The sequence below is a fragment of the Pseudomonas ekonensis genome, assembly GCF_019145435.1.
Classification (GTDB): Bacteria; Pseudomonadota; Gammaproteobacteria; order Pseudomonadales; family Pseudomonadaceae; genus Aquipseudomonas; species Aquipseudomonas ekonensis.
On sequence record NZ_JAHSTS010000001.1, the window covers coordinates 2,101,318 to 2,215,513 of the forward strand.

Annotated in this window: 92 protein-coding genes and 1 pseudogene; 30 read left to right on the forward strand and 63 right to left on the reverse strand. The window is 65.2% G+C overall.

Going from position 1 to position 114,196, the window contains the following annotated elements; translation table 11 throughout:
• Positions 1-57 precede the first annotated feature (57 nt).
• Positions 58-2,589, forward strand: a complete 2,532-nt coding sequence (locus KVG96_RS09375) for a P-loop NTPase fold protein (RefSeq protein ID WP_217891765.1) — start codon at positions 58-60, stop codon at positions 2,587-2,589.
• Between the two features lie 49 nt (positions 2,590-2,638).
• On the opposite strand, the gene KVG96_RS09380 is transcribed toward KVG96_RS09375, so the two are convergent.
• The gene (locus KVG96_RS09380; RefSeq protein WP_217891766.1) at positions 2,639-3,862 is read right to left on the reverse strand and encodes an NADH:flavin oxidoreductase/NADH oxidase family protein; all 1,224 of its coding nucleotides are present in this window, start codon (positions 3,860-3,862) and stop codon (positions 2,639-2,641) included.
• A 77-nt stretch (positions 3,863-3,939) separates the two neighbouring features.
• On the opposite strand from KVG96_RS09380, the gene KVG96_RS09385 reads away from it, so the two are divergent.
• Positions 3,940-4,344 (forward strand): MerR family transcriptional regulator, encoded by a 405-nt coding sequence (locus KVG96_RS09385; RefSeq protein WP_217891767.1) that lies wholly within the window; start codon positions 3,940-3,942, stop codon positions 4,342-4,344.
• 402 nt (positions 4,345-4,746) lie between these two features.
• Positions 4,747-6,306 carry a TerC family protein gene (locus KVG96_RS09390; RefSeq protein ID WP_217891768.1) on the forward strand — a complete coding sequence of 520 codons (1,560 nt, stop codon included), beginning with the start codon at positions 4,747-4,749 and terminating at the stop codon, positions 6,304-6,306.
• 82 nt (positions 6,307-6,388) lie between these two features.
• On the opposite strand, the gene mapR is transcribed toward KVG96_RS09390, so the two are convergent.
• The 3 genes from mapR to KVG96_RS09405 all read right to left on the reverse strand — a co-directional run bounded on the left by mapR (position 6,389) and on the right by KVG96_RS09405 (position 9,770).
• The gene (gene mapR, locus KVG96_RS09395) at positions 6,389-7,798 is read right to left on the reverse strand and encodes a GntR family transcriptional regulator MpaR (protein WP_217891769.1); all 1,410 of its coding nucleotides are present in this window, start codon (positions 7,796-7,798) and stop codon (positions 6,389-6,391) included.
• A gap of 106 nt (positions 7,799-7,904) precedes the next feature.
• Entirely contained in the window at positions 7,905-9,341 is a 1,437-nt protein-coding gene (gene ccoG, locus KVG96_RS09400; RefSeq protein ID WP_217891770.1) for a cytochrome c oxidase accessory protein CcoG, read from the reverse strand.
• Positions 9,342-9,536: 195 nt separating this feature from the next.
• Complete coding sequence (locus KVG96_RS09405) at positions 9,537-9,770, reverse strand: DUF3203 family protein (protein WP_217891771.1); 234 nt, start codon at positions 9,768-9,770, stop codon at positions 9,537-9,539.
• Between the two features lie 120 nt (positions 9,771-9,890).
• Here KVG96_RS09405 and KVG96_RS09410 point away from each other — a divergent pair, with 120 nt between their 5' ends.
• The gene (locus KVG96_RS09410; RefSeq protein ID WP_217891772.1) at positions 9,891-10,391 is read left to right on the forward strand and encodes an MgtC/SapB family protein; all 501 of its coding nucleotides are present in this window, start codon (positions 9,891-9,893) and stop codon (positions 10,389-10,391) included.
• Here the strand turns inward: KVG96_RS09410 and KVG96_RS09415 are convergent.
• Positions 10,379-10,555: a hypothetical protein gene (locus KVG96_RS09415; protein WP_217891773.1), complete on the reverse strand. Its 177-nt coding sequence runs from the start codon at positions 10,553-10,555 to the stop codon at positions 10,379-10,381. The two genes, KVG96_RS09410 and KVG96_RS09415, sit on opposite strands and share 13 nt — an antisense overlap.
• Before the next feature lie 212 nt (positions 10,556-10,767).
• On the opposite strand from KVG96_RS09415, the gene KVG96_RS09420 reads away from it, so the two are divergent.
• The 3 genes from KVG96_RS09420 to glgB all read left to right on the forward strand — a co-directional run bounded on the left by KVG96_RS09420 (position 10,768) and on the right by glgB (position 18,502).
• Positions 10,768-12,762, forward strand: coding sequence for an alpha-1,4-glucan--maltose-1-phosphate maltosyltransferase (locus KVG96_RS09420; RefSeq protein WP_217891774.1), 1,995 nt, complete (start codon positions 10,768-10,770; stop codon positions 12,760-12,762).
• A gap of 164 nt (positions 12,763-12,926) precedes the next feature.
• Positions 12,927-16,274: a maltose alpha-D-glucosyltransferase gene (treS, locus tag KVG96_RS09425; protein ID WP_217891775.1), complete on the forward strand. Its 3,348-nt coding sequence runs from the start codon at positions 12,927-12,929 to the stop codon at positions 16,272-16,274.
• On the forward strand, positions 16,271-18,502 hold the full coding sequence (gene glgB, locus KVG96_RS09430; RefSeq protein WP_217891776.1) for a 1,4-alpha-glucan branching protein GlgB: 2,232 nt from the start codon (positions 16,271-16,273) through the stop codon (positions 18,500-18,502). Before treS ends, glgB begins: the two co-directional genes overlap by 4 nt.
• 287 nt (positions 18,503-18,789) lie before the next feature.
• Here glgB and KVG96_RS09435 read toward each other — a convergent pair whose 3' ends face one another.
• The 15 genes from KVG96_RS09435 to KVG96_RS09505 all read right to left on the reverse strand — a co-directional run bounded on the left by KVG96_RS09435 (position 18,790) and on the right by KVG96_RS09505 (position 41,472).
• Positions 18,790-19,860: an autotransporter domain-containing protein gene (locus KVG96_RS09435; RefSeq protein ID WP_217891777.1), complete on the reverse strand. Its 1,071-nt coding sequence runs from the start codon at positions 19,858-19,860 to the stop codon at positions 18,790-18,792.
• 322 nt (positions 19,861-20,182) lie between these two features.
• Complete coding sequence (locus KVG96_RS09440; RefSeq protein ID WP_217891778.1) at positions 20,183-22,777, reverse strand: autotransporter family protein; 2,595 nt, start codon at positions 22,775-22,777, stop codon at positions 20,183-20,185.
• A 103-nt stretch (positions 22,778-22,880) separates the two neighbouring features.
• On the reverse strand, positions 22,881-23,678 hold the full coding sequence (locus tag KVG96_RS09445) for an endonuclease/exonuclease/phosphatase family protein (protein WP_217891779.1): 798 nt from the start codon (positions 23,676-23,678) through the stop codon (positions 22,881-22,883).
• 94 nt (positions 23,679-23,772) lie between these two features.
• On the reverse strand, positions 23,773-24,531 hold the full coding sequence (locus tag KVG96_RS09450; RefSeq protein ID WP_217891780.1) for a PIG-L deacetylase family protein: 759 nt from the start codon (positions 24,529-24,531) through the stop codon (positions 23,773-23,775).
• A gap of 236 nt (positions 24,532-24,767) precedes the next feature.
• On the reverse strand, positions 24,768-26,927 hold the full coding sequence (gene glgX / locus KVG96_RS09455; RefSeq protein ID WP_217891781.1) for a glycogen debranching protein GlgX: 2,160 nt from the start codon (positions 26,925-26,927) through the stop codon (positions 24,768-24,770).
• A 175-nt stretch (positions 26,928-27,102) separates the two neighbouring features.
• Positions 27,103-27,387, reverse strand: coding sequence for a DUF2934 domain-containing protein (locus KVG96_RS09460; protein WP_217891782.1), 285 nt, complete (start codon positions 27,385-27,387; stop codon positions 27,103-27,105).
• A gap of 29 nt (positions 27,388-27,416) precedes the next feature.
• Positions 27,417-30,206 (reverse strand): malto-oligosyltrehalose synthase, encoded by a 2,790-nt coding sequence (locus KVG96_RS09465; RefSeq protein ID WP_217891783.1) that lies wholly within the window; start codon positions 30,204-30,206, stop codon positions 27,417-27,419.
• Entirely contained in the window at positions 30,203-32,281 is a 2,079-nt protein-coding gene (gene malQ, locus KVG96_RS09470) for a 4-alpha-glucanotransferase (protein ID WP_217891784.1), read from the reverse strand. The genes KVG96_RS09465 and malQ overlap by 4 nt, the downstream gene beginning before the upstream one ends.
• A complete protein-coding gene (treZ, locus tag KVG96_RS09475; RefSeq protein ID WP_217891785.1) occupies positions 32,274-34,076 on the reverse strand; it encodes a malto-oligosyltrehalose trehalohydrolase in 1,803 nt (600 codons plus the stop codon). Before treZ ends, malQ begins: the two co-directional genes overlap by 8 nt.
• A gap of 18 nt (positions 34,077-34,094) precedes the next feature.
• On the reverse strand, positions 34,095-35,681 hold the full coding sequence (gene glgA, locus KVG96_RS09480; RefSeq protein ID WP_217891786.1) for a glycogen synthase GlgA: 1,587 nt from the start codon (positions 35,679-35,681) through the stop codon (positions 34,095-34,097).
• 553 nt (positions 35,682-36,234) lie between these two features.
• Positions 36,235-37,188, reverse strand: coding sequence for a D-2-hydroxyacid dehydrogenase family protein (locus KVG96_RS09485; RefSeq protein WP_217891787.1), 954 nt, complete (start codon positions 37,186-37,188; stop codon positions 36,235-36,237).
• Positions 37,189-37,201: 13 nt separating this feature from the next.
• Entirely contained in the window at positions 37,202-38,242 is a 1,041-nt protein-coding gene (locus KVG96_RS09490) for an alpha/beta fold hydrolase (protein WP_217891788.1), read from the reverse strand.
• 86 nt (positions 38,243-38,328) lie between these two features.
• Positions 38,329-38,763, reverse strand: a complete 435-nt coding sequence (locus tag KVG96_RS09495; RefSeq protein WP_217891789.1) for a YqaA family protein — start codon at positions 38,761-38,763, stop codon at positions 38,329-38,331.
• Positions 38,763-39,209 carry a DUF411 domain-containing protein gene (locus KVG96_RS09500; protein WP_217891790.1) on the reverse strand — a complete coding sequence of 149 codons (447 nt, stop codon included), beginning with the start codon at positions 39,207-39,209 and terminating at the stop codon, positions 38,763-38,765. Before KVG96_RS09500 ends, KVG96_RS09495 begins: the two co-directional genes overlap by 1 nt.
• A 277-nt stretch (positions 39,210-39,486) precedes the next feature.
• Positions 39,487-41,472 (reverse strand): methyl-accepting chemotaxis protein, encoded by a 1,986-nt coding sequence (locus tag KVG96_RS09505; protein ID WP_217891791.1) that lies wholly within the window; start codon positions 41,470-41,472, stop codon positions 39,487-39,489.
• 377 nt (positions 41,473-41,849) lie between these two features.
• Here KVG96_RS09505 and KVG96_RS09510 point away from each other — a divergent pair, with 377 nt between their 5' ends.
• A complete protein-coding gene (locus KVG96_RS09510; RefSeq protein WP_217891792.1) occupies positions 41,850-42,383 on the forward strand; it encodes a hypothetical protein in 534 nt (177 codons plus the stop codon).
• 42 nt (positions 42,384-42,425) lie between these two features.
• On the opposite strand, the gene KVG96_RS09515 is transcribed toward KVG96_RS09510, so the two are convergent.
• The 6 genes from KVG96_RS09515 to KVG96_RS09540 form a co-directional block, all read right to left on the reverse strand.
• Positions 42,426-43,337, reverse strand: a complete 912-nt coding sequence (locus tag KVG96_RS09515; protein ID WP_217891793.1) for a GNAT family N-acetyltransferase — start codon at positions 43,335-43,337, stop codon at positions 42,426-42,428.
• A complete protein-coding gene (locus tag KVG96_RS09520) occupies positions 43,337-44,629 on the reverse strand; it encodes a phenylacetate--CoA ligase family protein (RefSeq protein WP_217891794.1) in 1,293 nt (430 codons plus the stop codon). The genes KVG96_RS09515 and KVG96_RS09520 overlap by 1 nt, the downstream gene beginning before the upstream one ends.
• A gap of 47 nt (positions 44,630-44,676) precedes the next feature.
• Positions 44,677-47,079, reverse strand: coding sequence for an aldehyde dehydrogenase family protein (locus tag KVG96_RS09525; RefSeq protein ID WP_217891795.1), 2,403 nt, complete (start codon positions 47,077-47,079; stop codon positions 44,677-44,679).
• A 1-nt stretch (position 47,080) separates the two neighbouring features.
• A complete protein-coding gene (locus tag KVG96_RS09530; protein ID WP_217891796.1) occupies positions 47,081-48,211 on the reverse strand; it encodes a LuxE/PaaK family acyltransferase in 1,131 nt (376 codons plus the stop codon).
• Positions 48,212-48,220: 9 nt separating this feature from the next.
• On the reverse strand, positions 48,221-49,474 hold the full coding sequence (locus KVG96_RS09535) for an MFS transporter (protein ID WP_217891797.1): 1,254 nt from the start codon (positions 49,472-49,474) through the stop codon (positions 48,221-48,223).
• Between the two features lie 265 nt (positions 49,475-49,739).
• Positions 49,740-49,940 carry a hypothetical protein gene (locus KVG96_RS09540; RefSeq protein WP_217892481.1) on the reverse strand — a complete coding sequence of 67 codons (201 nt, stop codon included), beginning with the start codon at positions 49,938-49,940 and terminating at the stop codon, positions 49,740-49,742.
• A gap of 97 nt (positions 49,941-50,037) precedes the next feature.
• On the opposite strand from KVG96_RS09540, the gene KVG96_RS09545 reads away from it, so the two are divergent.
• Entirely contained in the window at positions 50,038-50,226 is a 189-nt protein-coding gene (locus tag KVG96_RS09545; RefSeq protein WP_217891798.1) for a hypothetical protein, read from the forward strand.
• Between the two features lie 18 nt (positions 50,227-50,244).
• Here KVG96_RS09545 and KVG96_RS09550 read toward each other — a convergent pair whose 3' ends face one another.
• A complete protein-coding gene (locus tag KVG96_RS09550) occupies positions 50,245-50,622 on the reverse strand; it encodes a fe2+ zn2+ uptake regulation protein (protein ID WP_217891799.1) in 378 nt (125 codons plus the stop codon).
• A 299-nt stretch (positions 50,623-50,921) separates the two neighbouring features.
• Here KVG96_RS09550 and pvdQ point away from each other — a divergent pair, with 299 nt between their 5' ends.
• Entirely contained in the window at positions 50,922-53,261 is a 2,340-nt protein-coding gene (pvdQ, locus tag KVG96_RS09555) for a bifunctional acylase PvdQ (RefSeq protein ID WP_217891800.1), read from the forward strand.
• Positions 53,262-53,314: 53 nt separating this feature from the next.
• Here pvdQ and KVG96_RS09560 read toward each other — a convergent pair whose 3' ends face one another.
• Complete coding sequence (locus KVG96_RS09560) at positions 53,315-54,316, reverse strand: FecR family protein (protein WP_217891801.1); 1,002 nt, start codon at positions 54,314-54,316, stop codon at positions 53,315-53,317.
• Positions 54,317-54,554: 238 nt separating this feature from the next.
• Positions 54,555-59,327, reverse strand: a complete 4,773-nt coding sequence (locus KVG96_RS09565; protein WP_217891802.1) for a dermonecrotic toxin domain-containing protein — start codon at positions 59,325-59,327, stop codon at positions 54,555-54,557.
• 198 nt (positions 59,328-59,525) lie between these two features.
• Here KVG96_RS09565 and KVG96_RS09570 point away from each other — a divergent pair, with 198 nt between their 5' ends.
• On the forward strand, positions 59,526-60,557 hold the full coding sequence (locus KVG96_RS09570; RefSeq protein ID WP_217891803.1) for an Ldh family oxidoreductase: 1,032 nt from the start codon (positions 59,526-59,528) through the stop codon (positions 60,555-60,557).
• A 39-nt stretch (positions 60,558-60,596) separates the two neighbouring features.
• On the opposite strand, the gene KVG96_RS09575 is transcribed toward KVG96_RS09570, so the two are convergent.
• Complete coding sequence (locus KVG96_RS09575; protein ID WP_217891804.1) at positions 60,597-60,914, reverse strand: ElaB/YgaM/YqjD family protein; 318 nt, start codon at positions 60,912-60,914, stop codon at positions 60,597-60,599.
• Positions 60,915-61,067: 153 nt separating this feature from the next.
• Between KVG96_RS09575 and KVG96_RS09580 the strand changes: the two genes are divergently transcribed.
• On the forward strand, positions 61,068-61,322 hold the full coding sequence (locus KVG96_RS09580) for a hypothetical protein (protein ID WP_217891805.1): 255 nt from the start codon (positions 61,068-61,070) through the stop codon (positions 61,320-61,322).
• A 7-nt stretch (positions 61,323-61,329) separates the two neighbouring features.
• On the opposite strand, the gene KVG96_RS09585 is transcribed toward KVG96_RS09580, so the two are convergent.
• Positions 61,330-62,244, reverse strand: coding sequence for a LysR family transcriptional regulator (locus tag KVG96_RS09585; RefSeq protein ID WP_217891806.1), 915 nt, complete (start codon positions 62,242-62,244; stop codon positions 61,330-61,332).
• A gap of 84 nt (positions 62,245-62,328) precedes the next feature.
• On the opposite strand from KVG96_RS09585, the gene KVG96_RS09590 reads away from it, so the two are divergent.
• Positions 62,329-63,252, forward strand: coding sequence for a carbon-nitrogen hydrolase family protein (locus KVG96_RS09590; RefSeq protein WP_217891807.1), 924 nt, complete (start codon positions 62,329-62,331; stop codon positions 63,250-63,252).
• Between the two features lie 150 nt (positions 63,253-63,402).
• Here the strand turns inward: KVG96_RS09590 and KVG96_RS09595 are convergent, their stop codons facing one another.
• From KVG96_RS09595 to KVG96_RS09605, 3 genes are all read right to left on the reverse strand, one after another.
• Complete coding sequence (locus KVG96_RS09595; protein ID WP_217891808.1) at positions 63,403-63,876, reverse strand: LEA/WHy family protein; 474 nt, start codon at positions 63,874-63,876, stop codon at positions 63,403-63,405.
• A gap of 74 nt (positions 63,877-63,950) precedes the next feature.
• The gene (locus KVG96_RS09600) at positions 63,951-65,417 is read right to left on the reverse strand and encodes a nucleobase:cation symporter-2 family protein (protein WP_217891809.1); all 1,467 of its coding nucleotides are present in this window, start codon (positions 65,415-65,417) and stop codon (positions 63,951-63,953) included.
• Positions 65,418-65,534: 117 nt separating this feature from the next.
• Positions 65,535-66,428, reverse strand: coding sequence for a LysR family transcriptional regulator (locus KVG96_RS09605; RefSeq protein ID WP_217891810.1), 894 nt, complete (start codon positions 66,426-66,428; stop codon positions 65,535-65,537).
• A gap of 99 nt (positions 66,429-66,527) precedes the next feature.
• Here KVG96_RS09605 and KVG96_RS09610 point away from each other — a divergent pair, with 99 nt between their 5' ends.
• The 7 genes from KVG96_RS09610 (at position 66,528) to KVG96_RS09640 (ending at position 72,592) form a co-directional block, all read left to right on the forward strand.
• Positions 66,528-67,619: an extracellular solute-binding protein gene (locus KVG96_RS09610; RefSeq protein ID WP_217891811.1), complete on the forward strand. Its 1,092-nt coding sequence runs from the start codon at positions 66,528-66,530 to the stop codon at positions 67,617-67,619.
• A 14-nt stretch (positions 67,620-67,633) separates the two neighbouring features.
• Complete coding sequence (gene speB / locus KVG96_RS09615; RefSeq protein WP_217891812.1) at positions 67,634-68,593, forward strand: agmatinase; 960 nt, start codon at positions 67,634-67,636, stop codon at positions 68,591-68,593.
• Between the two features lie 269 nt (positions 68,594-68,862).
• The gene (locus KVG96_RS09620; protein ID WP_217891813.1) at positions 68,863-69,579 is read left to right on the forward strand and encodes a helix-turn-helix transcriptional regulator; all 717 of its coding nucleotides are present in this window, start codon (positions 68,863-68,865) and stop codon (positions 69,577-69,579) included.
• Positions 69,580-69,631: 52 nt separating this feature from the next.
• Complete coding sequence (locus KVG96_RS09625; protein WP_217891814.1) at positions 69,632-69,967, forward strand: nuclear transport factor 2 family protein; 336 nt, start codon at positions 69,632-69,634, stop codon at positions 69,965-69,967.
• A 22-nt stretch (positions 69,968-69,989) separates the two neighbouring features.
• Complete coding sequence (gene zapE, locus KVG96_RS09630) at positions 69,990-71,108, forward strand: cell division protein ZapE (protein WP_217891815.1); 1,119 nt, start codon at positions 69,990-69,992, stop codon at positions 71,106-71,108.
• 17 nt (positions 71,109-71,125) lie between these two features.
• Positions 71,126-71,707, forward strand: a complete 582-nt coding sequence (locus KVG96_RS09635) for a DinB family protein (RefSeq protein WP_217891816.1) — start codon at positions 71,126-71,128, stop codon at positions 71,705-71,707.
• Between the two features lie 387 nt (positions 71,708-72,094).
• On the forward strand, positions 72,095-72,592 hold the full coding sequence (locus KVG96_RS09640) for a GNAT family N-acetyltransferase (RefSeq protein ID WP_217891817.1): 498 nt from the start codon (positions 72,095-72,097) through the stop codon (positions 72,590-72,592).
• 31 nt (positions 72,593-72,623) lie between these two features.
• Here KVG96_RS09640 and KVG96_RS09645 read toward each other — a convergent pair whose 3' ends face one another.
• The 5 genes from KVG96_RS09645 to KVG96_RS09665 all read right to left on the reverse strand — a co-directional run bounded on the left by KVG96_RS09645 (position 72,624) and on the right by KVG96_RS09665 (position 78,326).
• Positions 72,624-72,833 carry a hypothetical protein gene (locus tag KVG96_RS09645; protein WP_217891818.1) on the reverse strand — a complete coding sequence of 70 codons (210 nt, stop codon included), beginning with the start codon at positions 72,831-72,833 and terminating at the stop codon, positions 72,624-72,626.
• 141 nt (positions 72,834-72,974) lie between these two features.
• Positions 72,975-75,218 (reverse strand): TonB-dependent siderophore receptor, encoded by a 2,244-nt coding sequence (locus KVG96_RS09650; protein ID WP_217891819.1) that lies wholly within the window; start codon positions 75,216-75,218, stop codon positions 72,975-72,977.
• 241 nt (positions 75,219-75,459) lie between these two features.
• Positions 75,460-75,831 (reverse strand): DUF6124 family protein, encoded by a 372-nt coding sequence (locus KVG96_RS09655; RefSeq protein ID WP_217891820.1) that lies wholly within the window; start codon positions 75,829-75,831, stop codon positions 75,460-75,462.
• A 375-nt stretch (positions 75,832-76,206) separates the two neighbouring features.
• Positions 76,207-77,952: a phosphoethanolamine transferase CptA gene (locus tag KVG96_RS09660; RefSeq protein WP_217891821.1), complete on the reverse strand. Its 1,746-nt coding sequence runs from the start codon at positions 77,950-77,952 to the stop codon at positions 76,207-76,209.
• 191 nt (positions 77,953-78,143) lie between these two features.
• On the reverse strand, positions 78,144-78,326 hold the full coding sequence (locus KVG96_RS09665; protein WP_217891822.1) for a DUF6026 family protein: 183 nt from the start codon (positions 78,324-78,326) through the stop codon (positions 78,144-78,146).
• A gap of 274 nt (positions 78,327-78,600) precedes the next feature.
• Here KVG96_RS09665 and gnd point away from each other — a divergent pair, with 274 nt between their 5' ends.
• Genes gnd through KVG96_RS09680 form a run of 3 tightly spaced genes read left to right on the forward strand, consistent with a single transcriptional unit; the run spans position 78,601 to position 81,919 of the window.
• A complete protein-coding gene (gene gnd / locus KVG96_RS09670) occupies positions 78,601-79,581 on the forward strand; it encodes a phosphogluconate dehydrogenase (NAD(+)-dependent, decarboxylating) (protein ID WP_085641191.1) in 981 nt (326 codons plus the stop codon).
• Positions 79,578-81,101 carry a glucose-6-phosphate dehydrogenase gene (zwf, locus tag KVG96_RS09675; protein ID WP_217891823.1) on the forward strand — a complete coding sequence of 508 codons (1,524 nt, stop codon included), beginning with the start codon at positions 79,578-79,580 and terminating at the stop codon, positions 81,099-81,101. Before gnd ends, zwf begins: the two co-directional genes overlap by 4 nt.
• Entirely contained in the window at positions 81,098-81,919 is an 822-nt protein-coding gene (locus KVG96_RS09680; RefSeq protein ID WP_217891824.1) for an HAD family hydrolase, read from the forward strand. Before zwf ends, KVG96_RS09680 begins: the two co-directional genes overlap by 4 nt.
• A gap of 225 nt (positions 81,920-82,144) precedes the next feature.
• Here KVG96_RS09680 and nhaB read toward each other — a convergent pair whose 3' ends face one another.
• The 3 genes from nhaB to KVG96_RS09695 all read right to left on the reverse strand — a co-directional run bounded on the left by nhaB (position 82,145) and on the right by KVG96_RS09695 (position 85,563).
• A complete protein-coding gene (gene nhaB / locus KVG96_RS09685) occupies positions 82,145-83,647 on the reverse strand; it encodes a sodium/proton antiporter NhaB (protein ID WP_217891825.1) in 1,503 nt (500 codons plus the stop codon).
• A gap of 74 nt (positions 83,648-83,721) precedes the next feature.
• Positions 83,722-85,011: an NHL repeat-containing protein gene (locus KVG96_RS09690; RefSeq protein ID WP_217891826.1), complete on the reverse strand. Its 1,290-nt coding sequence runs from the start codon at positions 85,009-85,011 to the stop codon at positions 83,722-83,724.
• Between the two features lie 285 nt (positions 85,012-85,296).
• Positions 85,297-85,563: a hypothetical protein gene (locus KVG96_RS09695; protein ID WP_217891827.1), complete on the reverse strand. Its 267-nt coding sequence runs from the start codon at positions 85,561-85,563 to the stop codon at positions 85,297-85,299.
• Between the two features lie 344 nt (positions 85,564-85,907).
• On the opposite strand from KVG96_RS09695, the gene KVG96_RS09700 reads away from it, so the two are divergent.
• On the forward strand, positions 85,908-87,233 hold the full coding sequence (locus KVG96_RS09700) for a sigma-54 dependent transcriptional regulator (protein ID WP_217891828.1): 1,326 nt from the start codon (positions 85,908-85,910) through the stop codon (positions 87,231-87,233).
• Positions 87,234-87,315: 82 nt separating this feature from the next.
• Here KVG96_RS09700 and fapF read toward each other — a convergent pair whose 3' ends face one another.
• From fapF to KVG96_RS09745, 9 genes are all read right to left on the reverse strand, one after another.
• A complete protein-coding gene (fapF, locus tag KVG96_RS09705) occupies positions 87,316-88,620 on the reverse strand; it encodes a fibril amyloid transporter FapF (RefSeq protein WP_217891829.1) in 1,305 nt (434 codons plus the stop codon).
• Between the two features lie 45 nt (positions 88,621-88,665).
• A complete protein-coding gene (fapE, locus tag KVG96_RS09710; protein WP_217892459.1) occupies positions 88,666-89,412 on the reverse strand; it encodes a fibril amyloid subunit FapE in 747 nt (248 codons plus the stop codon).
• A gap of 43 nt (positions 89,413-89,455) precedes the next feature.
• Positions 89,456-90,136 carry a fibril amyloid maturation endopeptidase FapD gene (gene fapD / locus KVG96_RS09715; protein ID WP_085586915.1) on the reverse strand — a complete coding sequence of 227 codons (681 nt, stop codon included), beginning with the start codon at positions 90,134-90,136 and terminating at the stop codon, positions 89,456-89,458.
• 64 nt (positions 90,137-90,200) lie between these two features.
• Positions 90,201-91,208: an amyloid-like fimbrin subunit FapC gene (gene fapC / locus KVG96_RS09720; protein WP_217891830.1), complete on the reverse strand. Its 1,008-nt coding sequence runs from the start codon at positions 91,206-91,208 to the stop codon at positions 90,201-90,203.
• Between the two features lie 68 nt (positions 91,209-91,276).
• Positions 91,277-91,849: a fibril amyloid subunit FapB gene (fapB, locus tag KVG96_RS09725; RefSeq protein WP_217891831.1), complete on the reverse strand. Its 573-nt coding sequence runs from the start codon at positions 91,847-91,849 to the stop codon at positions 91,277-91,279.
• Position 91,850: 1 nt separating this feature from the next.
• Positions 91,851-92,300, reverse strand: a complete 450-nt coding sequence (fapA, locus tag KVG96_RS09730; protein WP_217891832.1) for a functional amyloid chaperone FapA — start codon at positions 92,298-92,300, stop codon at positions 91,851-91,853.
• Between the two features lie 358 nt (positions 92,301-92,658).
• Positions 92,659-93,183 (reverse strand): AAA family ATPase, encoded by a 525-nt coding sequence (locus KVG96_RS09735; protein ID WP_217891833.1) that lies wholly within the window; start codon positions 93,181-93,183, stop codon positions 92,659-92,661.
• Positions 93,180-93,746, reverse strand: coding sequence for a nicotinamide riboside transporter PnuC (gene pnuC, locus KVG96_RS09740; protein ID WP_217891834.1), 567 nt, complete (start codon positions 93,744-93,746; stop codon positions 93,180-93,182). The genes KVG96_RS09735 and pnuC overlap by 4 nt, the downstream gene beginning before the upstream one ends.
• A gap of 116 nt (positions 93,747-93,862) precedes the next feature.
• Complete coding sequence (locus tag KVG96_RS09745) at positions 93,863-95,497, reverse strand: methyl-accepting chemotaxis protein (RefSeq protein ID WP_217891835.1); 1,635 nt, start codon at positions 95,495-95,497, stop codon at positions 93,863-93,865.
• 301 nt (positions 95,498-95,798) lie between these two features.
• On the opposite strand from KVG96_RS09745, the gene KVG96_RS09750 reads away from it, so the two are divergent.
• Together KVG96_RS09750 and KVG96_RS09755 are read left to right on the forward strand one after the other, a co-directional pair.
• Positions 95,799-96,629, forward strand: coding sequence for an undecaprenyl-diphosphate phosphatase (locus KVG96_RS09750; RefSeq protein WP_217891836.1), 831 nt, complete (start codon positions 95,799-95,801; stop codon positions 96,627-96,629).
• The gene (locus KVG96_RS09755) at positions 96,626-97,036 is read left to right on the forward strand and encodes a DUF1294 domain-containing protein (RefSeq protein ID WP_217891837.1); all 411 of its coding nucleotides are present in this window, start codon (positions 96,626-96,628) and stop codon (positions 97,034-97,036) included. Before KVG96_RS09750 ends, KVG96_RS09755 begins: the two co-directional genes overlap by 4 nt.
• A gap of 33 nt (positions 97,037-97,069) precedes the next feature.
• Here KVG96_RS09755 and KVG96_RS09760 read toward each other — a convergent pair whose 3' ends face one another.
• Together KVG96_RS09760 and KVG96_RS09765 are read right to left on the reverse strand one after the other, a co-directional pair.
• Positions 97,070-97,429 (reverse strand): MmcQ/YjbR family DNA-binding protein, encoded by a 360-nt coding sequence (locus KVG96_RS09760; RefSeq protein WP_217891838.1) that lies wholly within the window; start codon positions 97,427-97,429, stop codon positions 97,070-97,072.
• Positions 97,426-98,334 carry a LysR substrate-binding domain-containing protein gene (locus KVG96_RS09765; RefSeq protein ID WP_217891839.1) on the reverse strand — a complete coding sequence of 303 codons (909 nt, stop codon included), beginning with the start codon at positions 98,332-98,334 and terminating at the stop codon, positions 97,426-97,428. The genes KVG96_RS09760 and KVG96_RS09765 overlap by 4 nt, the downstream gene beginning before the upstream one ends.
• Before the next feature lie 127 nt (positions 98,335-98,461).
• On the opposite strand from KVG96_RS09765, the gene KVG96_RS09770 reads away from it, so the two are divergent.
• Both KVG96_RS09770 and KVG96_RS09775 read left to right on the forward strand, forming a co-directional pair.
• Positions 98,462-99,073 (forward strand): FMN-dependent NADH-azoreductase, encoded by a 612-nt coding sequence (locus KVG96_RS09770; protein WP_085633810.1) that lies wholly within the window; start codon positions 98,462-98,464, stop codon positions 99,071-99,073.
• A 247-nt stretch (positions 99,074-99,320) separates the two neighbouring features.
• Complete coding sequence (locus KVG96_RS09775; protein WP_217891840.1) at positions 99,321-100,358, forward strand: alpha/beta hydrolase family protein; 1,038 nt, start codon at positions 99,321-99,323, stop codon at positions 100,356-100,358.
• 110 nt (positions 100,359-100,468) lie between these two features.
• On the opposite strand, the gene KVG96_RS09780 is transcribed toward KVG96_RS09775, so the two are convergent.
• From KVG96_RS09780 to KVG96_RS09820, 10 genes and pseudogenes are all read right to left on the reverse strand, one after another.
• Positions 100,469-101,653, reverse strand: coding sequence for an MFS transporter (locus KVG96_RS09780; protein ID WP_217891841.1), 1,185 nt, complete (start codon positions 101,651-101,653; stop codon positions 100,469-100,471).
• Positions 101,654-101,977: 324 nt separating this feature from the next.
• Positions 101,978-103,564, reverse strand: a complete 1,587-nt coding sequence (locus KVG96_RS09785; RefSeq protein WP_085586929.1) for an ABC-F family ATPase — start codon at positions 103,562-103,564, stop codon at positions 101,978-101,980.
• A 30-nt stretch (positions 103,565-103,594) separates the two neighbouring features.
• Positions 103,595-103,795, reverse strand: a pseudogene (locus tag KVG96_RS27495) (site-specific integrase); the annotation flags it as partial.
• 223 nt (positions 103,796-104,018) lie between these two features.
• The gene (gene dmpG, locus KVG96_RS09790) at positions 104,019-105,038 is read right to left on the reverse strand and encodes a 4-hydroxy-2-oxovalerate aldolase (protein ID WP_217891842.1); all 1,020 of its coding nucleotides are present in this window, start codon (positions 105,036-105,038) and stop codon (positions 104,019-104,021) included.
• A 10-nt stretch (positions 105,039-105,048) separates the two neighbouring features.
• The gene (locus tag KVG96_RS09795) at positions 105,049-105,990 is read right to left on the reverse strand and encodes an acetaldehyde dehydrogenase (acetylating) (RefSeq protein WP_217891843.1); all 942 of its coding nucleotides are present in this window, start codon (positions 105,988-105,990) and stop codon (positions 105,049-105,051) included.
• Positions 105,991-106,048: 58 nt separating this feature from the next.
• Positions 106,049-106,840: a 2-keto-4-pentenoate hydratase gene (locus tag KVG96_RS09800; protein ID WP_217891844.1), complete on the reverse strand. Its 792-nt coding sequence runs from the start codon at positions 106,838-106,840 to the stop codon at positions 106,049-106,051.
• Complete coding sequence (gene mhpA, locus KVG96_RS09805) at positions 106,837-108,588, reverse strand: bifunctional 3-(3-hydroxy-phenyl)propionate/3-hydroxycinnamic acid hydroxylase MhpA (RefSeq protein WP_217891845.1); 1,752 nt, start codon at positions 108,586-108,588, stop codon at positions 106,837-106,839. Before mhpA ends, KVG96_RS09800 begins: the two co-directional genes overlap by 4 nt.
• 13 nt (positions 108,589-108,601) lie before the next feature.
• A complete protein-coding gene (locus KVG96_RS09810; protein WP_217891846.1) occupies positions 108,602-109,612 on the reverse strand; it encodes a VOC family protein in 1,011 nt (336 codons plus the stop codon).
• A 9-nt stretch (positions 109,613-109,621) separates the two neighbouring features.
• The gene (locus KVG96_RS09815) at positions 109,622-110,491 is read right to left on the reverse strand and encodes an alpha/beta fold hydrolase (protein ID WP_217891847.1); all 870 of its coding nucleotides are present in this window, start codon (positions 110,489-110,491) and stop codon (positions 109,622-109,624) included.
• A gap of 170 nt (positions 110,492-110,661) precedes the next feature.
• Entirely contained in the window at positions 110,662-111,267 is a 606-nt protein-coding gene (locus tag KVG96_RS09820) for a TetR/AcrR family transcriptional regulator (RefSeq protein WP_217892460.1), read from the reverse strand.
• A 172-nt stretch (positions 111,268-111,439) separates the two neighbouring features.
• Here KVG96_RS09820 and KVG96_RS09825 point away from each other — a divergent pair, with 172 nt between their 5' ends.
• Both KVG96_RS09825 and KVG96_RS09830 read left to right on the forward strand, forming a co-directional pair.
• Positions 111,440-112,513, forward strand: coding sequence for an amidohydrolase family protein (locus KVG96_RS09825; protein WP_217891848.1), 1,074 nt, complete (start codon positions 111,440-111,442; stop codon positions 112,511-112,513).
• Between the two features lie 113 nt (positions 112,514-112,626).
• Positions 112,627-113,922, forward strand: coding sequence for an OmpP1/FadL family transporter (locus KVG96_RS09830; RefSeq protein WP_217891849.1), 1,296 nt, complete (start codon positions 112,627-112,629; stop codon positions 113,920-113,922).
• Positions 113,923-114,196: the final 274 nt, after the last annotated feature.

Sequence of the window (114,196 nt, forward strand, 5' to 3'; positions counted from 1 at the left end):
TTAGGCCTTTACATCTGAATGCCTTCTTATTGTTGTTGATGCGAAGTGGAGTGTTTCGTGGACAGAGAAAGTGATGAACCCGTAAACCGTGACGATGAGTCCAGGTCATCGGAATCTTCAAGGAATCGAAAAGCAAAGTTCTACACGACTCCGCTATCGACTTCCGATCTGAGAAATGATCAGCAGCGATTGCAGGATCCAGACCAGGAGGCTTCTGCGCCACCGGAAAACTATCCGAACGGGGCGCCACCGTCAGACTTCAAAGAAACGCCGGGCGATACGGGGAACACCCTGACTCGGAAGGGGAAACCACGGGTTATCCGGCCGGGCACCACCTCTATCGCCATCACCCAAAACGACGACCCATGGGCGTCTGACCTGGATGACCGTCTGGGTGCCAACGATGAGGCGAAAGCGTTTGCGCGCCTGGCCGTAGCGAAAGATGTCATGCCGCCTCTTGCCATTGGGCTGTTCGGCAACTGGGGCAGCGGCAAGTCCTTTTTCATGCGCCTGATCCATCAGCATATCGAACGCCTCAGCCAGGGAAAGGCCAGTGCCCAGGCCCCGGAAGCAGGCTCGAAGGAATTCCATACGGATGTCGTGCAGATTCGGTTCAATGCCTGGCATTACGCGGAGACGAACCTGTGGGCCAGTCTGGTCAGCCATATATTCGTCGAACTGGATCGTTGGTACACGAAGCACAATCCCGAGGTTCGCGACCCGTTGCTCGAACACCTGTCCACTTCGCGAATGCTGACGCTGGATGCCGCCAAGGAGTTGGTTCGTCGCCGTCGAGACCAGCGTGCGGCCGCAGAGCAGCTGCTCAAGGCCCGCCAGGCGCTCGAAGAGGTTCAAGCCAAGACCGCGACTTCGCCGTCTGTCTATCTTGCGGCGTTGAGTGAGGTGTTCAATGGCGAGAATGCCGGCCAAGAGATCAAAAACGCAAAAGACGAGTTCGCGAAGGCTGCCAAGGTCCTTGGAATCGATGCCCTGACCGAGCGTGCCGAGGCATTTCAGAGCGTATCCACTGCCCTGCATGAAGAAGCGGGAAAGGCTAAGTTGCTTGCCAGAGGCTACAAGTCCCAACTGCTGAGCTGGTGGAACGTCGGCGCCTTTGTCGTGTTGGTCTTGGCGATGCCTTGGATGGCGACAGAGGGTGTGGCAATCCTCAAGGCACGACTCCCTTTCCTGCAAGATCTGCAGGAAGGCTTGGTGTTGGCGAGTGTAGCGGTGGCTGCGGTGACTGCCCGCCTGCGCTGGGTGTGGGGCAAGGCCCGCGGGGCATTGAAGCAATTGGAGGCGGGCAAGAGGGCGCTGGACAAAGCCATCGATAGCCGACTGGCCGAGCAGAAGAAAGCGTTAGAGCAAGCCGTTCAGAGGCAGGCCAAGGCGAATGCCGGCGTCGACGAGGCAAAGGCCTTGGTGCAAGTCACCAGCGAACAATTGGCGCTTGCCACTCACGATTTCTCTCAAGGCACCGGTGCCGGGCGCCTGAAGAAGTTCGTTCGGGCCCGCGCGACGGACGGCGACTATGCGCAACATCTTGGATTGATCGCCACGGTACGCAAGGACTTCGAAGAGTTGGCGTTCAACGTGACGGAAGCGGGCAGCCTCCGGGATTCGGTCGAGGCCGAGCGCGCTGCATTTCTGGTGAAAATGGACGCATTCCTGGAGGCCAACAAAACCTTCCTGGACGACGGAGACATCCAGAAGCTGCGGGCGGCGGCCACGCATTCCCCTGATGAAGTGCGATCCTTCAAACGGATCGCGCTGTACATCGACGACCTGGATCGCTGCCCGCCGGACAAAGTCGTCGAGGTGCTGCAAGCGGTGCATCTGCTGCTGACCTTTCCCTTGTTCGTGGTGATGGTCGCGGTGGATGTGCGTTGGGTGCGTCAGGCCTTGCTCGATCACTACCCCAACTTGATGGCTCTGAACGGCCAGCAGCAACAGACGGCCTCCGTGTCTGACTACCTGGAAAAGATCTTTCAGATCCCTTACTGGATGCGCCCGATGGACAGCGTAGCCAGTGAGCAGTTTCTGCAAGCACAGTTGAAGAGGGTAAGGGGCGCTGATCAGACTGACGGCGACAAATTGCCAACGGGTCAAAACGACACGGACGAAGCCGTCGGCATTCAAGCTGTCCAGGCCGAAATGTTGAAGATCTCCTCCGGTGAGACTGAAGCGCTGCAACTGCTGGCAAGGTACATGGGATCCTCCCCTCGACGCGCGTTGCGGTTTCTCAATGTCTATCGCCTTATCAAGGTCAGCCTCAAGCCCGATGACCTCTGGGCACTCGAGGGGGGTGAATACAAAGCGCTGCTGACCTTGTTGGCGATAGCGCTGGGCACCCCGTTGTGTTTTTCGAGTTTGCTTCAGTCTCTCAGATCGAAGAGTGACACCTTTGAAATGAGCGAGCTGAAAGGACTGGTCAGCCTCGACCCATCCGCTGAGAATCTCGCCGAATTTGAGCGGTTCAGGGAAATAATGGCGATATACGCGGACTTGATCGCCAAGCAGAAGAAACCGCCTCGCCATCGAGTGAAGAAGTACACCGCCATCATCCAGCGCTACTCGTTTGACGGCTGACGCACCGTCGGAGCGGTCTGGCGACGGCGAGCGTCGCAAATCACGGACATCAGTCAGACATCGCCTGCCGGTACTGCCGCGTACGCCGCCCCAGGTACAACCGATCGAGGATCAGCGCCCACAGCGCCGACACCTCGGGCCTGGGCTTGCGGCCGCGGCTCAGGCGCGCCATCTGGAAGCGCACCACGGCCATGTTGGCCAGCGACGCCAGCGGTTTGCGCTTCCAGCGGATCGGCGGCAGCTGCGGTTCGCTTTGGCGGCCGGCGCGCCAGTGGTTGACCAGGTCCGGCTCGATGGCCAGCGCCGTGGCGATGCCCGCCATGTCGATGCCGCTTTCGAGCACCTGTTCGACGATCGGCAGACGGCGGATGCCGCCGGTGACCATCACCGGCATCCGCGCCACGCTGGCCAGTTCGCTGGCCATTTCCAGGAAAAACGCCTCACGGGCCAGGGTGCGGCCGTCCCGCGCCTCGCCCTGCATGGCCGGGGCTTCGTAGCTGCCGCCGGACAGCTCCAGCAGATCGACGGGCAGCTCGTTGAGCCACTCGATCACCTGGCGCGCATCGTGGGTGTCGAAGCCGCCGCGCTGGAAGTCCGCCGAATTGAGCTTCACCGCCACGCAGAACTGCGGCGACACCGCCTGACGCACCGCCTCGATCACTGACAGCAACAGGCGCGCGCGGTTTTCCAGCGAGCCGCCCCAGCGGTCGGTGCGGCGGTTGGCCAGCGGCGACAGGAACTGGCTGAGCAGGTAGCCGTGGGCCGCGTGGATCTCGACCCCGGTGAAACCGGCCTTTTCCGCCAGGGCGGCACTGGTGGCGAAGCGCTGGATGACCTCTTCGATGTCGCTTTCGCTCATCGGCCGGGGTTCGGCGAACAGCTTGGAGAACGCGCCCATCTCCAGCGCCACCGCCGACGGCGCCAGGGCCGGCTGGCCCATGTTGGCGAAGGTCTGGCGGCCGGGGTGGTTGAGTTGCATCCACAGCTGCGCGCCGCCGGAGCGGCCGATTTCGGCCCAGCGGCGGAACTGCGCCAAATGACGCTCATCTTCCAGCACCACGCCGCCGGGGCCGGTCATGGCGCGGCGGTCGATCATGACGTTGCCGGTCAGCAGCAGGCCGGCGCCGCCGTCGGCCCAGGCCTGGTACAGGCGGTACAGGGCGGCGGAAGGGGCCTGATCGGCATCGGCGAGGTTTTCTTCCATGGACGCCTTGGCGACACGGTTGCCGATGGTCTGGCCGTTGGGCAGATTCAGGGTTTTGAAGGGCGACATGCTTGACTCCTCGTCAGTGATGAAGCGAGGCTAAGCTTAAAGTCAAGTTTAAGGTCAAGCATGAATTCGAGGTGCCCATGAAAATCGGTGAACTGGCGCAACAGAGCGGGCTGAGCGCCTCGCGGATCCGCTTCTACGAAGCCCAGGGCCTGATCCCCAAGGTCGAACGGCTGGGCAACGGCTACCGGCGCTACTCACCGCAGGTGCTGCAGACCCTGCACATCATCCAGAGCGCCCAGCGCGCGGGGTTTTCCCTGGATGAACTCAAACTGCTGCTGCCGGACGCGGACACCGGCGAGTACGACCAGGACGAACTGGTGACCGGCCTGCGGGGCAAGGTCCAGGAGATCGAAGCCATGCAGCGGCACCTGGCGGAAAGCCGGGCGCGCTTGCTGGAGGTGATCGACGGCATCCTGTCGCGGCCCGAAGGCATGAGCTGCAAGGCGAATGCCGAGCGGTTGCTGTCGTCGGTCAAGCCTTAGCCTCGGGGGGCTGTGCCGACCCTGCTCCCACAGTGTTTTGCGGCGAACGCGAGTTCTGAGTACAACCGAGATCCTTGTGGGAGCGGGCTTGCCCGCGATGAGGCCATCCCGGCCACCGCTCCGGCGAGGTGTTTTACAGATTTTGAAATGATTTGCCGCTGTGGCGATCACCGTCTCAGCCTGTACTCTCCAAGTCCTTTTTCCCATTCAGGACTTGCATGAACACCCTCACGGAGCCTCCCAGTCGCCCCTTCCCCTCGCGCCCAGGCGCGGTCTTGACGCACTCGCAGCATCCGGTCTTCCGACTCCCGACTATCGTTGATGGCGCAGCCTTCGGGCCTTCGCGTCGCACTTTGCCGTGCCCGGCAGCCCGAAAACACTGAAGAGAGACCGAGACAGAATATGGAATGGTTAGCGGATCCCACGGCCTGGCTGGGCCTTTTGACATTGATCGTGCTGGAGCTGGTGCTCGGCATCGACAACCTGGTGTTCATCGCGATCCTGGCGGACAAGCTGCCGCCGCATCAGCGTGACCGCGCACGGATCATCGGCCTGTCCCTGGCCTTGATCATGCGCCTGGGCCTGCTGGCGAGCATCTCCTGGCTGGTCACCCTGACGCAGCCGCTGTTCGAGGTGTTCGGCAAGAGCTTCTCCGGCCGTGACCTGATCATGCTGTTCGGCGGTGTGTTCCTGCTGTTCAAGGCCACCATGGAGCTGCACGAGCGGCTGGAGGGCCACGTCGGCCAGCGCTCGGCCAACACCGCTTACGCGCTGTTCTGGCCGATCGTGGCGCAGATCGTGGTGCTCGACGCGGTGTTCTCGCTGGATGCGGTGATCACGGCCGTGGGCATGGTCGATGAGCTGGCGGTGATGATGATCGCGGTGATCGTTTCCATCGGCCTGATGATCGTGGCCAGCAAGCCGCTGACCCGGTTCGTCAACGCGCACCCGACGGTGATCATGCTGTGCCTGGGCTTTTTGATGATGATCGGTTTTGCCCTGACCGCCGAAGGCCTGGGCTTCCACATCCCTAAAGGCTACCTGTACGCCGCCATCGGTTTCTCGATCCTGATCGAGGTGTTCAACCAGATCGCCCGGGCCCGGCGCAAGCGTTCGATGCAGGGCCTGCGGCCGATGCGCGAGCGCACGGCCCATGCGGTGATGCGCCTGCTGGGCGGGCGCAAACTGGCGGTGGAGGAGGTGGGCGAGGAAATCTCCGACCTGCTGGATGACGGCGACGCGCCGAGCGCCGAGCTGTTCGACCGCCGCGAGCGGGTGATGATCAGCGGCGTGCTGCAACTGGCCGAGCGCCCGATCCGCGCCTTGATGACCGTGCGTGCCGATGTCGACCACATTGACCTGGCCGACGACGCCGAGACGATCCGCACGCGGTTGATGCATTCGTCCTACTCGCGTTTGCCGCTGGTCCGCAACGGCGCGGTGGACGAGCCGCTGGGCTTCGTGCACAAGAAGGAGCTGCTCAAGGAGTACCTGGCCGGTCACGAACCGAACCTCGAACACCTGGCGCGCCAGACGATCAACTTGCTCGACAGCTACTCGATCCTCAACGCGCTGGAGCAGATGCGCGCCGCCTCGACCCACATCGCGTTCGTGGTCAACGAGTTCGGTGATTTCGTCGGCGTGCTGACCATGACCGACATCCTCGAATCGATCGCCGGCGAGTTGCCGGACGCCAGCGAAATCGAGGGTCCCGACGTGGTCGAGGAGCAGGGCGGTTTCCTGGTCAGCGGCGCGCTGAACCTGGCGCGGATCCGTGAGCGCACCGGTTTCGGCGCGCCAGCCACCGAGGACTACCAGACCCTGGCCGGCCTGGTGATGAGCCTGCTGGACCGGTTGCCGATGATCGGCGACCGGCTGGAGCACGAGGGCTGGCGGATGACCGTGATGGCGGTCGAGGAGCGGCGGGTGACGCGGGTGTTGCTGGTGCGCGAGGCCGCGTAGATCGAGGGGCCGGTGCCGTCGTCTTTGCAGAGGATTCTGCGAAGGCGGCGGCACCGGCCCTTTTGGGGCTCAGAACTTTTGCTCAGAACGACCGCACGATCCGTCCCAGCGTCTCCATGGCCTTTTCCGATGCCTCGGTCCACGGGCTGCCGTAGTTCAGCCGGATGCAGTTGCGAAAGCGCTGGGCCGGCGAAAAGATCGGCCCGGGGGCGATGCTGATGCCTTGGGCCAGGGCCATCTGGAACAGCTTCAGCGAGTCCATCTGCGGCGGCAGTTCCAGCCACAGGAAGTAGCCGCCGGCGGGCTGGCTGACTCGCGTCTGCGCCGGGAAGTACCGGGCGATGGCGGCCAGCATCGCGCTTTGCTGTTCCTCCAGGGCATAGCGCAACTTGCGCAGGTGACGGTCGTAGCCGCCGTGCTGCAGGTAGTCGGCGATGGCCGCCTGGGCCGGCATCGAGGCGCACAGCGAGGTCATCAGTTTCAGCCGTTCGATCTTCTGCGCGTAGCGCCCGGCGGCGACCCAGCCGATGCGGTAGCCGGGGGCCAGGCTCTTGGCGAACGAGCCGCAGTGCATCACCAGGCCTTCGGTGTCGAACGCCTTGGCCGGTTTCGGCGCCTGCTGGCCGTAGTAGAGCTCGGCGTAGACGTCGTCCTCGATCAGCGGCACCTGATGCCGGCGCAGCAGCTCCACCAGTTCCTGTTTCTTGGCCTCGGGCATGGTCGCGCCCATGGGGTTCTGGAAGCTGGTCATGCACCAGCAGGCCTTGATCGGGTGGCGCTCCAGGGTCTGGGCGAGCACGCCCAGGTCGATGCCGTCGCGCGGGTGCACGGGGATCTCCACGGCCTTGAGCTTCAGGCGCTCCAGCACTTGCAGGCTGGCGTAGAACGCCGGAGCTTCGATGGCCACCAGGTCGCCGGGCTCGGTCACCGCTTGCAGGCACAGGTTCAGGGCTTCGAGGGCGCCGTTGGTGATCAGCAGTTCTTCCATCGGCAACATCAGCCCGCCGACCATGTAGCGCAGGGCGATCTGCCGGCGCAGCTGCGGGTTGCCCGGCGACATGTCGGTGACCACCATGCGCGGATCCATCTCCCGCGCCGCGTGGGCCAGCGAACGCGACAGGCGTTGCAGGGGAAACAGGGTCGGGCTGGGGAAGGCCGAGCCGAACGGCACGGTGCCCGGATCCTTGATCGATTCCAGCACCGAGAACACCAGTTCGCTGACGTCGACCTCGGTGGACTCGTTGACCTGGCTGCTGATCACCGGCTCCGAGAACGGGCTCGGGGCATGGGTGTTGACGAAGTAGCCCGAGCGCGGCCGGGCGCGGATCAGCCCGCGGCGCTCCAGCAGGTAATAGGCCTGGAACACCGTGGACGGGCTGACGCCGTAGGTCTGGCTGGCATAGCGCACCGACGGCACCCGCTGGCCGGGGCCGAGGACGCCGGAGCGGATCAGTTCAGCGATGTCGTCGGCGAATTTTTCGTAGCGTTTCATCGGTATCCCGCGATGGACTGATTTCGAAGGGCGTTGCTTGCGCACGGATCAGAAGGGGGGGGCGAGGGAGCAAGCGCCCTCGCCACAGGGCAGCCATCTTACTGGCTCAGCGGTTCATTGGCGCGACAAACCGGCTCTTGGCCACGCTGTAGACCTGCGGGTCGTCGCTGTCGGCGATCCTGAAGCTCAAGGTCTGCGAACTGCTGGCGGCGCGTTCGGTGGTCATGGCCACCGACACCGGCACATCGACGATCTCGCCCGCGGCCAGGCTCAGCTCGGTGCGGCCCTGCAACTGGAAGCCGTCGCCGTCCACCAGGCTCAATGTGTAGTCCTGGCGCTGCTGGGTCTTGTTGATGACCTTGAGGGTGTAGATGTTCTCGATCTGGCCCTGGCCGTTCTCGCGGAACAGGCCGCGGTCCTTGGTCACGTCCAGCGACACCATCGGCCGCTCGGCCAGCGCCAGGGCGAGGGCGCCGATCATCACCACCAGCACGGCGGTGTAGCCGATCAGGCGCGGGCGCAGCAGGTGGGTCTTGCCGCCTTGCAGTTCGCGCTCGGAGGTGTAGCGGATCAGGCCGCGGGGGTAGCTCATCTTGTCCATGATCGAGTCGCAGGCGTCGATGCACGCCGCGCAGCCGATGCATTCCATTTGCAGGCCGTCGCGGATGTCGATGCCGGTCGGGCACACCTGCACGCACATCTGGCAGTCGATGCAGTCGCCCAGGCCAGCCTCGGCGGGCTTGATGTCGCGCTTGCGCGGGCCACGGTTTTCACCACGGGCCACGTCGTAGGAAATGGCCAGGGTGTCCTTGTCGAACATCACGCTCTGGAACCGAGCGTACGGGCACATGTGCATGCACACCGCTTCACGCAGCCAACCGGCGTTGATGTAGGTGGCGGCGGTGAAGAACAGCACCCAGAACAGGCTGACCCCGCCGATCTGCAAGGTGAACAGCTCTTGGGCCAGCGGCCGGATCGGGGTGAAGTAGCCGACGAAGGTCAGGCCGGTCAGCAGGCTGATGCCCAGCCACAGCGTGTGCTTGGCCGCACGCCGCGCCAGTTTGTTCACGCCCCAGGGCGCCGCCTGCAGCTTGATCCGCTGGTTGCGCTCGCCTTCGGTGACCTTTTCGCACCACATGAAGATCCACGTCCACGAGCTCTGCGGGCAGGTGTAGCCGCACCAGACCCGGCCGGCGAACACGGTGATGGCGAACAGGCCGAAGGCGGCGATGATCAGCAGCGCCGACAGCAGGATGAAGTCCTGCGGCCAGAAGGTGGCGCCGAAGATGTGGAACTTGCTTTCCGACAAGTCCCACAGCACGGCCTGGCGGCCGCCCCAATTCAGCCACACGGTGCCGAAGAACAGCAGGAACAGGAAACCGGCGCCGCTCATGCGCAAGGTGCGGAACAGGCCGGTGAAGCTGCGGGTGAAGATTTGGTTGTCGCTGGACTTGGCCGTCGCCTTCATTGGGCGTGCGGGCACACTTTTTATGTTCGGTGTCGCGGCTGGATCAAGGGTTCGGACGGGAATGTGTTCGCTCATGGTCGTTCGCTCATCAGCCTCCATCAGGCCTGAGCACTATGAGCGCCGATCTGTTTGCATAACAGACTCAGGTATTTCAATAAAAAGCGTATCAGATGCGCTTTCGGACAGGCCCTGCGACAACTTGAAGCAGCCCGCCGGCCAAGGCGCAAACGCCTATCCCAGGCGTCTGCGCCGGGTCTTGACCGAGGTCAGTCAAATCACCGAATCACTGTCGCTGGCTTTCAGGTGTTTGCGTCCGTCCGTGGCGCCGGCAACGGTCAAGGCGTCGGCTTCCGCTTCGGTGACGTAGATGCGCCGGCCCTCGATCTCGACGGCGGACATCGCCTTTTCACTGTCGGTGATGACGGTGAGGTCGCCGCACAGACGGATCTGCTCACCGTTTTCGGTGGAGAAAAAACAGGTCTGGTTTTCGATGCGAACGGGCATGGGACGGTCCTTTTGCGAAGGCTGTTGAAAGGTTAGGGCGCCGTGCCGGTGCGGGGTTCTGCGCAACCGATCAGCGGTCGGCGCTGTCCACCCCTTAAAGGCCCTGGCGAGGACGGTGCGATGAACGCATGGTGGCATGAAGTGTGGCAAACCCTGCAGGCGGAGTTCGCCGATGTCGGCGACGCCGCGCAAGTGACGCGCATCATCGTGCGCCTGCTGATGGCGGCGCTGCTGGGCGGAGTGCTCGGGTTCGAGCGCGAGCACAAAGGCAAGGCCGCCGGGGTGCGCACCCATATGTTGGTGGCGTTGGGCGCGGCGCTGTTCGTGCTGGTGCCGCAGGTGTCCGGGGCCCAGGCCGACGCCATGAGCCGGGTGGTGCAAGGGGTGATCGCCGGGATCGGCTTCCTCGGCGCCGGCACGATCCTGAAGAACCACGAAGGCGACGAAGGCCACGTCAAGGGCCTGACCACCGCCGCCGGCCTGTGGATGACCGCCGCCATCGGCGTTGCGGCCGGGTTGGGCCGCGAGGCGACGGCGGTGCTCAGCACGCTGCTGGCGCTGGGGGTGTTCAGCGTGATGCCGAAGATCGTCAACCTGTTCGAAAAGGATCACAAACCTTGATCAGGCTGGACGATCACCGGCGGCAGGGTCGTCGGCGGTTCCTCCTTGGCCGGCGGGGTGGTGCCGGGCGGATCCTGCTCGGGGACCGGAGACGGTTCGGTCTCGGGCAGCACGGGCTTGTCGATGTTCGGATCGGGTGTTTCGGCCGGGATCGGGATACTCATCGTGAACCTCCATATGGCACATGGCGCAAGAAGTGCTTAAGTGGATTGACCGCTGCAGGCCGGATTCGATCCGGTCTCGGCGTGCGGCAAATCCCGGTGAACTTTTCCCGAGGGCGTTCGCTCGGAACCTAAGTGAGTGCGTGGCGGGCGGATCCGCCATGGCTTTGCGACAGGCACACGAGCGTCCTTGGGGCGTTAAGGAGAGATGCTCAATGACCGCTGAAAACCCTTCCGCTCCGGGCTGCAACCCGCACATGCCGTTGTCGCAGGCGTTGCTGCTGCCGCGGATCGTCATCGAGAGCACACGCCCGGTCATCGACGGCGGCCAGTTCGCCGCCAAGGCCATCGTCGGTCGCGAGGTCGTCGTCAGCGCCAAGGTGTTCGCCGACGGCCACGACAAGTTGGCGGTGCGCATCCGCTGGCGCGAGGACGGCGAAGAATCGTGGCACAGTCAGGTCATGGCCGACCAAGGCAACAACGGCTGGGAAGGGCAGTTCCGGCCCGGACGCCAGGGGCGCCATTGGTTCCTGATCGAAGCGTGGATCGACACGTTCGCCAGTTTTCAGTACGAACTGGAGAAAAAGCACGTGGCGGCCGTACCGGTCAGCCTTGAGCTGCAAGAGGGCCGCGCCCTGGTGCACCAGGCCGCCGAGCGCAGCGAAGGGCCGCTGAGCGAACGGCTGGCGGCGCTGCACCACGAGCTGTCCGGCCTGCCCGAAGCCGAGCAGGTGGCGCTGTTCCTGCACCCGCGCAGTGCGCAGCCGATGGCCGAGGCCGACCACCGCGCCTTCTTGAGCATCAGCAATCCTTACCCGCTGGACGTCGAGCGCGAGCAGGCGGAGTTCGCCAGTTGGTACGAGCTGTTTCCCCGCTCGGTCACCGACGATCCCGCCCGCCACGGCACCTTCAACGACGTGCACGGGCGTTTGCCGATGATCCGCGACATGGGCTTCGACGTGCTGTACTTCACGCCGATCCACCCGATCGGCCGCAGCCACCGCAAGGGCCGCAACAATGCCCTGACCGCCGGCCCCGAAGACCCCGGCAGCCCCTACGCCATCGGCAGCGAGGAGGGCGGGCACGAGGCGATCCATGCGCAGCTCGGCACCCGCGAAGACTTCCGGCGGCTGGTGGCCGCCGCCGCGGAGCACGGCCTGGAGATCGCCCTGGATTTCGCCATCCAATGCTCCCAGGACCACCCGTGGCTCAAGCAGCATCCGGGCTGGTTCAACTGGCGGCCCGACGGCACGATCAAGTACGCGGAGAACCCGCCCAAGAAGTACCAGGACATCGTCAACGTCGACTTCTATGCGCCGGAGGCGATTCCGGGCCTGTGGCTTGAGCTGCGCGACATCGTCGTCGGCTGGGTGAAGGAAGGCGTGAAGATGTTCCGCGTGGACAACCCGCACACCAAGCCGCTGCCGTTCTGGCAGTGGCTGATCGCCGATGTGCGCGCGCTGCACCCGCAGGTGATCTTCCTCGCCGAAGCCTTCACCACGCCGGCGATGATGGCGCGGCTGGGCAAGGTCGGCTACAGCCAGAGCTACACCTATTTCACCTGGCGCAACACCAAGGCCGAGCTGGCCGCCTATTTCACCGAACTCAACGAATCGCCGTGGCGCGAATGCTACCGGCCGAACTTCTTCGTCAATACGCCGGACATCAACCCGGCGTTCCTCCACGAATCGGGCCGCGCGGGTTTTCTCATCCGTGCGGCGCTGGCGACGATGGGCTCGGGCCTGTGGGGCATGTATTCGGGGTTCGAGCTGTGCGAGTCGGCGCCGGTGCCCGGCAAGGAGGAATACCTGGATTCGGAGAAGTACGAGATCCGCGTCCGGGACTTCAACGCGCCGGGCAACATCATCGCCGAGATCGCCCAGCTCAACCGCATCCGCCGGCAGAACCCGGCGCTGCATTCGCACTTGGGGCTCAAGGTGTACAACGCCTGGAACGACCGGATCCTGTACTTCGGCAAGCGCAGCCCGGACGGCGGCAACTTCATCCTGGTGGCGGTCAGCCTCGATCCGCACAACGTCCAGGAAGCGAATTTCGAACTGCCGCTGTGGGAAATGGGCCTGCCGGACGACGCCACCACCCACGGCGAAGACCTGATGAACGGCCACCGCTGGGACTGGCACGGCAAGCACCAGTTCATGCGCATCGATCCTTCGCACCAGCCGTTCGGCATCTGGCGGATCAGCGCTTAGACACATTCCCTGTGGGCGCGCGCCTGCTCGCGATGACGAGGCATCAGGTCATGACCGGGTGACCGACACACCTCCATCGCGAGCAGGCTCGCTCCCACAGGGCACCGGCTGTTCTCGGGGCGGGCGGTCTGCCCGGCAATCCTCAGCACTGACAGGAGTTTCACATGGCGAAGAAAACCAGGTCAGCCACCTTCATCAAGGATCCGCTCTGGTACAAGGACGCGGTGATCTATCAGGTTCATGTCAAATCCTACTTCGACTCCAACAACGACGGGATCGGCGATTTTCCCGGCCTGATCGCCAAGCTCGACTACATCGCCGAACTGGGCGTCAACACCATCTGGCTGTTGCCGTTCTACCCCTCACCGCGGCGCGACGACGGCTACGACATCGCCGAGTACCGAGGCGTGCACAGCGACTACGGCACCATGGCCGACGCCCGGCGCTTCATCGCCGAGGCGCACAAGCGTGGCTTGCGGGTGATCTCGGAACTGGTCATCAACCACACCTCGGACCAGCACCCCTGGTTTCAGCGTGCGCGCCGGGCCAAGCGCGGGTCGGCGGCCCGGGACTTCTATGTGTGGTCGGATGACGACCAGAAGTACGACGGCACGCGGATCATTTTCCTCGACACCGAAAAGTCCAACTGGACCTGGGATCCGGTGGCCGGCCAATACTTCTGGCACCGCTTCTATTCCCACCAGCCGGATCTGAACTTCGACAACCCGCAAGTGATGAAAGCCGTGCTGGCGGTGATGCGCCACTGGCTGGACATGGGCATCGACGGCCTGCGCCTGGACGCCATCCCGTACCTGATCGAGCGCGACGGCACCAACAACGAAAACCTGCCCGAGACCCATGACGTGCTCAAAGCGATCCGGGCGGAGATCGACGCCAATTACCCCGACCGCATGCTCCTGGCCGAGGCCAACCAGTGGCCGGAAGACACCCAGCTGTACTTCGGCGACACCGACGCCCAAGGCCTCAACGGCGACGAATGCCACATGGCGTTCCACTTCCCGCTGATGCCGCGCATGTACATGGCCCTGGCCCAGGAAGACCGGTTCCCGATCACCGACATCCTGCGCCAGACCCCGGAGATCCCGGCCAACTGCCAATGGGCGATTTTCCTGCGCAATCACGATGAGCTGACCCTGGAAATGGTCACCGACAAGGAGCGCGATTACCTGTGGAACCACTACGCCGCCGACCGCCGGGCGCGGATCAACCTCGGCATCCGCCGCCGGCTGGCGCCGCTGATGGAGCGCGACCGCCGGCGCATCGAGCTGCTCAACAGCCTGCTGCTGTCGATGCCCGGCACGCCGACCCTTTACTACGGCGATGAGATCGGCATGGGCGACAACATCTACCTGGGCGACCGCGACGGCGTGCGCACGCCGATGCAGTGGTCGATCGACCGCAACGGCGGGTTCTCCCGCGCCGACCCGGCCAGCCTGGTGCTGCCGCCGATCATGGATCCGCTGTACGGCTACCAGTCGGTCAACGTCGAGACCCAGGCCGGCGACCCGCACTCGTTGCTCAACTGGACGCGGCGGCTGCTGGCGGTGCGCAAGCAGTCCAAGGCGTTCGGCCGCGGCAGCCTGAAAATGCTCTCGCCGGCCAACCGCCGCGTGCTGGCCTACACCCGCGAATACACCGGCGCCGATGGCCGGCACGAAATCATCCTGTGCGTGGCCAACGTTTCGCGCAGCGCCCAGGCGGTGGAACTGGACCTGTCCGCCTACGTCGGCATGGTGCCGGTGGAGATGCTCGGCGGTAACGCGTTTCCGCCCATCGGCCAGTTGAGCTTCTTGCTGACCCTGGCGCCGTACGGCTTCTACTGGTTCGGCCTGGCGGCGGAGAACCAGATGCCGAGCTGGCACGTGGAACCGGCCCAGAGCCTGCCGGACTTCACCACGCTGGTGCTGAAAAAGCGCATGGAAGAACTGCTCGAAGCGCCGGTCCGCGCCACGCTGGAGCAGGGCATCCTGCCGGACTGGCTGCAGAACCGCCGCTGGTTCGCCGGCAAGGACGCCGCCATCGAGCGGGTCGAACTGGCGTACGGGGTGCGTTTCGGCGATGCCCGGCATCCGGTGCTGCTCAGCGAAGTCGAAGTGAGCGCCGCAGGCCAGGTCAGCCGCTATCAGTTGCCCTTCGGCTTCATTTCGGAGGATCAGGTCGGCCCGGCGCTGCCGCAGCAACTGGCGCTGGCCCGCGTGCGCCGGGGGCGGCAGGTCGGTTTGATCACCGACGCCTTCAGCCTGGAAGCGTTCATCCGTGCGGTGCTGCAAGGCCTGCAGGCCGGCACGGCGCTGGCGTGCGAGGGCGGCGAGATCCGTTTCGAGGCCACGCCGCACCTGGCGGCCCTGGGCCTGGGGGACGAACCCGAGGTGCGCTACTTGTCCGCCGAGCAGTCCAACAGCTCGGTGGTGATCGGCAACGGCCTGGTGCTCAAGCTGATCCGCAAGGTCGCCCCGGGCGTGCACCCGGAACTGGAGATGAGCGCTTACCTGACGGCGGCGGGGTTCGCCAACATTTCACCGCTGATGGGCTCCGTGGTCCGCCGCGACGCCCAGGGCGAAGACAACTTGCTGATGATCGCCCAGGGCTACTTGAGCAATCAGGGCGATGCCTGGGAATGGACGCAGAACAACCTGGAACGGGCGCTGCGCGATGAGCTGGCCGCCGCCCGTTCCGAACAGGAGCAGCACTACAACGCGCTGGGCGAGTTGAAGGACTTTGCCGGGATGCTCGGCCAACGCCTGGGCGAGATGCACCGGGTGCTGGCCGCCCCGAGCGACAACCCGGATTTCGCGCCGCAGGTGTTGACCGCCAGGGAGGCCAAGACCTGCGGCAAGGACGTGGCGGCCCAGGTCGAGCATGCGCTCGCGCTGCTCAAGGCGCACCAGGGCGAACTCGGCGAGGCGGACCGTGCGCTCGTCACGCGCCTGCTGGACAACCGCAAAGCCATTCTCGGCCACGTCCAGGCGCTGGCGGAGCAGTCCGTCGGCGGCCTGCGCATCCGCGTCCACGGCGACCTGCATCTGGGCCAGGTGCTGGTGATCAAGGGTGATGCCTACCTGATCGACTTCGAGGGCGAACCGGCGCGGCCGCTGGCGGAGCGGCGGGGCAAGCACAGCCCGTACAAGGATGTCAGCGGTGTGCTGCGTTCCTTCGGTTACGCCGCCGCGATGGCGCTCAACGTGCAAGCCGTCGACAGCAGCCCCGAGGCCGAGGCGGCGCGCCGGCGGGTGGCCGGGCGCTACCTGGACGAATCCTGTCAGGCATTTGTCCAGGCGTATCGCCGGGCGGCAGCTAGTCTTGATCATGCCTGGCAAGATCCTGAAGGTGCCGACGCCGCACTGGCGTTGTTCGGTCTGGAGAAAGCGGCCTACGAAGTGGCCTATGAAGCCGAAAACCGCCCCGCCTGGCTGGCCGTGCCCTTGCGCGGCCTGCACGGGCTGCTGAGGGGGCTCAAACCCTTTTCCGGTCTTGATGGAGAGCAGTCATGAGTGTCTCGAACAGGGAACAGGGTCACGTCAAACACACCGCGTTGCCGCGCACCAAGGACATCGAAGCCCTGGTGCGCGCCGAGCACCGCGATCCTTTCGCCGTGCTCGGCCCCCACGGCGACGCCGCCGGGGGGCAGTTCATCCGGGCGTACCTGCCGGGCGCGTTGAGCGTCTCGGTGCTGGACCGGGACAGCGGCGATGAACTCGGCCCGCTGGAGGCCACGGCGACGCCGGGGCTGTTCGTCGGCCATTTCGGCCAGGTCCGGCCCTATCTGTTGCGCACCCGGTGGGCCGGTGGCGAACAGGTGGCGGAAGACCCCTACAGCTTCGGCCAGTTGCTCGGCGAGATGGACCTGTACCTGTTCGCCGAAGGCAATCACCGCGACCTGAGCGCCTGTCTCGGTGCGCAACTGAAGACGGTCGACGGCGTCGACGGGGTGCGTTTCGCGGTGTGGGCGCCGAATGCCCGGCGGGTGTCGGTGGTCGGCGACTTCAACGTCTGGGACGGGCGCCGCCACCCGATGCGCCTGCGCCATCCGTCAGGGGTCTGGGAGCTGTTCGTCCCGCGCCTGGGGGCCGGTGAGCTGTACAAATACGAAATCCTCGGGCCCCACGGCATCCTGCCGCTCAAGGCCGACCCGATGGCGCTGGCCACCAGCCTGCCGCCGGACACCGCGTCGAAAGTCGCCACGCCGCTGCGCATCGACTGGCAGGACGAGGACTGGATGAGCGGCCGCGTCGAGCGCCAGCGGCCTGCGGCGCCGTTGGCGATCTACGAGCTGCACGCCGGTTCCTGGCAGTGCGAGCTGGATGACCTGGGCGAAGTCGCCCGCCAGTACACCTGGCCGGAACTGGCCGAGCGGCTGATCCCCTACGTCAAGGACCTGGGCTTCACCCATATCGAACTGATGCCGATCATGGAGCACCCGTTCGGCGGCTCCTGGGGCTATCAGCTGCTGTCGCAGTTCGCGCCGAGCGCACGCTACGGCACGCCGGACGAGTTCGCCGCGTTCGTCAACGCCTGCCACCTGGCCGGGCTGGGGGTGATCCTCGACTGGGTGCCGGCGCATTTCCCCACCGACACCCATGGCCTGGCCCAGTTCGACGGCACGGCCCTGTACGAGTACGGCAACCCGCTGGAAGGGTTCCACCAGGACTGGGACACGCTGATCTACAACCTCGGCCGCACCGAAGTGCACGGCTACATGCTGGCGTCGGCGCTGCACTGGCTCAAGCATTTCCACGTGGACGGGCTGCGGGTCGATGCGGTGGCGTCGATGCTCTACCGCGACTACTCGCGCAAGGCCGGCGAGTGGGTGCCCAACCGCCACGGCGGGCGGGAAAACCTGGAAGCCATCGACTTCCTGCGCCACCTCAACGATGTGGTGGCGCTGGAGGCGCCGGGCGCGCTGGTGATCGCCGAGGAGTCCACGGCCTGGCCCGGCGTCAGCCAGGACACCCAGCAGGGCGGCCTCGGGTTTGCCTACAAGTGGAACATGGGCTGGATGCACGATTCGCTGCACTACATCCAGCAGGATCCGGTGTATCGCGCCCATCACCACAACGAATTGAGCTTCGGCCTGGTGTACGCCTGGTCCGAGCGTTTCATCCTACCGATCTCCCACGACGAGGTGGTGCACGGCAAGCACTCGCTGATCGACAAGATGCCCGGCGACCGCTGGCAGAAGTTCGCCAATCTGCGGGCGTACCTGAGCTTCATGTGGGCCCATCCGGGCAAAAAGCTGTTGTTCATGGGCTGCGAGTTCGGCCAGTGGCGCGAGTGGAACCACGATCAGCAGTTGGACTGGTATCTGCTGCAGTATTCCGAGCACCAGGGCGTGCAGAAGCTGGTCGCCGACCTCAACCGGCTGTACCGCGAAGAGCCGGCGCTGCACGAACAGGACGACGTGCCGCAGGGGTTCCAGTGGCTGATCGGCGACGACGCGATCAACAGCGTCTACGCCTGGCTGCGCTGGAGCCGGGAGGGCACGCCGTTGCTGGTGGTGGCCAACTTCACCCCGGTGCCGCGCCAGTCCTACCGGGTCGGAGTGCCGTTCGCCGGGCGCTGGAACGAATTGCTCAACAGCGATTCCGACACCTATGCCGGCTCCAACTACGGCAACGGCGGCGGGGCGTATGCCGAAGAGGTGCCGAGCCATGGGCAGGCCCTGTCGCTGGAACTGAACCTGCCGCCGCTGGCGGTGCTGATCCTCAAGCCGGAAGGTTGAACCGCCATCGCCAGGAGGGCGGGCTCCCGCAGGTTTTGTGGTATGCCTGGATTTGGCGGGCACCTGAGATACCTGTGGGAGCTGCGGTGCGACGACTCGACTTGCCAGCGATTGCGGTATGTCAGGCAACAGAGATGTCGGCTGAACTGGCCTCATCGCTGGCAAGCCAGCTCCCACAGGTTTTGCGCTGATCCTGCGAATGTCCACGACCCTTGTGGGAGCTGCGGTGCGACGACTCGACTTGCCAGCGATGGCAGCCTGTCAGCCACCGCAGATGCCGGTGGTGTTCACCAGCGCATCCGCACACCCAGGCTGCCGATCAGTCCGTTCAGGTCGTTGTCGTCCACGTCGCTGCTGTAGTCGGCGCTGACGTACAGGCTGACCGTCGGCGTCACGCGGGCCACCAGGCCCAGGCCCAGTTCCACCGTCGATGACTTGCGGCTGCTGCTGATCTTGTCCACCTGATCCAGCGTCACGGTGTTGCCGGTGTACACCGTGTGCCACAGGTTGGTGCGCACGTAGGGTTCCACCGGCAGGCCGTTGAGGTCGTAGCTGCCTTTCAAGCGGGCGCCGACCCGGCCGCTCCACGCCGAAATGTCGCTGGAGGACGCATTGCCCGACCCCGCGTACGGCGTGTCGAGGGTGATGCGCTGGTTGATCAATTGCGCCTGCGGTTCGACCACCCAGTTGTCGCTCAGACCGATGGGGAACCCGCCCTCGACCGAGAACGTCAGCGCGCTGCCTTCGGTGGCCAGGCGCGCACCTTGCTCGTTGCGGCTGAAGCCGCTGACCCGGCCGCCGCTGGCCGACAGGTCGACGTGCCAGCCCTGGGCCCCGGTCAGGCTGTAGTAGGCGCCCAGGCTTTGGCCTTGCAGGTTGAGGGTGTCGCTGGTCGGATCGGCGAGGGCGCGGGTGGTGATCAGGCCGCCGCTGTTGCCCTGGATCTGGTTGACGCCGCTGATCAGGCCGACCCGCTGGATGCCGCCGTTGTCGCTTTTCACCGTCAGCATTGCCGGGCCCTTGAAGTCGCCGCTGCCGGGCATCGCAAAGCCCGGGGTGAGGACGTCCATCTGCGCCTGGCGCGAGCTGGCGCCGTACAGTCGGTCCCAGGCGCCGGGGGCGAGGTCTTCGGTGATCAAGTGTTCGCCCTGGCGGTCGGGGCGTGGGCTCAGGCGTTGCGCCTCTGGGGTGACGACGGTCGCGGGCAAGGTCATGACCGGTACATCCTGGCGATACCACGGCGTGGTCTCGTCCTCCGCAGGGCCGGCCTGCGCCTCCATGGACGAGCACAGCAGGATAGAGCTTGAAACGGTGCAGAAGGTGATTTTGATCTCATGTGGGGTGAGTGAGGTTTTCATGGAGGTCAACCTTGCTATCGCATGCGGTGTCTCGCCTTGGCGTCTCTCCTACCCCGAATGAGGGGCGACCGAATGGAGCGGGGCGAACCGTGGCCGCCCGTTTTCGCGAGTGTCCGAAGGCCCGCCCCGGGTAGTGATTCCGGGGGTAGTAAGGTAGAGATAAGAAGACCTGCGCCAGTGCGTCAAGAAATTGGACGATGAGCGGTAGCCGCAAAACGGGCGCCGCAAGCGACTGTTTAATGGGATTTATATAAGTTCTTGTTTGTGCGGCGGATCGCTCCGTGAGCACCCGGGTAGAGGCGTCCGGACAGCCGACAACCGGTCACCATTCGATGCGCAAGCCGAGGTCGGCGCTTGTTTCCCGGCTGGCATTGCTGTCAATACTGCGGCTGTAGTCGGTGCTGGCGTAAACGGCCACCGACGGCGCCAGCGACACCGTCACCCCCAGGCCCAACTGCGCGGTGGATGCCGCCTGGCGGGTGTCGATGCGGTCGGCATCGTCGAAGGTCACGCTGTCGGTGCCGGCGAACGTGCGCCACAGGTTGACGCGCAGATAGGGCAGCACCGGGCGTCCCCAGACATTGCCGGCGCCCCTGAGCCGCACGCCGAGGCGTCCGGTCCATGAATCGTCCGGATGAAACGAAACCCGTGCGACACCGTCGTCCTGGCTGTCGAGGGCGATGTTCTGGTGGATCAGCTGCACCTGCGGCTCGACAGCCCAGTCATCGCCCAGCGCCATCGGATAGCCCGACTCCACCGAGAGGGTCAGGGCATGGCCGCGGTTGTCCAGTTTCAGGCCCCGGTCGGAGCGGCTGTCGCCCGAGAAGCGGGTGCCCATGGCCACGGTGTCCACGTACCAGCCGTGCGGGTCGAGCAGCGTCCAGTAGAGGCCGCCGCTGTCGCCCTCGAGCCGGATTCTCCCTGCCTGTTTGCCGGGTATGCCTTGGTTGAACCCATCGACATCGCCCCGCAAGCGGCTGTGGCCGATGAAGAACCCGATGCGGTGGGTCCGGCCCTCGGCAGAGACCAGGTCGACCAGGTCCTGGCCGGCCTGGAACCCGGTGAGCGAGCCGTCCAGGCGCGGCGCGACGGTGCCGGCCCAGGTGCGGTCGATCTGGTTGCCGTAGGCCCTGGCCCGTCCGGCGCCGAGCGTGGCGGGGTGACCGCTGAGGCGTTGATCGCCCTGGCGCTCGTGGTAGGTGCCCAGTGCGTTGAGGGTCAGGAGCGCGGCGGCCGGGGGCAGCACCGACCAGGTCGGCACCTCCGGGCGATAGAGCGGAATCGGCGCGGCGCCGGGAACGGCGACCGGCAAGGGCGCAGGCGTGGACACGGCGGGGGCGCCAGGGGCGGCGGCTGGCGCAGTGACCGGTGCCGCGACCGGGACAGGCACCACGGGCACCGACAACGGCGGTAGCGCCGGATCCGGGTTGGGTACGCTGACGACCTGGGGCGCGACCACGGCCGAGCGCAGATACCAGTTGTTTTCCGTTCCGGCGGTGACCCCGCCCTTGAACAGGAAGTAGTCGTAGGCACCGGCGGACACCGGGCCGCGCAGGGAAAACGCGGCGTTGTCGCTGGTGGCGGTGCCCAGGGCCTGCACCAGTTCGATGCCGTTCGCCCGGGTCAGCGCGCCGGCGCCGGCGACATTGGTCACGGAGATGACCGTCGTGCCGCTCAGGCTGCCGTTGTTCACCACCAGCCGGTCGCTGGGCGAACCGTCCCCGGCGACCAGGGTTTGCAGCCGCAGTTGTCCGCCCTGGCCGATGTAGTTGCCCTGGATCGTCAGGGTGTCGTCGGTGCGGGTGTTGTCGCGGGTCAGGTCGAGGGCGCCGGCGTTGTTGACGGTCACGGCGCGCCCCGCGACAGCGGGCGCCACTTCGCCCTGGGTGGCGCTCAGCACGCTGGTTGCATCGATGTTCAGTTGGCCGCCGCCGCTTTGCGGGTCGCCCAGCACCAGGCGGCCGGACGCCAGATCCACCTGCGAGGCGTTGCTGAGGTTGACCGTTTCCCAATTGACGGCGCGCGAGGCCAGGGCGGTCCGGCTGTTGTCGTAGGTCAGCGTGTCGTTGCCGGGGCCGCCGTCGAGCCGGGGCGTCAGGGCCAGAATACTGTCGTCGAGGTTGCGCAATGTCGCGCTGTCGTCGTTGTCGCCCATCAGGATGGCGGAACGGAGGATGCCGCCGTTTTCCCACAGCAAACGGTCGTTGCCGAAGCTGGTGCGGACTTCACCGGCGATTTCGCCGCCGCTGACGGTCACGCTGTCGTTGCCGCCGCTGACGCTGAGGTTGCCGCCGATGCGGCCGCCGGACACGATGATCGTGTCTTTGCCGAAGCCGGTCACCAGATTGCCCAGGATCTGGCCGCCGGAGAGGTCGAAGACATTGTCGTCCAGCTTCATGTCGACCCGGCCGATGGTGCCGCCGCTCATGCGGGCGAAGTCGCCGTCCTCGAACGCCCCGGTGATCGTGCCGCCGGTCATGGTGAACCGGTCGAAGCCGTCGCCCTGGGCCAGTGCGGCGAGGGTGCCGCCGTTCATGATGAAGGTGTCCACGCCGCTGTGCTGGTGCACCTCGCCGGTGATCCGCCCGCCGTCGATCTGCAGCACGTTGGCGCCGTCGCCCATGTCGAGGTTGCCCTGAATCGTCCCGGACTGCATGAGCACCCGGTCGGCGCCCGGGCCGAAGGTGACGTTGCCGGGCACGCTGCCGTTGCCCCCGGCGGGAAATGTCAGGCTGTTGTTGCCGGACAGGTCGGTGAGCGGGCCGCTGCCGGGGCTGTCGCAGACATAGCTATCGTTTCCCGGTGTCGGGCTGAAGGCGCAGGCGGCGAGGGCGCCCTGCGGGAGGAGTGCGGCCAGCCCGATCGAAAGGGCCAGCCGAGCGATGGCGTGCGGTGCAGGAAAGCCGGGCGATTTCATGCCGTATCCCCGTCCATTGGCGCCGGCGGACAGCGCAATGCCTGCACCCTAACAAGGCTTTCCCGAGGTGCCTACTGTCAGGTCTGACAGGTGCGACGGGGTATCAGATGCGCACTTCCACCGCCAACGGCAGGTGATCCGACAGGTGCGTCCACGGCTTGTTGCCGAGAATCTGCGGGTCATGGCTGCTGGCGTTGCGCAGGTAGACGCGGTCCAGGCGCAACAGCGGGAAACGGGCGGGGTAGGTCTTGGCCGGGCGGCCATGGTGGCGTTCGAAGGCTTCGTGCAGGTAGTCGCGCCGGCCGAGGGCGGCGTTGCCTTGCAACTGCCAGTCGTTGAAGTCGCCGGCGATGATCACCGGCGCGTCGTCGGGCAGGGACTCGAGCAATTGGCAGAGCAACTGCAGTTGCAGTTGGCGATGGCTTTCCAGCAGGCTCAGGTGCACGCAGATGGCGTGCACCGCCGGGTGCCCCGGCACGTCCAGCACGCAGTGCAGCAGGCCGCGCCGTTCGGGGCCGGTGATCGAGACGTCGAGGTTGCGGTATTCGCGGATCGGGTACTTGGAGAGCAACGCGTTGCCGTGGTGGCCGTCAGGGTAGACCGCATTGCGCCCGTAGGCGAAGTCGCTCCACATGCTGTCGGCCAGGAACTCGTACTGCGAGGTCGGCGGCCATTCGTTGTAGCGGCTGGAATGGCGCTCATGCTCGCCGACCACCTCTTGCAGGAACACCAGGTCGGCCGACGTGCTGCGCACCGCCTCGCGCAGTTCCGGCAGGATGAAGCGCCGGTTCAGCGCGGTGAACCCCTTGTGCGTATTGACCGTCAGCACCCGCAGCCGGTGGATGGCGGGCGGGTCGGCGGGCTGGACATTGCGGCGGTGACGCTCGGGATCGCTGGACACGTTCGCTCCTCTGAATCATGGCTGCCTGTGCATGCGACTGACCGCACGCCTGGCAGTTCATTTTGCCTGTGCACGCCTTCGCGCCGGAGGCGGCTCAGACAAAGACGATTTCGTAGGGCAGGCGCATGCGTTCCAGGATCACCTTGGGCAGCAGCGGCTCCAGGCCGACCGCCGGCTCGCCGTTGAGCTGGCTGGCGTAGGCGTGGGTGGCGTGGCTCTTGCGCGCCACGGTCCAGGTGTCGAGCCGCAGCTTGCGCGCCCGCTCCCAGGGGATCAGCCCATGGTCGCGCTCCGGCCAGTGCCAGGCCCAGACCGGCACGTCATGGAACGTGGCGCCGGCCCTGTGGGCGGCCTTGGCGCTGGCGCGGCCCACCGCCTCATGGTCGGGGTTGCCGTCCTCGCACCAGGTGCTGAACACCACGTCGCCGGGGCGCAGGTAGCGGGTGATGAAGTCGGTCAGCTGGGGCTCGTGCTCGATCAGGGCATTGTCGGCGAAACCGCCGCGCACCCATTTGAGGCTGTGCATCGGCAGGCCGAGGCGGCGCAGGGCTTCGACGCTTTCCTGCGGGCGGAACACGCTCAGGCGTTTCTCCGACCACTGGCGCGAACCGGGATGGCTGGCGCTGCCGTCGGTGATAGAGAGCAGTTGCAGGGGATGGCCGAGGCCGCTCAGCAGTTGCAGCAGGCCGCCGCAGGTCACCACTTCGTCGCCCGGATGCGGGGCGATCACCACTGCGCGGGCGCCGGCGGGCACCAGGCTTTGGGTGTTGATGACGGGGATGTGGTCGAGTTGCGGCGCGCTGTTCCAGATCTGCGCCGGCAGTCTCTGTTCATTCAGGGATAACGGTTTCATGGGTGCTACGTCCTTGTTGTGCGTTGCCCGCAGCCGAATGCGGCGCTTGAAATCCGGGTGCCGTCCGGTCCGTTGAGGCAGTGGGTTGCCGTGCGACGCTCCGAGCCCTGGATTGCCGCGATGCAGAGTATTGCTCAAGAAGCGCGGTTCGTCGCGCTGCAGATCAATCTGATCCGCTTTTTTTTGTCTTGCCTGTGTCGCACGTCGCAGTTGCCCCCGTGAATCCGGGCCCTCGCTTATTCATCTTCCTCATGCTGCAGCTCGAACAGCAGCAGTGAGCGGCCGGTGACCGAGTAGCGATGGCCGAACGCAAACCGTTCCTGGCCGCGCACCTGCGGCTGGTGAGTGTCGACCAGGCAGATCCAGAAACTGCCTTCAGGCACGTCCGGCAACGTGAATTCGACGATGTCGTGGTGGGCATTGACCACCAGCAGCAACGTCGCATCGCCCCCCTTGCGGCGGATGCCGGTTTCCTGGGCGCGGCCGTCGAGCAGCATGCCCAGGCAGCGGTTGTGCGGGTCGTGCCAGTGCTCGGTGGTCATCTCGCTGGCGTCGGGGGCCAGCCAGGTCACGTCCTTGACCCCGATGTCCTCGTTGTAGTTGCCCACCAGGAACCGTCCCCGGCGCAGGATCGGGTAGGTCAGGCGCAGTTTGATCAGGCGCTTGACGAACTTGAGCAGGGCCTTGCCGTCCTCGCTCAGGTCCCAGTTGACCCAGCCGATCTCGCTGTCCTGGCAGTAGGCGTTGTTGTTGCCGTCCTGGGTGCGGGCGAACTCGTCGCCGGCCACCAGCATCGGCGTGCCCTGGGCCAGCAGCAGGGTGGCGAAGAAGTTGCGCATCTGGCGGTGGCGCAGGGCGTTGATCTCGGGGTCGTCGGTGGGGCCTTCGACGCCGTGGTTCCAGGACAGGTTGTGGTTGCTGCCGTCCTGGTTGTTCTCGTCGTTGGCCTCGTTGTGCTTGTCGTTGTAGGAGACCAGGTCGTTGAGGGTGAAACCGTCATGGGCGGTGACGAAGTTCACCGACGCATAGGGCCTGCGCCCGCGCTGGTTGAACATTTCGCCGGAGGCGGTCATGCGGTTGGCGAAGTCGGCGAGCTGGCCTTCGTCGCCTTTCCAGAACGCGCGCACGGTGTCGCGGAACCGGTCGTTCCACTCGACCCAGCCCGGCGGGAAGTTGCCGACCTGGTAACCGCCGGGGCCGCAGTCCCAGGGTTCGGCGATCAGTTTCACTTCGCTGAGCAGCGGATCCTGGCGGCAGGCCACGAGGAAGCTGTGGCGTTCGTCGAAGCCGTCGTGATAGCGGCCAAGGATGGTCGCCAGGTCGAAGCGGAAACCGTCCACGTGCATCTCGCCGGCCCAGTAGCGCAGCGAGTCGGTGACCATCTGCAGCACGCACGGGTGGCTCAGGTCCAGGGTGTTGCCGGTGCCGGAATCGTTGATGTAGAAGCGCTTGTCGTCGGGCATCAGCCGGTAGTACGAGGCGTTGTCGATGCCGCGCATCGACAGGGTCGGGCCCTGTTCGTTGCCTTCGGCGGTGTGGTTGTAGACCACGTCCAGGATCACCTCCAGCCGGGCCTCGTGCAGGTGCGCGACCATCTCCTTGAACTCGGCGATCTTGCCGCTGGCCAGGTAGCGCGGGTCCGGGGCGAAGAAGGCCAGGCTGTTGTAGCCCCAGTAGTTGGTCATGCCCTTGTGCAGCAGGTGCTGGTCGTTGACGAAGGCATGGATCGGCAGCAGTTCCACCGACGACACGCCGAGCTTGCGGATGTGGTCGAGCACGTCATCGACCATCAGCCCGGCGAAGGTGCCCCGCACGTTTTCCGGCACCGACGGGTGGCGCATGCTGAAGCCGCGCACGTGGGTCTCGTAGATGATCGTCTTGTCCCACGGCACGTTGACGCGCTGATCGTGGCCCCAGGTGTGCGCCGGGTCGATGACCTTGCACTTGGGGACGAAGGGCGCGCTGTCGCGTTCGTCGAAGCTGAGGTCGGCGTCCGGATGGCCGATGGTGTAGCCGAACAGCGCCTCGGACCATTTCAGCTGGCCGATCAGCTGTTTGGCATAGGGATCGATCAGCAGTTTGTTGGGGTTGAAGCGGTGGCCGTTGGCCGGGTCGTACGGGCCGTGGACGCGGTAGCCGTAGATCAGCCCCGGATGGGCGTCGGGCAGGTAGCCGTGGAAAATCTCGTCGGTGTATTCCGGCAGTTCGATGCGTTCGAGCTCGACTTCGCCGGCGTCGTCGAACAGGCACAGTTCGACCTTGGTGGCATGGGCGGAAAACAGGGCGAAGTTGACGCCCAGGCCGTCCCAGGTCGCGCCGAGCGGGAAGGGCCGGCCTTCGCGGATGCGGGTGGGTTCGGTGTGCGCTGCGGGCTCGGTCTGCTTGGGACGGGTCATGCCAATGCTCCTGCAAAACGGGAAAGTGCGGTTCGGTCACCGTCTTCCCTGTGGGAGCGAGCCTGCTCGCGAGGGTGTCGCGTCAGGCGACATCGGCGTTGGATGGCCGCCCGCAATCGCGGGCAGGCCCGCTCCCACAGTGATCGGGGCGGTGATCGGGGTCGTGATCGGAACGTCAGGCCACCGGCGGCTTGCGTGGGGCCCTGGGCTTTTTCTCGGTGGCCTTTTCGCCCGGCGGAAGGACTTTGGCGGCGCCGGCCGGTTTGGCCTTGGCCGGGGCCTTGGGTTTGGTCGCGGCGGTTTTGGCGGCGGCCTTCGGCGGTTTCTTCGGCGCCAGCGCCTCGGCTTCCGCCAATTTGCACGCCATCTCCCAGTGGCGCGCTTGCTGGCCTTCAGGTTTGCCTTCGGACTCCCAGATCTGATAGGCGAATTCGCGGATGCGTTTGTCGTCGTTACTCATCGCAATGCTCCTGAACTGAACTCATGCTTCTAGACGTGTTGGATGAACAGATTGACCGGGATCTCCCCCAGCGCGGCGCTGACGTCCAGCTCCCTGTTTTTTGTGACTGCCGCGCTTGTGAAAAGTCCCTTCAGGCTTGTCTCCCCGGGGGCGAACGGCAGCATCACCCGGGTGTCGCCCCAACGCTGCGCGTCCACCTGGGGCACGGCACCGTTTTCCAGCAGGGCGGCGCAGCGGACCGGCACCACGATGATGGCCCGCTGTCCCTCATGCTCGCGGGCGAACGCGAGCACGTTGTGCGCCTGGCTGCCCAGCACTTCAAGGGCCTGGTAGGCACCCCGGCGAAACAGCTCGGTGTGTTCGGCGCGCCGTTGCAGCGCCTGGCCGATCAGCGCCTGCTTGAGGCGCCCGTCGCGCCAGTGCGTGAGCAACTGCGCAACCGGGGCGTCGCCCTGCAACGCTTGCTCCCGCGCCCCGTAGTCCACCGGCCGGCGGTTGTCCGGATCCACCAGGCTGAAGTCCCAGAACTCGTTGCCCTGATACAGGTCCGGCACCCCCGGCACCGTCATGCGCAGCAAGGTTTGCGCCAGCCCGTTCAGGGCGCCGGCGGCGGCGATGCCATTGACCGATTTGGCCAGCGCGGTCCGCAGCAGTTCGCCCTCCGGGGCCAGCAGCAGCTGTTCGGCGAAGGTGCGCGCGGCGTGTTCGTAGGGTTCGTTCGGCGCACTCCAGCTGCTTTGCAGCTTGGCTTCGCGCAGGGCCTTGCGTTGCCACTGGACGATGCGCCCGGCGTACTCGGCCATGGCCGCGTGATCGTCGAGGTCCAGTTGCAGCGGCCAACTGCCGACCAGCGCCTGGTAAAGGATCAGTTCGTCGCCGGACGACGGCACCCGGTCATCGCTGCGCAGCGGTCGGGCCAGGGCGCGCCACAGCTCGACCTGCTCGGCGTACCACGGGCCGCGTTCGCTGATCGCCGCCAGGCGCGCGCGGGTGTCCTCGCCACGTTTGTGGTCGTGGGTGGCGGTGGTCAGCAGGTTGTCGGGAAAGCTTGCCAGACGCTGTCGGTTCGCCTCGTGGAAATCGCTGACCGGGGCGCTGAAGCGTTCGGTGTCATAGCCCACGTCATTGCGCGACAGCAGTACCGCCGAGCGGTACAGCGCGGTGTCCTCCACGGCTTTGGCGGCGGCGGGGGAGGTCAGTTGCTGAAAGCGCACGCAGGCATGGCGCAGGAGCTTGCGCGAGCGGCCCCGGGGCCTGTTTCGCCAAGGGTCGCCGCCGAGCCAGCGGGCCAGGCACTCGAGCACCGGCCAATCGCTTTCGCCCAGGCTTTGGCGCGCGCCTTCCAGGGCGTGCCCGAAGAACACCTCGTCGCGGGCCGAACGCCCCAGCGGGCCGATGTAGGTGCGGTACACCGGGAAGTGCACGATCAGGGCCTGCAACGCCCGGCGGATCGAGCCCAGGGTGAGGTCGCGGGTCATCAGGTCGTCCCGCGCCACTTGCAGCAGGGCCTGGGCGACGCTTTCGCAGTCGCTGGCCAGCGAGCCGTTGAGGATCTGCTGGCGCGCCAGTTGCGCCTCTTCGGCGAACGCGGCGGGCCGTTCCGTGCGCCGCTGCCACAGCTCGCCGAGCACGTGCTCGCCGGCCGGGTCATGCTGCAGCAGCGACAGCTGGTTCATGAACTCGTAGCCGGTGGTGCCGTCCACCGCCCAGTCGGCGGGCAGCGTTTCGCCGGGGCCGAGGATCTTCTCGACATAGATCGGCAAGCGGCGCCCCGGCGTCAGCCGGTCCAGCCTCCTGCGCAGCTTGCGGCAGTAGCTGCGCGGGTCGGCCAGGCCGTCGATGTGATCGATACGCAAGCCGTCGACCAGGCCTTCGGTGATCAGGCGGAAGACCGTGCCGTGGGTGGCCTCGAACACCGCCGGCCGCTCGACCCGCAGGCCGCCCAGCTCGTTGACGTCGAAGAAGCGCCGCCAGTTGATGTCGTCTGCGGCGGTGCGCCAACTGGCCAGTCGGTAGCTCTGGCGCTCCAGCAGGCGGTGCAGGCGGGCGAAGCCCTCTTCGGTCTTCGAGTCGTACAGCGCCAGGTTGCGTTCGATGGCCGCCAGGATCTGACCGTCGCCCGCCAGTTCCAACAGTTCTTGCTTGAGCGGGATCGACAGGGCGCGGGCGTCGCTCTGGTAGCGGAGCGCCTCGAAGCGGTCGGCCAGCGTCTTGAGCCGAGACCGGCGCTCCTCGTCCAGCGATTCGTCGGGCTTGAGCAGTTCGCCGTAATCGCTGGGGCAGACCGGGAAGCGGTGCTCGTAGTGTTCGACGTGGAAGGCCCCGGCGCCGGCATCGAACACCAGCGGCAGGGTGGCGTCCTGCAACGCGACGCCGTAGTCGCTGCCCAGGAAGGGCAGCAGCAACTGGCCTTCCATCATCGGGTCGGGGGAGTGCCACTGGATGTCGAAGAACTCGCCGTAGGGGCTCAGGCGTCCCCATTCCAGCAGGTCGAGCCACCAGGGGTTGTCGCCGCCGCCCACGGCCATGTGGTTGGAGACCACGTCCAGGATCAGGCCCATGCCGTGCTCGCGCAGGGCAGCCACCAACTGGCGCAACGCCGCTTCGCCGCCAAGCTGCGGGTTGACCCGGGTCGGGTCGACCACGTCGTAGCCGTGCAGGGAACCGGCCCGGGCGGCGAGCAGCGGCGAGGCGTACACATGGCTGATGCCCAGCCGGGCAAAGTACGGCACCCGCGGGATCGCCTGCGCGAGGGTGAAGCCCTTGTGGAACTGCAGGCGTACCGTGGCGCGCAGCGGCCGGGCCGGCGGCGCGCTCATCGGTCACGCTCGGCGGCCTGGAGGCGGGCGCAGGCGAGCAGTTCCAGGCGCCGTGCGGCGTCGGCGCCGTCGAGCAACGCCTCGCTGAGGCCCGGCAAGCGCCTCGACCAGTTGGGGTGGGTGTCGATGGTGCCGGGCAGGTTGGCTTGCTCGTCCAGGCCCAACGCATCTTCCAGCGGCAGCAGCACCAGCGGCGCGCGAGTGTGGCCGAGGAAACGCACGCTGGCGTCCACCACCTGATCGGCTTCGTGGGATTCTTCGCGAAAGTTCTGCGGATCCTGGCTCAGGGCGCCGCGCAGGCCTTCGCGCTCCCGTTCGCGGTAGCGGCGCCAGTCGATTTCGCCGTTGGCGTCGATCAGCCCCAGGCGGGCGTTCCAGTCGATGTCGCGGCCGTGCCACCAGCCGTTGAGCGTCGGCAGGTCGTGGGTGCTGGTGGTGGCCAGCGCATTGTCGGGCCAGTCGAGGATCGGCTTGAATCGGGTGTTGTCCTGTTCGAACAGCAGCACGCGCATGCCGAGCATGCCCCGGGCGCTGAGCTTTTCCCGCAGCCCGTCGGGCACGGTGCCCAGGTCCTCGCCCAGGACGATGGCCTGATGGCGGTGGGACTCGAGGGTGAGCAGGCGCAGCAGGTCGTCCACCGGGTAGTACAGGTAGGCGCCGTCCGCCGGAGCCGAGCCGTTGGGGATCACCCACAGGCGTTGCAGGCCCATGACATGGTCGATGCGCAGGCCGCCGGCGTGGGCGAAGTTGGCGCGCAGCATGTCGATGAAGGCGCGGAAGCCGTTGCGCACCAAGCCTTCGGGGGAGAACGCGGAGATCCCCCAGCCCTGGCCGCTGCGGTTGAGGATGTCCGGCGGCGCGCCGACCGTCAGGGAGGCGAGCAATTCGTCTTGAAAGCTCCAGGCCTGGCTGCCCGCGCCGTCGGCGCCCACCGCCAGGTCGGCGATCAGGCCGATGCCCATGCCGGCGCTGCGGGCGGCGGTTTGCGCGCGCTCGAGGCCGCGGTGGATCAGCCACTGGCAAAAGGCGAAATAGCCGATGCGGTCGGCATGCGCCTCGGCGAACGCGTGCAGCGCCGCGCCTTGCGGGTCATGCCACTGGGGTGGCCATTGACGCCAGTCGAGGTTTTCGCCGCTGGCGGCGCGCATGGCCTGGATCGCCTCGAACCGGCAGTGGTTCTCCAGCGCCTCGCCGCCGGCGTGGCGGAAACTGGCGAAGTCCGGATGCAGCGGGTGCTGGCCGGCGGTGAAGCCGTCGTACAGGGCCTGGAGCAGCGTTTGCTTGGCCTCGGCGGCGGCCGGCCAGTCGATCAGCGTCAGGTCTTCCAGGTGCTTGAAGCGTTCGGTCAGGCCGCTGCTGTCGATCGCATCGCGCAGGGCCCGCTCGCCCAGGATCATCCCCGGGGCGGCGTACAGGGCATTGAGGAACAGGCGGCTGGAAGGCGAGTAAGGGCTGTAGCGCCCGGTGTCGGCGCTGAACATCGCATGCAGCGGGCTGATCGCCAGGGCATCGGCGCCGCGTTCGCCGGCCACCCGGGCCAGCTCCTCCAGGGCCTGGGTGTCGCCGAAGCCGCCGTCGCCGGGCCGGCGCAGGCCGTACAGCTGCACGCTCAAGCCCCAGGCACGGGGAACCGCCTGGTCCACCGCGTCGGCGACGGTGTAGCAGCGCGGCGGCGCCACGGCCAGGGTGAAGCGCTGGCCGGCGATGTGCACGTGCTGGTAGCCCGCCGGCACCAGGCCCGGCAGCCGCGCCTGGTCGTCGAGCCTCAGGGACAGGCGTGCGCCGTCTTCAAGGTGGATTTCGCAAGGGGTGTCGGCCTCGAAGTAGCGGGCCAGGTCCAGCGGCGTATCGACATCGACGGTCAACAAGGGCGGCAGGCGGCGTTCCTGCTGGCGTCGCTGCAGCTCCAGCAGGCTGGCGTCGATCTCCTGGGCGGTGCCGGCCGGATGGCCGAGTTCGGTGAGCACCGCGCGCAACACCGCCGGGGCGACCTTCTGCGGGCGGCCGTTGGCGTCGATCCAGTCCACGGCGAGGCCTGCCCGGCTGGCGAGGATTTCCAGTTGCGCATCACTCATGCACGCTCTCCGTCAAAGGGGGCAAAGGGGTGGCGGCCGTGAGGCTGACCAGCGCGCAGTGCGCAGGCAGCAGGCCCGGTTCAGGCCACTCGTCGGCGGATGCCGGGAACAGCCGCCGGGCGTCAGGGCGTGGAGGGTTGACCTGCGGCGAGTCGCCCAGGTTCAGGTCGATTCGCAGTTCGCTGCCGTCGCCCAGCCGCCAGCGCGCGCTGACGGCGCCATGGCCGAGCACCTGGGCGCCCAGGGCCTGGGTGCCGGGCAGGTGCGGGATGATGTGCCGGTGACGCAGCTGCAGCAGTTGGCGGTACAGCGCCAGGGTGGCGAGTTGCTGCGGCGTGGCGGTGCCTGCCGGCCGTGGCTGCGAGGCGTGGAAGGTGCGCTCGGCGTTGGGATCGGGGATCCGCTCCCGTGCGTGCGGATCGGCGAACGCGCTGAAGGCCGCGAACTCGTTGCGCCGGCCGTCGCGCACAAGCTTCGCCAGTTCGCCGTGATGGCTGGTGAAGAACAGGAACGGCTGTTCGGCGGCGTACTCGTCGCCCATGAACGTCAAGGGAATCATCGGCGACAGCAACAGTAGCACCGTGGCGGCCCGCAGGGCCTGCGGGGGCGCCAGCCGGTGCAGGCGTTCGCCGAGGGCGCGGTTGCCGATCTGGTCGTGGTTCTGCAGGAACAGCACGAAGGCGGTCGATGGCAGGTGTTCGCTGGGCTCGCCCCGCGGCGTGCCGTGGCGGGTGATGTCGCCCTGGAACACGAAGCCCTGGCTCAGGCACCGGGCCAGCTGTTCGGTCGGGCGGTCGGCGAAGTCGGCGTAGTAGGCGTCGGTCTCGCCGGTCAGGAGCACGTGAAGGGCGTTGTGGCCGTCGTCGTTCCACTGGGCGTCGTAGGCCTCTTCGAGCAGGCCGGCCTGATTGTGTTCGTTCTCCAGGGTCAGCCAGACGTGGCGGGCCGGATCCACCTGCCGGCGCACGCGTCGGGCCAGTTCCTGGAGGAAATCCGGATCCTCGATGGCGTGCACCGCGTCCAGGCGCAGCCCGTCGAAGCGGTACTCGAGCAGCCACATCAGCGCGTTTTCGATGAAGAAGTCCCGCACTTCGCGGCGGCGGAAGTCGATGGCCGCGCCCCAGGGCGTGTGCTTGTCCTCACGGAAAAAGCTTTTGGCGTAGCGGTGCAGGTAATTGCCGTCGGGGCCGAAATGGTTGTAGACCACGTCGAGAATCACCGCCAGGCCATGGCCGTGGGCGCTGTCGATCAGGTGCTTGAGCTGTTCCGGCGTGCCGTAGGACGCCTGCGGCGCATAGGGCAGGACGCCGTCGTAGCCCCAGTTGCGTTCACCGGGGAACTGCGCGACCGGCATCAGTTCGATGGCGGTGAAGCCCAGCCCCGCGAGGCGTTGCAGGTGCTGCTCGACCTCGGCGAAACCGCCCAGGGCGCCGACGTGCAGTTCGTGGATCACCGCCTCGTTCCAGGGCCGGCCGTGCCAGGTGGTGTGCCGCCAGGCATAGGCGTGGGGGTCGACCACCACGCTGGGCCGCTCAATGCCGCCGTCTTGCGCCCTGGAGGCCGGATCCGGCACCTCCAGTTCGCCGTCGATGCTGAAGCGGTAGCGGCTGCCGGCCGGACACGGGGTCTTGATCACGAACCAGCCGTCGGCCTGGGGCAGCATCGGCAGCGAGCGGCCGCCGTCCAGTTCGACGCTGACGTAGAACGCATCCGGCGCCCACAGGGCGAACTGCGTGTGCCCGGTCTCCAGCAGGGTTGCGCCGTGGGGCCAGGTTTCAAGGGACCGTGACGGCATCGCTGACAACCTCCCTGGTTACTTGTGGCTCGCTTTGCCCAGCGCCTTGGCCACCAATTGCTCATAGAGTTCGGCGTAGGGCTCGACGGCCTTGCACCAGTTGAACGGTGCGGCCATCGCCCGGCAGCGCATGGCGTTGAGCAGGCCGGGGTAGGCGAACACCTTGAAGGCGCGGCTCAACGCTTCGCGGTAACTGTCGGCCGTGGATTCGTTGAACAGGAACCCGGTGACGCCGTTCTCGATGGTGTCGGCCAGGCCGCCGGTGTTGCGTGCCACCGGCAGCGAACCGAAGCGCTGGGCGTACATCTGGCTCAATCCGCAGGGCTCGTAGCGCGAGGGCATCAGCAGGAAATCGCTGCCGGCGAACATCCGCCGGGCGTCGGTCTCGTTGAAACCGATGCGCACGCCGATCCGCCCCGGAAAGCGCAGGGCCAGTTCGCGCATGGCCTGTTCCTCTTCCGGCTCGCCGCGGCCGATGATCGCGATCTGGCCGCCGTTGCGCACGATGTACTCCGACACCGCCTCGGTCAGGTCCAGGCCTTTTTGGTAGACCAGCCGCGAGACCACGGCGAACAGCGGGCCGTCGCAGTCGTCCAGGCCGAACAGTTCGCGCACGTGGTCGGCGTTGGTCGCCTTGCCGTCCCAGTCGCCGATGGCGAAGGGCGCGAACAGGTGCGGGTCGGTCGCCGCGTCCCAGCTCTCGTCGATGCCGTTGGGGATGCCGCTGAGCAGGCCTTGCTGGGTCTTGGCGGCAAGAAAGCCGTCCAGGCCGCAGCCGAAGTCCGGCGTGGTGATTTCCTGCGCGTAGGTGGCGCTGACCGTGGTGATGTGGCTCGAATAGGCCATGCCGGCCTTGAGGAACGACATCTTGCCGTAGAACTCCATGCCTTCCTGTTGCAGGGCATGGGCGGGGATGCCCAGTTCCGGGCAGGAGCCCAGGCTGGTCACGCCCTGGTAGGCCAGGTTGTGGATGGTGAACAGGGTCGGGGTGCGCTGCCCGCGCCAGTGCATGTAGGCGGGGGCCAGGCCGGCGGGCCAGTCATGGGCGTGCACCAGGTCCGGGCACCAGTGGATCTGCGCGAGATTGGCGGCGATGTCGGCGGCGGCCAGCCCCAGGCGGGCGAAGCGGATGTGGTTGTCCGGCCAGTCGCGGCCGTTGTTGGCGCCGTAGGGCGAGCCCTCGCGGGCATAGAGTTCGGGGCAGATCAGCACATAGATGACCAGGCCGTCGGGCATGTCCATGCGCCCGATCCTGCACGGCGGCAACGCCGCGTGGCCGCCCAGTTCGCCGACGACGTGGATCGGGTTTTCGCTGTTCATCACTTGCGGGTAGCCGGGGATCAGCACGCGGACATCGTGCAGGTGCGCCATGGCCCGGGGCAGGGCGGCCGAGACGTCGCCCAGGCCGCCGGTCTTGACCAGGTCGGCGATCTCCGAGGTGACGAACAGCACTTTCTTGCGGTTGGGGTTCTGACCGGTCGCCGGCGTCAGCGGGCGGGCCGCCGGGGCGTTGATCGACCGGCTGCCGGGGACGGTCATGGCGTTCGCGTCGCCGAGGGACGAATGGGCACGCTCTCCCTGAATATCCAATGCCGCTCTGATCATTTGAATCTCCCGTGTCTTTGAACTGGTTCTTGTCTTGAACAAGCGATGTCCATGGCCGGATCCTGTGGCCGGGCGCAAACGCGCCACGCATCGGAGAGCACACGCTACCCAACACGCGCAAGCAGAATGGGTGAAGAGGCCATTGCAAGAGTCGAACCAGCCGCCTTGGCCCTGTCTTTCTGATGACCCGCCGCGGTCAGCAAAAGTTTCTATTGTTTTTCCACTTTGTGACCGGCCGGTCTTGTACCGCGAAAATCAGTCTAGGCCAGATCCTAGAGCGGGCCATGACAAACGCATGAATTGTTTGACAATCCGTTTCCGGGCCTTGGAAACCGTGGGTTGCGGGGCCGGGCGCACCGACGAAGTGCAGGTTTTGCGGTGGGCGTGGCCCCATGTTGGTGACCGATCAGTCACGATTCCGGGCGCGGGGAAGGGGCAGGTGCACTGTTGCGGTGCGGACAGTACTGTTGGCGGGGAGACAGTCAGGCATCACCGCGGGCAGGTTCGTGGCCACAGCATTCGTCTGTAGAAGCGAACCTGCCCGCGAGGGGCGTCAGTTGAGCAAACGCAGCGGTTCACCGGCCGCCCAGGCCTGAATGCCTTCGATCATCTGCGAAAAGAACAGGCTGTAGTTCTGCCGGCTGACATAACCGACATGAGGCGTGGCCAGCACGTTGTTCAGCGTGCGGAACGGATGCAGCGACGGCAGCGGCTCCTGGTCGTACACGTCCAGCGCGGCCCCGGCGATCTGCCGCTTCTGCAAGGCCTTGATCAGCGCCGCTTCGTCGACGATCGGGCCCCGCGCGGTGTTGACCAGCAGCGCCGTCGGCTTCATCCAGCCCAACGCCTGGGCATCCACCAGGCCACGGCTGCGCTCGCCGAGCACCAGATGCACCGACAGCACATCGGCCTGCTCGAACAGTGCCTGCTTGCCGACAAGGGTGACGCCGGCCTGCGCCGCGCGCTCGGCCGTAAGGTTCTCGCTCCAGGCGATCACGCGCATGCCGAACACCTGACCGAACTGCGCCACCCGCTGACCGATGGCGCCCAGCCCCAGGATGCCCAGGGTCTTGCCGTGCAGGTCGCCGCCCAGACCCTGCTGCCACTGGCCGGCGCGCAGGGCGTTGGCTTCGTTGACCAGGTTGCGGGTGGCGGCCATGACCAGCGCCCAGGTCAGTTCCGGCGCGGCGTGCCTGTAGCTGTCGGTGCCGCAGACCTTGATCCCCAGCCGGGCGGCGGCGGGCATGTCCAGCGCGGCGTTGCGCATGCCGCCGGTGACCAGCAGCTTGAGGTTCGGCAGACGCCCGAGCAGGTCTTCGTCGAAGCGGGTGCGTTCGCGCATCACGCAGATCACGTCGAAGCGGGCCAGGCGTGCGGCCAGGGTGGCGTTGTCCGCCGGGTAGTCGTGGAGGAACGTCACCTCGCCCAGAGGGTCCAGCACCGACCAGTCGACCACGTCGCGGGCCACGTCCTGCCAGTCATCGAGCACTGCAATCTGTACCGCCATCAGCCTTACCTCTTCAACGAACGGGAGGGGTGTTGTCCAGCCAGCCCAGCAGCGCCTTGTGGAACTGCGCGGGCTCTTCCATCTGTGGCGCGTGGCCGAGGCCCGGGAACTCCACCAGCGTGGACTGTGGGATCAGCCGGGCGACCTGTTTGCCGAGCTCGTCGTAACGGCCGATCCTGGCCTTCACCGGCGGCGGGGCGATGTCCTTGCCGATGGCGGTGGTGTCCGAGGTGCCGATCAGCAGCAGGGTCGGCATCTTCAGGTCCTTGAACTCGTAGTAGACGGGCTGGGTGAAGATCATGTCGTAGATCAGCGCCGAGTTCCAGGCGACCTGGGTCTTGCCCGGGCCGTTGCTCAAGCCCGCGAGCATGTCCACCCAGCGGTCGAACTCGGGCTTCCAGCGGCCGCCGTAATAGGTGCTGCGTTCGTAGTCGCGGATGCCTTGGGCGGTGACCTTCAGTTCGCGCTGATACCACAGGTCCACGGTGCGGTAGGGGACGCCCAGGGCTTTCCAGTCTTCCAGGCCAATGGGGTTGACCAGCGCCAGCCGCTCAACCTGGTCGGGATACAGCAGGGCGTAACGGGTGGCGAGCATGCCGCCGGTGGAATGACCGAGCAGCGTGGCTTTCTGCACGCCCAGCGCCTTGAGCAATTGCTGGGTGTTGGCCGCCAGTTGCTGGAACGTGTACTGGTAATGCGCGGGTTTGCTGGAGGTGCAGAAGCCGATCTGGTCCGGTGCGATCACCCGGTAGCCGGCGTCGCTCAGGGCCTTGATCGAGCTGTCCCAGGTGGCGCCGCAAAAGTTCTTGCCGTGCATCAGCACCACGGTGCGCCCGTTGGCCTTGCCGTGGGCGGCGACATCCATGTAGCCCATCTGCAGGGATTGGCCCTGGGACTCGAAGGCGAAGTGCTTGAGCGCGTAGGGGTATTCGAAACCTTGCAGTTCGGGGCCGTACTGCGGGGCTTCGGCGAGTGCGGTCAATGGCAGGGCAGTCAACGGCAGGGCGGTGCCCAGGAACAGGCCGGGCAACCAGCGGCGGAGCGGGACGGGCATGGGGCGGACTCCGGTGGAAATCGGCCGATGCTGGAACGGCCGGATTAGGGCGACGTTAAACAGAGGCAATGCCCGCACGGAAACGTTCAACCGGTCCAGCCCAGGGTCAGCAGGGCCAGCACTGCGTAGCGGGCGCCCTTGGCGAACGTGACGATGAGCAGGAAACGGGCGAGCGGTTCGCGCATGGCGCCGGCCACCAGCGTCAGCGGATCGCCGATCACCGGCAGCCAGCTGAACAGCAGCGACCAGCGACCGAAGCGCCGGTAGTGGGTGCGTGCGCGATCCATGTGCCGTGGGCTGACCGGAAACCAGCGCCGGTCCTGAAACCGCTCGAGCCCCCGCCCCAGCCACCAGTTCACCAGCGAGCCGAGGACGTTGCCTGCCGTCGCCACCGCCAGCAGGCCCCAGAGCCAGTAGCGGTCGCTGGCCAGCAGGCCCACCAGCGCCGCTTCCGATTGCAGGGGCAGCAGGGTCGCCGCCCCGAACGCAGCCAGGAACAGCCCGACGTACACCGTGGCCATCAGTGTGCCGGGTAGTCCGCCACCACCACGTCAGTGCCGTCCCTTTTCAGGCCGATGACCTGATAGGCGTCGCTCATGCCGTCCATCTCCATGCCCGGCGAGCCCATCGGCATGCCGGGCGCGGCCACGCCGAGCAGGTCGTCGCGCTGGCTCAGGGCCCGCACCTGTTCGGCGGGCACGTGGCCTTCGACGAACTTGCCGTTGAGGATCGCCGTGTGGCAGGACGCCAGGCGCGGCGGCACGCCGTGCTGTTGCTTGAAGGCGCTCATGTCGGACTCGACATGGTCCTCGACCTTGAAGCCGTTGGCCTCCAGGTGGCTGACCCATTTCTTGCAGCAGCCGCAGTTGGCGTCGCGGTGGACTTCGATGGGGATGAGGTCGGCGGCCTGGGCCAGGGAAGAGAAGAGCAGGACGCCCAGGGCGGTCAGACGCAGGTGGTTTCGCATGGCAGATTCTCGACTCGGGTGACGGCCAGAAAAGGAACGCATTCTGACCGGTTTTTCCTGCTCGGCATCAACGGAGTGTTACTAAAAGCTTCAAGCTGCAAGCTTTAAGCCCCAAGCTGATGGCTTGCAGCTTGCAGCTTGCAGCTTGCAGCTTGCGGCTTGCGGCTTGCGGCTTGCAGCTTGCAGCTTGCGGCTTGCGGCTTGCAGCTTGCAGCTTGCAGCTTGCAGCTTGCAGCTTGCGGCTTGCGGCTTGCGGCTTGCAGCTTGCAGCTTGCAGTCACCTCACCTTGAACCGCCCCATGATCGCGCTCACCCGGCCGTTCGCCTCCGCCAGTTGGCGGGTGTTGAGTTCGCTGGCCTGGCCGCTCTGCACCAGTTCATCGACCATCTGCCGGATCTGCACCATGCTGCGGTTGATCTCTTCGGTCACGGCGCTTTGCTGCTCGGCGGCGGTGGCGATCTGGGCGCTCAGGCTGTTGATGTGGCCGACGGAGCCGGCCATCTCGTCCAGCCCTGCGTTGACCCGGGCGGTGGCGTCGGCGGCCGATTGGCAACTGGCCTGGGTGTTTTCCATGGCGCTGACTGATGAGCTCACGCCCTGGGTCAGACGGGACAGCATTTCGTTGATTTCCGAGGTGCTGGCCTGGGTGCGGGCGGCGAGGGCGCGGACCTCATCGGCCACCACGGCAAAGCCGCGGCCTTGCTCGCCGGCGCGGGCCGCTTCGATGGCGGCGTTGAGGGCCAGCAGGTTGGTTTGGCCGGCGATGGCGCCGATCACCCCGAGGATTTCGGTGATGCGCTGGGCGTCCTGTTGCATGCTTTCGACCTTGTGGGTGGCGCTGGCCACTTCGTCGATCAGGGCCACCACGCTGCCGGAGGCCTCGCCGACGACGACCCGCGAGCGGTCGGCGTTTTCGTTGGCGCGGCGGGTGAACGCGGCGGTCTCGGCGGCGTTCTGCGCGACGCTTTCGGCGGTCGAGCTCATTTCATTGATGGCCGTGACGGTCTGGTCGGTTTCCGAGGCGTGGCGCAAAAGGATCTGGCTGGTGTGCGCCGAGGTGCGTTGCAGGTTGTCCAGGCTCGAGGCCATGGCGCCGGTGGCCTGGGTCACTTCGCCGATCATGTTCTGCAGATAGGCGATGAACGCATTGACCGAGTGGCCGATGGCCCCCAGTTCGTCTTCGGCGCGGATGGTGATGCGCCGGGTCAGGTCGGCGTCGCCGCTGGACAGGGAATCGATGTTGGCCTTGAGGGCCTTCATGCGCTGGATCAGTTGGCGGATGGCGTAGACCTGCCACAGCACCAGCAGGATCACCAACGGAATCTGCAAAAGGCTCAGGGTGCCGAGCACGTCGTCGCGCTGGGCGGTGATGGTGCGGGTCGGCAGGGCGGTGGCCAGGAACCACGGGGTGCCTTCGATCGGGCGCATGAAGAAGGTGCTGGCTTCGCCGTTGTCGTCGAACTCGCTGCGTTGGGTCCGGTCGCGCTGCTGCAGGCCGGCCTTGACCTGGCTGGCGAAAGGCGAATTCAGCTCGCTGATGTTCTTGAGCACGATCGGCCCGTTGATGCGCGAGCTGTTGCTGATGATCTTGCCGTCGGCCTCGACGATCAGCATTTGCGCGTTGAGGTCTTTTTCCTTGCGCGCCACCAGGTCGTTGAAGAAGCCCAGCGTCACGTCGATGGTCGACACGCCCCAGGCTGCGCCGTTCTTCTGGATGGCCATGGCGCAGTTGGTGCGTGGCTCGGCGCTGGCGTCGTCCTTGTAGGCGGCGGCCCAGGCGCACTGGCCGCGCGGGGTCTGCATGCCGCCCTTGTACCAGCTCTGGTCGTAGTAGTTGGGGGCCGCATCGCTGTTCCAGAAGGTGTTCACCGCCAGTTTGCCCGAGGCGTCGCGGTGCCAGAACGTGCTGAATTTGTTGCGCCCGGCCTCGCGCTGGCCCGGCAGCGGCCAGATGCCGCCGCCGAACACCTTGAGTTCGCCGTACTGATCCACCAGGCCCGGCAGCACCGCGTCGATGGCCGCGCTGTCGAGCAGGGGGACGGTCTGGGTGATGCTGCGTTGCTGGGCCTGGACCTTGTTCAGTTCGCCCTGGATCTGTTCGGCGACTTCGGCGATCCGGTTGAGCGCCACTTGCTCTTCGGTCTGGCGCAGCTTGGGCGCGACCAACTGACTGATGCCGACCACGGTCAACACAGAGAGCAGGAGGATGAACAGAACCAGAAACAAGGTGTAGCGAGCCTGAATGGTGCGGAATGCGGGCATGAAGACCAGTCCTTGAGCGGCGATTCTTATTGTGGGCAGCGAAAAAAACACGCAGGTGTCCTTAGCTATCGTCGGCGTTTCGCGAAGCTTTAGGTACTTTCGTGCCAGAACGGCAGGCGGCGACAAACGGACGTATCCGGACTGTTACAGAGAAACTAACCGGACCGTACGTTAGAGCAAAAAAACTACTTTGGCCGCTCCCTTATGCCGCTCTAGGCCAATGGATTCGGGCTGTCCGCCATTTGTGTCGAAAATGTACAAGAATTGTAAAAAAGGACAGAAAACGGTTGGTGCTATCACTTTGCCGACCGATACTCGCGGCCAGTTCAAGTCGTTCACCAAGGACTTTCCATGTTCATCCCGCAAGGAGCCCAATCATGACCGTCGGCTATACCGGCGCCTGGCAAAGCAAGGCAGGCCTGTTGGTCAGAGACACCCGTTCATCGAGCAAGCCCGTCTCCCAAAGCGTCAAGGTCAAGCAGATGCTCGCCCTCGTGGGCAACGACCCCACGGCGCTCAACACGGCTGAGATGGACAGGCAGCGCCTGCACAAGAACATCAAGGGATTCGATCCGGAAAACGTTTCGCCCAAGCAGTTGGGCACCCTGAGCACGTTTCTGCGCAGCCGTGGGCTGATCTCCGACATCACCGCGATGACCTTGCTCAACGCCGGCGACAAGTTCGACCGCTTCGGCGTCCAGAAGGACCCGGATGCCAAGTTCAACGCCCTGGAGTATTTCGCCACCCAGCTGGACACCATCCAGAACAACAACCTCAAGGGCAACAAGTACGCCAACGGGTTGATTCCGGAATACAAGAAAGCCATTTACGTGCTGCAGAACCTGAAGACTTACGGACAGGGCGGCGAACGCGCCCTTCCGACCGACAAGGGCGTCAACGCCAAGGCGTGACGAACGACAAAGGCCCGCCCCCTCAAGGCGGGCCTTTTAGCGTCAAGGCCGGGCGACCCGCTGCAGGTCGTCCTGCAAACCCTGCATGTAAGGGCAGTGCAACGTCAGCGCGCGCTGCCGCATGCCCCGGTGGAACAGCGCCATCCAGCCGTCGCTCCCTTCATCCGGCGTCACGCCGCAAAACACGAACCCGGCCTGCGACAGGGTCTGCAGATCCGTGGCGAAGTCTTGCCCCAGCCTGAGCCTGAGGGAAATCCGCCAGCGTTCCGGCAGGCTGATCAACTGCCGGGCCAACTCCGCGTCGAGCGCCTCAAACACCCCATCGTAGCGGTCGCCGTGCAATCGCAGGCGCGCCGCAGGCCCGACCCAGGGCTGCGCTCGGTGATCCGTGCCGAAGACATCGCACAGGTGCTGCATGAAGCGCCGAGAACTGTGTGGCCAGCGCTGCGCGGGCAGAGGCCGCCGATGGCCGGAGAGGGGCCGGTAGCCGATGACGACGGATTCCGGTTCGGGATCGCCGACCGGCGAGGGCGCGTAGTCCGCAAACAGCGCGGTGCCGTGAAAACCGAGCGTTTCGGCCATGCGCTGGGTGTAGGGATGCCGGGTCACTTGCTTGATCGTCACGCCCCGGTAACCCATGGCCTCGGCGCGGGTCAACAGTTCCCGGCCCAGCCGTGTCGCGATGCTTCGGCCGCGGGCATCGGGGTGCACCACGCTCAGCGCCAGTTCGGCGGTGCGCCCGCCCTCGGCGCGGATCAGCGCCGCATGCCCCACCACCCGGTCAGCGCTCACCGCCAGCAGGGAATGCCAGCGGCCATCCGTTTGGTTCTGGGTGATCATGCGGGGCAGGTACACCTGGGGTTGAACGTAATGGTGTGCGTAGACCTCGCGGAACAACCGCGTGACGGCGGCCGCATCGTCGCTGCGGTAGCGCCGCAGAATGACCGGCTCCATCACGGCTGCTCCTGGCGCTGACTTTCGTAGGGACGCAGATCCACCACCCGCCGCTGTTTGCCCGAGCGCGGATGGCGCAGCAACTGTTCCACGGTGCAGCGGCAGATGCGCAGTTCCAGCAAACCGTCGGCGGTCAGCCGTTCGATCTGCGGGTTCTGTTCGGTCAGCGCATCGCGCAGCGAATCCCCGGCTGCAATCCCGGTGTCAGGGCCTGAGGCGCCCGGCACCCAGTTCAGGCTGACGACGTCCCGGCCCTCGCATTGCTCGATGAGCAACTGCCAATCGTCGCTCGCGGTGATGCGCCGCACGCACTCGCCGATGGCATGCGGCTCCAGGCTCAGGATGCCGACCCTTACCCGCTGGCTGTCGCTGCTGCGGCCCGTCAGCGCAAACTTGCGCTGCGGCGTTCCGGGCGGTTCCCGCCAACAGGCGAGGTCGCCGACCGGATAGCGGATCAACGGCATCAAGCGGCGGGTGAGGTTGGTGATCACCAGCCGGCCGGTGCGGTCGCAGGCTTCGATGGGCTCGCCCGACTCCTCGTCGAGGATCTCCAGCAGGCTGTGGCCGTCCGGCGTGCGGTGTTCGTCCATCGCGCAATCGGGATGGCGGGTGCCGATGAGTCCGGCATCGACGCTGGCATAACCGATGGACGCCACCTGAGCCTTGGGGAATGCCCGTTCGAGCAATCGCCGCTGACCGGCGAACACGCTTTCGCCGCCGTAGAGCACGGCGGTGACGCCCTCCAGCGCCCGGTTCCGGCCGGCGAGCCAGGCGGCGAACGTCAGCAACTGCGCGGGCACACCGGCCAATACGTTGATCCGGTGGCGGACGATGGCCTCGGCCAAGGGGGCCGGATCCACGCTACCGGTGAAGGGATACTCGGTGACGGCTGTCCCGACGTGCGCAAGGGCGTCGTGGACGAAAACAAAACTGGCGTACAGGTCGCCTGCGAAAAACAGGTTGGCCACCCGGTCGCCGGGGGCCAGTTGCAGGGCCAGGCTGCGGCCGAAGTCGCGGGTCAGCGTCAGCCATTCGTCACGGCTGAACACCGACAGCTTGCCGTCGCCGGTGGTGCCGCCGGTCTTGAACACCAGGGCGCTGTCCGCCTCGCCCGTCAGCACCGGCCAACGGTCAAGGCGTTGGGCGTCTTTCCAGTACTCGCCGGGATCGACGACCGGCAGTTGGGCAAGTGAGTCGATGTCCCGTGGCGCGTCTGCATGAAGCCGTCGGTAGAAGCGCGAATGCCGACGGGCGAAGGTCACCAGCCCGTTCAACGTTGAAGTGTTCTGCATGATGTTCTCGACAGTGAAATCAGGGTGAATAAGCGCCGCGCCGTCCATCAGCGCCGCGAATCGATCAGCAACGGCGTCTTGCCGCTGTGCCGGTTGCGGGTGAAGCGCTCGGCAGGGAACGTTTCGATCTCCAGCGTCAGCAGTCCGGTGTTGATCAAGGTTGCCAGCGTCGGGTAGCCCAGCAGTCGTTGGCGGGCATCCCCGACCGGCCGTTCGCTGCGAATCCGCAGGCGTTCGAGGCCGTCGGGGGCATGGTCGAGCAGCACCTGAAACGGCGTTTGCAGGTGCTGCGCAAGCTCGGTGAGGGAGAGGAAATCGGTGCCGATGCGGATGAGCTTGCCGTGGCGATCCAGCAGTTCGAACCGCGGCGAAGCCAGGCCGCAGGCGCAGCGGCCCGGCAGCCAGCGGCCGCTGTCGCCGATGTCATAGCGCTGCACGTCCTGGCCTTCGCGTGCGATCGAGGTGAAGAGCAGGCGTCCGGGCTCCTGACCGTCCACCGGGCGGTCGGCATCGAACGTGACGATCTCCAACCGTTGGGTCTCGCTCATCAGATGAAAGGTGCCATCGGCCGTGGCGCGGCAGGCGTGCCCCAAGGGACCTGCGTCGACGCTGCCGTAGATGGCCGAGCGGATCAGCAAGACGCCGCAGCCCTGCATCAATGCACGGCTTTGTTCGCTCAGGTGCTCGCCGCCGGTGAACACCTTTTCCAGGCCGCCGTAGGCCCGCAGGCGTTCCTGTCCGTCGAGGAACAGGCGGTGCAGGGTGCTGGGCATGCCGACCAGCACCGTCACCCGCAGGCGAATGATCAAGTCCACGATTTCGCGGTAATCGTCATCGGCCGGGGCGCCCATGGGCAGGTGGGTGGCGTCGAGCAGTTCCAGGGCCTTGGCGAAACTGAAGAAGCCGCCGTACAGCCCGCCGCTGAAGAACAGGTTCATCACCCTGTCCCGGGCCGGTTCCAGGCCTGCCGCAAACAAACCATCGGCGGTGGCGCGCATGTGGCGGCGGAAATCGCGGTGGCTGAAGCCGGCGAGCGCCGGGGCGCCGCTGCTGCCGCCGGAGCGGAAGTACAGCTGCGCCGCCGGGTTGACCGGCCGCTGGACGAAGGCGTCCTTGGACAGGATCGGCCGGTCGCCGGGCGGCGGTGCGGCAGGCACCTCATCCAGCGTGGTGCGGCTGCCCGACAGGGTCGCAGGCAGGCCGACCGACACCCTCCGGCTCAGGCGCTGCAAGGCGTAGACGCCATCGTGGGGTTCGCCGGGGTAGCCGTCATGGATGGACTGGATCGGCGCAAGACGGGTGACGCCAGCAGTGAGCAGCCGGCGCGACAGGTCGGCCACGTCCTGTTCGGTGCACAGCAGCGCGCAGCTTTGCAGCCTGTTGCGCCACGGCAGCAGGGTTTCCGTCAACTGCGCACGGGGCACCGGACAGAGGTGCAGGGTGCGGAACAGCGGAGACGGTGTCAGCGCCTGCTCGTGGGTCCAGATCACCCGCCAGTGCCGGCCGTCCCAGACGTGGCCGGTCTCTGCGGCGAAGTGCCGGCCCAGCCGGGCCATCGCCGTCCGGGTGGTGATCTCCGACGCTTCTTCAAGGGTCGGCTCCAGAGGCGGCCAGTGGTGCGCGCGCCGTTCGAACGCCTGGGCCAGCTCGGCGCCGATCCGCTGCAGCACCGCTGGCTCGTCGCTGTCCACCAGCAGCCATTGCGGGCTGGAGCAGGCCTGCTGGTCGAGGCGGCAGACTTCGTCGGCCACCGCCTCCAGTGTCGCCGGCGAGGCGCTGTCCGGGGTCAGGTAGGCAAAGCTGATGCGGTGGCCCCAGTCGATCCAGCGGCAGCCGGGCGGCAACTGTCGGCTGATCGCCTGCAACGCCGTTTCGCCGCCCCAGGCCGAGACGCCGTCGGCCCATTGGCACAGCTCGCGGGTCTGTGCGGTGGTGGCCGGCAGCACTGCCACATGGCCGGCGAGCAGGCCGTCGGGGACGCACTGCACCAGCGCGTGCAGCAGTTGCGCAGTCAGTCCTGTGTCGCTGGCGCTGGGGCGCAACCAGTTGACGTTGCCGGCCAGCAAGCTTTCGACCACGGCGCAGAACGCCAGCAGCGGCGCATTGCCCGGGGTGATGTGAACCACCAGGCCCAGCGGGCTCCAGCCTTCAAAGCGCGAGTTTCGGTAGTCGGTGCGGCGCAAGGAGGCCGCTTGTTCGCCGAGCTCGCGTTCGAATTTCTCGAGCAGCGCTGACGGCTGGCAGAAGTCGATCAGCGCCTGGCGTTGCCCGGCTTCCAGGATCGGCAGGGCAGAGGTGTCCCGCAGACGTTCGGCAAGGGCTGCGGCCGCAGCGATGACGGTCGCTGAGCGCACTGCGGTTGCCAGGCGTTGCGGCAGTTCGGCGCGCAAGTGTTCCAATGCGGCGCTGAGGGTGCAGTCATCGCGCAGGTGTCCGTTGATCAGGTACATGTCAGTGGGTCTCCAACAGTTCGGCGGCGGCGATGGCGCAACTCCTGCCGGCGCTGGTGCCGGCGCGGCCGTGCAGTTCGAACCAGTCGCCGGTCAGGCCGCAGCCGCAGTCGGCGCCGGGGTGCAGGGTGGCGAGGTCGCTCATGACCACGGCATGGGCCGGGCTCGAGGTGATGTAGGGTGAAACGAAGCCCAGCAGGCCCGGACGGCCGTAGGGCTGGGCACGCAAATCCGCCGGATCGCGCACGAACGCCTTGGCGTACACCGGCACGTGGAAGCGGTGCCGGGCGCATTCGATGTAGGGCACCGCGTGTTCGACCGCGCCGTAGCCGTCGCGGCAGCGGGCAAGCGTGATGCCCAACTGTTGATGAATGCGTTGATAGAACTGCTGTTTGGGGATCTCTTCGCTGGTGCGGGCCTTCCAGCCGCCGCCGAAGAACGCCAGCGAGTCCGGCGCCAGTCGCAGGTCAGGCAGGCCCTGGGCGCTCATGTGTTGCAGCGCCTGCCAGAGAAACGCGGGAAAGCCGAGGATCCGTACCGGCAGGCCTTCCTCGGCGAACGACTGCAGCGCCTGGACGACGCCGAACAGGTCGAAGCGGTGACCGTCGGCGGTCGGGCGCAAGGCGTAGGTCACCCGGCGGGCCGGGGCGAACCGGCACAGGAACTGATCGGTGTAGGAGGTGCCCAGGCTGATGCGGCCCTGGGGCTCGTAGCTCAGCAGCAGGTAATTGCAGGGCGCGTGCGGCGTGTCCCAGCCGTAGTGGCTGAAGATCCGGCCGACCATGAATTGCGCGGCCTCCAGGCTGCGCCGGTCATAGCGCATGCGGCTTTTCTGGCCGCTGGTGCCGGATGAGGTGAGTTCCAGGGCGTCTTCGCCGGTCGGGCTGAGCAGCATCCGGCGCTTGAAGAAGTTGGCGAACACCGGCGGCAGCCGCGACCAGTCATCGAGGCTGTCCAGGTCCGCGACCGTCAGGCCGTTGGCCTGGAGCCAGGCCTCATAGCCGGGCGTGTGCCGGGCATGGAACCGGCTCACTTCGGCCATGGCCCGGTCGAACAGGCCCGGCGGTACGGATTGCGGGCAATAGGGTTGCGTCAACGCGCAGAGCGCATCGCTGTGTGGGAAACGGAACATGGATTGTCCTTATTGTTGTGTCACAGAGGTTCTGCCGTTTGGCATTGCGTGCAGGAAACGGTGGAGCAGGGGCAGGCTGAGCAGGCCGCCCAGCGCGGCCCAGAGGGCGAAGGCGGCCAGCCGGGTGCCGCCGCCGGCGGCGACGATGAGGGCGCCGCCGGCCCCCATGACGCCGATGGAAAGCATGCCCGCGGCGGCGGACACCAGGCCTTTGCTGTCATCGCTGGCGAACAGCGCCAGGCGATACAGGGCGGCGTTGCTCATGCCCACGCCGAGGGCGTAGACCGAAAGCCCGCCGATCAGCCAGGCGACCGAGGGCGAGGTCGCGGCCGTGCCGGCCAGGATCAGCAGCCCGAGGCAGAAAGGCCAGAGCGAAAGGCGGATCACGGCGGGCAGTTCGCGGCTCGCCAGCAAGCGGTCGAGGATCAGGTTGCCGGCGATGACTGCGCAAAACACCGGAATCTGCCACAGCGCGTACGCTCGGGTAGACAGGCCTGAGACTTCGATCAGCAGCAGGGGCGCCAGCCCGATCCAGGCCATCAGCGGCAAGCTCATCAGGCCCAAGGCGAGGCAAGCTCCAACGAACCTGCGGTTGCGCAGCAGCGTCAGGTAGCGGCGGCAGATCCGGCGCCAGCCAAGCGGGGACGGAGCCTGTCGCGTGCGGCCGTGCCGCAGATGGGCGACGGTTTCCGGCATGCACAGGTAAAGCCCGATCCACGCAACGGCGCCGGCGATGCCCAGGCCCAGAAACAGGTCGCGCCAACCGATCCATTCCAGCAAAAGACTGCCGAGCAACGGCCCCAACAGGGGAGACAGCAAGGCGACGTTGCCCAGCAGCGCCATGAGGCGCACGGCGTCGGCCTCGCGGAACGCTTCCTGCAATGCGGGGTAGCTGACGGCCACGACAAAACCCAGCCCGATGCCTTGCACAAAGCGCAAGGCATTGAAGGCTTCAATGCTGTGGGTGGCCCCTGCCGCCGCGCAGGCCGCAGTGAACAGCGCGCAGCCGGCCAACAGGGCGGGGCGCCGGCCGAAACGGTCCGACAGGGGGCCGATCAGCCATTGCAGGCAGGCGCCGCCGATCAGGTAGAGATGAAAGGCATACGGGACATGGCGCGTATCGGCTTGCAGCTCGCGGGTGACGGCCGACATCGCGGGCATGACCATGTCGCTGGCCAGGTAGGTCAGGCATTCGAACAGGGTGATGGCCAGGCAAAAGCCGAACACCTGGGCGGGCTTCAGGGGGATGAGGGTTCTTTGCATGCGCGTCCTTGGCATTAATCGATGAGGAGCGCAAAGAGTAGGGGGCGGGGGCGGGAGGCTGCCACGCCGCAGGTGTGACTCGATGTCTGGCCGATTTACACCGTATTGCTAGAAGATCATTTCCAACATTGCCTGGTTAAGTTTTCGATGCGATTCAGGTGTGTGTCGCCCATGAAAAATGCCCACATCCTCGTGGGCATTCCTTCAGGGGTTCATCAATTGGTTACAGTTGGATGGAGCGCGACAGGCTCATGAGCGGCAGGGCTCACCGATGGTAGTAATAGCCGGGTCCTTGCGGAGCGTAGTAGCGGTGACCGCCATGCCAGCCGTCGTGGGGGAAGATGATGCAGCCGCTGAGGGTCAGCAGTGCAAGAACCGGAATCAGCCAGGTGATTCGACGCAGCATTTCAAAAATCCTCATGGTTAACGCCGCCTGCGAGCCAAAACTCGTCATCGGCTGTAACATGAGACCCCGCCCGCTGCTGCGCATCCCCGCAATACGGTAAGCGCATGGCATGCAAGCCGATACAAACCGGATACATTCCAAGATTCAGGAACCCGCAATGACCCAGTCGCAACGCTTGAAATATTCGATTCTGATCGCCCTGGCCGTTCTGGCGATCATGCTCGGCCTGTCCTGGCTGCAGAACGCCGGCGTGATCGGCGAGAAGACGTTCCAGTACATCGCCATCGGTGTGGCGGTGGTCGTGGTGGTGATCAATGGCGTGATGCGCCGCAAGGTCAAGCCCTGACGGCGATCGCAGGTGGCCTCAGTCGGCGTTGAGCACGGCGCAGGCCTGAGGATGCAGGCTGTAGCTCTTGTCGGCGTTGTAGATGACCACGCCTTCGGTGCACAGGCGTTTGAGCACTTCGCGCACGCTGAGGAAGGACAAGGGAATGTCCAGGTCCAGCAACTGGCTGTGCACGCCGCGCACGCCCAGGCGGCGGTCGTTCTCGGCGGCGACCAGCAGGGCGTCGATGACTTTCAGGCGAATCAGGCTGGTGCGCAGGCCGAAGCTCTTGAGCAGCAGGCGGATGCGTTCGTTGCCGTGACGTTCGGCGCGTTGGCCGAAATTGCTCGCGAGGGGGCCCATCGAAGCGCCTTGCGACGCTTGGCTACCGTCCGTTGGTAGTGGTGGGTTGTACATGGGATTACTCCTTTCTCAGAGCCTGATCAGGAAAATGTGGCTGCTCTCTCTGTAACAAGACGAATCAGCACGCCAAATCATGAAGATCAAAATGTAGAAAATTTGTCGCCGATTCGTTGTTTCTCCGTGATCGCGGGGCGCAACGGGCGTCGGGCGGATTAAATTTTTTTTACCGGGCTCGTTCTCTGATCAGGCTCATTGCGCGTGGACGCGTGGGTGTTTCCGGAGCGGATCCGGTCTGCCCCGGTGCCGGGGCATGACGGCCGGATCCGCTCTTCGGCATTTGATCAGGAGCGAGCGTGATTATTTCCAGGCAGTTATCCGGACTGGCCCTTGCCGGTCTGTTTCTCGGGCTGAGTCTGTCCGCCCATGCGTTGAGCCCCTCGGCCCAGACCGGCGCCGACATCCGCCGCACCGGTTTCGGTGTGCCGCACATCAGCGCGCAGAACGAGCGCGGCCTGGGCTTCGGCATCGGTTATGCCTACGCGCAAGACAACCTGTGCCTGCTGGCCAACGAGATCGTCACCGTCAACGGTGAGCGTTCGCGTTATTTCGGGCCGCAGCAGCTGACGGTCGAGGAGCGGGAGAACCGCGTCAGCGACCTGTTCTTCACCTGGCTCAATACCCCGCAGGCCGTGCAGGCGTTCTGGCAGGCGCAGCCGGCCGAAGTGCGCGACCTGATGCAAGGGTATGCCGCCGGCTACAACCAATATCTGGCCGAACGCCGCCCGCAGGGGTTGCCGCAGCAATGCCAGGGCGATTGGGTGCGTGACATTTCGGCCCAGGACCTGGTGAAGCTGACGCGCCGTCTGCTGGTCGAGGGCGGGGTCGGGCAGTTCGCCGAGGCCCTGGCCGGCGCCACGCCGCCTCAGGCCAGCGCGCGGATCGCCGACGATGCGCGGGCCTACCGAGTGGCTGACCTGCACATGCAACGCTTCGCGCTGGACCGCGGCAGCAACGCGGTGGCGGTGGGCAGCGAGCGCTCGTTCAACGGTCGCGGCATGCTGCTGGCCAACCCGCATTTCCCGTGGGTCGGCGGCATGCGCTTCTATCAGATGCACCTGACCATTCCCGGCAAGCTGGATGTGATGGGCGCGGCCCTGCCGGGCCTGCCGGTGATCAACATCGGCTTCAACCGGCACCTGGCCTGGACCCACACCGTCGATGCGTCCAAGCACTTCACCCTGTACCGTCTGCAGCTCGATCCGAAGGACCCGACCCGCTACCTGCTCGACGGCCAATCGGTGCCGATGAGCAAGCAGACCCTGACCGTGCAGGTCAAACAGGCCGACGGGCAAGTCGTGCCGGTGACGCGTGACGTCTACAGCTCGCAGTTCGGGCCGGTGGTGCAGTGGCCGGGCAAGCTCGACTGGGACAACCAGTACGCCTACAGCCTGCGCGACGCCAACCTGGGCAACGACCGGGTGCTGACCCAGTGGTACGCGATGAACCGCGCCGCGGACCTGAAAACCTTCCAGGACTCGGTGCACAAGATCCAGGGCATCCCGTGGGTCAACACCCTGGCGGCGGATGACAAGGGCCAGACCCTCTACATGAACCTGTCGGTGGTGCCCAACGTCAGTGCCGACAAACTGGCCCGATGCAGCGATCCGCGCGCGGGCCAGCAAATGATCGTGCTCGACGGCTCGCGCCGCGAGTGCGCCTGGGACATCGACCCCAAGGCGGCGCAGCAGGGCATCTACGCCTCCGGCCAATTGCCGCAGCTGCTGCGCAAGGACTTCGTCCAGCATTCCAACGATTCGGCCTGGCTGGCCAACCCGGCCCAGCCGCTGACCGGGTTTTCGCCGCTGATCAGCCAGGAAGGCCAGCCGTTGGGCCTGCGTTCGCGCTTCGCGCTGGATCGCCTGGCCTCGCTGGGCAAGCAGGGCACGCTGTCGGTGCAGGACCTGCAAGCCATGGTGATGGACGACCAGGTGTACCTGGCGACCCAGCTCATGCCGGATCTGTTGAAGTTCTGCGATGCGAGCGCCGACGGGCAAGCGCTGAAGGCGGTGTGCGCCGACCTCAAGGCCTGGGACGGACGGGCCGACCTGGATGCCGGCTTGGGGCTGGTGCATTTCCAGAACATCATGCAGGCCTTGCAGGAGGCGCCGGACACCTGGCGTGTCGCGTTCGACCCCCGGCAGCCGCAGACGACCCCGCGCGGACTGGCGGTCGAGCGGCCGGCCGTGGCCAAGGCCGTGGGTGAAGCGATGCAGGCATCCGCGGAATCGGTCGCCAAGATGGGCCTGCCGGCGCAAGCCCGTTGGGGCGACGTGCAAGTGGCCACCAGCGGCGCGCACCACACGCCGATCCATGGCGGGCCGGGCACGCTGGGCATCTACAACGCAATCCAGAGTGTGCCGCGCGAGGACGGCCGGCTGGAGGTGGTGAGCGGCACCAGTTACTTGCAGGTCGTCACGTTCGACGACAACGGGCCTCATGCCCAAGGGCTGCTGGCGTTCTCGCTGTCGAGCGATCCGCAGTCGCAGCATTCGAAGGATCAGACCGAAGCGTTCTCGAAAAAGCAGTGGAGCGTGCTGCCGTTCACCGAACAGCAGATCAAGGCCGATCCGCAGTACCGGTCGCAGACGGTGCGGGACACCGCAGACAAGGCCGGGAAGGTGGCGGCGCAGTAAGCACCGCTAAACGGAGGCAGCATGAAGGCCGTACCCTTTGCGGGGTACGGCCTTCAGCTTTTTGGCGGTTGCTGCGGCATCGAGTTGATGACCGGGTTGCCGTCCTTGTTGCGGGTCAGGTAGACCGGCAGCGCCTTGGGCAGCGACGTCACCAGGCTGTCGAGCTCTTTGACGTTGTAGATCCCGCCGACCCGGATCGTGCCGGTGGCGTTGTCGGCGAGCATCAGCGGCTTGGCCAGGTAACGGTTGATCTGCGGCAGGGCTTCGGTCAGCGACAGGTTGTCCAGCACCAGCTTGCCGCTGCGCCAGGCCAGCGAACTGTCGTTGGCGTAGGTCTGGCTGATCTGCGGCATGAAGTCGCCGTGGCGGTAGCGGGCCTGCATCGACGGCCCCAGGCGCAGACCGTCGCCCGGCAGTTGCGTGTTGCTGGTGACCAGCACCGAGCCTTCGATCAGGTTCACCTTCACCTGATCCTCATACATCCAGACGTTGAAGCGGGTGCCGGTGACGCGGATCCGCCCTTCGCCGGCACGGACGGTGAACGGGTGGTTCGGGTCATGGCTGACCTCGAAGAAGGCCTCACCCTTTTTCAGGGTGACATGGCGCCCGTCCTTGTAGTTGGCGTAGGTCAGTTCGCTGTTCAGGTTCAGCTCGACCCGGCTGCCGTCGCTCAAGGTGACCTGGCGGACATTGCCGGAGGCCTCGAAATGCTGGTAGCTGTTGGGCAGCCAGCCCATGTTCCAGCCGGCCCAGGCCGCCAGCGGCACGGCCAGCGCGCTGACGCAGGCGGCGGTGGCGTACTGGCGCCAGGTCCTGGCGGGTTTGCCGAGGGGCACGACCACGGAGGGCTCCGGGCGCGGCAAGTGCTCGGCGACGTCCCAGATCTCCAGCATGGCCTCGTACTCGAACGCGTGCAGCGGGTCGGCATCGCGCCACTGCTCGAAGGCGCGCCGCTCATCGGCCGTGCAGTCGACCGCGTGCAGTCGCATGCACCAATGCGCGGCGGCATCGGTGATCGCGTCGTATTCGGCTTCCGAAAGGGTGTTCTGGGTCATCGAGTCGTCCTGATTTGCTGCATTCTAACCTCGACGGGAAGGGGACGAGAACAGCCGTCATGGCTAATTCCCATCAATGGGGCTCGTTTTTCCCGTACGACACCCTGAAAACAGGATGTATTGAGAACAGTATTCATATGCGGCGTGAAAAAATGATCAAAAGGACGGACAACGTCGTTCAGGCGTTTCCGACGGCCGTCGGCGGGCCCCGACACTGCGCAGTGTCGGGGCCTGGTGTTCAAGCCCGATCGGCCGCCGACGGGGGCTCAGGATCCAGCTGACGCCCCATTTCGCAGATCAGGAACGCGATCGAGTCGGCGTTGCGCAGGATCGTGTCGATACGCGGGTGAGGGTTGTCCGGATCGAGGAACGCGTCGCGGGCCCGTTCCAGCGTGGGGCTCAAGGTCGCGTTGAGCACCGCTTCGGCCACGTGCTCGGTCGCCTTGCGTTGATCCAGATCGATCCAGTCGCCGTCTCCCTCGCTCCAGCGCGCGAAGAGCGCATCCCTCGGCGTGTCGAGGGACAAGGCTTCGCGCTGATGCCGCAGCTGATTGTCTTTGATATCCGTGCCATAGCGGGTGACGGTGGCGATCAGGTCGCTGAACGGGCGGCGGGCTTCGAGCGAAGCGATGTCCACCGTCTTGCAGAATTGATGGGAGAATTCGTGGATGAGCGTCGAGGCCTGTGCATGGCCGTCGACGTTGAACGGCTCGGTCAGGCCCGACTTGTACCAATCCAGTTGCTGGTCGAAGAAGTGCTCGGTGAAGTGCACCCGCTTTTGGTCGTCCTTATCGATCACGAACGCAATCAGTTTGGCCTGGTGGTATTTGTTCGACCCTATGACGAAGCGTTCGGTATTGAACAAATCGTCGGTCGGATCCACCAGTGCCTTGCAGAGCGGCACGATCGCTTTGGCGATCTTGTCCAGGATATCGCCGTCGATCCGGCTGACCCCGAAGAAGGATTTGAGAAACCTGTCCAGCCGGGTGCCCTCGGTCGGGTTTTTCAACTGCGCCAGGTTGTGCAGGCTGTTGAAGGCGTAGAAACGGGCCAGATCCACCGCTTGCACCAGCATGCGCGCCTTCTCAGGGTGCCAGGCGCGGATCTGCTCCATGCCCCGGGCTTCGATGTTGAGCCAAAGCCGGGCTTCGCCTTCGTCGAGGTACCGGTTGCGCAGGATCGACATGCCCTTGCCGAAATGCACGGTGTGCCGATCCGGGTCGATCACCAGTTGCCCGGAGACGGTTCGATCCAGGAACGGACCCTCCTGGGCGTCGCTGGTCAGCCGCCAGCCGGCTCCGGCCCGCGCGACCCGATAGACCTTACCGGCCACCGCCGCGTAGGTCGCCATATCAGAGGGATCCACGAAGGTACCGTTGGTTCTGTCGCGTCTCAGATTGCGCAAAGACAGCATCGGCGCTTCGAATTCCTGCAGGCAGGTGCGGATCGGCGCCGTCGACCTGATCCTGTCCCAGCGGGGATCGGGAAGCGCCGTCAACGGTTTTGGCACGCTGGGCCGGTCGACGCCGAACAGCGGCTTCAGGCGCAACCGGCCCAGGGTGACCATTTGCGCGGCGTCGCTGATGAAGTCGCCCAGCGCTTGTTTCCAAGAGTGCTGCTCCAGTGCCTGGACGGGGTAGCGCAAGTCCTTGATGGCTTGCCACAGGAACGGAATCGCACAGGCCTTGCCGGGCAGCAGAACGGTGAGGGGATTGACGGCTTCGCTGAACAGCTGTTTGGCGGTTTCCCAGTCCGGCAGCGCACCGGCCAGCGATTGGCCGGCGATCAGGTGCTCCAGCAAGCGGATATTGTCGTCGAACAGCTGAGCCAACAGGTTGCCGTCGATGGGATTTGACGCCAGGGTCATGTCGCCGGACTGTCCGGCGCCGTCCTTGAACAGCGAGGCGAACACCGGACGCTGCGCTTCGGGCAGGCGTCTGATCAGCAAGTCCTGCAGCGGGCCGGGGGCGCAGAGGGCGGCGACGACAGCCGCTTCGTCGGCGAATTCGCGCAACAGCTGTTCGCCGTGGTAAGGCGCATACAGCACCTGCGGGCCTTCGCTCCCCGGCTGAGGACCGAACAGGTAAAGGCCCAGGGCCCGGACCGCCTTGGCGCCGGCGGTCTTGATCAGCTCCAGCGGGCGCACCAAGGCACGGGCGCCCCGGACGAGGCCACGGGCGATGGCGTCCGGCATGTCCAGCACCCGATGCACGAGATCGAAGGCCGCGGGCGAAAGGTGCTGCTGCAGTTTTAAGGCATGGGCGTGCTGCAACAGCTGCCACGGCAACCGGCGGGCAAAGCGGTGCCTGCGCACTCCGGATTCGTCCGCAGCCAAGGCCTGGCTCACCTTGCCGGCAAACATTGCGGGGATCTGGAGTGACAGCAGCAGTTGCCCGACGGCGCTGCGGTTCAGGCCGGACGGCACCGGCTCGCCCGAGGCCAGGGAAATACGGATGTTGCCCTGGGTTTCACTGACATGCCGCAGGGCATGCTCGGTCAGGCTGCGGGGCGGGCCGGCCAGCGCCAGCGTCGGGGTGATCTCGATCCGGTCCGGATCCAGGCCTTGTCCGGGAAGGCGGTTGTCCAGCAGATGCTTGAGGGTTTCGCGCACATGGCCGGTCAAGGTCGGGAGGCCGTGCAGGTAGTCGTCCGCGTCCAGGTGCCTGATCTGTTCCAGCAGTTCGATCTGCAGCCGCTGGTCATCGACGGCGGCCATGCCAAGCCAGGCCGGCATCGTTTGCTGGAGGGCGATGGCGCGCGCCATCGCTGTCGCCCGATTCAGGTTCGTGTCCGGCGGTGAGCCGGCCAGCCTCTTGAGGGCGCTCTCCTGCGCGGCGCGTCCCAGCTCGAATCCACGCCAATAGGCGCCTTGGCCGAAGAACCGGTCAATGGCCGACTGAGCCCGGTGCTGGAGCACATTGCCTTCGATCAGTTGCAGGGGGCCGAGCGTGAATGTCCGATGAACCCGTTCGACGGACGGCGCGAGGTTCTCAAGAAGCGTCAATCGCGCCTCGCTGTCCTCCAGCCGTTGCCTCAAGGCGTCTCTTGCCTTGTCCAGCGTGCCGAACACTTCGATGCCCAGGGCCGGTGTCCACAGCAATGCGCGGCCGGAGTGCCGGACGTCGAGCCCGCCGCGCTCGGTCAGCAGGAAACAGTTGGCGAGCGGCACCAGTTGAACCGCGTCGGAGGGCAGCACGCTCAACGAGTAGGCGTCCGGCCTGAAGCCGTTGAGTGCTCGACGGGTAGGGCGCGACGGATGTTCGGCGTTGAACACCGTCTCGACGATCACCCGTTCGTGGTCGTGCAAGGTGCCGTTCAGAACGCCCAGGAGGGCTTCTCCATTGATGCCGACCGACAGCGCATGGGCGATCCGCGGCTTCATGTCGTTCAGATAGGCTCGCTGCTCGGCCAGCGATGCCGTCGGTTGGCGGGCAAACTCGATGGCCAGGGGCGCCTGCACGCTGGCAAACGTCTTCGCCTTGGCCGTTGCCTTGTCCGCCAGGACCTGCGACGGCTGCAGGTCGCCCGTCAACACCGGCCGTGTGCTCCAGCGGCCGTGGGTTCCCAGGCCCAGGAGCCTTTCGTGGATCATCGAGCGGATGTCCAGGGCCTTGTCGAAGAGCGCCTGCGGATCCACCGCGCCGTCACTGTGGCGGTACACCTGCAGGATGTATTCGAGGTTCTGCCGTTGCTTGGTGATGATGGCCTCGAGCAGCACCCTGAAAATGTCCCCGGCGATCGCCTCGCCGGACACCTGCGGGACGTTGAAGCCCAGCAAGCGCTGGCGCTCCTCAAGGCCGAGCAATCCGTACAGTTCATCTTCGTGTCCGGCGGCGCTGAACTTGGCCAACACCGTTTGCCTCAGATCCCGGTAGTCCCTGAGCACCTGCAAGCCCTGCGAAGGCGTATAGAGAAACGCATCCGAGCGGTTGATCATCAGCGATCCCGCCAACTCCACCTGGCGGGTGCTGTGTTCCCAGAGCCGCACGGTCTCCAGGCTGGCGCTGCGGGAGGCGCCGGCGTCCGTGCCGGGGCGGATCCAGCGCAGCAGGTCCCGACATTGCCCGCTGTCGATGATTTGCGCTTCGCGCTTGAGCATGACGTCGGCGAAGGCCTGCTCCGCCATGGCGCGGGCGAAGTAGGCCCGCCGCGAGTGGCCGTCTGCCGAAGCCTCGTCCCAGTATCGTTCCAGGCATTGGAACAGCAGCGGCAGCAGCATGCCCGCGACCTTTTGCAGGGACTGCGCCCAGGCTTGCACCGATGCTTCGTCGGAGGGCTGCGACGGGTGGGAAAAATGCACCGGGGCGTCCGGCTCCAGCGGGTGGCGGTACAGCAGGAGCGCCGCTTCGCTCAGGGACATCGATCTCGGCCAGCGGGTGTCGGCGAAGCTGGCGCGTGTCAGGCGCTGATCGACGCCCGGAGGGAACGCCGGCCGCAACCGTTCGGCGAAAATCGTTTGCATCACCTGCTTCAGCGTCGGCAGTTGCAGCAGCTCATCCAGCATGGCCTGGGCGTTGTCGCGCAGGCCTTGCTCGATCACTGAGCGCTGGTCGTCGAAGATGTCGCCCTCGATCAAGGCGTACGTGACATAGACGCCTTCCTCGGCCGCCAAGCGCTTGCGGTGAGCCAGCGACATGAGGGACAGCAACGGATCGTCTTCCCGGGCGTGCCCAAGGGCCGAGTTCAGGTGAGCGCCGAGGGCGTCGAGGTCTTCGAACTTGCGCACGCCGCCCAAGGGGGTATAGAGCACCACGGCGTGATCGTCCGGCGTGGCGCTCAAGGCGAAGCTGCCGGCCAGCGGCACCGCAGGCGCATCGCCAGCGTTGAGCAGGATCCGGTAGGCATACATCGGCGGTGTTTCCCGGCTGCGCCGTTCCTGGCGGGTCAGCCTGACGTTGCCGAGCCATTGCAGATCGCGGGTGGACAGTCCCAGGGGCTTGCCGAGCTCTTCCCAGAGGCCGGGGGCCTCCAGGATCTCGGGGAACAGCAGCGGGGCGGAGGGTTCAGTCATCATGGACACTCGAGGGTGGGCGCAGGCGCCGTGAATGGAGTGCCAAGGCTAGGTTCCCCGTCGCGGGGCGGGTGGTGCAGGGTTATGGTGCCGGCCGTTCCACGCAAGGGTTGACAGCCTGTCGTCGGGGCATGGTTAATCGGCGGGCGAGTTGTCCGAACGCTGTCGTTCCCTCCAATAATTACTCTGGAGCTTCAGATGTCTGCGCCACACGATCCTGCTGTCTCGTCCACGCTGTCCCTCGATGAACTGACCCGTCTGCTCGAAACCATCTTCGTGCGCCACGGCACCTCGGCCGAAGTGGCCCGGACGCTGGCCGCCAACTGCGCCGGCGCCGAGCGTGACGGCGCCCACAGCCACGGCGTGTTCCGCATGCCCGGTTACGTCTCGACGCTCAACAGCGGTTGGGTCGACGGCCGTGCCGTGCCGCACGTGGAGGACGTGGCGTCCGGCTTCGTGCGGGTCGATGCCGGCAACGGCTTCGCTCAGCCGGCGCTGGCCGCCGCCCGGCCGCTGCTGGTGGAAAAGGCCCGCTCGGCCGGCATCGCGGTGCTGGCCATTCGCAACTCCCATCATTTCGCCGCGCTGTGGCCGGACGTCGAGCCGTTCGCCGAAGAGGGACTGGTGGCCCTGAGCGTGGTCAACAGCATGACCTGCGTGGTGCCCCATGGCGCCGACCGGCCGCTGTTCGGCACCAACCCGATTGCGTTCGCCGCACCCCGGGCCGACGGCGCGCCCATCGTGTTCGACCTGGCCACCAGCGCCATCGCCCACGGCGACGTGCAGATCGCCGCGCGTCAGGGCGAGAAACTGCCGGCAGGCATGGGCGTGGACAGCCTCGGCCAGCCGACCCAGGATCCGAAGGCGATCCTGGGCGGCGGCGCGCTGCTGCCGTTTGGCGGGCACAAGGGTTCGGCGCTGTCGATGATGGTCGAGCTGCTGGCGGCGGCGCTGACCGGTGGAAACTTCTCCTTCGAGTTCGATTGGTCGAACCATCCGGGCGCCAAGACGCCGTGGACCGGCCAACTGCTGATCGTGATCGACCCCGGCAAAGCGGCGGGGCAGAGCTTCGTCGAGCGCAGCCAGGAACTGGTGCGGCAGATGCACGGGGTGGGGCTCAAGCGTTTGCCGGGCGATCGCCGGCACCTTCAGCGGGCGCGGTCGCTGAGCGAGGGGATTGTGCTGGACGGCGCGACAATGGCGCAGCTGCGCGAATTGGCAGGCCTGTGAATGGATTGTGGCCAGGGAGCAAGCTCCCTGGCCACCTGTTCAGCGACGGCCGAGCAGCAGACCCACCACCAGGCCGAACCCGGCGGAAATCGCCACGGTCTGCCACGGATGCCCGCCGATGTAGTTCTGGGTGGCTTCGACCGCCGGTTGCGTGCGGGCACGCACGTTCGAGACCGAGTCCCGCGCCTGCTGCAATTTCTGGGCGATCTGCCCGCGCAGGGTCTCCGCTTCCTCGCCGACCAGGGCGGCGCTGCTCTTGAGCAGTTTTTCCGATTCTTCGATCAGGGCCTGAAGGTCGCTGAAGGCTTGATCCTTGATCTGGTCTTCGGCGGTGTGCGCGGCGGTTCTACGGGCCATTGGGTGACTCCTTGCAGGTGAATGGACAGTGATCAATGGAGTGTGGCGCAAACTGAAAAGTTGCAGCGATTTCATTGGCGGCAGAAAAACCGCCGCCGGAGATTTCCGTCCAGCGTGTAAGATGTCGCCATTTCATGCAGCAGGTAATTTCCGATGAGTTTCAATCTGGCCGACAAATCCCTCGCAGAGCGCGCCGCGCTGGAAGACGAGAAATCCCGACTGTTCGAACTCTGGAAGACCAACCTGGGCAAGGCCAAGGGCGAAGCCGCGCGTCTGTTCGGCGAACGGGCCAAGCGCAAGGGCAAATGGGCCGAGTGGGTGCGCTCGGAGCTGGACGGCATGTCGCCGCCGGAGTTCTCCAACATGGTGCGCAGCGAAGTCAACCGGCTGATGGCGGCGAACAAGTAACCCCCCGTCATTCCTTGGCGAAACAGGCGATGATCGCCTCGCGCACCTTGAGAACCACCGGATCGGTCTGGGGGTTGGTGCGCCAGCCCAGCTCCACCGGGTAACGCGGCAGCGCCAGGGGGCAGGGCAGCAGCGCCAGGCCGCTGAGCGACGCGATGGCCTCGGCCGCGTGGGCCGGGATCGTCGCCACGGCGCCGCTGCCCTTGAGCAGGTGCGGCAGCGCGGCGAAATGGGTGGTCGAGGCGCCTACCCGACGGCTCAGCCCCAGCGCCGCCAACCCTTCATCGGTGATGCCGATGAAGCCCCCCGAGGACACCAGCAGGTGCTCGCGGGCGACAAACTCTTCCAGGCCGATCTGCCCCTGGCCGGGCGCCAGGCTCGCCGGATCCGCCAGGCAGGCATACCCCCCTTCACCCAGCACCTGACGGCTGAGCAGCCGCTCGGCAAACCCGCCGGCGGTGATCGCCAGGTCGAGGCTGCGCTCCATCAGGTCGCGGGCGACGATCTGGCTGTGGGTCTGGCGGAAGATCACCCGCAGTTTCGGCGCGGCGCAGGCGATCGCGTCGATCAGCCGTCGGCCGTAAGCGATCTCGAAATCGTCCGACAGCCCGATGATCACCGAGCGGCCGTCGTACTGGTCGGCGGCCGGATCGACCATCGCCAGGCTTTGCCGGCATTTGTTCAGCGCATCGCTGACCACCGGCTTAAGCTGATTGGCCTTGAGCGTCGGCGCCAGGCCCCGGCCGGTGCGCACGAACAGTTGATCCCCGTACACCTCACGCAAACGCCGCAGCGCCGCGCTGACCGCCGACTGGGTCACGCCCAGGCGCAGGGCGGCGCGGCTGGCGCTGGACTCTTCGTGGAGGGCTTCGAAGGTTTTCAGCAGGTTGAGGTCGAGGGTCGCGATATTCATCTGGCTCATATCATTCAGCAGCGGGCAGGGCTTTATTCATGATCCCGTGCGGCCGGAGAATCGGCAACACCTGATCCTCACGGAGTGAACGCAATGCCCAAATCCATCGTTGCCGCGCTGCAAATCGGTGCCTTGCCCGGCGGCAAAGGCGAAACCCTGGAACAGATCCTGAGCTGGGAGGCGGCCATCCTGGAATCCGGCGCCGCGCTGGTGGTGATGCCCGAGGCGTTGCTCGGCGGCTACCCGAAAGGCGAAGGCTTCGGCACGCAGTTGGGCTATCGGCTGCCGGAAGGGCGCGAGGCCTACGCCCGCTACTTCGACAACGCCATCGATGTGCCCGGCACGGAGACCGAAGCGCTGGCGGGCCTGTCGGCGCGCACCGGGGCGAACCTGGTGATCGGCGTCATCGAGCGCGCCGGCAGCACCCTGTATTGCACCGCGCTGCATTTCGACCCGCAGGCCGGCCTGGTGGCCAAGCACCGCAAACTGATGCCCACCGGCACCGAACGCCTGATCTGGGGCAAGGGCGACGGCTCGACGTTGCCGGTGCTCGACAGCCAGGTCGGCAAACTGGGCGCGGTGATCTGCTGGGAAAACATGATGCCGCTGCTGCGCACGGCCATGTACGCCAAGGGCATTGAAGTGTGGTGCGCGCCGACGGTGGACGAGCGCGACATGTGGCAGGTGAGCATGCGCCACATCGCCCATGAGGGGCGCTGCTTTGTGGTCAGCGCGTGCCAGGTGCAGGCTTCGCCGAACGAGCTGGGCGTGGAGGTCGCCAACTGGCCGGCGGACCGTCCGCTGATCGCCGGCGGCAGCGTGATCGTCGGGCCGATGGGCGATGTGCTGGCCGGCCCGCTGAAAGGCGGGGCAGGGTTGCTGACCGCCGAGATCGACACCGACGAGCTGGTGCGTGCGCGCTACGACTACGACGTGGTCGGCCACTATGCGCGGCCGGACGTGTTCGAGCTGAGCGTGGATGAGCGGGCCAGGCCGGGGGTGCGTTTCACCGCTTGATCGGCAGTGCGGGAGCCGTGAGCCCTGCGCTGCCTTCACCGGGCTGGCTCCTACGGGGGGAGACGCAAAATCTGTGGTCACCGCCAACCATGGCGGGAACCCGCCTGCCGGCGATGGCGTCAGCCAAAACCGCGCAGAACCCAGCCAGCGTCACCAGGTGGCGGCGCTGGCCCTGGGCAGGCTGAGCTTGCCGCGGTCGGTGAAGCGCATGGTGCCGAACGCGCCGCCCGCCAGTTTGCCCCGCAGCACGTAAGGCAGGTTGTCGAGGTTCTGGGTCTGGCTCAGGCCCAGGGTCTGGCGCAGCACCGAGAACGCCGAAACGCTCACCGGCACGCTGACCACCGCCTCGGAGAAGCGCGGGATCGAGCCGGCCTGGTCGCTCACCCCCGAGGCCAACGGACGGCCGTTGACTTCAAGATCCAGCGCGATGCCGTTGTAGTCGATGGCGGTTTCGTTGGGGTTCTGCACCCGCAGCTTGAGGGCGAAGCGCATTTCCAGCTCCTGGCTGGGCAGCGGCTCGAGGCCGACCACGTTGATGTTCACCGGGTCGCGGGAAGGGAACAGCGCACAGGCACTGAGGGACAGCAGAAGCAGGGACAGCAGCAGGGCGGTGAGACGGCGCATGGGGCGTTCTCTCGATGACGAAAAAAGGGCCGGACCGCCAACGGTCCGGCCCTCTGATTGTGCGGCGGGCCGCCTCAGCGGTTCAACGGTGCGACCGCAGGCGCCGGTGCAGGTTCAGTCTTGGCCGGCACGTCCGGGTTTTCCATGACCTGCAGGATAGACGCCTCCGGGTCGAAGTCGTCTTCTTCCAGTTCGATGAATTCTTCCGGCAGGAAGATGTTCAGCACGATGGCGCACAGGGCGCCGACGGTGATCGGCGACTCGAAGATGTTGCGCAGGGCCTGCGGCAGTTCGCGCAGCACCTCAGGCACGGCGGCGATGCCCAGCCCCATGCCCACCGAGATGGCCACGATCAGCATGTTGCGCCGGTGCAGCCCGGCCTCGGCGAGGATCTTGATCCCGGCCACGGCCACGGTGCCGAACATCACCAGCTCAGCGCCGCCCAGCACCGGTTTTGGCATCAGTTGCAGCACCGCGCCGATCATCGGGAACAGGCCCAGCAGCACCAGCAGGCCGGCGATGAAGAACGCGACGTAGCGGCTGGCCACGCCGGTGAGCTGGATCACCCCGTTGTTCTGGGCGAAGGTCACCATCGGCATGCTGTTGAACACCGCCGCCATGGCCGAGTTGAGGCCGTCGGCAAGCAGCCCCGACTTGATCCGGCGGATGTACAGCGGGCCCTTGACCGGCTGGCGCGAGATCATCGAGTTGGCCGTCAGGTCGCCGGCGGCCTCCAGCGGCGACACCAGGAAAATCACCGCCACCGGCACGAACGCCACCCAGTCGAAGTTGAAGCCGTACTTGAACGGCACGGGAATGCTGACCGCCGGCACCTGCGGCAGGTTGGCGAAGTCCACCTGGCCCGTCAGCCACGCCACCACGTAGCCGAGGGTCAGGCCGATGACGATGGCGCCCAGGCGCAGGAACGGCACGTCGACCCGGTTCAGCACCACGATGGTGCCCAGCACCAGCGCGGCCAGGAACACATGGCTGGCGGCTCCCAGGTCCGGTGCGCCGAAGCCGCCGGCGATGTCGGTCATCGCCACCTTGATCAGCGACAGGCCCATCAGCGTGATGATGGTGCCGGTGACCACCGGGGTGATCAGCATGCGCAGCTTGCCGATGAACTGGCTCAGCACCACTTCGATGAACGCGGCGAAGAAGCACACGCCGAAGATCGTCGACAGGATCTCGTCGGTGCCGCCGCCCCGGGCCTTGACCATGAAGCCTGCGCTGAGGATCACGCTGATGAACGAGAAGCTGGTGCCTTGCAGGCACAGCAGCCCCGAACCCACCGGGCCGAAGCGCCGGGCCTGCACGAAGGTGCCGAGGCCGGAGACGAACAACGCCATGCTGATCAGGTAGGGGATTTCGCTGTGCAGGCCCAGGGCGCTGCCCATGATCAGGGTCGGGGTGATGATGCCGACGAAGCTGGCCAGCACGTGCTGCAGGGCGGCGAACACCGTGGCGGTGAAGTCTGGACGGTCGTTGAGGCCGTAGATGAGGTCGTTGTTGCGCGGGGCTTTTTCGGAGACGGTCATGGTGGTGTGCGCGCCGCAAGGCGCAGCCGGGTCAGAAAATGGGTGCGCAGGATGCCGGAAGCGGGCGGCGAGGGCAACGCAATAAAATTGCCTGAAAGGTCAGGTTTTACGCGGCCCTCAGGCAAACGCCGCCAACAGATCCTCCTCGAACGCCTTCTGCGCGTCCCCCGGCACCTGGGCCCGGTGCCGGGCCAGGTGAAACGCCACCTCAAAGCTCAATCCGCCTTCGCGCACCGGCCGCAGCAGGCCTCTGTCCACCCACTGGCGGGCGTAATGGCTCGGCAGGTAGCCGACGTGCCGGCCCGACAGAATGAACGCCAGCGTGCCTTCGACCTGCTCCGAGCGCGCCGAGCAGACCTGGCCCTGGAACGGCTCGTCGCTGCGCAGGAACCGGTACGGATGATCGACCCGGTCACAGGCCTGCAATGCCGCGTCGTCCGGTGCATCGTCGGTGAACAGCGGATGGCCGGGGGCGCAGTAAAGGTGCTGGGTTTCGTGGAACAGTTCGCGGTAGTCGAACGCGGTCTGCACCTGGGAAAAGTAACCGATGGCCAGGTCCAGCCGCTGTTGCAGCAGCAGGCGCTCCATTTCCCCCGGCATGGCGCTGATCAGCTCGATGCGCACCGCCTCGTCCCGTGCGCGAAAGCGCCGGATCGCGTCGGCCACCCGTTGCAGCACCGAGTGGTCCACCGCTTCGGACAGCCCCAGGCGCACCTCGCCGATCAGGCGCCCGGCCACGCCGTTGGACTCATGACGGAACGCTTCGATGGACTGGAACAGCGCACGGGTCGCGGCCAGCAACCGCTCACCCTTGGGCGTCAGGCTGAAACCGGCCTTGCCGCGGTTGCACACCCGGTAGCCCAGGCGCGTCTCCAGCTTGGCCATCTGCTGGCTGATGCTGGACTGGCTCAGGCCCAGTTCACCCTGGGCGGCACTGAAGCCGTTGCACTCGACCACGCCGACGAACAGGCGCAGCAGTTGCAGATCCACGTCGTGGAGTTGACCGAGCATCACATTGTCTCCGGCTAATGTCAGGTTAACGAACTTGAGATTTTTGTAATGTATCCGCCGGCGCATCCTGCCACCACTCCCCACGGTCAGGTGTTCGTCATGGCTTCTGTGTTCAAACTGGGCTTGCCCGCGCTGTTGATCTCCGTTGTGTTCACGGCCCAGGCCGAGGACAAGACCCTCAACCTCTACAGTTGGGCCGATTACGTGGCTCCGCAGACCTTGCAGCGCTTCGAGCAGGAAACCGGCATCCATGTGCGCTACGACACCTTCGACACCACCGAGGTGCTGGAAACCAAGCTGCTGACCGGCGGCAGCGGCTACGACGTGGTCGTGCCGTCCTCCACCGTGCTGGCTCGCGGGCTGGCGGCGGGCGCCCTGAAGGAAATCCCCCGTGAAGGGCTCAAGGGCTACGCCAACCTCGATCCGGACCTGCTGGCGAAACTCGCGGCGGTGGATCCCGGCAACCGCTACGGCGTGCCCTACACCTGGGGCACTTTGGGGCTTGGGATGAACGTGGAGGCGGTCAAGAAACGCCTGCCGGACGCGCCGCTCAACAGCCTGGATCTGCTGTTCAAGCCGGAATACGCCGGCAAGCTCAAGGACTGCGGCATCGCGATCCTGGATTCGCCGCAGGAGGTCATCGGCCTGACCCTGCATTACCTGGGCAAGGATCCTTACAGCAGCGACAAGGCCGACCTGGCCGCCGCCGAAGCCCTGTTGCAGCGGTTGCAGCCGTCGGTGCTGTACGTCGCAACGGGCCGGCAGATCAATGACCTGGCCAACGGCAGCGTGTGCCTGGCGCTGACCTACAACGGCGACGCGGGCATGGCCGCCGACCAGGCGCGCAAGGCCGGCAAGCCGTTCGAGATCGCCTACCGCATCCCCCGTGAGGGCACGCTGGTGTGGCAGGACAACCTCGCCATCCCCAAGGACGCGCCGCACCCGGAGGCCGCCCGGGCCTTCATCGAATTCATGCTGCGCCCCGAGTCCGTGGCGGCGTTGACCAACACCTTGTTTTTCGCCACCGCCAACCAGGCCGCCACGCCGCTGGTGGACGAGGCGGTGCGCAACGACCCGGACATCTACCCGCAGCCCGAAGTGCGTGAGCGGCTGTACGCCGACCGCAGCATGAGCCTCAAGGACATGCGCCAGCGCACCCGCCTGTGGACCGCTTTTCGCAGCCATCAGTAAAAAGGAGAGTCACCGTGGACGTGCCGATGCAAAACGATCAAGCCCTCACCCGCGACAGCCTTTTCGGCACCGCCGCCGAAAGCACCTACGCCGGCATCACCAGCTTCATGCGCCGACGCTACAGCCGTGACCTGCGCGGTGTGGACGTGGCCGTCAGCGGCGTGCCGTTCGACACCGCCACCAGCAACCGCCCGGGCGCCCGGTTCGGGCCACGGGGGATCCGCGCGGCATCCGCCGGCATCGCCTGGGAGCGCCATTGGCCATGGGCGTTCGACCCGTTCGATCATCTGGCGGTGATCGACTACGGCGACTGCGACTTCGATTACGGCGCGCCGCATTCCATCCCGCAGAGCATCGAGGCCCATGCCGAGCGGATCCTTCAGAGCGGCAGCGCGATGCTGACCTTCGGCGGCGACCACTTCATCAGCTACCCGCTGCTCAAGGCCCATGCGCGCAAGCACGGCACGTTGTCGCTGATCCACTTCGACGCCCACAGCGACACCTGGCCGGACGAGGGCGGCAAGCGGGTCGACCACGGCACCATGTTCTGGCACGCGGCGCGGGAAGGGCTGGTGGATCCGGCGCGTTCGGTGCAGATCGGCCTGCGCACCACCAACGACGACCCTCAGGGCTTCCAGGTGCTGGATGCGCGGCAGGTGCACCGACGCGGCTGCGAGGCCATCGTCGAGGCGATCCGGGCACGGGTCGGCGAAAACCCGGTGTACCTGACCTTCGACATCGACTGCCTCGACCCCGCGTTTGCGCCGGGCACCGGCACCCCGGTGTGCGGCGGCCTGAGCACGGTGCAGGCGCTGGAGATCCTCGGCGGCCTGCGCGGGATCAACCTGGTGGGCATGGACGTGGTGGAAGTGGCGCCGGCCTATGACCACGCCGAAGTGACGTCCTTGGCGGCGGCGACCCTGGCCATGGAAATGCTTTGCCTCTATGCGGCCCGTCATAAGGTCGATGCCTGAGGCAGGCCTGTCCTTGAGGGGCCTGGGCTGAAGCCATCGCCAGCAGGCCGCCTCCGTATGGGGGTTGTCCTGCTGCCGATTACTGTAGGAGCCAGCCTGCTGGCGATGGCGGTTTGTCTGACACAGTGATGCCGGATGTGCCTTCGTCATCGCGAGCAGGCTCGCTCCTACAGGGATTTGGGTGGGGCGCGTGAGTGCGCAGGGCTGCTGACAGAATCTGACAGTGCCCGGTGCTAAGCTTCGGCGATTTTCCCGACGGAGCCTGCACCGTGTCGCGTACCACCCGTTTACTGACCCTGCTGCAAGTGCTGCGCGGCAAGAAGCGCCCGGTGACGGCGGCGACGCTGGCGGCGGAGCTGGAGATCTCCGAGCGCACGCTGTACCGCGACATCGCCGAGCTCACCGCCCTCGGCGCGCCGATCCACGGCGAGGCCGGCGTCGGCTACGTGCTGCGCAGCGGCCTGTTCCTGCCGCCGCTGATGCTCAATGCCGACGAGACCGAAGCCATCGTCCTCGGCCTGCGCTACGTCGATCAGCGCGGCGACGAGGTGCTCGGCAAGGCCGCCGCCGACGCCCTGGCGAAGATCGCGGCGGTGCTCGACCCCAAGGCCCGGGACGCCTTGCTCAACCCCACCGTGATGCCGGGGCCGGCAGGGTACGGCTTCCCGCAGAACGTCGTGCCGCTGAACGTGTTGCGCCAGGCGATCCGCGAGCAGAGCAAACTGCGGATCGACTACGCCGACGCACAGCAGATGCCCAGCCAGCGCTCGATCTGGCCGCTGGCGCTGGGCTTTCTCAATGAAGTGCGGATCCTCGTGGCCTGGTGCGAACTGCGCGGCGCCTACCGCACTTTCCGCACCGACCGGATCGCGGCCGCCACGGCCGCCGACGGGCGCTATCCAGGCCGGCGCAGCGACCTGCTGCGCACCTGGCAGCAGCAGATGCAACAGGACGAAACCCGGCGGTTCACTCCTGACAAGAATTGACGCAAGGCTGTTCTAGGATGGCGGCAGAACCACTCAACAAGGAGTTGCAACCATGTCCCATCCGACTCTGGCCCCGGCCATCGCCGGGTACATCAACGCAGCGAACGCCCGTGACACCACGCAGATCGCGCGCTTCTTCGCCGAGAACGCCAACGTGTTCGACGAAGGCCACCATCAGGTCGGCCCCCAGGCCATCGCCCACTGGATCGAGGACAGCGGCCGGCGCTACCAGCCCCGTGTCGAGGTGCTGGACGTGCAGCACCGCACCGGCAAGGTGCTGGTGCACGGGCTGGTGTCCGGCGACTTCCCCGGCAGCCCGCAGCCGCTGCGTTACATGTTCCGTCTCGACGAACAGGGCAAGATCGCCCGACTGGACATTTCCCTGTAGCTCTCATGGCATACTGCCGCGCATGACTTTCGACTCTCCGCTCAGCGCCTGGCAGCACGCCATCGAACACGACGGTTTCATCCAGGATGAAGCCCAGGAACATGCCGTCTTCGCACTGCAGAAGTGCCACGAGGCCTTGCACGCCGGTGCCCGTTCGGTCACCGGCGTTTACTTGTGGGGCCCGGTCGGGCGCGGCAAGACCTGGCTGATGGATCGTTTCCATCAAAGCCTGCGGGTGCCGGCCCGGCGTCAGCACTTCCATCACTTCATGGGCTGGGTGCACCAGCGCTCGTTCCAGCTGACCGGCATCGCCGACCCGCTGCGGGCGCTGGCCCGGGAACTGGCGGCCGAGGTGCGGGTGCTGTGCTTCGACGAACTGTTCGTCAACGACATCGGCGACGCGATCATTCTGGGGCGGCTGTTTCAGGTGATGTTCGATGAAGGCGTGGTGGTGGTCAGCACCTCCAACCTGCCGCCGGATCAGCTGTACGCCGACGGCTTCAACCGCGACCGTTTCCTGCCCGCCATCGCGGCGATCCAGGCGCACATGCAAGTGGTCGCGGTGAATGGCGCCGAGGACCATCGCCTGCATCCCGGCGCGCACGCGCAACGCTACTGGGTTTCGGCGCCGGGGCAGGCCAGCGCCTTGGGCGAGGTGTTCAAGGCACTGACGGCGGGGCAGGCCAGCCATGCCGGACCGGTCGCCGTCGGTCACCGGAGCCTGACGGTGGTGCAGGCCGGCGGTTCGGTGGTGTGGTGCCGTTATGCCGATCTCTGTGAGCAACCGTTCGCCGCCATGGATTTCATCGCGCTGTGCGACAGCTACCGGGCTATCCTGTTGAGCGACGTGCCCAACCTCAGCGCCAAGCAGCGCGAAGGCCGGATCGCCCGCGGCACCGAGGACGGCGCCGAACGGGTGGCCGCCGGCGACCGCGAGCTGCCGCAGTTGTCGGTGCACGACGACGGCGTGCGCCGCTTCATCGCCCTGGTGGACGAGTGCTACGACCGCAAGGTGCCGCTGTACATCGAGGCGCAGGTGCCGATGGAGGCGCTGTACACCGAGGGCTACCTGGAATTCCCGTTCCGCCGCACCCTCAGCCGCCTGCAGGAGATGCAGCTGCAACGCTTTGCCGAGACCTGAAGCGAGGAGGGCCTGCGATGACGCAGCCACTGTCCCACCATCTGCTGACCATGGCCTATCAGAACGCCTGGGCCAACCATCGCCTGGCCAAGGCCTGGAGCCGCCTCGACGCCACGGAGCTGGCGGCGCCACGGGTGAGCTTCTTCCCCAGCATCCGCCTGACGCTCAATCACATCGTCACCTGCGACGGGTTCTACGTCGACGCGCTGGAGCGCGAGCTGCGCGGCGATGAGCCGCATCCCGATTGCTATGCGTTTTTCGCGGTCGACGAACCGTTTACCGAAGGGCAATCCCTGCGCCTTGAGCAGGCCCGGGTGGACCGGCGCCTGATCGCCTATTGCGAGCAACTGCGCGACGCCGATCTGGGCCGGGTGGTGACCATCGCCCGGGAGACGCCGCAGCACGACACCCGGCTGCGCTTGCTCTCGCACCTGTTCGAGCACCAGATCCACCATCGCGGACAGGTGCATGCCATGCTCAGCGGCACCTCGGTGGAACCGCCGCAACTGGATGAGTTTTTCTGCGCCGGCGAGTCGGCGCTGCGGGCCGAGGACTTCGCCGAACTGGGCTGGACCGAGGAGCTGATCTGGGGGCATTGACCGTGACGGGCTGCGCGATGAAGGCGTTGGGTCGGGCACCGGGGATGTCGGATGTGGCGGCCCTATCGCTGGCAAGCCAGCTTCCACAAGGACGCTGGACATTCGCAGGATCAGCGGCAAACACAAAACCTGTGTGAGCTGGCAAGCCAGCTTCCACAAGGACGCTGGACATTCGCAGGATCAGCGGCAACCGCAAACCTGTGGGAGCTGGCTTGCCAGCGAAGGCGTCGGGCCTACCGACGCGTTCATCCCCTGACACGCCGCCTGCGCAGTCCTGCGCGAGCAAGCCAATGTTTGTCTTGTCGCCCGTGCCGCCGCCACGTTATGGTCTCCGGGCCTTTCAACGCGCAAGACGCGCGCCGGGGCCCCGTGCGATCGAGGATGGAAATGGATTCCGCAGAAATTCTTGTGCTTCAAGCCAGCTATACCAACCCGGTGCATGCCGAGGCCATCGGTGTCGTGCTCAATCACTACGCCGAAGACCCGATGGGCGGCGGGCAGTCGCTCGCGCCGGATCTGCTGCGGCGCTTGCCCGAGGAGCTCGCCAAGCGGCCCCATGCCTTCAGCGTGCTGGCGTTCGTCGGCGGCGAGCCGGCGGGGCTGGTGAACTGCTTCGAGGGGTTTTCCACGTTCGCCTGCAAACCGCTGGTCAACGTGCATGACGTGGCGGTGATGACGAAATTCCGCGGGCGGGGCCTGAGCCACAAGATGCTGCGCAAGGTCGAGGACATCGCCCGTCAGCGCGGCTGCTGCAAGATCACCCTCGAAGTGCTCGAAGGCAACGACGTGGCGAAGGCGGCCTATGCCAAGCTCGGGTTCGTGACCGGCACGCGGGATCCGTCGCAGGGGCCGATGCTGTTCTGGTCCAAATACCTGCAGGCATGAAAAAGGGCGCCCGGCGGGCGCCCGACTGTCGTCAAGGACGATAGGACTCGGTCACTTGCGCGGTCTGGTCGTCCGGAACCTTCAACTCATCGGCTCTGTTGTCGGCCTGTTGCCCGGCGGCGTCCTGGTGCACCGGGAAGTTCTGGTAGTAGTGCCTCATGCGCTCGGCGCCGCCTTCGGCGAAAGCGCTGGCGGAACCCAAGGCAAGCAGTGCGGCGAGGATTGCGGTGGTGATGTTCATGGTGCCTCCCACTGTGAATGTCGGAGCCTTTCGTCCATGAATCGAGGTCTCGGCGCGCAGTGTCCGCCGGGGGCATTAACTAAGGGTTAACGGGCCCTGTGGCGAGGGAACCCGCCACAGGGAATGCCTATGTGCCTGGGGTCAAAGTTTCCAGTCCAGGCTCAGCGTCACCGTGCGCGGATCGCCCCAGAACACGCCGTTGTAGAAACCGACGTTGTCGTAGTACTTCTTGTCGAACAGGTTATCGACGTTCAGCGACGCCGACAGGTGCCGGTCGAACTCATAGCGCGACATCAGCTTGACCACGGTGTAGGCGTCCTGGCTGATCCGCGTGCGGCGCGTGACGATCTCGCCGGCGGCGTCGCGCCCCACGGGGCGGTTGGCCTTGCCGTAGATGTCGCTCTGCCAGTTCACCGCGCCGCCCACCGTCAGCGCGTTCCAGTTGCCCGGCAGGCGATAGGCCGTGGACAGGCGGAACAGGTTCAGCGGCTGGTTGGTGTTGGTGCGCTGTTTCTCGCCGTCGGCGGAGTGGGTGTAGGTGTAGCCGGCGGTCAGGTTCCAGCCGTCCAGCACCTCGCCGGACACCTCCGCCTCGAACCCGTTGACCTTGTTGCCCTTGCCGCCGCTCTTGTAGAACTCCTCGCCGGTCTTCGGGTCCGGCGGCACCGAATCGTCCACCTCGGCGACGTTGTCCTGCTTGCTCCAGAACAGCGCCGTGGCCAGGTTCAGGCGCTCGTCCAGCAGGCTGCCCTTGAGCCCCAGCTCGTAGTTGCTGCCCACCACCGGCTCCAGGTATTTGCGGTTGGCGTCGCGGTTGGTCTGCGGCTTGAAGATGTCGGTGTAGCTGACATACACGGTGTATTCGGGCGTGATGTCGTACAGCAGGCCGGCGTAGGGCGTCCACTGGTCGTTGTGCTTCTGGCGGGTGGTGTCCACGGCCGTCACGTGCAGGTCGTCGTCGAAGGTGTTGCTGGTGCTGGACGACTCCCAACTGCCGTAGCGGCTGCCGAGCACCGCATGCAGACGGTCGGTGAGGCTCAGGCGGGTGGCCAGGTAGCCGGCCTTCTGCCGGGTATCGTCTTTGGATTCGGTGAGCCCGGTGACGGTGTCGGGGAACTTGGCGATGTCCATGTACTTCCAGTCGCGGATGGTGCCGTAGTCGTCCGCCCGGGGGCCGGCGATCGCGTAGGGCGAATCGGAGCGCCGTTCGGCCTCGCCGTAGCCCAGCATCAGTTCGTGCTCGCGGCCCAGCAGCGTGTAGGGGCCGGAGACGTTGAAGTCATAGGCGGTCATCTTCTGCGTGCCGAGCATGTGCGAGGTGTAGGCCGTCATGCCGCTGCGGTCCGCTTCGGGGAACCCGGCGCCGCCGTAGTAGACCTTGCCGTCGGTGTCGCTCTGGCGGTGGGTGTAGGCGGCCTTGAGGTGCCAGCCGTCGGCCAGCGCCTGATCGAGGGTGGCGAACGCGGTCTTGTCCCTGATCGGCCACGAGCTCCAGGACGTCGCCATGTTGGTGGAGCGGCCCAGGCCGGCCTTGCCGCCGTCGGCGTTCCAGTACGGCACGGTGCCCCAGGAGGTGCCTTGCACGTGTTTGTCCTGGTAGTCGTAGCCGACCGCCAGCACGGTGGAATCGGTCAGGTCGGCTTCGAGGATGCCGTAGCCGACCTCCCGCTGCAGCGCGTACTTGTCGCGGAACGACTGGCTGTCGCGGTAAGCCAGCACGCTGCGCCCGCGCAGGCGCCCGTCGAACGCCAACGGCCCGCCCACGTCCACATAGCTGTAGTAATCGTCGTAGCTGCCGCCGCTGACCCCGGCCTGGGCCTGCCATTGGGCGGTGGGGCGCTTGCGCACCATGTTGATGGTCGCCGACGGGTCGCCCGCGCCGGTGGTCAGGCCGGTGGCGCCGCGCACCACCTCGATGCGGTCGTAGATGATCGTGTCCGAGTCCGACTTCATGAACGTGAAGGTGTTGAGCATGCCATCGACCTGGAAATTGTTGATCGAATAGCCGCGCGACGAATAACTGACCCGGTCCGAGTCGTTGTGCTGCACCACGATGCCGGTGGTCTGGCTCATGGCCTCGGACAGGGTGCCGAGCTTGAAGTCGTCCATCTGCTGGCGGGTGACCACCGACATCGATTGCGGGGTGTCCTTGATCGACAGGTTGAGCCGCGTCGCCGTGCTCATGGCGCCGGTGGTGTAGGCGCCGGTGTGTTCGGTGGTGCTGCCCAGGCCCTGGGCCGTGACGCTGGTGGCGGCCAGTTCCAGGGCCGGCGCGTCGGTTTCCGGGCGCTGTTCGGTTTCGGTCTCGGCCAGAAGGTCCGGGCTCAGGGCGGCACTGCACAGGCCCAGGGTGAGGGTCATGGAACGGGTAATGGGCGCGAACATCGCAGCCGACTCCTTGTCATCGAGGGAAAATTTCCGTTTGCTCAGAGACGAAGGGGAAGGGCGGGATTTAGGGTTAAACGAGAAATATTGTTATTTGGAAGGCCTGGACTTGAAGCCGGTGTTCAGCACCCGACCGTGTAGGAGCCAGCCTGCTGGCGATAGCGATGGGTCAGTCACATGTGATGCTGGCTGACACGCCGCCATCGCCAGCAGGCTGGCTCCTACAGGATTTTGCGTTGGGTTAAAGGGTGGCGTCGGCTTTCAGCTCCAGGCTGTCCAGCACCCGGTTCACCGCCAGTTCGCCGAGCATGATCAGCTGCGCGATGCCTTGCGCCGTGTGCCGGTGCTGGCCGTCCAGCAATCCCGCAAAGTTGTTGGCCATGACCTTGGCCGAGGTCAGGGTCTCGCAGGCGTCGGCCAGCAGCTCTTCGTTGTCGGCGGCCGGGGCGATGGCGTAGAGCTTGCTGATCTTGAGCGCGGGTTCGGGGACGAACATCGGGTTGAGGTAATGGTCGAGGGCGCGCTCGGCGGCCTCGTTGAGCTTGCGCGAGTCGGGGGATTCGTAGGGGGAGGTGGGGTCGGTTTCGGGTGGGTTGGGGGTGGGTTTGAACATGGTGAAGCTCCTTGAGAAATGGAGCCGTCAGCCATCGCTGCTAAACGAGTTGGGTGGCGGCTGTACGCGGGTTAGCAGACCAGGCTCAAGGATCCCGGCGCACCGAAGTGCCCCACGCAAAGCCGCCATGACGCATTGGGCGAAGCTCACGTGCCTTGAGAATTGCCGGGCTGCTAAACCCGATCACTGATTCGTCAGCGACCGCCAAACGATAGAACCCGCCCCCCAGGCGCACAAGCCGGCGGGTTCTGGCGTAGCTGTAGGCAATGGCGCAAGGTGGCGTGGGGCTGTGGAAATGTTATTCAACAACTCTAAACAGCTCTGCTGGTGGATCGAAACGCGACCACAAAAAGGGGCCGTAAACGGCCCCTCGGTTCATTGCTGCTGCACCACCTCGGTGGCCGCCGGTTTCTTCGGCTTCATCAGGCTGAAGTCGATCAGCGGCCGCTGCTCGCGTTCGTACGGGTTGCCGATCATCAGCGGGCGTGGCTTGAAGCTGTCGCTGACCAGGCTCTTGCTGCGGTCCAGTTCGTCGAAGCTCAGGCCGGCCAGGTCCGCCCAAGTGTGGATCAGGTGCGAGCTGCTGTAAGGGCGGCTCAGGTCGCCGACGAAGTTCCAGTCATGGGTCTGGCGCCACTTCGGCGAGGCCCAGGCCATGAACGGGATGGTGTACATCGGCGCGGTCGGTTTGTTCTCGTTGCGGCCCAGGGTGGTGTGGCCGACCGAGTCGAAGACGTCTTCGCCGTGGTCGGAGAGGTACAGCAGGAAGCCGTTCGGGTCGGCCTTGGCGTAGTCCTTGATCAGGCTCGACACCACGAAGTCGTTGTACAGCACCGCGTTGTCGTAGCTGTTGTAGGTCGGCACCTGGTCGTCGCGCAGGCCGGCCGGCACGCCGTCGCGGTCCTGGAACTTGTCGAAGCTCGGCGGATAGCGGTACTGGTAGCTCATGTGGGTGCCGAGCAGGTGCACCACGATCAGCTTGCGCGGCGCCGCGTCGGCCAGGGCCTTGTTGAACGGCTCGATCACATCGCCGTCGTACTGGGCAGCGTTCTGGTTGCGGTTGTTGTTGAGGTACACCTGCTCGTCGGCCTGTTCGGAGAAGGTCGTGAGCATGGTGTTGCGCTTGGTCATGGTCTGCTGATTGGTGATCCAGAACGTCTTGTAGCCGGCCTGTTTCATCATGCTGACCAGCGACGGCGTGGACAGGTAAAGGTCCGGGTTCTCTTCGTCGGCAAAGGTCAGCACCTGCTGTAGCGCCTCGATGGTGTACGGGCGCGGGGTGATGACGTTGTCGAAGACCGTCAGTTGGTCCTTGAGCTTGTCCAGCTCAGGCGTGGTCTTGCGCGGGTAGCCGTAAAGGCTCATGCGCTGGCGGTTGGTGGACTCGCCGATCACCAGCACCAGGGTCGCCGGCTGGTTGGCGCCGACGTCCTTGAGGTTGTGCAGCGGCGGGATCTTGCTGGCACTGTGCAGCATGCCCTGCATTTCGCCCAGGGTTTCGAGGTAGCGGTGGTAGGCCACGGCCATCTGCCACGGTACGGCCGGCTCGATGCGGGTCTCGAACTTCTCGAAGCCGCCGGCGAAGCTGCCGGTGCGCTGGGTCTGCTTGATCAGCGGATAGCCGACCACGGCCAGCAGGATCGCCATCGCCGCCACGAACGCGCGGCCACGGGGCATGTAGACCGGGCGCAGGCGTGTCCACAGGAACCAGGCGAACGCGGTGTGGGCGAGGAACGCCGGAATCATCCACCAGGCGAAGTATTGGGTGATGTACTCGCCGGCTTCGGACACGTTCGACTCGAACATGATGAAGATGACGCTCTGGGAGAACTCCTGCTGATAGATGAAGAAGTAGCCCAGGCTGGCCATCGAGCAGGCCCACAGCACCACGCCGATCAGCGCGGCGAGCAGGCGGGTGCGTTTGGGGAACAGCAGCATCGGCGCCAGCCACACGGCGCTCATCACGAACGCTTGGCGAAATCCGGTGAACCCGGAGGTGCCGGTCAGCTGGATCAGCAGTTGGGTGATGCCCGAAAAGTACCAGAAGAACACGAACAGCCAGAGCAGTCCGGTCCAGTCAAAACCTGTCGCAGTCGTATTGCTGCGTTTGAACAATGCCATTCAGCGCTCCGCTCACTCGTCACAACCACCGCCGGTGAATCCTTTTTGCCGGCGAACGGAAGCCGCACGCTATCGCCCGGCTCAATCGACGGAGTATCAACAAGCGGATGTGAAAACTTTGTGAGTTGCCCGCAGGGGCCAGGAGGGCATCGTGACGGGAACGGCGCGGGCCGCTCCCGGGGCAGGCGGGATCAGGCGTTGGGGGAGCGCTGAACGGTGGGCAGCGGCTTGGGCAGGGCGCCCTGGGCCAGCAGGCGCAGTTGCGAAAGTTCCTGCTTGAGGCGGTCGCGTTCGTCCTTCAGCTCGCGCAGTTCATCGCGGCGGATCGTGACGTACAGGGTTTGTGGCGGTGCTTCTGTATGTACTGTGCCCATTGCTCACCTCGCAAACGGCGTGACTCAACCGTGAATCGGCTCCCGGGGCCGGGATCCTGACTCACTATCGGCGCCGATTCTGATTTCTTTTGCCTGCGATGGGAACTTTTTTATTTTTTGCGGTCGTTGTGTCTTCGCCACGTTTCCCGACGTTATCTGTCTGGATCGGGCACAATGCCCGGAAACTTCATCACGACGCTTCGGACTAACCTCCATCAGTCGCGTTGGGCTATAACCATTGACACACTTTTACTGCAGTAAGGAGCATCAGCACATGCAACTCGGGATTATTGGACTGGGCCGCATGGGCGGCAACATTGCGCGGCGCCTGATGCTCGACGGTCACACCACCGTTGTTTACGACCGCAATACCGCTTTTGTGGACACCCTGGCCGCCGAAGGCGCCACGGGCGTCGCCGACCTGCCGGCGCTGGTCGCCGGCCTGGCCAAGCCTCGCGCCGTGTGGGTCATGCTGCCGGCCGGCGCGCCGACCGAAGAGACCATCGAAACCCTGAGCACCCTGCTTGAGGCGGGCGACACCATCATCGACGGCGGCAACACCAACTATAAGGACGACATCCGCCGGGCCAAGACTCTGGCGGAAAAGGGCCTGCACTACATCGACGTCGGCACCTCCGGCGGCGTCTGGGGCCTGGAGCGCGGCTACTGCATGATGATCGGCGGCGACGCCGCCACCGTCAGCCGCCTCGACCCGCTGTTCAAGACGCTGGCGCCGGGCATGGGCGACATTCCGCGCACCAAGGACCGCAAGTCCGACGACCCGCGTGCCGAGCACGGCTACATCCACGCCGGTCCCGCCGGTGCCGGTCACTTCGTCAAGATGATCCACAACGGCATCGAGTACGGCATGATGCAGGCCTTCGCCGAAGGCTTCGACATCCTCAAGACCAAGTCCAGCGACCGCCTGCCTGAAGACCAGCGCTTCGACCTGAACGTCGCCGATATCGCCGAGGTGTGGCGCCGCGGCAGCGTGGTCTCGTCCTGGCTGCTGGACCTGACCGCCGACGCGCTGGCCGCCGACCCGAAACTCGACGGCTTCTCGGGCTCCGTGGCGGACAGCGGCGAAGGCCAATGGACCATCGAGGCGGCCATGGAACAAGCGGTGCCGGTGCCGGTGCTGTCCAACTCGCTGTTCTCGCGCTACCGCTCCCGCGGCCAGGGCACCTTCGGCGACAAGATCCTCTCGGCCCAGCGCTTCGGCTTCGGCGGCCATGTGGAGACCGCGAAGAAATGACCCATGTGATCCGCAGGAAGTCCAAGGCCGAGCCCGCGCCGCCGACCACGCTGTTTCTGTTCGGCGCCCACGGCGACCTGGTCAAGCGCCTGCTGATGCCGGCGCTGTACAACCTCAAGCGCGACGGGTTGCTCGGCGACGGACTGCGGATCATCGGCGTTGACCACAACGCCATCAGCGATGAAGGCTTCGCGAAGAAGCTCGAAGACTTCATCCGCGACGAAGTGGCCAGCAAGGTCGGCAAGGGCAACCAGTCCCTGGATCCGGCCTTGTGGGCCCAGCTTGCGAAAAACATCAGCTACGTCCAGGGCGACTTCCTGGACGACGGCACCTATTCGGCCCTGGCGGCGAAGATCGCCGACAGCGGCACCGGCAACGCGGTGTTCTACCTGGCCACCGCGCCGCGTTTCTTCAGCGAAGTGGTGCGCCGGCTGGGCAGCGCCGGCCTGCTGGAGGAAAACCCGGAAGCGTTCAGGCGGGTGGTGATCGAAAAGCCGTTCGGCTCTGACCTTCAGACCGCCGAAGCCTTGAACGCCTGCCTGCTCAAGGTGATGACGGAGAAGCAGATCTACCGGATCGACCATTACCTGGGCAAGGAAACCGTGCAGAACATCCTGGTCAGCCGGTTCTCCAACAGCCTGTTCGAAGCCTTCTGGAACAACCACTACATCGACCACGTGCAGATCACCGCCGCCGAGACCGTCGGCGTGGAGACCCGCGGCAGTTTCTACGAAAACACCGGCGCCTTGCGGGACATGGTGCCCAATCACCTGTTCCAGTTGCTGGCGATGGTCGCCATGGAGCCGCCGGCCGCGTTCGGCGCCGATGCGGTGCGCGGCGAGAAGGCCAAGGTGGTCGGCGCCATCCGCCCCTGGACCACGCAAGAGGCGCGGGCCAACTCGGTGCGCGGCCAGTACGGCGCCGGGGCCCTGGACGGCAAGCCGTTGGCCGGTTACCGCGAAGAGGCCAACGTCTCGCCGGACAGCACCACGGAAACCTACGTGGCGCTGAAGGTGATGATCGACAACTGGCGCTGGGTCGGCGTGCCGTTCTACCTGCGCACCGGCAAGCGCATGAGCGTGCGCGACACCGAGATCGTCATCTGCTTCAAGCCGGCGCCTTACGCGCAGTTCCGCGACACCGAAGTGGACGAACTGCAGCCGACCTACCTGCGCATCCAGATCCAGCCCAACGAAGGCATGTGGTTCGACCTGCTGGCCAAACGGCCGGGGCCTGCGCTGAACATGGCCAACATCGAACTGGGCTTCGCCTACAAAGACTTCTTCGAGATGCAGCCGTCCACCGGCTACGAAACCCTGATCTACGACTGCCTCACCGGCGACCAGACGCTGTTCCAGCGCGCCGACAACATCGAGAACGGCTGGCGTGCGGTGCAGCCGTTCCTCGACGCCTGGCAGCAGGATGCGAGCGTGCAGGCCTACGCGGCCGGCGAAGACGGTCCTGAGGCGGCCAACGAACTGCTGACCCGCGACGGCCGCGTCTGGCATGGCCTGGGATGAGTGAGGCCGCGCCGCAACCCATCCGTTTTCTGCTCAGCGACATGGACGGCACGCTGCTGCGGGCCGACCACAGCCTGAGCCAGCGCACAATCGAGGCCGTGCGTTCCCTGCGCGAGGCCGGCGTGCTGTTCAGCCTCGCCACCGGGCGTCCGCCCAGGGCCATGCGGCAGCAGATCGAGGCCTTGGGCGTCGATTTGCCGACGGCGGCGTTCAACGGCGGCACGATCGTCAACCCGGACGGCAGCCTGCTGGTGGCCCACCACTTGCCGGCCACCGCTGCGCTCACGGCGCTGGCGCTGTTCGCCGACCGGCCGGATGTCGAAATCTGGGTGTTCAGCGGCGACGACTGGCTGCTCAAGGATCCCCACGGGCCGATGGTGCCGCGCGAGCAGCACGGTCTCGGTTACCCGCCGGTGGTGGTGGACAGCTTCGAGCCGTACCTGGAGCGCATCTCCAAGATTGTGGCCGCCAGCGACAACACTGAACTGTTGATCGAACTGGAGGCGCGTCTGTTGCCGCAGGTCGACGGCATGGCCCAGGTGTCGCGTTCGCAGCCGGTCTATCTGGACGTGACGGCGCTGGAGGCCAACAAAGGCACCGCGTTGGTGACGCTGGCCGAACATTTGGGCGTGCCCTTGGCGCAGACCGCCGCCATCGGCGACGGCGGCAACGACCCGGCGATGTTCCACTGCGCCGGGCTGTCGATTGCGATGGGGCAAGCGCCGGAGGAGATCCGGCGCCAGGCCGACGTGGTGACCGGCTCGAACAGCGAGGACGGCGTGGCGCAGGCCATCGAGCGCTACATCCTGCCCCGGTAGGGCGCCGCTGCGTACACCCGTCACCCCTGTGGGGAATCAGACGGTGGGCCACCGCAAACTCTGTGGGAGCTTGCCAGCGATAGGGCCGGCACTGTCGGCATCGGTGGTGGCTGATCCACTGCCGTCGCCGGCAGGCCGGCTCCCACAGGTTCCGCGTACACCCGCTGTCCCCTGTAGGAGCGAGCCTGCTCGCGATGGCGGCGTGTCAGGCCCTGAACATGCCAGCTACAGCCAATAGCTCACCGCATACCAGCCCAGAACGCCCATCACCACGGTGTAGGGCAATGCCATCCACACCATGCGCCCGTACGACAGGCGCACCAGCGGCGCGATCGCCGAAGTCAGCAGGAACAGGAACGCCGCCTGGCCATTGGGCGTCGCCACGCTCGGCAGGTTGGTGCCGGTGTTGATCGCGATCGCCAGCGTCTCGAAATGCTCGCGGCTCATGTGGCCGGACAGGAAGGCCTGCTTCACTTCGGTGATGTAGATCGTGGCCACGAACACGTTGTCGCTGATCGCCGACAGCAGGCCATTGGCGATGAACAGCATGCCCGGCTGCTGCTCGGCCGGCAGCGCCAGCACCCAGCGGATCAACGGTGCGAACAGTTGCTGGTCGTGAATCACCGCGACCACCGCAAAGAACACCACCAGCAGGGCGGTGAAGGGCATGGCGTCCTTGAAGGCGCTGCCCAGCCGGTGTTCGTCGGTGATGCCGGTGAAGGCAGTGATCAGCACGATCACCATCAGCCCGATCAGGCCGACCTCGGCGATGTGCAGGGCCAGCCCGGCGATCAGGATCAGCGCGGCGGCGCCTTGCACCAGCAGGGCGGCGCGTTGGCGCGGGGTGCGTTCGGCGTTGTCTTCGGCGGCGTAGTTGGCCAGCACGGCGCGCACGTTGTCCGGCAGCAGCGTGCCGTAACCGAACCAGCGCAGCTTCTCCAGCAGCACGCAGGTCGTCAGCCCGGCCACCAGCACGGGCAGGGACACCGGCGCGACCTGGGTGAAGAACTCGGCGAAGTGCCAACCCATCTCATGGCCGATCAGCAGGTTCTGCGGCTCGCCCACCAGCGTGCAAACGCCGCCCAGGGCCGTGCCGACCGCGCCGTGCATCAGCAGGCTGCGCAGGAAGGCGCGGAATTGCTCAAGGTCTCCGTGATGCAGCACGGGCAGGTGCTGGTCGTCGTTGAATTCGCTGTCCTGGCGCGGATCGTTGCCGGAGGCCACGCGGTGGTAGACCGAGTAGAAGCCCACAGCGGCGCTGATGATCACGGCGGTGACGGTCAGCGCGTCGAGAAACGCCGACAGGAACGCCGACAGAAAGCAGAACATCAGCGCCAGCAGCGCCTTGGAGCGCACGCCCAGCAGCAGGCGCGAGAACAGGAACAGCAGCAGATCCTTCATGAAACAGATGCCGGCGACCATGAACATCAGCAGCAAAATCACGGGGAAGTTGTGCACCAGTTCATCGTAGATGGCTTGCGGCGTGGTCATTTCCAGCAGCAGCGCTTCGATCAGCAGCAGCCCGCCCGGCATGAGGGGGTAGCACTTGAGCGCCATCGCCAGGGTGAAAATGAACTCGACCACCAGCAGCCAGCCGGCAGCCACCGGGCCTGCGGTCCACAGCACCACGGCATTGAGGATCAGGAACCCGACGATGCACGCCTTGTACCAGCGGGGAGAGTGCCCGAGAAAATTGTGCGCGAACGCTTGGGCCATCGAACCGGACATCGGTTGCTCCTTGTCTTAAGAAGCGCGCACGGTGCCGTAAGCTTCGATCAAGATCAAGCGTGGGATTTTTCTCTTTATTGGTTCAGATAACGCGCCACGACTGCACGGTAATTGCCGTCAAGCGAATAGCCGCCGACCAGAATCCCACCGTCGCGCTCCAGGGCCATGGACGTGGCGGTGTCCAGGCTGTGCCCCAGCCGCGTGCGCAGCCAGCCGTTGCCGTCGCCGAAGCGCCGGTCCGGCCGGCCATCGGCCAGGTAGCGGGCGACGATGAAATCCGCCTCGATGCCGCCGATGGTGGCGCCGGCCGCGATGATCCGGCCGTCCGCCATCCGCACCGCAGCGGTCCATTGGCAACCGCTGCGGCCGATTTCCAGCAGGAGCGGCCGTGCGCCGTTGCAATGCACGTCCGGGCGGCCGTTGCCGTGAAGCGTCAGCGACAGGCAGCGGATCGGATCGCGGCTGCTGCCCAGGCAATGCAGGCGTTCGGCGGATTCGATGACCTGGCTCACCAGCGCGCTCTGGCCGCCGGCCTTGAACGCCATGAACCCGTCCACGGCGAAACGCTCGTCCAGTTGGCCGTCCGGCAGGTAACGGGCCAGCAGCCCCTCTTGAGGGAAATCGATGGAGCCCGCGACCACGATGCGCCCGTCCTGCTGCAACAGCAGGCTGCTGAGCCAGGTGTTCAGCAGCAAGTGGCGGACCATCACGAAACCGCGGCCATTGAAGGTGCTGTCCGGTCGGCCGTCCGGCGTGAGGCGGATCAGGATGCCGGCATGGTCGGCGAGTTCGAAATGGTGATTGGCGATCAGCAGGATCCGGCCGTCGGGCTGAAGGGCCACATCGCAGGCCTCGGCACCGGGGACGCCGGGCGGCAGCCAGGTGTCGCGCGAACCCATGGACAGGTCGCCCGGCAAGCGCACGACTTGCCGGCCGTCCTCGCCGAACGCCACGTCGGGGCGACCGTGGCCGTCGAAGAGGGCGAGGGCGGGCAGGGTGCGGTGGGTGTTCTCATAATGCAGGCCGGCCAGCAGGATCCGGCCGTCGGGCAGTACCAGCACCTTGCCGGCGGTGGCCTCGGAACCGTCGGCGTAGGCACCGATCACGCTGCCGTGCAGGCCGAAGCTCAGGTCTGCCGAACCGTCCGGCAGCAGGCGGGCGAGGCCGAAACGGCTACCTTGATCCGTGCCGACTTTGGCGGCCACCAGAATCCGGCCTTGGGCATCGAGTGCCACGCTTTGGGTGAGGCTGGAGCGGCTGCCGGCGAAATAGACCCGGGCGACGCCGTTGGCGGCAAAAGAGGTGTCCAGTTGCCCGGCGTTGTCGGCAGGTGCGGGGAACGCATAAGCGGTCTGGGTGGGCATGCACGCGTCTCCTTGCGAGTCGGCCGACACCGGGAAGTCGATCGGGCAACTGCATGAGGGACACATTCAATCCCTGAAAGTGTGCAAGTACAACTGACAGAAGTAACAGGTGGAGGGTCGCACTGTGCCAGAACAATGACTTTCTGAACCAGTCGCAAGCCTGCCAAGTATTCAGGCCTTCAACTTGTGAAGAAAGTTGTACGCAGGTGCGCTAATAAAAGAAGGGAAGCGGCAACTAAGCGCAAGAGGGGCGGATGACATGAACGTCATCCGCATCGCCCCGGATCAGTGTGGCATCGACCAGGATTGCAGCGTGTAGCCTTCTTCGCTCAGTTCGGCGCGAGCCTGCTGCAGCAGGTGCTCGAGTTGCGCCGGGTCGGAGTAGGCGCTGCTTGGGATCTTCGTCCGACCGATCTGGGAGTTGGTGCGGTCGATGACGGTCAGGTTCAGTTCGCCGTTGCCGTCTTGTGGGGCCCAGGCCACGCATTGGAAGGGTTCGAACGCGCGGTTGGCAATCAAAAGAGCTTCGTTGATACGGAGCGGGGCGGTCATGGGGTCTTCTCTCTGTAGTGCCCAATCAAGTGATGTGCCGTCGGTTGGGCTTACCGTTCGGCTGGTTACTTGTACTGATGCACGCAACCGGGGGACGGGTCACACAGGATTCGAAGAAATTTCAACTTTCTTTCAAACCGGCAATTGTGCGGCCGCTTTTGAAAGCCTGGTGAAAGAATCATGTCGATAGCTAACTAATAAACCGGCTACTTATAACTGCTTCACTTGTACACCTATAAGCAATTGATACAAGGCGCCGTCAAATTCTTGCTAATGTTACAGCCAGGTCTGCCAAATGACTGTTTTTGCGATCATTTCCCATAATTTGGCGCCAAGGAACAGTCATGAGCGAAGCGCCTGCCCTACGACGATTATTGGTGGTTGACCCCTGCGATGATTGCCATCGCTTGCTGCCCGGTTTGCGTGCCGTGGGCTGGGATGTCGACAGCTGTTCGCTGGAAAACGCCGCCGACCGCACCTGCGATGTCGGCCTGTTGCGTTTGCAGCCTTTTCACCTGGAGCGTCCCGAGGCAGTCAAGGAGCTGATCAGCCGCAGCGGCACCGAGTGGATCGCCGTCCTCAACCAGGAAGTGCTGCGTCTGCAGAACGTCGGGGACTTCGTCTGCGAATGGTTCTTCGATTTCCATACCTTGCCGTTCGACGTCTCGCGGGTGCAGGTGACCCTGGGCCGGGCGTTCGGCATGGCGCGCCTGCGCGGCCAGGGCACGATCCACGTCGATCAGCCGGAGCACGAGCTGCTCGGCGACAGCAAGCCGATCCGTGAACTGCGCAAATTGCTGAGCAAACTGGCGCCCACCGAGTCGCCGGTGCTGATCCGCGGCGAAAGCGGCACCGGCAAGGAGTTGGTCGCCCGCACGCTGCACCGCCAGTCCCAACGCCACAGCAAGCCGTTCGTGGCCATCAACTGCGGAGCGATTCCCGAGCACCTGATCCAGTCCGAACTGTTCGGCCACGAGAAAGGCGCGTTCACCGGCGCTCATCAGCGCAAGGTCGGGCGCATCGAGGCGGCCAACGGCGGCACGCTGTTTCTGGACGAGATCGGCGACCTGCCGCTGGAGCTGCAAGCCAACCTGCTGCGGTTTCTCCAGGAAAAACACATCGAACGGGTCGGCGGCAGCCAGCCGATTCCCGTGGATGTGCGCGTTTTGGCGGCCACCCACGTCGACCTTGAGGCGGCCATCGAGAAGAAACGCTTCCGTGAAGACCTGTACTACCGGCTGAACGTGTTGCAGGTGGTCACCGCACCGCTGCGTGAGCGCCACGGCGACCTGTCGATGCTGGCCAACCACTTTTCCCATTTCTACAGCCACGAGACCGGCCGGCGCCCGCGCAGCTTCAGCGAAGACGCCTTGATCGCCATGGGCAAGCACGACTGGCCCGGCAACGTCCGCGAACTGGCCAACCGCGTGCGCCGCGGCCTGGTGCTGGCCGAAGGGCGGCAGATCGAGGCCCGCGACCTGGGGCTGATCAGCCAGCAGTCGGTCACGGCTCCCATGGGCACCCTGGAAGACTACAAGACCCGGGCCGAACGCCAGGCGCTGTGCGACGTGCTGAACCGCCACAGCGACAACCTCAGCGTGGCCGCCAAGGTGCTGGGCGTCTCGAGGCCGACCTTCTACCGTTTGCTGCACAAGCACCAGATCCGCTAGGGCGCGGTGTTTCTCCGGGGAGGAGAAACCGAAAAGGCCCGCTGCGACAAAGATCGCAGCGGGCCTTTTGCATGGGCGCCCGTCAGAAGTAGTACGGGAATTTCAGGCTGAAGGAGAAGTCCGGGGCATCGTCGGTCATGCCGATGGACAGGTTGGGCACGATGGTCAGGTTGTCGGTGGCCGCGATGGTCATGCCGACGTTGAAGTAACCGGCGTTGGCGTCGCTGGACACCACCGATTCCCAATCCCCGCCGTCCTGCTTGAGCTTGCTCTTGCGTTGCACAAGGTCCGACACGGAGAACGACATACTCATCTTCTCGTTCAGCGCGAAGGCGATGCCGGCGCCGATCTGGAAGCTGTCGCCGATGCGCACCTTGCCCGGCGTCTTCTGGTTGACCGTGGAGCTGATGTCGTCGAAGGACTCCTCCAGGTTGTGGGTGTAGGACAGGCTGCCGAACAGCACGGCCGGGTCGAAGGTCTTGACCAGCGAGATGCCGGGCGTGATCGACCAGACGCCGTTGCCGGTGGGCAGGGTGTCAGGCACGAACAGGTTGCTGTTGGCGTCGGTCTGGCGCAGCTTGATGCCGAACGGATCCTTGCCGGTCGGGGCCTTGACCCGCAACGTGACCACCGCATCCGGTGTGTTGACCGACTCGTCCATGAACTTGTAGGCGATGCCGAAGTTGACGTCGCCGATGGTCGGGTCGCGGCTCACGTCCTGTTCGGTGGTGACGTTGGAGGCGCCGCTGTTGCCGCCGCCGGACTGGTAGGTCGAGTCGCGGTACACGACCGGCACGTTCAGGTCGAACTGCCAGCGGTTGTCGAAGTTGTAGCGGCCGGTGAGGTCCAGGGTCCAGGTGTCGGCCTTGATCCGGTCGAGGTTGATGTTGCCCAGGAAAATCGAGTCCAGCGCGAGGAAACCGTTGAGGATCAACTGGCGCGTGTCGTAGCGCGAGTAGGTGATGCCGGTCTCGAAGCTGAACTTGCCGCCGCCGAAGAAGCCGCTGGCCTCGTCGTACAGGTTCGACACGCTCTGCGCCGGTTGCGAATCGTCGGCCAGCGACTGGCCGTAGGATGCGCCGCTTCCCCCCGCTGCGCCCCCCGACGCGGCTGCGGCCCCGGTGCCGGCGACCTGCTTGTTGCCTTTCATGTCGGCCGGCGACTTGGCCAGGCGCTTGGGCGGCGGTGAGGCGGGTTGGTCCTCGACCTGGCGGACCCGCTGCTCGAGCACCGCCAGGGCCTTTTGTTGCACTTCGTATCGTTGCTTAAGCTCCAGAAGTTCCTGTTTCAGGGCCTCTACGTCCGCATCCGGCGCCGCATGAAGCGCTGCGGCGGGAAGTAGAGTACTCAAACATACAGCCGCACGCAGTGAAACTGATCGATACATGAATAAGCCGTCCCTTCAAGCCCAATGGTCGAGACTCAGCGTAGTTCAATATCCGATGTTGCGTAGTGCCTTGAGTTGAGTGAGATTGCAGTCCAGCGCGCCGGCGCTCATGCCGTTGTTGCTGAGGACTACGTTGAGTTGCGTCAAGTTGTTGACGACGTTGGCGTTGCCGAGCAGGCGGCTGTTCTGCAGCAGCCCGCCCTGGGCGACCTGTTGCAGGGCCGTCCCTTGGTTGCCGGCGGCCTGGATGGCCATCTGCACGCCTCCGCCGGTGGCGGAAACCGCCACGCTGCCTGCGGCGTTGCTGCCGGAAATGGTTTGTCCGGCCATCAGGGCTTGCCCCTGGGCAGGCACCAGGGCAGGCGCCTGGTTGGCCTCTTTGACGTTGATCGCCACGTTGTTGTAGGCGGTGTTGCCGTCGCCGGCGGCGCGCACGCTTTGTGTCACGCCCTGGCTGCTGTTCAGTCCTGCGCCACCAATGACGTTGCCGGTTCCCGTCGGCAGGGGGGTGCCGTTGCCGGTTTCCTTGATGGTCGAGACGTAGAATTCGGGTTTTACCGTTGCCGCTTGAAGCTGCATCGAGGCCGACGCCCCGATCAGATCGCCGCTGGCGTTGCGCCAGGTGCTGCTCATGACCACGCCGAAACTGATGATCCGGCCCGGCATGACGTAGCGACCGCGAAGCTCGGCGAGCTCTTGGTCCTTGATTTCAATGGGTTTGAATCCTGCATTGGCAAAGCTTGATGCGCTCGCTGCCAGGCAGGCGGCGGCCAGCCAATATGAGGTTTTCATCCGCTGCTCCCGGGACATCCAGCCCCACTCTTGTAATCGGCGATTAGAAGAAGTCGCTCTGTATGAACCCGAAGTCCATCAATTCAGCATCTTTGACAGGGTTGAAAGTATCCAGCTTGTTCTTGGCGGTCAGCGGTTCCGGAGGACTGCGCAATGCATTGGTCTTGTCGTATCCGGGGCCGACGATGGCGAAGACGATGCCGTTCCAACCTTTGACAAAGTCATTGTGGGCGTAGCGTTTGTGTCCTAAAACCGGGTCTCCGATGTAGACCCAATCCTTGTCCGCCCGCTGCAGCACCACAAAATGCTTGTAGCCGCGAATTTCCATCAGTACCACGACCGGAATGCTCACCGACTCGAGTTTGTCGGCCGGTATCCGGTAGCCCCTGGCGCGCATGCCGATGCTTTCCACGTAGCGCTTCATGTCCAGCATGGAGAAACCTTGAGTGCGGACAAGGTCCTGGTCAGCGTTGACCAGCATGCCTTTGATGATGTGCTCCTCATCGACGTCGAGCCAATAGGCCTGGCGCAACACCGTCGCCAGTGCGGCGGCGCCGCAGCTGAAGTCGGTTTTCTGTTCGACGATGTCGGCAAACTTGCGCTCACGCAGGCTTTGCACGTCCTTATAGACCAGCACGCCGCCGGGTAGGGCGGCCACCGGTATCTGAGCGGCCTGGGTCAGGCCGGACAGGCAAAGCAGGGCGATGAGGGCAGTTGTACGCATGGTCGGATACGCCTTGTGGGACCGACGAAAAGCCCCGTTTCCGGGGCTTTCGTTTTGATCGCGGTTACATGCAGGCTTTGCAGCCTGCGGCGATGGACAGCGAGTTGCTTTGTTGGTTGCCCACACCTGCCGATACGTTGGCTCCACCGTTGCCGGAGAAGTTGTTCATCGAACCGGTCATGTTGGCGGTGTTGGTCACAGGGTTTTTCCAGCCATCTTTGGTCAGCACTTGTTGGGTGGTGACGCCAGCCAGACCGAAGACGCCAACGGCTTCGAATTTGGCTTTTTGATCGTCGTCACGACCGCCGCCACGGTTGTCGTTGCCGTAGCCGCCATGGCCACCGCCGTGGTGATCGTCGCCTTCGATGGTTGCGGTGCCTTTGGCGGCGAAGACGCCAGCGGCAGCGAAGGTTCCGGTAAGGGTGTCTTTTTTGTAGGTCTGCACGCCTTTGTTGTCGACGACCAGGCCGGTGGAGGACTGGTTGGCGGCAGCGGCGGCGTTGGCTACACGGCCACCCGAAACGGCGATTGCCAGGTTGTTTTTCTGTTGGTTGAAGTTGCCGGAAGTCACGTTGACGCCGATGTTCCCGGAGCCGTTGTTGCCAGCGTTGTTGAGGGTGGCGCTGTTGGTGGTCGACGAGTTTTTCACATAGTTGTTGTTGTTGACTTGAGTGGCGCTCGAGGCAGCAACAGCAGTACCGAAGATGAAGCTTTCGTCGGCGGTGGCCAGGGCAGCGGCGTTGTCTTGTTGGTTGCCGTCGCCGGCCGCCACGTTGGCGCCCATGTTGCCGTTGGAGTTGTTCAGCGAGTTGTCAGCCTTGGCATCGTTTTTGGTGCCTTGGTTTTTCACCACGTTGCCGTCGCTGTTCTGTTCGTCCAGCACAGCGGCGCCGGCGCCAGCGGTGATCTGAAGGATTTGCTCAAGGGTCGGGCCTTTTGGATCGTGGCCATGACCGTTGCCGTGGCCGTTACCATGACCGTGATTGTCATCACGGCCGCCTGCCTGTGCTGCGATTGCCATCACTGCTGCAAGTGCGAAAACCAGTGGTTTGAGGGCCATTGTAGGTTTCATGGTGTTTCTCCGTCGTGCTTATTAGTTGGTTAAGTGTTGGTACTTTCTAATTGCACTGCCTGTTTGGGTCAGTCAGCGACCCGGATGCTCAGGGTGTTAGCCATACGGTTCCCCACCCCGGCACTCTGGTTCACCTGGATCACTCCTCGGCTGCCGGTGAAGGCCTGATCACTTGTCGTGACCTGGCGACTGCCGGGTGAGGTGCCAGTTGCTCCTGAGTTCGGTAAAAGCGCCACGTTCTGTTGCGACAGGGCGCTGTCGTCAACGCTCTGCGGGGCAGCACTGATGCTGACGCGCGTCACGTTGGCCATCTGGTTGTTGGCGCCGGCGCCCTGGTTGACGCCCAGGATCCCGTTGCCGTTGCTGAAGGAGGCGCCGCCGATGGTGGCGCTGGCGTTCGTCGAGCGGTCGGCCGGCGTGTCGATCTTCTGGATCACGCTGGTGGTCGCATGGGCGTTGGTGCCGATGGCGATCGATTTGGCGTTGGCCTGCTGCATCTGGTCGCCGGCGGCCTGGTTGACGTTGAAGTTGCCGCGGTACTGCATGCCTGAATCTTGAATGTTCGCGTTGTTCACAGAGCTGGGATCGGCCATGGCGCTGGCGCAGCCGATCAGGGCGAGCAGGAGCAGGGAACGATTCATGTCATTGGCCTCCGGCCATGCGGGTCAGCGGCGCCATGCCGGTGCTCATCGCACGGTTGACCGTGTTGGAGATCGTGCCGCCGGCGCCGCCGCCGTGGCCGGCGCTCATGCCGGGCATGCCGTTGGGGTTGGTCAGGGTGTTGAGGCCCGGAAGGCTGCCGTTGGGGGTCGCCATGTTGCCGCGGATCGACGAGCCGCTGGCGACGCTGGCGAAGTCGCCGTCGTTGAGTTCGGTGTTGTCGATGGTCTGGGTGATCCGCGCCGAAGGGTTGGCATTGACGGTGGTCGGGTACGGATCTTTGCCGGCGCTGCGGCCGATGGGTGTAGGCTGGACATCGCGATTGAGCACGATCACGCCGTTGCCGCCGGCCTGAACGTTGAAACTGATGAGTGCACTGGCGGCGGATCCGATCACCAGGAGGCAGGTCAGGCCTTTTTTGATATTCCCCACGGTGGCTGTTCCTTCTTCAATGGGCCGAGCCCAGGTCAGCGTTGTGAGGGAGAGAGCGAAAGCTGTGCCGGTTTTGAAAACTCCATGGATTTCAAAGGGTTGGTTTTGCGTCGCGCAAGGCTGATACAAAACCTGTTTCAGCGTTGATACAGGCACCGGGCCCGCAGGTGAGCCAAAGCCGACGCAAAGCTCTGGAACAAGGGTTTGCGCGATGCTGTTTCACCGCTGTAACAGAAGGCATGACAAAGCGATGAAGCGCGCCAAGACGGGCACTTTGCAGCGGGGGACGTGTTTCAGGAATGGACACTTTGGCCCCAAAGCAGGGGAAAAGGCCGGGGCAGAGGCCCCGGCGAACGGGTCAGCCGGCCAGCAGGGCCTCGACCGCCGCGAAGGCTTCGCGGCGCCGTTCGTCCCAGTCGCCGCGGATGATCCGCAGCGGCTGACGGTGCCGTTCCAGCCAGGCTTGCGTGGCGTCGAAGAACGCCTGCCGTTCGCTCAGTTGCGGCTGGCAGCGCTGGCCGTCGTCGGTCCATTCGATCTGCTCCGGGGACAGCAGCAGGTGCAGGTCGTAGCGGCGGGCCAGCAATTGTTCCTCCAGCCACGCCGGGCAGTCGCCGAACAGGGCCTGGCTCCAGAGCATGTTGCTCAGCAGGTGGGTGTCGAGGATCAGCAGCGCCGGCCGCTGTCCCCGTGCCTGGTCTTCGCGTTGCAATTGGCCGCGGGCGATCTCGGGGATGTCGGCCAGGCAGGTGTCGCGGGCCTTTTGCTCGATGAAGGTGCGCACGTACTCGTCCACCCGCACACCGCCGAAGCGTTGCTGGAGGCTGGCCGCCAGCCAGCTTTTGCCGGTGGACTCGGGGCCGGTGAGGACGACGGTCTTCATGCGCTGCGCAACGCCGGGTCGGCCCGCCATTCACGCCAGCCCAGCACCGCGATCAGGGTGAACAGGGCGTACAGCGCGGCGGTGAGGTACAGCGCCTTGTAGAGGAAGAGGGCGACGAAGACCACATCCAGCACGATCCACAATGCCCAGCACTGCAGGCGCTTGTGGGCCATCCAGAACTGCGCCACCAGGCTGAAGCCGGTCAGCGCGGCATCGAGCCAGGGTTGCGCGGCATCGGTCCAATGGGCCATCGCGCCGCCCAGCAGCAGGCTGCCGACGGCGCCGACGCCCAGGCCCTGCAAGATCGAGGACGGGGCAAGCCGACTGACCTGGCGTCCGTCGTGCATCGTCCCTGCGCGCGTCCATTGCCACCAGCCGTAGAGCTGCAAGGCGGCGTAGACCACTTGCAGCAACATGTCCGAATACAGCTTCACCTCGAAGAAGATCCAGCTGTACAGCAGCACCATGACCAGCCCGATCGGCCAGCACCACGGATTCTGTTTGACCGTCAGCCAGACGGCGATCACGCCGAGAGCGGCGGCAAACAGTTCAAGCCCGGACATGCACAATCCTTGAAGGGAGCGGAAGAGGGGCCGGATTGTACCCAAAAAACCCGATGGCGCGAGCCTGCTCCCGCCCGGAACCCGTGGCGAGAGCGAGCGCCCTCGCCACAGAAGGGTCAGACCCTGAACTGGCGCAACAGGCCGTTCAGCTGCTCGCTCAACTGGCCCAGGCGCACGCTGGCGGCGCTGGACTGCTCGGCCGCCAGCGCCGTGCTGTGGGACAGGCCCGCCGCCTGGGTGACGTTCTGGTTGATGTCCTCGACCACATGGGCCTGTTGCAGCGTGGCGCTGGCGATCGAGGCGTTCAGGCCGTTGAGGTTGCGCAGGGCCTGGCCGATGGCGTTCAGGCTGGCGCCCGCCAGGCCGGCCTGTTCGATGGTCAGTTGCGAGGCCGTGCTGCTTTCGCCGATGACTTTGACCGCCGCCTCGGAATGGTTCTGCAGGCGTTCGATCATGGCCTGGATCTCCGCCGTGGACTTCTGCGTACGCTGCGCGAGCAGGCGCACCTCGTCGGCCACCACGGCAAACCCGCGGCCCTGTTCACCGGCCCGGGCCGCTTCGATGGCGGCGTTGAGCGCCAGCAGGTTGGTCTGCTCGGCGATCGAGCGGATCACCTCCAGCACACTGCCGATCTGCGTGCTTTCGGCGGCCAGGGTGCGGATCACCTCGACGGCCTGGTCGATGGTGCCGGACAGCCTGTCGATCTGCTGCAGGCTGCCGTCGATGTTGATCTGGCCCTGCTGGGCCTGGGCTTCGGCGTCGCGCACTTCGCTGGCGGCGTGCTCGGCGTTCTTGGCCACGTCCTGCACGCCGTAGGTGACTTCGTTGACGGCCGTGGCCACCAGTTCCATCTGTTGCGACTGTTGCTGGCTGCGCTCCTGGGCCTGGGCGGCATCGTTGCCCAGTTCGCTGGACGACTGCCCCAAAGCGCCGGCGGAGGCCTGCAAGTCACCGATCACCCGGCGCAGCTTGGCGGTGAAGGCATTGAAGTGATGGGCCAACTGGGTGACTTCGTCCTGGCCGTGGGTGTCGAGGCTGCGGGTCAGGTCGCTTTCGCCGCTGGCGATGTTGGCCATGGCGCTGACGCTTTCCTGCAACGGCCGCACGATGCTGCGGGCGATCAGGATCACCAGCACGGCCATGATCAACGCGATCACGAGGCCGACCGCCGAGGCCTTCAGCACCTGGCCCTGGAACTCGGCCTGCACGTCGTCGATGTACACGCCGGAGCCGATCACCCAGCCCCACGGCTCGAACAGCTTCACGTAGGAAGTCTTGGCCACCGGCTCGCTGGCGCCGGGTTTCGGCCAGCGGTAGTCGACCATGCCGGCGCCCTTGGACTTGGCGATGGCGACCATTTCGTTGAACACCGCAAAACCGTCCGGGTCGCGGATCGCCGAAAGGTTCTGGCCCTCGAGCTTGGGATTGGTGGGGTGCATGACCATCACGGGCGTGAGGTCGTTGATCCAGAAATAGTCGTTCTGGTCGTAGCGCAGGCCGCGGATCGCGGTCAGCGCCTGCTTCTGCGCGGCGTCGCGGGTCAGGGTTCCCGCTGCCTCGAGCCCTTGGTAGTAGGTCAGCAGGCCGCTGGCGGTCTGCACCACGTGCTGGGTCTTCTGCGCCTTGGCGTGGTACAGGCCGTCGTGCACCTGCTTGAGCATCAACACGCCCAGGGTCAGCAGCATGACCACCGCCACAATCAAGATGAGCCACAAGCGTCGGCTGATCGACACACTGCGCAAGCTGTTCATAACGCTGTCACTCCGGTTTCTTGTTCTTGTCATAAAACGCCGCCAGCATCCAACCACGTTTCGGGGCGGGCGCCTACGCGACCCAAGTCGTATAACGCACAGCGTTATTTCGGCTTGTCTGTTAGGATTTCGGCCCCGCACGGAAAAACCTGAATGGCGATTGATTCTTCACGGAATTTTGACCGCCTGATGTGGATTCTGTGCGCGTGCGGCCCGCGCCGCAGCGGCTACGCTTCTCGCAGTGAACGATCGAAAAAATATTATCGGGGCATGCCGCCGGGCATCGCTCTTTGGGGGACTGATGGATCTTTGGACCGCCTTGCAGGCATTGATTCTAGGAGTTGTAGAGGGGCTGACGGAGTTTTTGCCCATTTCCAGTACCGGACACCAGATCATTGTCGCCGACTTGCTCGACTTCGGCGGCGAACGGGCCATGGCGTTCAACATCATCATCCAGCTCGGCGCCATCCTGGCGGTGGTCTGGGAGTTCCGCCGCAAGATCTTCGACGTGGTGGTCGGGCTGCCGACCCAGCCGGGGGCGCGGCGCTTCACCGCCAACCTGCTGATCGCCTTCCTGCCCGCCGTGGTGCTGGGGGTGGTCTTCGCCGACCTGATCCACCATTACCTGTTCAACCCGATCACCGTGGCCACTGCGCTGGTGCTGGGCGGCTTCGTCATGCTGTGGGCCGAGCGCCGGCAGCATGAGGTGCACGCCGAAACGGTCGATGACATCACCTGGACGGACGCGCTGAAGATCGGCTTCGCCCAGTGCCTGGCGATGATCCCCGGCACCTCGCGCTCCGGCTCGACCATCATCGGCGGCCTGCTGTTCGGCCTGTCGCGCAAGACCGCCACCGAGTTCTCGTTCTTCCTGGCCATGCCGACCATGGTCGGTGCTGCGGTGTATTCGGGCTACAAGTACCGCGGCCTGTTCGTGCCGGCGGACTTCCCGGTGTTCGCCATCGGCTTCGTCACCGCGTTCATCTTCGCCATGATCGCCGTGCGCGGGCTGCTCAAGTTCATCGGCAGCCACAGCTACGCGGCGTTCGCCTGGTACCGGATCGTGTTCGGTCTGGTGATCCTGGCGACCTGGCAGTTCGGCTGGGTGGACTGGACGGCGGCCAAGCCATGAGCGATGCCCGCGCCCGCCGCGGGGGCGGTGTCCAGCACCTGAAGGTGAAGCTGGCGGTGTTCCTGGCCGTGTGCGCGCTGCCGCTGTACGGCTCGCTGTCGATGTGGCTGCGCGGGATCTCGTTGATCCCGCTGGCGGCCTACGGGGTCGTCAGCGCGGTGGCGTTCTTTCTGTACTGGGGCGACAAGCGCAAGGCCCGCAACGAGGCCTGGCGCACGCCGGAGAACATCCTGCACGCGGTGGAGCTGGCCGGCGGCTGGCCGGGCGCGTTGATCGCGCAGCAGGTGTTCCGCCACAAGACGCGCAAGGCGTCGTTCCAGATCGTGTTCTGGATGATCGTGGGGATGCACCAGATGTTCTGGATCGACCGGCTGTTCTACGGTTCTGCGCTGTCTGCGGTGTTTTGAGCGGCGATGGGCTCACCCCAACGCTCCAACAGATCAAAGCAATAACCCGACCTGCGTACGCTTGGGCAGCTTGCCCACCACCAACTGGTGCGAGCGCTGCAGCAACCCTTGCAGTTCCTTGGCGCCCAGCGGGTAGGGCGGGTGCATGATGATCCACTGCGCCCGCGCCAGGTACGGCGCCGGGCCGATGCCCGGGCGGTCGCAGTGGCCGAGGAACAGGTCCTTGTCGACCTTGAACGCCAGCGACTCGCCGCGCAGCCCCTGCAAGGCGAACATCTTGTTGCCGGCCACCGAAAACACCCGCACGCCCCCCCACTTGTAGTCCTCCCGCGCGCCGGGCAACGTCAGGCAGAACGCGGCGACGTCCGTTTCGCTCATCTTTCCTTGTTTCATAACAGGCGCTCTCCACAGGCATTGAACGATTCGACCAAGTGGTCGATCCACGCGCGCACCGCCGGCATCACGCCGCGCCGGTGCGGATACACCGCTTGCAGCCAGCCGCCGGGCAATGACCAACCCGGCAACAGCTGCACCAGCGTGCCGTTGTTCAGCTCCGCTTCGCAATACATCATCGGCAGCAGGGTGAAGCCTTGCCCGGCCAGCACGCAAGCCTTGCGCACGATGAAGTCGTCGATGCCCAGCCGGGCCTCCAGCGCCAGGTCGCAGCTCTTGCCGTGTTCGTCGAGCAGGCGCACATGCACCATCCGGTCGGGTTCCAGGGCGCCGAGCACCGGCAGGCTCTTCAGATCCTGCGGATGGCGGATCTCGACGCCCTCTATAAAGGAAGGGCTGGCCACCACCACCATCTGCGCCTGACGCAAACGGCGGGTGACCAGCATCGGGTCTTCGTCGCCGTGTTCGCGCACGCGCAGGGCGACGTCGACGCCTTCGGTGATCAGGTCGACCCGGCGGTTGAGCAGGATCACCTCCAGCTGCACCTGGGGGAACTTGCCCAGGAAGTCGCTGATGACCATCGGCAGCATCTCATGGGCCAGTCCCGTCGGGCAGGACACCCGCAACCGGCCCCGGGGCTCGCTGGACATGCTGGCGACGGCTTCGTCCGCCATTTCCGCCTCCAGCAGCATGGCCTGGCAGTGGCGCAGGTAGCGTTCGCCCACTGCCGTCAGCTTCAGTTGGCGGGTGGTGCGCTGCAGCAGTCGGGCGCCGAGGCGTTCCTCCAGTTCGGCGATTCGCCGCGACAGGCGCGACTTGGGAATGCCGAGCAGGCGGCCGGCGGCGGCGAACCCGCCGGCCTCGACCACCTTGGCGAAATAGTAGAGATCGTTGAGGTCTTGCATGGTGTGATCCGACTGTTCTATCAGTGGGACAAACTATCGCATTGTTGCCGTCTAATCAGCTATTGGTTTCGTCTGTAGGATTGTCTCCATTCCGTCGCCACCGGCGATTCTTTCCAGGAGATTCCACATGAAACTGCTGCACATCGATTCGAGCATTCTGGGCGACAACTCTGCATCCCGTCAGCTGAGCAAGGAAGTCGTGCAAGCCTGGCAAGCCGCCGAGCCAAGCGCCGTGGTGACCTACCGCGACCTGGCCGCCGACGCCATCAGCCACTTCTCGTCGACCACCCTGGTGGCCGCCGGCACCACCGCCGAACTGCGCGACGCCGCCCAGCAGCACGAAGCCGAGCTCAGCGCCACCACCCTGGCCGAATTCAAGGCGGCGGACGCCATTGTGATCGCCGCGCCGATGTACAACTTCACCATCCCGACCCAGCTCAAGGCGTGGATCGACCGCGTCGCCGTGGCCGGCCAGACCTTCCGCTACACCGAAGCCGGTCCTGAAGGCCTGTGCGGCGGCAAGAAAGTGGTGATCGTGTCCACCGCCGGAGGTCTGCACGCCGGCCAGGCCAGCGGCATCGCCCACGAAGAGTACCTGAAGCTGGTGCTGGGCTTCCTCGGCATCACCGATATCGAAATCGTCCGTGCCGAAGGCCTGGCCTACGGTGAAGAAGTGCGCAACAACGCCATGAACGCCGCTCACACGCAGATCAGCGAGCAACTGTTCGCCGCCGCGTAAGGCTTGCGTAAAGAACAGCGTCTGTTCAGGTAAACCTCAAAAAACTCTGTATTCTGGTTCTGCAAGGGCCGAATACGGAGTTTTTTGTTTCTGGCTGTTACATAATCTGGCCCGGGTTATGCAGTCAAACGTTCGACGTCTGAGTGCAGCGACGCGCAGGAACGCCAGAACCAAGGTGTTTCGCGGCTGTTTCGCGCCTTTGACCGCAACGGATCTTTCGATTGAGTAACACAGGGTGGGGCATCCCATGATGCGTCTTTGTGCAACGTTACTGATTTGCCTGCTCGGCAGCCTGAACTCAGTGCACGCGGCGCCTGGGCAGCATCCACGCTGGAGCGTCGGCTTCCACGAGATGACCTTCCTCGACCCGCTGGACCTGCAGCCGATGCGCGCCATCGCGTTCTATCCGTCCAGCGACCGCGAGCACACCAGCAAGCTTGAGGGCTACACGGTCGAGGCCGGCGAAGACGTCAAGGTGGCCATCGGCCGCTTCCCGATGCTGATGCTGTCCCACGGCAACACCGGCACGCCGCTGGCGCTGCACGACCTCGCCACGTCGCTGGCGCGCAAGGGGTTCGTGGTGGTGGCGGTGATCCATCCCGGCGACAACTCCAAGGACCACAGCCGCCTCGGCACCTTGAGCAACCTCTATGGCCGGCCGATCCAGATTTCCGAAGCCATCACCGCCACCCTCGGCGACCGCATGCTCGCGCCGTTCGTCAACGCCGAGCAGGTCGGGGTGATCGGCTATTCGGCCGGCGGCGAGACGGCGCTGATCCTTTCGGGCGCCACGCCGGACCTGGATCGCCTGCGCCGCTATTGCCAGGAGCGCCCGGACGACCACGACGCCTGCAACACCCAGGGCGAGCTGATCGTCGACCGCGACGACCTCCAGCCGGTGGCCGATCCGCGGGTGCATGCCTTGTTGCTGATGGCGCCGCTGAGCCTCAAGTTCGGTCGCCATACGTTGGCCGACGTGCATGTGCCGGTGCTGATGTACAGCGGCGACGGCGACAAACTGGTGGCCTTCGACAAGAACGCCGCCGCCCTGGCGCGCAAGCTGCCGACCGCGCCGGACTTCAAGCTGCTGGCCGGGGCCGGGCACTTCGTGTTCATGGCGCCGTGCAACGAAGAGCAGATCGTTGCCATGCCGGCGCTGTGCACCGACGCCGACGGCGTGGATCGCGAAGACATCCACCGCAACCTGATCTCCGAGGCCGGGCGGTTCTTCTCCCGGGTGCTGGGCCGGCCGAGCCGGGCGGGGATGCAGACCGCAGACCAATGAAACCCCGGTATCCCCTGTAGGAGCGAGCCTGCTCGCGATGGCGGTCGGCCGGGTTTGACTGCCAGCCCGCGATCGCCAGCAGGCTGGCTCCTACAAGGTCAAGGTCAGGGTCAAGCCGCGCGTCGCTTGAGCAGCAGGGTCAGCCCCAGTCCGCCCACGGACAGCACCGCCGCGCAGAAGAAAATCCACGAATACCCCAGGTTCAGCGCCACCGCGCCCATCAACGGCCCGGCAATCGCCAGCGCCAGGTCAAAGAACACCGCGTAGGCACCCAAGCCCGCGCCGCGGCTGGAGCCGGGCACTTGCTTGATGGCTTCGACACCGAGCGCCGGGTACACCAGCGACAGGCCGAGCCCGGTCAGGCCGGCGCCGATCAGCGCGGTGAACGTGGAGGGCGCCAGCCACAGCAACACCAGGCCCAGGGTCTCGATGATCATGCAGGCAATGGCGGAGGTGAAACCGCCGAAACGGTTGATGGCCGAGATGAACAGCAGGCGCGACAGAATGAAACACACGCCGAACACCGTCAGGCAGTAGGCCGCGCCGGTCCAGCCCCGGTTGAGGTAATACAGCGTGATGAACGTGGTCAGCGTGCCGTAGCCGATGGACGCCAGGCACAAACTGGCGCCGTAGGGGGCGATCCGGCCGAACACGGCCCGGAACGGCAGGCGTTCGCCGCGCACCACCGGCACCGACGGTTTGTTGCGGATCAGCACCAGCGCCCCCGCCGCCAGCGCCGACAGGGCGATGCCGAGGCTGGCGAAGCCGTAATCGGCCACCATGACCACCCCCAACGGCGCGCCGATGGCGATGGCGCCGTAGGAGGCGATGCCGTTCCAGGAAATCGAACGGGCCGTGTGCTCGGCGCCGACCTGGCCCATGCACCAACTGATGGTGCCCACGCCGATCAGGCCCTGGGCGATGCCGAGCAGCAGGCGCGCGGCGATCAGGATCACCAGGCTCAGCAGCGGAACGCTTTGCAGCAGCGTCGAAAGCAGGGTCAGCGCACCGCTCAGGACAATCCCCGACAAGCCATACACGATCGCCCGCTTGGTGCCGACGCTGTCCGACATGCGCCCGGCCATCGGCCGGCTGAGCAGGGTGGCCAGGTACTGCGAGCCGATGGTCAGCCCTGCGATCACCGCGCTGAAGCCGAGCTGCTCATGGACATAGCCCGGCAGCACCGCAATCGGCAGGCCGATGCAGAGGAAGGCGATGAAGGTGTAGAAGACGATGGAAACGATCTGCAGGGTGATCGACAAGGAGCTTTGCGACGACGGTTGCTGCGCAGACATGGGGACTCGTTCGCAGGCGGCGGTGGGAGATGCGGCATCATGACTTTTGTGCGCCGTAAAAGGAAGCAGGCTAACGATGTGGCTGGTTGAAAGTGATCGGCAGTGCCGGCCTCATCGCTTGCAGGCAAGCTCCTACAGGTTGATGGGGTGTGCAGGGAATTTGTGGACAGCCGAGCTCCCTGTGGGAACTGGCTTGCCAACGCTTGGGGAGAATGCAAAAAGCCCTGTCACCAGGACAGGGCTTCTCACTTACAGCTCGCAGCTTACAGCTTGCAGCTTGCAGCTCAAAGCTTGCCGCTTGCCGCTTGCCGCTTAAAGCTACCCTTAAAACACCACACCCTGACTGCGCAGGTAATCGTCGTAGGTGCCGCTGAAGTCGGTCACGCCGTTCGGGCTCAGTTCGATGATGCGGGTGGCCAGGGACGACACGAACTCACGGTCGTGGCTGACGAAGATCAGCGTGCCCGGGTAGTTCTCCAGCGCCAGGTTGAGCGCCTCGATCGATTCCATGTCCAGGTGGTTGGTCGGTTCGTCCATCACCAGCACGTTCGGCTTCTGCAGGGTCAGCTTGCCGAACAGCATGCGGCCTTGCTCACCACCGGAGATGACTTTCACCGACTTGAGGATCTCGTCGTTGGAGAACAGCATCCGGCCCAGGGTGCCGCGGATCATCTGCTCGCCCTGGGTCCACTGGCCCATCCAGTCGAACAGGGTGACGTCGTCTTCGAAGTCATGGGCGTGGTCCTGAGCGTAGTAGCCCAGTTCCGCGCTTTCGGTCCACTTCACCGAACCTGCGTCCGGGGTCAGCTCACCCATCAGGGTGCGCAGCAGGGTGGTCTTGCCGATGCCGTTCGGGCCGATGATCGCCACGCGCTCGCCGGCTTCGACGGTGAAGCTGAAGTTCTTGAACAGGACCTTGTCGTCGAAGCCCTTGGACATGCGCTCGATGGTCACGGCCTGACGGTGCAGCTTCTTGTTCTGGTCGAAACGGATGAACGGGCTCACGCGGCTCGACGGCTTGACCTCGGCCAGCTGGATCTTGTCGATCTGCTTGGCGCGGGAGGTGGCCTGCTTGGCTTTCGAGGCGTTGGCCGAGAAGCGGCTGACGAACGTCTGCAGTTCGGCGATCTGGGCTTTCTTCTTGGCGTTGTCGGCCAGCAATTGCTCGCGGGACTGGGTCGCCGCGGTCATGTACTCGTCGTAGTTGCCCGGGAACAGGCGCAGTTCGCCGTAGTCCAGGTCGGCCATGTGGGTGCAGACGCTGTTCAGGAAGTGCCGGTCGTGGGAAATGATGATCATGGTGCTGTTACGCGCCGTGAGAATGTTTTCCAGCCAGCGGATGGTGTTGATGTCCAGGTGGTTGGTCGGTTCGTCGAGCAACAGCACTTCCGGATCGGAGAACAGCGCCTGGGCCAGCAGCACGCGGAGCTTCCAGCCCGGCGCGACTTCGGTCATCGGACCGAAATGCTGTTCCAGCGGAATGCCCAGGCCCAGCAGCAGCTCGCCGGCGCGGGATTCGGCGGTGTAGCCGTCCATCTCGGCGAACTCGGTTTCCAGCTCGGCCACGGCCATGCCGTCTTCTTCGGTCATTTCCGGCAGCGAGTAGATGCGGTCGCGCTCGGCCTTGACCTTCCACAGCTCTTCGTGGCCCATGATCACGGTGTCGATCACGGTGAACTCTTCGTAGGCGAACTGGTCCTGGCGCAGCTTGCCCAGGCGCACGTTCGGCTCGAGCATCACCTGGCCGGCGGACGGTTCGAGGTCGCTGCCGAGGATCTTCATGAAGGTCGACTTGCCGCAACCGTTGGCGCCGATCAGGCCATAGCGGTTGCCGTTGTTGAACTTGACCGAAACGTTTTCGAACAGCGGCTTGGCGCCGAACTGCATCGTGATGTTAGCTGTGGAGATCAATTACCTTACCTATCAATGGTTTAGAGCTGGTCATTTTTTGCCTGATACCGATTCGATACCAATCTGGAGCTTTTCCAGCTCCCCCCAGTCTGAGCTTGAGTTGAGCCAACGCGCATGCGTCGTCAGCAACATTTGGGCGCTGTGACCAAGTTGCTGAGCGATGAGTGCGGGGTTCATGTTGGACATTGGGCGCATTGTCGCATAAGTAGGACGGCAGTTGTATGGCGGCCGATGAGGCATCACGCAGCCTTCACGGAGAAGGAGTCGTTTGTGCCAGGCGCGCGTGATCGGCCCGGATGACCTGCAGGGCGGCCTGAAGGGGGAAGTCCGAAACCCGGGTCGGGGCTCGGCGGGCCGTCGGTGCGCAGCCGTGCTTTCCACTGCGCCGCACCCAGCCCTGGGGCGGAAACCGGCCCGCCGCTGCGTGGGCGACAGGCCGGCAATGTTGCACGGTTCAGCGCTTGAGCAGATCCAGCGCGACGTCGACGATCATGTCTTCCTGCCCGCCAACCATGCGGCGCCTGCCCAGTTCGACCAGAATGTCCAGGGTTTTGAGGCCGTATTTGGCGGCGGCGATTTCGGCATGGCGCAAGAAGCTTGAATAGACGCCGGCATAACCCAGCGCCAGGGTTTCGCGGTCGACCCGCACCGGCCGATCCTGCAACGGACGAACGATGTCGTCGGCGGCGTCGAGCAGGGTGTAGAGGTCAGTGCCGTGGTTCCAGCCGAGGCGTTCGGCGGCGGCAATAAAGACCTCCAGCGGCGCGTTGCCGGCACCGGCCCCCATTCCGGCCAGACTCGCATCGATGCGGTCGCAGCCTTCCTCGACGGCGGCCACCGAGTTGGCGACGCCCAGCGACAGGTTGTGGTGGGCGTGCATGCCGGTTTCGGTTTCCGGCTTCAGGGTCGCCTTGAAGGCTCGCAGGCGCTCGCGAACATCCTGCATGCTCATCGCTCCGCCGGAGTCGGCCATGTACACGCAGGTCGCGCCATAGCTTTCCATCAGCTTGGCCTGGGCCGCCAGGTGCTCAGGGGCGATCATGTGGCTCATCATCAGGAAACCGACGGTGTCCATGCCCAGTTCGCGGGCGTATTCGATGTGCTGTTTCGAAACGTCGGCTTCGGTGCAGTGCGTGGCGATGCGGGCCACGCGTGCGCCGGCCTGATAGGCGGCCTTGAGGTCGTGCACCGTGCCGATGCCGGGCAACAGCAGGGTGGTGATTTTGGCGTGCTCGATGACATCGGCGGCCGCTTCGATCCACTCCAGGTCGGTATGGGCGGCGAAACCGTAGTTGAAGCTCGAGCCCTGCAGGCCGTCGCCGTGGGCGATTTCGATCGAGTCGACCCTGGCCTTGTCCAGTGCGCGCGCAATGTCCTGCACATTCTGCAAGGAGTACTGGTGGCGGATGGCATGGCTGCCGTCACGCAGGGTCACGTCCGAGATGTAGATTTTCTTGCCGGGATTGAATGTCATGCCGGGCTCCTCAGGCGTTGAGCATCGACTGCGCCATGCGCTCGGCGGTGGCCAAGGCAGCGGAAGTCATGATGTCGAGATTGCCGGCGTAGGCGGGCAGGTAATGGGCGGCACCTTCGACTTCAAGGAATACCGAGGTCTTGAGGCCGCTGAAGCGCCCCAGCCCCGGAATGTTCAGCGGCGCCGATTCGGGAACGACGTCAAACTGGACTTTCTGTTTAAGGCGATAGCCCGGCACATAGGCCTGGACGGCCGCTGCCATCTGTTCGACGGAGGCTTCGATCTGCGCCTGATCGGCGGCATCGGACAGCACGAACACCGTGTCGCGCATCATCAGCGGAGGTTCGGCAGGGTTCATGATGATGATTGCCTTGCCCTTGGCGGCCCCACCCACCGCTTCGATGGCCCTGGAGGTGGTTTCGGTGAACTCGTCGATGTTGGCGCGGGTGCCGGGTCCGGCGGATTTGCTGGCGATCGAGGCGACGATCTCGGCGTAGTGCACCCGTGCGACACGCGCCACGGCGGCGACCACCGGAATCGTCGCCTGGCCGCCGCAGGTGACCATGTTCACGTTGAGCCGATCCAGGTGTTGCCCGAGGTTGACCACTGGAATGCAATAAGGACCGATAGCCGCCGGCGTGAGGTCGATCAGGCGGATACCGGGCTTGACCGAGCGCAGGATGGCTTCGTTCTTTACATGGGCGCTGGCCGAGGTGGCATCGAAAACGAAATCGATGTCGTTGAATGCGTCGAGGCGGGTCAGGCCTTCCACCCCCTCGTGGGTGGTGGCGACGCCCATGCGTCCGGCACGGGCAAGCCCATCGGAGGTGGGGTCGATCCCGACCATCACCGCCATTTCCAGGTGTCTGGCGTTGCGCAGAATCTTGATCATCAAGTCGGTCCCGATGTTGCCGGAGCCGATGATGGCGACCTTGAGTTTGGTTTGACTCATGGGAGCGATCTCTCAGGATGGCCAGGCCACGACAGCCCGGCGCAAAAGGATGAGCAGGTCAGATGAAACGGCAGTCGAGCTGGCCGAGTCGGGTCAGTCGCAAGTGCAGGCTGTCTCCGGCCACGACAGGCGTCATTGGCCCCAAGGCGCCGGACAGCAGCACGTCGCCCGCCTGCAAGGGGCGGCCCACCCGGGCCATGGTGCGAGCCAGCCAAAGACAGGCGTCCACCGGATTGCCGAGGCAGGCGGCACCGACACCGATCGAGGCCGTGGCGGTGTTTTTTTCCAGCAGCATGCCTTCGAGGCGAAGATCCAGCGAAGAGAGTCGAGTGGGCTGTCTACCCAGCACATACAGCCCCGACGAAGCGTTGTCCGCCACCGTGTCCACCAGCGATATGTTCCAGTTCTCGATTGCCGAGTCGACGATTTCCAGCGCCGGAACCACGTACTCCACCGCCCGCAGCAGTTCCGCGAGGGTTGTGTCGTCGTGCGGCAGATCGCGGCCCAGCACAAAGGCAATCTCGCCTTCGGCTTTGGGCTGGAGCAACTGGCTGATCTGGATCTCACCGCCATCGGCTCTTTCCATATCCGCGAACAACATGCCGAAGTCCGGTTGATCGACGCCCAGTTGCTGTTGCACGGCGGCAGAGGTCAGGCCGATCTTGCGGCCCACCAGGCGTCGTCCCTGGGCCAGGGCCTGTCGGGTGTTGATCTCCTGAACGGCGTAGGCGTCGGCCAACGACTCGATGCCGAAAGTGGTCGAGACCCGTGCACAGGGTTCGCGTTGCTGACGTGCCGTGGCCAACGCTGCGGCCGCGTCTTGCAGAGGCTTTGCGCAGAACGGGCTCATGCGCTTTTCCTCAGGAGCAGGGTTTGATCGGCGACGGCGTCTTGCCCGGGCGTCCACTGCAACTGGAACTTGAGCTCGTTTATCGCCCGGTCCAGGTCGGCGGCCTCGACCATGGCGAAGGTGAATTTGTCCGGACGCACCACGGCGACCGCGGCGCCGGAAAAGCCCGAGCGCTTGAACCAGGCGACCATCTCGCCTTGCACGTCTTCGATTTCGACCAGCTCACTGGAGCGGGTGCGATTGATATCGGCACCCTGTGGACGGGTGCCGAAGGGGAAGAGGGTGGCGAAACGCGTATCCTGGACCTGCAGCAGTTGCCGGGAGGCGTGGCTCAGGTGTGCACGCGGATCGACCTCAAGGCCGATCAAGGCAAAACCCTCGCCCAGCAGTTCGTCGAGCAATACTCGCCGGCCCTCGAAAGTGCGGACTTCGGGTTGCGGAATCATCCGGCCTTCAGGGGCGCGCCGATGTCGGCGCGGCATGCCCAGATAGCTGTCGGGGGCGTAGGTCGGCGCCGGCTTGAATCGGCCCTCACGCACGTAGCGGCCAAGAAATGGCGTCGCCAGGACGGTTTTCACCAGCAGGTTGCGCACGAGGCTGGAAACAGGGCTGGACATCGAGACGAAGTCTTTCATCTGCACCGAGATGTCGATCATCGCCTTGGCATGATGGAAACGTTCGGTGCCATAGGTGTCGAGCAAGCGGTCACCGGCTCGGCCCTTGATCACCGCATCGATTTTCCAGGCCAGATTGTAGGCGTCCCGTACGCCGGAACTCATGCCCTGGCCCATGAACTGCGGCGTCATGTGAGCCGCATCCCCGGCGATCAATACCCGGCCCTTGCGCCAATCTTTCGCCACCAGGGCGTTGAAGGTATAGACCAGCTTGCGTTTGACGTCGAACTTGTCCGGATCGACGTACCGACTGATCAGGTTGCGCACCACTGCCGGGTCTTCCATCTGCTCACGAGTCTGTCCGGGCATCAGCATGAATTCGAAACGGTGGAATCGCCCGGGCTGAGGGCAGCAGACCGTCGGGCAATCGGGGTCGCAGATAAAGCTGAAGTAGGGCAGGTGACGCAACGCATCCTCGCCTTCCTTCATTTCCAGGTCGACCACCAGCCACGGCTCGGGAAAGTTCTTGCCGCTCATGCCGATGCCCAGGGCTTCGCGCACAGTGCTGCGGCCGCCGTCAGCCCCCACCAGATAGCGGCCACGAACGGTTTGCGGATCCGGATCGACTTCGGACTCGTGACGGGCGTCGGTCGCATCGCTGAAGCGGAACGTGCTGGTGGCCTGATGGGTCACGGTCACGCCATGCTCATCCTGTTCGAACCGGGTGAGCTCACGGCCCCGGGCAACGCGCACGTTGGGGTAACGCTTGAGCAAGTCGCTGAGTGTGGTTTCCAGCCACGGCTGGTAAAGGAAATTGATGATCGGCCAACCGTAGGGGCGATCGAGGCGCCAGTACTGGCCCAGGACCTTGCCATTGGCCAGCACCCATTGGGCGGGCGTATCGACCTGCATGTCGGCCGAAAGCTCGGCGGCAACACCGGCAGCCTGCATGACGCGCATGCATTCGTCGTCCGTATAGACCGCCCGGGCATTGCCGTAAAACATCGGCTCGCGCTCCAGCACCAGCACCGACAGACCACGTTTACCGAGCAGATGCGCGAGCGTGGCGCCCGTCGGGCCAAGGCCGGAAATAATCACATCGACGCTCGTTACAGACTCGCTTTTGTTATGCATGACGATATCTCTCTTACAGCGGTGAATACTCGGGCTTGAGCAACGAGCGGGTGCCGCGGACAACGTTGCCCAGGTTGGTGGTGAACGTGTGCCAGGCGCCGCTTTTCTCCGGGCGATGTCCCCACAGGCTGATGCCGCGATAGGAGGTTGTGCGCCAGTGCGCCTCATCGACCACCATGGCGTTGCAACCCAGTTCCAGTTCGAAGCCGCTGGGGCTCATCACGTAGAACGACTGCTCGCGGTCGTTGGGGTGCTCACCGATTTCGTGGGCCATCTCGAAGCCGAGCTTGCGGCACCGCAAAAAGGCATTGGTCAGTTCGCCGATCGATGTGGTGAGCAGGTTCATGTGTTGCACACGGGTACGAATCGGATCCATCGGCAGGCCACGCAGGCGGGCGATGGCAATCGAGTGATGACGCTCGTTGACCCGGAAGAAATCGACGTCCAGGGTCAGCCCGGCTATGCGTTCGACGATATGGTCGCTGACCCGCGCATCAAATATCTCCTGCCAGAAGCGCTGCATCTGTTGCGGCTTGCGCGAGGTGATCGCCAGGTGCCCCATGCCGGCGTCGCCGGTAATGAAGCCGGCGCTCAGCATGTTCAGGGGTTGGTCGGTCAGCAGGGGCTCCCAGAACAGCTCGACGGCCATGCGTTTGGGGCCGAGCACGCGCCAGAATCTTTTCACCCCGCGTTGCGCGGCTTCCTCCGGCTGGCCGGGTCGCGCCTCGATGCCCAGGCGCTGCAAGCGCTTGAGGACTTCATCGAGGGTTGCCTGGTCGCGCAATTGCCAGCCCACGGCGAGGAAATCTTCCTGCCGGCCGCGCTGGATAATGATCCGCCGCTGGTGCTGATCCATGCGGAAAGCCAGGGTTCGTTCATCCGAACTGGCCATGTGCAGGCCGATGCCTTGCTGGAGCAGCGCACGCCATTGCGTCAGGTGGCAGGACTCGATCAACGCATAGCCCATGCTGCTGGCGCCGAAGATGTCCGGCGTTGTCCGTTTGATCATCGCTTGATTGTTCATGGCCAGGACTCAGTGCGCAGCACGGCTGTCGAGGAAGGCCAGCGTCACGGTATTGAACTCGTCCGCGCGCTCCCACTGCACCCAATGGCCGGTCCGGCTGAACAGGTAGAGGTTGCAATCGGGCATACGGCTGCGCAGTGCCTCGCCGCCGCTGGAGCGATTGACCTTGTCTTCCGTCCCCCAGAGCACCAGGGTCGGCACCTGGCAGTGCTTGAGGCGTGCATCGCGGGTGAAGTCCCAGCGCGAGAAACGGGGAATGCCCGTTGGCCGGCGCAGGGGTGGGGCGGCAATGACCTGCGGGTCGATGCTGGCCTCGAAACGCTCGCGGATCATCTCGTCACTGACCTGACTGCCGTCGAACACCAGGTAGTCACGGATAAAGCGCGTGATCTTGGCCAGCGTCGGACCTTCACCGTTGTAGTAGTCGAGCAGCAGCTTGAGACCGGGTGTCGGCAGACTGCGAGTCGTGTTCACGCCACCGGGCCCCATCAGTACCAGAGCCGAGACACGGGTGGGTGCGTCCAGCGCCATGCGCAGGGCACAGGCACCGCCCAATGAGTTGCCCACCACGTGCGCGCTCCTGATGTTCAGGGCATCGAGCAGGCCGAGCATCGTTCCCGCCAGATCGCCGAACGGATCCTTGCGGTCAACGCCTTTGGTGGAGCGGCCATAGCCGGGCATGTCGACGACGATGACCCGGAATCGCTGAGCGAGCGATTCGATGTTGCGCGAGTAATTGGACAGGCCGGAGGCTCCCGCTCCGCCACCGTGGAGCATCAGCAGGGGATGGCCGATGCCCGTTTCGCTGATGAAAATCTGCCGACGACCCACTTGCACCGTTCGCGAGGTCAGGGCAGGAAGAGGTTCTTTATTGTTCATTGTCAGTTCCTGGCGTAAGGCACTTCGACCCAGGCGGTGGGTACGTGCTTCCGGCAGACTCTAGCACTCAAGATCAATATTGAACAATAGTGTTCAATTGTCTTTTTTGCGGACAATGAAAAGCCAGATTCCCCAAGGGGATCTGGCTCCAGAAAAATCAGGGAAGGGCATCAAGCGGCGAGCAAGGGCAAATCCTGAGTAGCGATGCTGCGCGCTTCGTCGGCCGGCACGCCGAGCGCCCTGAGGACGAACTCGGCCATGTCGGAGCCCGCATCGCGCCAGGTCTTGTGCCCTTGAAGCACCAGCATCGTGGCACCCAGCACGCCGCCACCGATCATCGCCATCACCGAAGGCAATTGTTCCTGCCGAAAGCGGTACTGCTCACTGGTCAAGCCGCTGAGCACATCGTGCATGGGCGGGCCGCTCCACATCTGTTGCAGCGTCTCATTGCTGGCCCCATAGCGCACGATGAACCCACCCCAATGCGGTTCTTCATGGGCACGGCGGATATACAGGCGGATGCCGGTGGCCAGGCGAACGGCGGGTGTCGCTTCGGGATCTGCGCTGCGTGCGGCCCTGTCGTTCATTTCGGCACTGAGCTGGCTGGCGACATCCTCGAACAGCGACTCCACCGAGTTGAGGTTGTTGTAGATCGTACCGCGGGCCACGCCGGCGATCTGGGCCAGTTCGCTGACGTTGACCTCCTCGACACGTTTCTCGACAAACAGCCGGATCGCAGCCTCATGGATGCGCTTCTGCACGGGACTGAGTTTCAAAGCAATGAGCTCCAAAGGGGGTGATTTCTGCCATTGAACAATCGCGTTCAAAATATAGCAAATGAGCCTTGTCGAAGATTGACAATATTGAACATCGGTGTTCAATATTGATCTCGAAAGTTGTTCTGCCATGCCCGCCATACCGAGCCCGAAGCCAGTCAAGAGAGTCAGCATGTCAATCAAGCAAGGCCGTATCGACGTCCACCATCACATCATTCCGCCCGCATTCGTCGACGCCATGAATGCCAAGGGGCTGCACAAAGTCGCCGGTGCGCCGTTGCCGGACTGGACCGCGGAAAAGTCCATCGAGGTGATGGACGCCAACGGGATCGAGCGGGCGATCACTTCACTGTCGGCGCCTGGGGTCCACTTCGGCGACGGCGTCCGGCAGGCCAGTGAACTGGCGCGGCGGTGCAATGAATTTGCCGCGCAGATGCGTGCGCGTTATCCGAGCCGCTTCGGCAATTTTGCGGTGTTGCCGATGCCGTTCACCGATGCCGCTTGCCGTGAGGCCATTCATGCGCTGGACGTGCTCAAGGCCGAGGGCATTGTTTTGCTGGCAAGCACCGATGGGGTGTTTCTGGGCGATCCACGGTTCGACGAACTGATGGCCGAGCTCGATCGCCGAAAAACCGTGGTGTTTGTCCACCCCAACATGCACCAGACCAGCGAAACCATCGGTCTGCAAACCCCGGGATTTCTCATTGAGTTTCTCTGCGACACCACGCGCGCTGCGGTCAACCTGATCCTGAGCGGAACCATGGAGCGGTATCCCGGCATCCGCTGGATTCTGTCCCACTCCGGCGGCTTCCTGCCGTTTGTGGCCTGGCGTGTATCGCTGGCCAACGCGTTGCCTGAGTTTCAGCCGCATGCGCCGCAGGGCGTCATGACCTACATCCGGCGCTTTTACTACGACACGGCGTTGTCGCCATCTCCGTATTCCATGGCGGCACTCAAGCAACTGGTGGAGCCTTCGCACATCCTGTTCGGCAGTGACTATCCCTTCGCCCCGGCGCCCGCCACGGCGCTGCAGTGCCGGACACTGGAGAGTCTGGACATGTGGTCGCCAGCGATCATGCACGGCATCAACCGAGGCCATGCCCTGAGCCTGTTTCCTCAATTCCGTCAGCCCGATGAAGTCGTGTCCCCGGCGCCGATCTATGAGGGCGAATCCTTCTCGCAACGTGTGCGACGCAGCATGACCCGGCCGATCGGCGCCTTGGCGGAGCGAATGCGCAAACGCTGAAGCAACGGGTTGCCAAGGACTGCCGGCGACCTTTCAGGCCACTGAATCTCAAGATCCATCCGCGTGCCCCGGGTGTTTACGCCCGCTATCAAAAAAATAATAAGAGCCAAATCATGACAATAAGAAATCAGCTTTGCGTGCTGGGGCTATGCCTCACCTCGACACAACTCCTGGCCAACGGTCTGCAAGTCAACGAACAGAGCATCAGCTCGGCAGGCAAGGCCTATTCCGGTCGCGCTTCCGATGTTCAGGACGCCTCCATCGTTTACGGCAACCCTGCAGGCATGTCCCGCCTGGCGGGTGAACACATCAGCGGCGGCGTGAGTTTCATCGATGTCCGTTCGCGCATCAGCAAGGTCGACACCACCGTGTCGGGCACTTCGCACGGCGATATGGTGCCCGATCCGATTGTCGTGCCATCGGGTTTCTACACGCTGCAAATCAATGACGACTGGCACGTGGGGTTCGGGGTCTACGCCCCCTTTGGCGGAAGCACGGACTATGAGAGCAGCTTCCAGGGACGCTACCGCAGCTCGCGGACCCAGGTGAAGGTCGTTACCTTGCAACCGACCGTCAGTTACCGGATCAGTGATCGACTGTCCGTGGGCTTCGGACCGACGTTCAACCGTCTTGACGGCCTGCTCGAAAGTAAGATTGCCAACAGCGCGGTGGGCGGGCAGGGCGACGGCACTGTCAAGGTCAGCGGCGACGACTCCGCCTGGGGATTCAATGCGGGCATCCTGTTCGACCCCTTCGACGACCTGACCTTGGGGCTGACCTATCACTCCAGGGTCGACTACGACCTGAGCGGAAAGACCAAGGTCACGGGTGCCAATGGCTTGCTGGCACCGATCCCGGTGCTGGGGCTGCCGGGCCTCAACGGCAAATATGACGCGAGCCTGGCGTTCACCACACCGGAAACGGTCGATGCCTCGGCGACCTGGCGCATCAACGATCGGCTGGATGTCTCCGCCGGTGCGTTGTGGAGCCGCTGGAGCCGCGTGCAGGAACTCAGGGTGCTGAACTCCGGCGTGCCCCGGGCCTACGGCCCCTTCGATACGATCGTCGAAACCCTGAAGTGGCGTGATACCTGGTCGTTCTCCACGGGCATGTCCTATCGCCTGAACAAGGAATGGAAGGTGCGTGCAGGGATTGCCTATGAGCCGACACCGATGCCCAATCAATACACCTCCACCCGCGCGCCTACGGGAGACCGGAAGATTTTCACGGTAGGACTGAACTGGCAGATGACCGATCAGACCTCTCTTGACCTGGGATACGGCTACATCCACGAAGATCCGGTCAAGGTCTCTCAGGCCACGTCGCAGGGTGGTCTGCGTCCGGGTTACAGCGCCACCTACCAGAACACGGTCAATGGTCTGGGGCTGCAGTTGAACCACAGCTTCTGATCCGTCCGGTTGCGCGGCCAGACCGCGTCGCAAGCCCGAATCGAAAATGCCGTCCGCGAGCGGTCCCTCAATCCTGTCGACAGGCTTGAGGGACCGCTCGCGGCATGTCTGCAGTCGATAAAGGCACCTTCAGATGATCAGGATAAATTCAAGAAAAACAATGATGTGCACTGAGTGCACGATGATGTGGTTTTTGATTGTGAGGCCATTGGCACCCTTCCTATACTCGCTGCAACAAATACAAACGCCCTTAAAGGGGAATTGCCATGCGCCT

What these genes read in the sequence shown, in the direction of transcription:
- KVG96_RS09580 (WP_217891805.1), top strand. Translation starts at nt 61,068, where the DNA reads ATGAGTTTCAATCTGGCCGACAAATCCCTCGCAGAGCGCGCCGCGCTG.
- KVG96_RS09520 (WP_217891794.1), bottom strand. Translation starts at nt 44,629, where the DNA reads ATGCAGAACACTTCAACGTTGAACGGGCTGGTGACCTTCGCCCGTCGG.
- KVG96_RS09550 (WP_217891799.1), bottom strand. Translation starts at nt 50,622, where the DNA reads ATGTACAACCCACCACTACCAACGGACGGTAGCCAAGCGTCGCAAGGC.
- KVG96_RS09590 (WP_217891807.1), top strand. Translation starts at nt 62,329, where the DNA reads ATGCCCAAATCCATCGTTGCCGCGCTGCAAATCGGTGCCTTGCCCGGC.
- KVG96_RS09815 (WP_217891847.1), bottom strand. Translation starts at nt 110,491, where the DNA reads ATGAACAATAAAGAACCTCTTCCTGCCCTGACCTCGCGAACGGTGCAA.
- KVG96_RS09640 (WP_217891817.1), top strand. Translation starts at nt 72,095, where the DNA reads ATGGATTCCGCAGAAATTCTTGTGCTTCAAGCCAGCTATACCAACCCG.
- KVG96_RS09830 (WP_217891849.1), top strand. Translation starts at nt 112,627, where the DNA reads ATGACAATAAGAAATCAGCTTTGCGTGCTGGGGCTATGCCTCACCTCG.
- KVG96_RS09570 (WP_217891803.1), top strand. Translation starts at nt 59,526, where the DNA reads ATGTCTGCGCCACACGATCCTGCTGTCTCGTCCACGCTGTCCCTCGAT.
- KVG96_RS09500 (WP_217891790.1), bottom strand. Translation starts at nt 39,209, where the DNA reads ATGCGAAACCACCTGCGTCTGACCGCCCTGGGCGTCCTGCTCTTCTCT.
- dmpG (WP_217891842.1), bottom strand. Translation starts at nt 105,038, where the DNA reads ATGACATTCAATCCCGGCAAGAAAATCTACATCTCGGACGTGACCCTG.
- mapR (WP_217891769.1), bottom strand. Translation starts at nt 7,798, where the DNA reads ATGAAACGCTACGAAAAATTCGCCGACGACATCGCTGAACTGATCCGC.
- KVG96_RS09755 (WP_217891837.1), top strand. Translation starts at nt 96,626, where the DNA reads ATGAGCGATGCCCGCGCCCGCCGCGGGGGCGGTGTCCAGCACCTGAAG.
- KVG96_RS09410 (WP_217891772.1), top strand. Translation starts at nt 9,891, where the DNA reads ATGAACGCATGGTGGCATGAAGTGTGGCAAACCCTGCAGGCGGAGTTC.
- zapE (WP_217891815.1), top strand. Translation starts at nt 69,990, where the DNA reads ATGACTTTCGACTCTCCGCTCAGCGCCTGGCAGCACGCCATCGAACAC.
- KVG96_RS09440 (WP_217891778.1), bottom strand. Translation starts at nt 22,777, where the DNA reads ATGAAATCGCCCGGCTTTCCTGCACCGCACGCCATCGCTCGGCTGGCC.
- KVG96_RS09460 (WP_217891782.1), bottom strand. Translation starts at nt 27,387, where the DNA reads ATGAGTAACGACGACAAACGCATCCGCGAATTCGCCTATCAGATCTGG.
- KVG96_RS09745 (WP_217891835.1), bottom strand. Translation starts at nt 95,497, where the DNA reads ATGAACAGCTTGCGCAGTGTGTCGATCAGCCGACGCTTGTGGCTCATC.
- pnuC (WP_217891834.1), bottom strand. Translation starts at nt 93,746, where the DNA reads ATGTCCGGGCTTGAACTGTTTGCCGCCGCTCTCGGCGTGATCGCCGTC.
- KVG96_RS09645 (WP_217891818.1), bottom strand. Translation starts at nt 72,833, where the DNA reads ATGAACATCACCACCGCAATCCTCGCCGCACTGCTTGCCTTGGGTTCC.
- KVG96_RS09595 (WP_217891808.1), bottom strand. Translation starts at nt 63,876, where the DNA reads ATGCGCCGTCTCACCGCCCTGCTGCTGTCCCTGCTTCTGCTGTCCCTC.
- KVG96_RS09560 (WP_217891801.1), bottom strand. Translation starts at nt 54,316, where the DNA reads ATGACCCAGAACACCCTTTCGGAAGCCGAATACGACGCGATCACCGAT.
- KVG96_RS09450 (WP_217891780.1), bottom strand. Translation starts at nt 24,531, where the DNA reads ATGAAACCGTTATCCCTGAATGAACAGAGACTGCCGGCGCAGATCTGG.
- KVG96_RS09625 (WP_217891814.1), top strand. Translation starts at nt 69,632, where the DNA reads ATGTCCCATCCGACTCTGGCCCCGGCCATCGCCGGGTACATCAACGCA.
- treS (WP_217891775.1), top strand. Translation starts at nt 12,927, where the DNA reads ATGGCGAAGAAAACCAGGTCAGCCACCTTCATCAAGGATCCGCTCTGG.
- KVG96_RS09390 (WP_217891768.1), top strand. Translation starts at nt 4,747, where the DNA reads ATGGAATGGTTAGCGGATCCCACGGCCTGGCTGGGCCTTTTGACATTG.
- KVG96_RS09765 (WP_217891839.1), bottom strand. Translation starts at nt 98,334, where the DNA reads ATGCAAGACCTCAACGATCTCTACTATTTCGCCAAGGTGGTCGAGGCC.
- KVG96_RS09610 (WP_217891811.1), top strand. Translation starts at nt 66,528, where the DNA reads ATGGCTTCTGTGTTCAAACTGGGCTTGCCCGCGCTGTTGATCTCCGTT.
- KVG96_RS09415 (WP_217891773.1), bottom strand. Translation starts at nt 10,555, where the DNA reads ATGAGTATCCCGATCCCGGCCGAAACACCCGATCCGAACATCGACAAG.
- malQ (WP_217891784.1), bottom strand. Translation starts at nt 32,281, where the DNA reads ATGAGTGATGCGCAACTGGAAATCCTCGCCAGCCGGGCAGGCCTCGCC.
- KVG96_RS09695 (WP_217891827.1), bottom strand. Translation starts at nt 85,563, where the DNA reads ATGACCGCCCCGCTCCGTATCAACGAAGCTCTTTTGATTGCCAACCGC.
- glgB (WP_217891776.1), top strand. Translation starts at nt 16,271, where the DNA reads ATGAGTGTCTCGAACAGGGAACAGGGTCACGTCAAACACACCGCGTTG.
- KVG96_RS09565 (WP_217891802.1), bottom strand. Translation starts at nt 59,327, where the DNA reads ATGACTGAACCCTCCGCCCCGCTGCTGTTCCCCGAGATCCTGGAGGCC.
- KVG96_RS09760 (WP_217891838.1), bottom strand. Translation starts at nt 97,429, where the DNA reads ATGAAACAAGGAAAGATGAGCGAAACGGACGTCGCCGCGTTCTGCCTG.
- KVG96_RS09690 (WP_217891826.1), bottom strand. Translation starts at nt 85,011, where the DNA reads ATGCCCACCCAGACCGCTTATGCGTTCCCCGCACCTGCCGACAACGCC.
- fapD (WP_085586915.1), bottom strand. Translation starts at nt 90,136, where the DNA reads ATGCGTACAACTGCCCTCATCGCCCTGCTTTGCCTGTCCGGCCTGACC.
- KVG96_RS09495 (WP_217891789.1), bottom strand. Translation starts at nt 38,763, where the DNA reads ATGGCCACGGTGTACGTCGGGCTGTTCCTGGCTGCGTTCGGGGCGGCG.
- mhpA (WP_217891845.1), bottom strand. Translation starts at nt 108,588, where the DNA reads ATGCATAACAAAAGCGAGTCTGTAACGAGCGTCGATGTGATTATTTCC.
- KVG96_RS09490 (WP_217891788.1), bottom strand. Translation starts at nt 38,242, where the DNA reads ATGCCCGTCCCGCTCCGCCGCTGGTTGCCCGGCCTGTTCCTGGGCACC.
- KVG96_RS09585 (WP_217891806.1), bottom strand. Translation starts at nt 62,244, where the DNA reads ATGAGCCAGATGAATATCGCGACCCTCGACCTCAACCTGCTGAAAACC.
- KVG96_RS09510 (WP_217891792.1), top strand. Translation starts at nt 41,850, where the DNA reads ATGACCGTCGGCTATACCGGCGCCTGGCAAAGCAAGGCAGGCCTGTTG.
- KVG96_RS09665 (WP_217891822.1), bottom strand. Translation starts at nt 78,326, where the DNA reads ATGGGCACAGTACATACAGAAGCACCGCCACAAACCCTGTACGTCACG.
- KVG96_RS09655 (WP_217891820.1), bottom strand. Translation starts at nt 75,831, where the DNA reads ATGTTCAAACCCACCCCCAACCCACCCGAAACCGACCCCACCTCCCCC.
- KVG96_RS09795 (WP_217891843.1), bottom strand. Translation starts at nt 105,990, where the DNA reads ATGAGTCAAACCAAACTCAAGGTCGCCATCATCGGCTCCGGCAACATC.
- ccoG (WP_217891770.1), bottom strand. Translation starts at nt 9,341, where the DNA reads ATGAGCGAACACATTCCCGTCCGAACCCTTGATCCAGCCGCGACACCG.
- KVG96_RS09540 (WP_217892481.1), bottom strand. Translation starts at nt 49,940, where the DNA reads ATGTTACAGCCGATGACGAGTTTTGGCTCGCAGGCGGCGTTAACCATG.
- KVG96_RS09700 (WP_217891828.1), top strand. Translation starts at nt 85,908, where the DNA reads ATGAGCGAAGCGCCTGCCCTACGACGATTATTGGTGGTTGACCCCTGC.
- KVG96_RS09660 (WP_217891821.1), bottom strand. Translation starts at nt 77,952, where the DNA reads ATGGCATTGTTCAAACGCAGCAATACGACTGCGACAGGTTTTGACTGG.
- glgX (WP_217891781.1), bottom strand. Translation starts at nt 26,927, where the DNA reads ATGACCCGTCCCAAGCAGACCGAGCCCGCAGCGCACACCGAACCCACC.
- KVG96_RS09435 (WP_217891777.1), bottom strand. Translation starts at nt 19,860, where the DNA reads ATGAAAACCTCACTCACCCCACATGAGATCAAAATCACCTTCTGCACC.
- KVG96_RS09545 (WP_217891798.1), top strand. Translation starts at nt 50,038, where the DNA reads ATGACCCAGTCGCAACGCTTGAAATATTCGATTCTGATCGCCCTGGCC.
- KVG96_RS09535 (WP_217891797.1), bottom strand. Translation starts at nt 49,474, where the DNA reads ATGCAAAGAACCCTCATCCCCCTGAAGCCCGCCCAGGTGTTCGGCTTT.
- fapC (WP_217891830.1), bottom strand. Translation starts at nt 91,208, where the DNA reads ATGAAACCTACAATGGCCCTCAAACCACTGGTTTTCGCACTTGCAGCA.
- KVG96_RS09380 (WP_217891766.1), bottom strand. Translation starts at nt 3,862, where the DNA reads ATGTCGCCCTTCAAAACCCTGAATCTGCCCAACGGCCAGACCATCGGC.
- KVG96_RS09525 (WP_217891795.1), bottom strand. Translation starts at nt 47,079, where the DNA reads ATGTACCTGATCAACGGACACCTGCGCGATGACTGCACCCTCAGCGCC.
- gnd (WP_085641191.1), top strand. Translation starts at nt 78,601, where the DNA reads ATGCAACTCGGGATTATTGGACTGGGCCGCATGGGCGGCAACATTGCG.
- KVG96_RS09775 (WP_217891840.1), top strand. Translation starts at nt 99,321, where the DNA reads ATGATGCGTCTTTGTGCAACGTTACTGATTTGCCTGCTCGGCAGCCTG.
- KVG96_RS09530 (WP_217891796.1), bottom strand. Translation starts at nt 48,211, where the DNA reads ATGTTCCGTTTCCCACACAGCGATGCGCTCTGCGCGTTGACGCAACCC.
- zwf (WP_217891823.1), top strand. Translation starts at nt 79,578, where the DNA reads ATGACCCATGTGATCCGCAGGAAGTCCAAGGCCGAGCCCGCGCCGCCG.
- KVG96_RS09635 (WP_217891816.1), top strand. Translation starts at nt 71,126, where the DNA reads ATGACGCAGCCACTGTCCCACCATCTGCTGACCATGGCCTATCAGAAC.
- KVG96_RS09405 (WP_217891771.1), bottom strand. Translation starts at nt 9,770, where the DNA reads ATGCCCGTTCGCATCGAAAACCAGACCTGTTTTTTCTCCACCGAAAAC.
- KVG96_RS09750 (WP_217891836.1), top strand. Translation starts at nt 95,799, where the DNA reads ATGGATCTTTGGACCGCCTTGCAGGCATTGATTCTAGGAGTTGTAGAG.
- KVG96_RS09505 (WP_217891791.1), bottom strand. Translation starts at nt 41,472, where the DNA reads ATGCCCGCATTCCGCACCATTCAGGCTCGCTACACCTTGTTTCTGGTT.
- treZ (WP_217891785.1), bottom strand. Translation starts at nt 34,076, where the DNA reads ATGCCGTCACGGTCCCTTGAAACCTGGCCCCACGGCGCAACCCTGCTG.
- KVG96_RS09385 (WP_217891767.1), top strand. Translation starts at nt 3,940, where the DNA reads ATGAAAATCGGTGAACTGGCGCAACAGAGCGGGCTGAGCGCCTCGCGG.
- fapE (WP_217892459.1), bottom strand. Translation starts at nt 89,412, where the DNA reads ATGAAAACCTCATATTGGCTGGCCGCCGCCTGCCTGGCAGCGAGCGCA.
- KVG96_RS09420 (WP_217891774.1), top strand. Translation starts at nt 10,768, where the DNA reads ATGACCGCTGAAAACCCTTCCGCTCCGGGCTGCAACCCGCACATGCCG.
- KVG96_RS09600 (WP_217891809.1), bottom strand. Translation starts at nt 65,417, where the DNA reads ATGACCGTCTCCGAAAAAGCCCCGCGCAACAACGACCTCATCTACGGC.
- KVG96_RS09825 (WP_217891848.1), top strand. Translation starts at nt 111,440, where the DNA reads ATGTCAATCAAGCAAGGCCGTATCGACGTCCACCATCACATCATTCCG.
- KVG96_RS09605 (WP_217891810.1), bottom strand. Translation starts at nt 66,428, where the DNA reads ATGCTCGGTCAACTCCACGACGTGGATCTGCAACTGCTGCGCCTGTTC.
- fapB (WP_217891831.1), bottom strand. Translation starts at nt 91,849, where the DNA reads ATGAATCGTTCCCTGCTCCTGCTCGCCCTGATCGGCTGCGCCAGCGCC.
- KVG96_RS09735 (WP_217891833.1), bottom strand. Translation starts at nt 93,183, where the DNA reads ATGAAGACCGTCGTCCTCACCGGCCCCGAGTCCACCGGCAAAAGCTGG.
- KVG96_RS09680 (WP_217891824.1), top strand. Translation starts at nt 81,098, where the DNA reads ATGAGTGAGGCCGCGCCGCAACCCATCCGTTTTCTGCTCAGCGACATG.
- KVG96_RS09810 (WP_217891846.1), bottom strand. Translation starts at nt 109,612, where the DNA reads ATGAACAATCAAGCGATGATCAAACGGACAACGCCGGACATCTTCGGC.
- KVG96_RS09485 (WP_217891787.1), bottom strand. Translation starts at nt 37,188, where the DNA reads ATGGCGGTACAGATTGCAGTGCTCGATGACTGGCAGGACGTGGCCCGC.
- KVG96_RS09465 (WP_217891783.1), bottom strand. Translation starts at nt 30,206, where the DNA reads ATGAGCGCGCCGCCGGCCCGGCCGCTGCGCGCCACGGTACGCCTGCAG.
- KVG96_RS09770 (WP_085633810.1), top strand. Translation starts at nt 98,462, where the DNA reads ATGAAACTGCTGCACATCGATTCGAGCATTCTGGGCGACAACTCTGCA.
- KVG96_RS09780 (WP_217891841.1), bottom strand. Translation starts at nt 101,653, where the DNA reads ATGTCTGCGCAGCAACCGTCGTCGCAAAGCTCCTTGTCGATCACCCTG.
- KVG96_RS09575 (WP_217891804.1), bottom strand. Translation starts at nt 60,914, where the DNA reads ATGGCCCGTAGAACCGCCGCGCACACCGCCGAAGACCAGATCAAGGAT.
- nhaB (WP_217891825.1), bottom strand. Translation starts at nt 83,647, where the DNA reads ATGTCCGGTTCGATGGCCCAAGCGTTCGCGCACAATTTTCTCGGGCAC.
- KVG96_RS09800 (WP_217891844.1), bottom strand. Translation starts at nt 106,840, where the DNA reads ATGAGCCCGTTCTGCGCAAAGCCTCTGCAAGACGCGGCCGCAGCGTTG.
- KVG96_RS09515 (WP_217891793.1), bottom strand. Translation starts at nt 43,337, where the DNA reads ATGGAGCCGGTCATTCTGCGGCGCTACCGCAGCGACGATGCGGCCGCC.
- fapF (WP_217891829.1), bottom strand. Translation starts at nt 88,620, where the DNA reads ATGTATCGATCAGTTTCACTGCGTGCGGCTGTATGTTTGAGTACTCTA.
- KVG96_RS09650 (WP_217891819.1), bottom strand. Translation starts at nt 75,218, where the DNA reads ATGTTCGCGCCCATTACCCGTTCCATGACCCTCACCCTGGGCCTGTGC.
- glgA (WP_217891786.1), bottom strand. Translation starts at nt 35,681, where the DNA reads ATGATCAGAGCGGCATTGGATATTCAGGGAGAGCGTGCCCATTCGTCC.